110 protein-coding genes (2 of these 110 cut by a window edge) are annotated in these 113785 nt (G+C 64.4%); 76 read left to right on the top strand and 34 right to left on the bottom strand.

The window, feature by feature from the left end; all coding sequences use genetic code 11:
• The 36 genes from DM872_RS17225 to DM872_RS17400 form a co-directional block, all read left to right on the top strand.
• Positions 1-94 carry the final stretch of a flagellar protein FliT gene (locus DM872_RS17225; protein WP_179060617.1) on the top strand. Its footprint begins 203 nt before the window's first position, so the window shows 94 of its 297 coding nt (coding positions 204-297); the start codon falls outside the window, past its left edge; the stop codon is at positions 92-94.
• A 219-nt stretch (positions 95-313) separates the two neighbouring features.
• Complete coding sequence (locus tag DM872_RS17230; protein ID WP_179060618.1) at positions 314-1786, top strand: sigma-54 dependent transcriptional regulator; 1473 nt, start codon at positions 314-316, stop codon at positions 1784-1786.
• Positions 1787-1897: 111 nt separating this feature from the next.
• The gene (locus DM872_RS17235) at positions 1898-3103 is read left to right on the top strand and encodes a sensor histidine kinase (protein ID WP_179060619.1); all 1206 of its coding nucleotides are present in this window, start codon (positions 1898-1900) and stop codon (positions 3101-3103) included.
• A gap of 5 nt (positions 3104-3108) precedes the next feature.
• On the top strand, positions 3109-4518 hold the full coding sequence (locus tag DM872_RS17240; RefSeq protein WP_179060620.1) for a sigma-54-dependent transcriptional regulator: 1410 nt from the start codon (positions 3109-3111) through the stop codon (positions 4516-4518).
• 193 nt (positions 4519-4711) lie between these two features.
• The gene (gene fliE / locus DM872_RS17245; RefSeq protein ID WP_077521893.1) at positions 4712-5044 is read left to right on the top strand and encodes a flagellar hook-basal body complex protein FliE; all 333 of its coding nucleotides are present in this window, start codon (positions 4712-4714) and stop codon (positions 5042-5044) included.
• Between the two features lie 14 nt (positions 5045-5058).
• Positions 5059-6849: a flagellar basal-body MS-ring/collar protein FliF gene (gene fliF, locus DM872_RS17250; RefSeq protein WP_179060621.1), complete on the top strand. Its 1791-nt coding sequence runs from the start codon at positions 5059-5061 to the stop codon at positions 6847-6849.
• Entirely contained in the window at positions 6842-7858 is a 1017-nt protein-coding gene (gene fliG, locus DM872_RS17255) for a flagellar motor switch protein FliG (protein WP_077521897.1), read from the top strand. Before fliF ends, fliG begins: the two co-directional genes overlap by 8 nt.
• A 7-nt stretch (positions 7859-7865) precedes the next feature.
• Positions 7866-8663: a flagellar assembly protein FliH gene (gene fliH / locus DM872_RS17260; protein WP_179060622.1), complete on the top strand. Its 798-nt coding sequence runs from the start codon at positions 7866-7868 to the stop codon at positions 8661-8663.
• Positions 8653-10005 carry a flagellar protein export ATPase FliI gene (gene fliI, locus DM872_RS17265; RefSeq protein WP_179060623.1) on the top strand — a complete coding sequence of 451 codons (1353 nt, stop codon included), beginning with the start codon at positions 8653-8655 and terminating at the stop codon, positions 10003-10005. The genes fliH and fliI overlap by 11 nt, the downstream gene beginning before the upstream one ends.
• A gap of 6 nt (positions 10006-10011) precedes the next feature.
• The gene (gene fliJ, locus DM872_RS17270; protein ID WP_179060624.1) at positions 10012-10458 is read left to right on the top strand and encodes a flagellar export protein FliJ; all 447 of its coding nucleotides are present in this window, start codon (positions 10012-10014) and stop codon (positions 10456-10458) included.
• A gap of 259 nt (positions 10459-10717) precedes the next feature.
• A complete protein-coding gene (locus tag DM872_RS17275) occupies positions 10718-11023 on the top strand; it encodes an STAS domain-containing protein (RefSeq protein ID WP_028626550.1) in 306 nt (101 codons plus the stop codon).
• Positions 11024-11034: 11 nt separating this feature from the next.
• On the top strand, positions 11035-12729 hold the full coding sequence (locus DM872_RS17280; protein ID WP_179060625.1) for an ATP-binding SpoIIE family protein phosphatase: 1695 nt from the start codon (positions 11035-11037) through the stop codon (positions 12727-12729).
• A gap of 32 nt (positions 12730-12761) precedes the next feature.
• Entirely contained in the window at positions 12762-13115 is a 354-nt protein-coding gene (locus DM872_RS17285) for an Hpt domain-containing protein (RefSeq protein WP_179060626.1), read from the top strand.
• Between the two features lie 80 nt (positions 13116-13195).
• On the top strand, positions 13196-14458 hold the full coding sequence (locus DM872_RS17290; protein ID WP_179060627.1) for a flagellar hook-length control protein FliK: 1263 nt from the start codon (positions 13196-13198) through the stop codon (positions 14456-14458).
• Positions 14459-14686: 228 nt separating this feature from the next.
• A complete protein-coding gene (fliL, locus tag DM872_RS17295; RefSeq protein ID WP_179060628.1) occupies positions 14687-15208 on the top strand; it encodes a flagellar basal body-associated protein FliL in 522 nt (173 codons plus the stop codon).
• A 13-nt stretch (positions 15209-15221) separates the two neighbouring features.
• Positions 15222-16193 carry a flagellar motor switch protein FliM gene (gene fliM / locus DM872_RS17300; protein WP_077521914.1) on the top strand — a complete coding sequence of 324 codons (972 nt, stop codon included), beginning with the start codon at positions 15222-15224 and terminating at the stop codon, positions 16191-16193.
• Between the two features lie 42 nt (positions 16194-16235).
• Positions 16236-16697, top strand: a complete 462-nt coding sequence (fliN, locus tag DM872_RS17305) for a flagellar motor switch protein FliN (RefSeq protein ID WP_179060629.1) — start codon at positions 16236-16238, stop codon at positions 16695-16697.
• Positions 16698-16701: 4 nt separating this feature from the next.
• Entirely contained in the window at positions 16702-17142 is a 441-nt protein-coding gene (gene fliO / locus DM872_RS17310) for a flagellar biosynthetic protein FliO (RefSeq protein WP_179060630.1), read from the top strand.
• Positions 17142-17891 (top strand): flagellar type III secretion system pore protein FliP, encoded by a 750-nt coding sequence (gene fliP / locus DM872_RS17315; RefSeq protein WP_179060631.1) that lies wholly within the window; start codon positions 17142-17144, stop codon positions 17889-17891. The genes fliO and fliP overlap by 1 nt, the downstream gene beginning before the upstream one ends.
• Positions 17892-17901: 10 nt before the next feature.
• On the top strand, positions 17902-18171 hold the full coding sequence (fliQ, locus tag DM872_RS17320) for a flagellar biosynthesis protein FliQ (RefSeq protein ID WP_179060632.1): 270 nt from the start codon (positions 17902-17904) through the stop codon (positions 18169-18171).
• 2 nt (positions 18172-18173) lie between these two features.
• Positions 18174-18950, top strand: a complete 777-nt coding sequence (fliR, locus tag DM872_RS17325) for a flagellar biosynthetic protein FliR (RefSeq protein WP_179060633.1) — start codon at positions 18174-18176, stop codon at positions 18948-18950.
• Between the two features lie 151 nt (positions 18951-19101).
• A complete protein-coding gene (gene flhB / locus DM872_RS17330; protein ID WP_179060634.1) occupies positions 19102-20238 on the top strand; it encodes a flagellar biosynthesis protein FlhB in 1137 nt (378 codons plus the stop codon).
• A gap of 422 nt (positions 20239-20660) precedes the next feature.
• On the top strand, positions 20661-22784 hold the full coding sequence (gene flhA, locus DM872_RS17335) for a flagellar biosynthesis protein FlhA (protein ID WP_077521927.1): 2124 nt from the start codon (positions 20661-20663) through the stop codon (positions 22782-22784).
• Positions 22785-22799: 15 nt separating this feature from the next.
• Positions 22800-24149 (top strand): flagellar biosynthesis protein FlhF, encoded by a 1350-nt coding sequence (gene flhF / locus DM872_RS17340; protein ID WP_179060635.1) that lies wholly within the window; start codon positions 22800-22802, stop codon positions 24147-24149.
• Between the two features lie 70 nt (positions 24150-24219).
• Positions 24220-25053 carry a flagellar synthesis regulator FleN gene (fleN, locus tag DM872_RS17345; RefSeq protein WP_179060636.1) on the top strand — a complete coding sequence of 278 codons (834 nt, stop codon included), beginning with the start codon at positions 24220-24222 and terminating at the stop codon, positions 25051-25053.
• Positions 25050-25796 carry an RNA polymerase sigma factor FliA gene (gene fliA, locus DM872_RS17350; RefSeq protein WP_028626565.1) on the top strand — a complete coding sequence of 249 codons (747 nt, stop codon included), beginning with the start codon at positions 25050-25052 and terminating at the stop codon, positions 25794-25796. The genes fleN and fliA overlap by 4 nt, the downstream gene beginning before the upstream one ends.
• Positions 25797-25879: 83 nt before the next feature.
• On the top strand, positions 25880-26254 hold the full coding sequence (locus DM872_RS17355; protein WP_003083073.1) for a chemotaxis response regulator CheY: 375 nt from the start codon (positions 25880-25882) through the stop codon (positions 26252-26254).
• Between the two features lie 20 nt (positions 26255-26274).
• The gene (locus DM872_RS17360; RefSeq protein ID WP_179060637.1) at positions 26275-27063 is read left to right on the top strand and encodes a protein phosphatase CheZ; all 789 of its coding nucleotides are present in this window, start codon (positions 26275-26277) and stop codon (positions 27061-27063) included.
• Between the two features lie 14 nt (positions 27064-27077).
• Positions 27078-29309, top strand: a complete 2232-nt coding sequence (locus DM872_RS17365) for a chemotaxis protein CheA (protein WP_179060638.1) — start codon at positions 27078-27080, stop codon at positions 29307-29309.
• A 44-nt stretch (positions 29310-29353) separates the two neighbouring features.
• Positions 29354-30469, top strand: coding sequence for a protein-glutamate methylesterase/protein-glutamine glutaminase (locus DM872_RS17370; protein WP_179060639.1), 1116 nt, complete (start codon positions 29354-29356; stop codon positions 30467-30469).
• 16 nt (positions 30470-30485) lie between these two features.
• Entirely contained in the window at positions 30486-31226 is a 741-nt protein-coding gene (locus tag DM872_RS17375) for a flagellar motor protein (RefSeq protein ID WP_077521941.1), read from the top strand.
• Between the two features lie 10 nt (positions 31227-31236).
• On the top strand, positions 31237-32124 hold the full coding sequence (gene motD / locus DM872_RS17380) for a flagellar motor protein MotD (protein ID WP_179060640.1): 888 nt from the start codon (positions 31237-31239) through the stop codon (positions 32122-32124).
• A 49-nt stretch (positions 32125-32173) separates the two neighbouring features.
• Positions 32174-32962 carry a ParA family protein gene (locus tag DM872_RS17385; protein WP_077521945.1) on the top strand — a complete coding sequence of 263 codons (789 nt, stop codon included), beginning with the start codon at positions 32174-32176 and terminating at the stop codon, positions 32960-32962.
• 85 nt (positions 32963-33047) lie between these two features.
• Positions 33048-33893, top strand: coding sequence for a CheW domain-containing protein (locus DM872_RS17390; RefSeq protein ID WP_179060641.1), 846 nt, complete (start codon positions 33048-33050; stop codon positions 33891-33893).
• A gap of 92 nt (positions 33894-33985) precedes the next feature.
• A complete protein-coding gene (locus DM872_RS17395) occupies positions 33986-34465 on the top strand; it encodes a chemotaxis protein CheW (protein WP_016493839.1) in 480 nt (159 codons plus the stop codon).
• Position 34466: 1 nt separating this feature from the next.
• Positions 34467-34877, top strand: a complete 411-nt coding sequence (locus DM872_RS17400; RefSeq protein WP_179060642.1) for a DUF2802 domain-containing protein — start codon at positions 34467-34469, stop codon at positions 34875-34877.
• 33 nt (positions 34878-34910) lie between these two features.
• Here the strand turns inward: DM872_RS17400 and DM872_RS17405 are convergent, their stop codons facing one another.
• The 3 genes from DM872_RS17405 to DM872_RS17415 form a co-directional block, all read right to left on the bottom strand.
• The gene (locus DM872_RS17405; RefSeq protein ID WP_179060643.1) at positions 34911-37682 is read right to left on the bottom strand and encodes an HAD family hydrolase; all 2772 of its coding nucleotides are present in this window, start codon (positions 37680-37682) and stop codon (positions 34911-34913) included.
• 33 nt (positions 37683-37715) lie between these two features.
• A complete protein-coding gene (locus DM872_RS17410; protein ID WP_179060644.1) occupies positions 37716-38015 on the bottom strand; it encodes a hypothetical protein in 300 nt (99 codons plus the stop codon).
• 72 nt (positions 38016-38087) lie between these two features.
• On the bottom strand, positions 38088-40205 hold the full coding sequence (locus tag DM872_RS17415) for a hypothetical protein (protein WP_218649371.1): 2118 nt from the start codon (positions 40203-40205) through the stop codon (positions 38088-38090).
• A 355-nt stretch (positions 40206-40560) separates the two neighbouring features.
• Between DM872_RS17415 and DM872_RS17420 the strand changes: the two genes are divergently transcribed.
• Positions 40561-40998 carry a rhodanese-like domain-containing protein gene (locus DM872_RS17420; protein WP_077521955.1) on the top strand — a complete coding sequence of 146 codons (438 nt, stop codon included), beginning with the start codon at positions 40561-40563 and terminating at the stop codon, positions 40996-40998.
• Here the strand turns inward: DM872_RS17420 and DM872_RS17425 are convergent.
• Positions 40979-41308, bottom strand: coding sequence for an EscU/YscU/HrcU family type III secretion system export apparatus switch protein (locus tag DM872_RS17425; protein WP_179060645.1), 330 nt, complete (start codon positions 41306-41308; stop codon positions 40979-40981). The genes DM872_RS17420 and DM872_RS17425 overlap by 20 nt on opposite strands.
• 121 nt (positions 41309-41429) lie before the next feature.
• Positions 41430-42968, bottom strand: coding sequence for a flagellar hook-length control protein FliK (gene fliK, locus DM872_RS17430; protein WP_179060646.1), 1539 nt, complete (start codon positions 42966-42968; stop codon positions 41430-41432).
• A gap of 151 nt (positions 42969-43119) precedes the next feature.
• Between fliK and ccmA the strand changes: the two genes are divergently transcribed.
• The 11 genes from ccmA (at position 43120) to DM872_RS17485 (ending at position 51350) form a co-directional block, all read left to right on the top strand.
• Positions 43120-43755 carry a cytochrome c biogenesis heme-transporting ATPase CcmA gene (ccmA, locus tag DM872_RS17435; RefSeq protein WP_179060647.1) on the top strand — a complete coding sequence of 212 codons (636 nt, stop codon included), beginning with the start codon at positions 43120-43122 and terminating at the stop codon, positions 43753-43755.
• Positions 43752-44423, top strand: a complete 672-nt coding sequence (gene ccmB, locus DM872_RS17440; protein ID WP_028626578.1) for a heme exporter protein CcmB — start codon at positions 43752-43754, stop codon at positions 44421-44423. Before ccmA ends, ccmB begins: the two co-directional genes overlap by 4 nt.
• A 72-nt stretch (positions 44424-44495) precedes the next feature.
• On the top strand, positions 44496-45248 hold the full coding sequence (locus DM872_RS17445; protein WP_179060648.1) for a heme ABC transporter permease: 753 nt from the start codon (positions 44496-44498) through the stop codon (positions 45246-45248).
• On the top strand, positions 45248-45424 hold the full coding sequence (ccmD, locus tag DM872_RS17450; RefSeq protein ID WP_120649971.1) for a heme exporter protein CcmD: 177 nt from the start codon (positions 45248-45250) through the stop codon (positions 45422-45424). The genes DM872_RS17445 and ccmD overlap by 1 nt, the downstream gene beginning before the upstream one ends.
• Positions 45421-45867 carry a cytochrome c maturation protein CcmE gene (gene ccmE, locus DM872_RS17455; protein WP_179060649.1) on the top strand — a complete coding sequence of 149 codons (447 nt, stop codon included), beginning with the start codon at positions 45421-45423 and terminating at the stop codon, positions 45865-45867. The genes ccmD and ccmE overlap by 4 nt, the downstream gene beginning before the upstream one ends.
• Positions 45868-45871: 4 nt before the next feature.
• Positions 45872-47845, top strand: coding sequence for a heme lyase CcmF/NrfE family subunit (locus tag DM872_RS17460; protein ID WP_179060650.1), 1974 nt, complete (start codon positions 45872-45874; stop codon positions 47843-47845).
• Complete coding sequence (locus DM872_RS17465) at positions 47842-48381, top strand: DsbE family thiol:disulfide interchange protein (RefSeq protein WP_179060651.1); 540 nt, start codon at positions 47842-47844, stop codon at positions 48379-48381. The genes DM872_RS17460 and DM872_RS17465 overlap by 4 nt, the downstream gene beginning before the upstream one ends.
• Positions 48382-48506: 125 nt before the next feature.
• Complete coding sequence (locus tag DM872_RS17470; protein WP_373273725.1) at positions 48507-48998, top strand: cytochrome c-type biogenesis protein; 492 nt, start codon at positions 48507-48509, stop codon at positions 48996-48998.
• A complete protein-coding gene (gene ccmI / locus DM872_RS17475; RefSeq protein WP_179060652.1) occupies positions 48995-50206 on the top strand; it encodes a c-type cytochrome biogenesis protein CcmI in 1212 nt (403 codons plus the stop codon). The genes DM872_RS17470 and ccmI overlap by 4 nt, the downstream gene beginning before the upstream one ends.
• Positions 50203-50649 (top strand): hypothetical protein, encoded by a 447-nt coding sequence (locus DM872_RS17480; protein ID WP_179060653.1) that lies wholly within the window; start codon positions 50203-50205, stop codon positions 50647-50649. The genes ccmI and DM872_RS17480 overlap by 4 nt, the downstream gene beginning before the upstream one ends.
• A gap of 152 nt (positions 50650-50801) precedes the next feature.
• On the top strand, positions 50802-51350 hold the full coding sequence (locus DM872_RS17485) for a DUF4124 domain-containing protein (RefSeq protein ID WP_179060654.1): 549 nt from the start codon (positions 50802-50804) through the stop codon (positions 51348-51350).
• Between the two features lie 33 nt (positions 51351-51383).
• On the opposite strand, the gene DM872_RS17490 is transcribed toward DM872_RS17485, so the two are convergent.
• Entirely contained in the window at positions 51384-52034 is a 651-nt protein-coding gene (locus DM872_RS17490) for a hypothetical protein (RefSeq protein WP_256873424.1), read from the bottom strand.
• 246 nt (positions 52035-52280) lie between these two features.
• On the bottom strand, positions 52281-53084 hold the full coding sequence (locus DM872_RS17495; protein ID WP_179060655.1) for a helix-turn-helix transcriptional regulator: 804 nt from the start codon (positions 53082-53084) through the stop codon (positions 52281-52283).
• A 207-nt stretch (positions 53085-53291) separates the two neighbouring features.
• Here DM872_RS17495 and DM872_RS17500 point away from each other — a divergent pair, with 207 nt between their 5' ends.
• Positions 53292-54656, top strand: coding sequence for an APC family permease (locus DM872_RS17500; RefSeq protein ID WP_179060656.1), 1365 nt, complete (start codon positions 53292-53294; stop codon positions 54654-54656).
• A gap of 15 nt (positions 54657-54671) precedes the next feature.
• Complete coding sequence (locus DM872_RS17505) at positions 54672-55778, top strand: DmpA family aminopeptidase (RefSeq protein ID WP_179060657.1); 1107 nt, start codon at positions 54672-54674, stop codon at positions 55776-55778.
• 18 nt (positions 55779-55796) lie between these two features.
• Here DM872_RS17505 and DM872_RS17510 read toward each other — a convergent pair whose 3' ends face one another.
• Positions 55797-56795 (bottom strand): sulfate ABC transporter substrate-binding protein, encoded by a 999-nt coding sequence (locus tag DM872_RS17510; RefSeq protein ID WP_179060658.1) that lies wholly within the window; start codon positions 56793-56795, stop codon positions 55797-55799.
• Between the two features lie 203 nt (positions 56796-56998).
• Complete coding sequence (locus tag DM872_RS17515; RefSeq protein ID WP_179060659.1) at positions 56999-59179, bottom strand: patatin-like phospholipase family protein; 2181 nt, start codon at positions 59177-59179, stop codon at positions 56999-57001.
• 72 nt (positions 59180-59251) lie between these two features.
• On the opposite strand from DM872_RS17515, the gene DM872_RS17520 reads away from it, so the two are divergent.
• Both DM872_RS17520 and rfaD read left to right on the top strand, forming a co-directional pair.
• Positions 59252-59536, top strand: a complete 285-nt coding sequence (locus DM872_RS17520; protein ID WP_077521995.1) for a SelT/SelW/SelH family protein — start codon at positions 59252-59254, stop codon at positions 59534-59536.
• Positions 59537-59623: 87 nt separating this feature from the next.
• The gene (gene rfaD / locus DM872_RS17525) at positions 59624-60652 is read left to right on the top strand and encodes an ADP-glyceromanno-heptose 6-epimerase (RefSeq protein ID WP_179060660.1); all 1029 of its coding nucleotides are present in this window, start codon (positions 59624-59626) and stop codon (positions 60650-60652) included.
• Positions 60653-60825: 173 nt separating this feature from the next.
• On the opposite strand, the gene DM872_RS17530 is transcribed toward rfaD, so the two are convergent.
• The 3 genes from DM872_RS17530 to DM872_RS17540 form a co-directional block, all read right to left on the bottom strand.
• Positions 60826-61710, bottom strand: coding sequence for a DMT family transporter (locus DM872_RS17530; protein ID WP_179060661.1), 885 nt, complete (start codon positions 61708-61710; stop codon positions 60826-60828).
• Positions 61707-62042 carry a tRNA-binding protein gene (locus DM872_RS17535; RefSeq protein ID WP_179060662.1) on the bottom strand — a complete coding sequence of 112 codons (336 nt, stop codon included), beginning with the start codon at positions 62040-62042 and terminating at the stop codon, positions 61707-61709. The genes DM872_RS17530 and DM872_RS17535 overlap by 4 nt, the downstream gene beginning before the upstream one ends.
• An 82-nt stretch (positions 62043-62124) precedes the next feature.
• On the bottom strand, positions 62125-62877 hold the full coding sequence (locus DM872_RS17540) for an AraC family transcriptional regulator (RefSeq protein ID WP_179060663.1): 753 nt from the start codon (positions 62875-62877) through the stop codon (positions 62125-62127).
• 134 nt (positions 62878-63011) lie between these two features.
• On the opposite strand from DM872_RS17540, the gene DM872_RS17545 reads away from it, so the two are divergent.
• Both DM872_RS17545 and DM872_RS17550 read left to right on the top strand, forming a co-directional pair.
• Positions 63012-63845 carry a UDP-2,3-diacylglucosamine diphosphatase gene (locus DM872_RS17545; RefSeq protein ID WP_179060664.1) on the top strand — a complete coding sequence of 278 codons (834 nt, stop codon included), beginning with the start codon at positions 63012-63014 and terminating at the stop codon, positions 63843-63845.
• On the top strand, positions 63842-64897 hold the full coding sequence (locus DM872_RS17550; protein WP_179060665.1) for a glycosyltransferase family 4 protein: 1056 nt from the start codon (positions 63842-63844) through the stop codon (positions 64895-64897). Before DM872_RS17545 ends, DM872_RS17550 begins: the two co-directional genes overlap by 4 nt.
• Positions 64898-64990: 93 nt before the next feature.
• Here the strand turns inward: DM872_RS17550 and DM872_RS17555 are convergent, their stop codons facing one another.
• Positions 64991-66352 (bottom strand): adenylate/guanylate cyclase domain-containing protein, encoded by a 1362-nt coding sequence (locus tag DM872_RS17555; RefSeq protein WP_373273724.1) that lies wholly within the window; start codon positions 66350-66352, stop codon positions 64991-64993.
• Between the two features lie 156 nt (positions 66353-66508).
• Entirely contained in the window at positions 66509-66826 is a 318-nt protein-coding gene (locus DM872_RS17560; protein ID WP_077522009.1) for an Mpo1-like protein, read from the bottom strand.
• Positions 66827-66969: 143 nt separating this feature from the next.
• On the opposite strand from DM872_RS17560, the gene DM872_RS17565 reads away from it, so the two are divergent.
• Complete coding sequence (locus DM872_RS17565; protein ID WP_179060667.1) at positions 66970-67980, top strand: AraC family transcriptional regulator; 1011 nt, start codon at positions 66970-66972, stop codon at positions 67978-67980.
• 357 nt (positions 67981-68337) lie between these two features.
• Here the strand turns inward: DM872_RS17565 and DM872_RS17570 are convergent, their stop codons facing one another.
• On the bottom strand, positions 68338-69792 hold the full coding sequence (locus DM872_RS17570) for a TrkH family potassium uptake protein (RefSeq protein ID WP_179060668.1): 1455 nt from the start codon (positions 69790-69792) through the stop codon (positions 68338-68340).
• A 198-nt stretch (positions 69793-69990) separates the two neighbouring features.
• Between DM872_RS17570 and DM872_RS17575 the strand changes: the two genes are divergently transcribed.
• Positions 69991-70548, top strand: a complete 558-nt coding sequence (locus tag DM872_RS17575; RefSeq protein WP_179060669.1) for a nitroreductase family protein — start codon at positions 69991-69993, stop codon at positions 70546-70548.
• Here DM872_RS17575 and DM872_RS17580 read toward each other — a convergent pair whose 3' ends face one another.
• The 6 genes from DM872_RS17580 to DM872_RS17605 all read right to left on the bottom strand — a co-directional run bounded on the left by DM872_RS17580 (position 70549) and on the right by DM872_RS17605 (position 74556).
• Positions 70549-71874 carry a sensor histidine kinase gene (locus DM872_RS17580; protein ID WP_179060670.1) on the bottom strand — a complete coding sequence of 442 codons (1326 nt, stop codon included), beginning with the start codon at positions 71872-71874 and terminating at the stop codon, positions 70549-70551.
• An 86-nt stretch (positions 71875-71960) separates the two neighbouring features.
• Positions 71961-72371 carry a Spy/CpxP family protein refolding chaperone gene (locus tag DM872_RS17585; protein WP_179060671.1) on the bottom strand — a complete coding sequence of 137 codons (411 nt, stop codon included), beginning with the start codon at positions 72369-72371 and terminating at the stop codon, positions 71961-71963.
• 111 nt (positions 72372-72482) lie between these two features.
• Entirely contained in the window at positions 72483-73160 is a 678-nt protein-coding gene (locus DM872_RS17590; RefSeq protein WP_179060723.1) for a response regulator transcription factor, read from the bottom strand.
• A gap of 8 nt (positions 73161-73168) precedes the next feature.
• Positions 73169-73612, bottom strand: a complete 444-nt coding sequence (locus tag DM872_RS17595; protein WP_179060672.1) for a hypothetical protein — start codon at positions 73610-73612, stop codon at positions 73169-73171.
• A 45-nt stretch (positions 73613-73657) separates the two neighbouring features.
• On the bottom strand, positions 73658-73957 hold the full coding sequence (locus DM872_RS17600; protein WP_179060673.1) for a YciI family protein: 300 nt from the start codon (positions 73955-73957) through the stop codon (positions 73658-73660).
• Between the two features lie 8 nt (positions 73958-73965).
• Entirely contained in the window at positions 73966-74556 is a 591-nt protein-coding gene (locus tag DM872_RS17605) for a septation protein A (RefSeq protein ID WP_280352672.1), read from the bottom strand.
• Between the two features lie 66 nt (positions 74557-74622).
• Between DM872_RS17605 and DM872_RS17610 the strand changes: the two genes are divergently transcribed.
• Together DM872_RS17610 and DM872_RS17615 are read left to right on the top strand one after the other, a co-directional pair.
• Entirely contained in the window at positions 74623-75489 is an 867-nt protein-coding gene (locus DM872_RS17610; RefSeq protein WP_179060675.1) for a PHP domain-containing protein, read from the top strand.
• A gap of 13 nt (positions 75490-75502) precedes the next feature.
• A complete protein-coding gene (locus tag DM872_RS17615; RefSeq protein ID WP_179060676.1) occupies positions 75503-76132 on the top strand; it encodes an L-threonylcarbamoyladenylate synthase in 630 nt (209 codons plus the stop codon).
• 9 nt (positions 76133-76141) lie between these two features.
• On the opposite strand, the gene DM872_RS17620 is transcribed toward DM872_RS17615, so the two are convergent.
• Positions 76142-76498, bottom strand: a complete 357-nt coding sequence (locus DM872_RS17620; RefSeq protein ID WP_179060677.1) for a PA2779 family protein — start codon at positions 76496-76498, stop codon at positions 76142-76144.
• 296 nt (positions 76499-76794) lie between these two features.
• Between DM872_RS17620 and DM872_RS17625 the strand changes: the two genes are divergently transcribed.
• The 3 genes from DM872_RS17625 to rluB all read left to right on the top strand — a co-directional run bounded on the left by DM872_RS17625 (position 76795) and on the right by rluB (position 79787).
• Complete coding sequence (locus tag DM872_RS17625; protein ID WP_179060724.1) at positions 76795-77493, top strand: segregation and condensation protein A; 699 nt, start codon at positions 76795-76797, stop codon at positions 77491-77493.
• Entirely contained in the window at positions 77494-78276 is a 783-nt protein-coding gene (gene scpB / locus DM872_RS17630) for an SMC-Scp complex subunit ScpB (protein WP_179060678.1), read from the top strand.
• Between the two features lie 110 nt (positions 78277-78386).
• Positions 78387-79787, top strand: a complete 1401-nt coding sequence (gene rluB, locus DM872_RS17635; RefSeq protein WP_179060679.1) for a 23S rRNA pseudouridine(2605) synthase RluB — start codon at positions 78387-78389, stop codon at positions 79785-79787.
• A 316-nt stretch (positions 79788-80103) separates the two neighbouring features.
• Here the strand turns inward: rluB and DM872_RS17640 are convergent, their stop codons facing one another.
• The 5 genes from DM872_RS17640 to DM872_RS17660 form a co-directional block, all read right to left on the bottom strand.
• On the bottom strand, positions 80104-81030 hold the full coding sequence (locus DM872_RS17640; RefSeq protein WP_179060680.1) for a GGDEF domain-containing protein: 927 nt from the start codon (positions 81028-81030) through the stop codon (positions 80104-80106).
• Between the two features lie 241 nt (positions 81031-81271).
• Positions 81272-82012, bottom strand: a complete 741-nt coding sequence (locus DM872_RS17645) for a YciK family oxidoreductase (RefSeq protein WP_179060681.1) — start codon at positions 82010-82012, stop codon at positions 81272-81274.
• A 28-nt stretch (positions 82013-82040) separates the two neighbouring features.
• The gene (mupP, locus tag DM872_RS17650) at positions 82041-82712 is read right to left on the bottom strand and encodes an N-acetylmuramic acid 6-phosphate phosphatase MupP (protein WP_179060682.1); all 672 of its coding nucleotides are present in this window, start codon (positions 82710-82712) and stop codon (positions 82041-82043) included.
• 5 nt (positions 82713-82717) lie between these two features.
• Positions 82718-83416: a bifunctional 2-polyprenyl-6-hydroxyphenol methylase/3-demethylubiquinol 3-O-methyltransferase UbiG gene (ubiG, locus tag DM872_RS17655; protein ID WP_179060683.1), complete on the bottom strand. Its 699-nt coding sequence runs from the start codon at positions 83414-83416 to the stop codon at positions 82718-82720.
• A 21-nt stretch (positions 83417-83437) separates the two neighbouring features.
• Positions 83438-84763, bottom strand: coding sequence for a TRZ/ATZ family hydrolase (locus tag DM872_RS17660; protein ID WP_179060684.1), 1326 nt, complete (start codon positions 84761-84763; stop codon positions 83438-83440).
• 112 nt (positions 84764-84875) lie between these two features.
• Here DM872_RS17660 and mtnA point away from each other — a divergent pair, with 112 nt between their 5' ends.
• From mtnA to cmk, 7 genes are all read left to right on the top strand, one after another.
• Positions 84876-85952 (top strand): S-methyl-5-thioribose-1-phosphate isomerase, encoded by a 1077-nt coding sequence (mtnA, locus tag DM872_RS17665; protein WP_179060685.1) that lies wholly within the window; start codon positions 84876-84878, stop codon positions 85950-85952.
• Positions 85953-86195: 243 nt separating this feature from the next.
• Complete coding sequence (gyrA, locus tag DM872_RS17670; RefSeq protein WP_179060686.1) at positions 86196-88964, top strand: DNA gyrase subunit A; 2769 nt, start codon at positions 86196-86198, stop codon at positions 88962-88964.
• 99 nt (positions 88965-89063) lie between these two features.
• Positions 89064-90149, top strand: a complete 1086-nt coding sequence (gene serC, locus DM872_RS17675; RefSeq protein ID WP_179060687.1) for a 3-phosphoserine/phosphohydroxythreonine transaminase — start codon at positions 89064-89066, stop codon at positions 90147-90149.
• A complete protein-coding gene (gene pheA / locus DM872_RS17680; RefSeq protein ID WP_120650016.1) occupies positions 90149-91243 on the top strand; it encodes a prephenate dehydratase in 1095 nt (364 codons plus the stop codon). Before serC ends, pheA begins: the two co-directional genes overlap by 1 nt.
• A gap of 79 nt (positions 91244-91322) precedes the next feature.
• Positions 91323-92435 carry a histidinol-phosphate transaminase gene (gene hisC / locus DM872_RS17685; protein WP_179060688.1) on the top strand — a complete coding sequence of 371 codons (1113 nt, stop codon included), beginning with the start codon at positions 91323-91325 and terminating at the stop codon, positions 92433-92435.
• A 4-nt stretch (positions 92436-92439) separates the two neighbouring features.
• Positions 92440-94671 carry a bifunctional prephenate dehydrogenase/3-phosphoshikimate 1-carboxyvinyltransferase gene (locus tag DM872_RS17690; RefSeq protein WP_218649387.1) on the top strand — a complete coding sequence of 744 codons (2232 nt, stop codon included), beginning with the start codon at positions 92440-92442 and terminating at the stop codon, positions 94669-94671.
• Positions 94668-95354, top strand: a complete 687-nt coding sequence (gene cmk / locus DM872_RS17695; RefSeq protein WP_179060690.1) for a (d)CMP kinase — start codon at positions 94668-94670, stop codon at positions 95352-95354. Before DM872_RS17690 ends, cmk begins: the two co-directional genes overlap by 4 nt.
• 69 nt (positions 95355-95423) lie before the next feature.
• Here the strand turns inward: cmk and DM872_RS17700 are convergent, their stop codons facing one another.
• Entirely contained in the window at positions 95424-97100 is a 1677-nt protein-coding gene (locus tag DM872_RS17700; RefSeq protein ID WP_179060691.1) for an MFS transporter, read from the bottom strand.
• 551 nt (positions 97101-97651) lie between these two features.
• On the opposite strand from DM872_RS17700, the gene DM872_RS17705 reads away from it, so the two are divergent.
• Genes DM872_RS17705 through arsJ form a run of 3 tightly spaced genes read left to right on the top strand, consistent with a single transcriptional unit; the run spans position 97652 to position 100302 of the window.
• Complete coding sequence (locus DM872_RS17705; RefSeq protein WP_179060692.1) at positions 97652-98008, top strand: metalloregulator ArsR/SmtB family transcription factor; 357 nt, start codon at positions 97652-97654, stop codon at positions 98006-98008.
• 56 nt (positions 98009-98064) lie between these two features.
• Positions 98065-99069 carry an ArsJ-associated glyceraldehyde-3-phosphate dehydrogenase gene (locus tag DM872_RS17710; protein WP_179060693.1) on the top strand — a complete coding sequence of 335 codons (1005 nt, stop codon included), beginning with the start codon at positions 98065-98067 and terminating at the stop codon, positions 99067-99069.
• Between the two features lie 9 nt (positions 99070-99078).
• Complete coding sequence (arsJ, locus tag DM872_RS17715) at positions 99079-100302, top strand: organoarsenical effux MFS transporter ArsJ (protein WP_179060694.1); 1224 nt, start codon at positions 99079-99081, stop codon at positions 100300-100302.
• Between the two features lie 64 nt (positions 100303-100366).
• Here arsJ and DM872_RS17720 read toward each other — a convergent pair whose 3' ends face one another.
• From DM872_RS17720 to DM872_RS17730, 3 genes are all read right to left on the bottom strand, one after another.
• On the bottom strand, positions 100367-101698 hold the full coding sequence (locus tag DM872_RS17720; protein ID WP_179060695.1) for an MFS transporter: 1332 nt from the start codon (positions 101696-101698) through the stop codon (positions 100367-100369).
• 70 nt (positions 101699-101768) lie between these two features.
• On the bottom strand, positions 101769-102845 hold the full coding sequence (locus DM872_RS17725) for a C45 family autoproteolytic acyltransferase/hydolase (RefSeq protein ID WP_179060696.1): 1077 nt from the start codon (positions 102843-102845) through the stop codon (positions 101769-101771).
• A gap of 85 nt (positions 102846-102930) precedes the next feature.
• The gene (locus tag DM872_RS17730) at positions 102931-104658 is read right to left on the bottom strand and encodes an amidohydrolase (protein ID WP_179060697.1); all 1728 of its coding nucleotides are present in this window, start codon (positions 104656-104658) and stop codon (positions 102931-102933) included.
• Positions 104659-104765: 107 nt separating this feature from the next.
• On the opposite strand from DM872_RS17730, the gene DM872_RS17735 reads away from it, so the two are divergent.
• On the top strand, positions 104766-105704 hold the full coding sequence (locus DM872_RS17735; RefSeq protein WP_179060698.1) for a LysR family transcriptional regulator: 939 nt from the start codon (positions 104766-104768) through the stop codon (positions 105702-105704).
• A gap of 35 nt (positions 105705-105739) precedes the next feature.
• Here the strand turns inward: DM872_RS17735 and DM872_RS17740 are convergent, their stop codons facing one another.
• From DM872_RS17740 to DM872_RS17750, 3 genes are all read right to left on the bottom strand, one after another.
• A complete protein-coding gene (locus DM872_RS17740; RefSeq protein ID WP_179060699.1) occupies positions 105740-106165 on the bottom strand; it encodes a VOC family protein in 426 nt (141 codons plus the stop codon).
• Positions 106166-106261: 96 nt separating this feature from the next.
• Positions 106262-107176 carry a LysR family transcriptional regulator gene (locus DM872_RS17745; protein WP_179060700.1) on the bottom strand — a complete coding sequence of 305 codons (915 nt, stop codon included), beginning with the start codon at positions 107174-107176 and terminating at the stop codon, positions 106262-106264.
• Positions 107177-107581: 405 nt separating this feature from the next.
• Complete coding sequence (locus DM872_RS17750) at positions 107582-108502, bottom strand: LysR family transcriptional regulator (protein WP_179060701.1); 921 nt, start codon at positions 108500-108502, stop codon at positions 107582-107584.
• A 230-nt stretch (positions 108503-108732) separates the two neighbouring features.
• On the opposite strand from DM872_RS17750, the gene DM872_RS17755 reads away from it, so the two are divergent.
• The 4 genes from DM872_RS17755 to DM872_RS17770 all read left to right on the top strand — a co-directional run.
• On the top strand, positions 108733-110223 hold the full coding sequence (locus DM872_RS17755; RefSeq protein ID WP_179060702.1) for an aldehyde dehydrogenase: 1491 nt from the start codon (positions 108733-108735) through the stop codon (positions 110221-110223).
• 154 nt (positions 110224-110377) lie between these two features.
• Entirely contained in the window at positions 110378-111430 is a 1053-nt protein-coding gene (locus DM872_RS17760; RefSeq protein ID WP_179060703.1) for an ABC transporter substrate-binding protein, read from the top strand.
• A 141-nt stretch (positions 111431-111571) separates the two neighbouring features.
• On the top strand, positions 111572-112993 hold the full coding sequence (locus tag DM872_RS17765; RefSeq protein WP_179060704.1) for an APC family permease: 1422 nt from the start codon (positions 111572-111574) through the stop codon (positions 112991-112993).
• A 200-nt stretch (positions 112994-113193) separates the two neighbouring features.
• Positions 113194-113785, top strand: partial view of an aspartate aminotransferase family protein gene (locus tag DM872_RS17770; protein ID WP_179060705.1) — the start only. The gene runs 791 nt beyond the window's last position; 592 of the gene's 1383 nt are visible here — the first part of the coding sequence; it begins with the start codon at positions 113194-113196; its stop codon lies off the right edge, out of view.

The raw sequence follows: 113785 nt of genomic DNA on the forward strand, positions 1-113785 counted from the left end.
GATCTGCCAGGCCGAGCAGCGACGCATTGCCGGGGAGCTCGTGCAGATCAATCAGGCCCAGCAGGGTGCCAAGGTGTACAAGCTGTTCGGCTGATGGCCCGACAGTTTCGATCTGCCACTAGTTCGATATTGCTCTGACAACCGCTTAGCCATTCCGTCGGCTAGACCAAAAAAAGCACGCCATAAAATTGACTCGGCAAGGGTTTTTCACTTTACTAGTGGCCAATTGCCGGTCAAACCCGCCTTCGGGAAGCACCGTCTGTCCATACGTCGCGGAACGCGGCGTTCAGCCCATAAAAGCAAGAACCAGACAATGTGGCGTGAAACCAAGATTCTGCTGATCGACGACAATAGCGATCGCCGCCGCGACTTCGCGGTGATCCTGAATTTCCTCGGGGAAGAGTACCTGGACTGTGCCAGCCACGACTGGCGCGACGTGACCGGTTCCCTGAACTCCAGCCGCGACGTCCTTTGCGTCATGCTCGGCGAGGTGAGTGCCAAGGGCGGGGCGCTCGAACTGATCAAGCAATTGCTCGCGTGGGACGAGTTCCTGCCGGTCCTGCTGATCGGCGACCAGATCCAGACGGATTGGCCGGAAGACCTCCGCCGCCGCTTGCTGACCAACCTGGAGATGCCGCCTAGCTACAACAAGCTGCTCGACTCCCTGCATCGCGCCCAGGTCTATCGCGAAATGTACGACCACGCCCGCGAGCGTGGCCGCCAGCGCGAACCCAACCTGTTCCGCAGCCTGGTGGGCACCAGCCGTGCCATCCAGCAGGTGCGGCAGATGATGCAGCAGGTGGCCGATACCGACGCCAGCGTGCTCATCCTTGGTGAGTCCGGCACCGGCAAGGAAGTGGTCGCGCGCAATCTTCATTACCATTCCAAGCGCCGCGAAGCGCCATTCGTCCCGGTCAACTGCGGCGCTATTCCGGCGGAGTTGCTGGAAAGCGAACTGTTCGGCCATGAGAAGGGCGCTTTCACCGGCGCCATTACCAGCCGGGCAGGGCGCTTCGAACTGGCCAACGGCGGCACCCTGTTCCTCGACGAGATCGGCGACATGCCGCTGCCGATGCAGGTCAAGCTGCTGCGCGTGCTGCAGGAACGCACCTTCGAGCGCGTGGGCAGCAACAAGACCCAGAACGTCGATGTGCGCATCATTGCCGCCACCCACAAGAATCTCGAGCAGATGATCGAGGCGGGCAGCTTCCGCGAAGACCTCTACTACCGTCTCAACGTCTTCCCCATCGAAATGGCGCCGCTGCGTGAGCGGGTGGAAGACATTCCGCTGCTGATCAACGAGCTCATCTCGCGCATGGAGCACGAGAAGCGCGGTTCGATTCGCTTCAACTCCGCCGCCATCATGTCCCTGTGCAACCACGACTGGCCGGGCAACGTCCGCGAGCTGGCCAACCTGGTCGAACGCATGGCGATCATGCATCCCTACGGCGTCATCGGCGTCAGCGAACTGCCGAAGAAATTCCGCCATGTGGATGACGAGGACGAGCAGCTCAAGGCCAGCCTGCGCGAGGAGATCGAAGAGCGTTCGGCCATCGGTGCCGGCCTGCCCGGCGTCGCCTCGCCGGCGCTGCTGCCGCCGGAAGGCCTGGATCTCAAGGACTACCTCGGCAACCTGGAGCAGGGGCTGATCCAGCAGGCGCTGGACGATGCGTCCGGCGTAGTGGCCCGTGCCGCCGAGCGCCTGCGTATCCGCCGCACCACCCTGGTGGAGAAGATGCGCAAGTACGGCATGAGCCGCCGCGACGAGGAATTGGCGGAAGAATAATTCCGCTTTTCCCAAGCCCTTGTTTTTAAAGGGCTAAATTTTAGGCACGAGTATTGCTATCTCTCCCTCGACCGACCGTCTGCTGACGGTCGATGGAGCGAGAGACGAGCAATGAGCCACGCAGTACCCCCCGCACAGAATCCGGAAAACGCCCCCGCCGAGCAGGCCAGTCGCGCTGGTCTTGAGCAAGCGTTCGCACTGTTCAACCAGATGTCGACCCAGCTCAGCGAGTCCTACAGCATGCTGGAGGCGCGCGTCACCGAGCTGAAGGGCCAACTGGCCCTGGTCAGTGCCCAGCGCATGCAGGAGCTGGCGGAAAAGGAGCGCTTGGCGAACCGCCTGCAGAGCCTGCTCGACCTGCTGCCGGGTGGCGTCATCGTGATCGATGGACAGGGCGTGGTGCGTGAGGCCAACCCCGTGGCTCGCAACCTCCTTGGCCAGCCATTGGTGGGAATGCTCTGGCGCGAAGTGATCGCTCGCAACTTCGCCCCCCGTGAAGACGATGGCCATGAAATCTCCCTCAAGGATGGTCGCCGCGTTTCCATCGCCACTCGCTCCCTGAATGCCGAGCCTGGCCAGTTGGTCCTGCTCACCGACCTGACGGAAACCCGTCGCCTGCAGGACCAACTGTCCCGCCATGAGCGCCTTTCCGCCCTGGGGCGCATGGTCGCCTCCCTGGCCCACCAGATTCGCACGCCCCTTTCCGCGGCCTTGCTCTATGCCAGCCACCTGACCCAGCAGGTCTTGCCGACGGACCAGCAGCAACGCTTCGCCGGGCGCCTCAAGGAACGCCTGCACGAGCTGGAGCACCAGGTTCGCGACATGCTGGTATTCGCACGCGGCGAGTTGCCATTGCCGGATCGACTGACGCCATCCGCCGTGTTTTCCGCCTTGCGCGCCTCGGCTGAATCCCATGTGGAAGGCAAGGAAGTGCGCTGGCAGTGCGACCTCACCGGCGGCGAATTGCTGTGCAATCGCGACACCCTCGTAGGCGCGATGCTCAATCTGATCGAGAACGCCAACCAGGCGGCTGGTCGCGACCTGCGTCTCAAGGTCCACCTCTATCGCCGTGGCAGCGATCTCCGCCTGTCCATCAGTGACAACGGCCCAGGCATCGACGCCACGACCCTGGCGCGCCTTGGAGAACCCTTCTTCACCACCAAGACCACCGGCACCGGCCTCGGCCTAGCTGTGGTCAAGGCGGTGGCGCGTGCCCACCAGGGCGAGCTGCAACTGCGCTCGCGCCCCGGTCGCGGCACCTGCGCCACCCTGGTCCTGCCGCTGATTCCCGCGGCGCAGTCGGTTACACAGGAGTAAGGACGATGACTGCCAAAATTCTGCTGGTCGAAGATGACCGCGCCCTGCGTGAGGCCCTGGCGGACACTCTGCTGATCGGTGGCTACGACTTCCGCGCCGTGGACTGCGCCGAAACCGCGCTGGTCGCGCTGGGTGAAGAGTCCTTCGGCCTGATGGTGAGCGACGTCAACATGCCCGGCATGGACGGTCACCAGTTGCTGGCCATCGTTCGTCAGCGCTTCCCGCAGCTGCCGGTGTTGCTGATGACGGCATTCGGCGCAGTGGAGCGGGCAGTGGACGCGATGCGTCAGGGCGCCGCCGATTACCTGGTGAAGCCGTTCGAACCCAACACCCTGCTGGAGCTTGTGGCCCGCCATGCGCTGGGTCGTGTGAGTCAGGTCGCCAATGATGGTCCGGTCGCCCTGGAGCCGGCCAGCCGTCAATTGCTGGAGCTGGCCGCGCGCGTGGCGCGTAGTGATTCGACCGTCCTCATCTCCGGCGAGTCCGGCACCGGCAAGGAAGTGCTGGCGCAGTACATCCACCAGCAGTCGACCCGCGCCAACGGCCCCTTCATCGCCATCAACTGCGCGGCGATTCCGGACAACATGCTCGAGGCCACCCTGTTCGGTCATGAGAAGGGTGCCTTCACCGGTGCCATCGCCAGTGCGCCTGGCAAGTTCGAGATGGCCGACGGCGGCACCATCCTGCTCGACGAGATTTCCGAAATGCCCCTTGGTCTGCAGGCCAAGCTACTGCGGGTGTTGCAGGAGCGCGAAGTGGAAAGGGTTGGCGCTCGCCGGCCGATCAGCCTGGATATCCGTGTACTGGCCACCACCAACCGTGACCTCGCCGGCGAAGTGGCGGCGGGGCGCTTCCGTGAAGACCTCTATTACCGCCTTTCGGTGTTCCCGCTGGCCTGGCGCCCGTTGCGGGAGCGTCCGGCAGACATCCTGCCGCTGGCCGAGCGCCTGCTCGCCAAGCACGTCAAAAAAATGAATCACGCCGCCGTGCGCTTCTCTGCCGAAGCCCAGGGAGCCCTGCTGGCCCACGGCTGGCCGGGCAACGTGCGCGAGCTGGACAACGCCGTGCAGCGCGCGTTGATCCTGCAGCAGGGCGGGACTATTCAGCCCCACGACCTATGCCTGACCGCGCCCATCGGGATGGCCATCGCCCCGGCCCTGTCGGCACCCGCGCTGGTCTCCGCGCCCGTGGTAGCGCTGCCGGTAGCCGCAATGCCGGCCGAGGCGCCGAGCGCCCTGGGTGACGACCTGCGCCGCCACGAGTTCCAGATGATCATCGACACCCTGCGTTCCGAGCGTGGCCGTCGCAAGGAGGCCGCCGAGCGCCTTGGCATCAGCCCTCGTACATTGCGCTACAAGCTGGCCCAGATGCGCGACGCCGGAATGGATGTCGAGGCGTACCTCTACGCCAGCTGAAGCTGGCCCTCTTCACGTAGGAGCGAGCTCTGCTCGCGAACAGCCCGCGCGCGATTTTTCGCGAGCAGAGCTCGCTCCTACAAGTTCTCTCCCTCCCCGCAATACCCGTCCCTGAGCTTTTGGCACCCTTGTTGCAGATACCCCTTCATCGGACCGCGTAGCGTCAAAAAAACGCGGCAGTTGGAGGAATGAGATGAGCCAGGGTGTTGAATTCAATCGCCTGATGTTGGAAATGCGAGCCATGCAGATGGATGCAATGGCCCGTGCCAAACCTGCCCCTGTGGCAGCCCCCGAGGCCAGTGTGCCGAGCTTCGCCGACATGCTTGGCAAGGCGGTCAACAAGGTTGCGGAAACCCAGAAAGTTTCCACTGACATGGCCACCGCATTCGAGGTCGGGCAGAAGGGCGTCGACCTCACCGACGTCATGATCGCTTCGCAGAAAGCCAGCGTTTCCTTCGAGGCCATGACCCAGGTGCGGAACAAGCTGGTCCAGGCCTACCAAGACATCATGCAGATGCCGGTTTGAGGACGGATTGAGAAATGGCTGAAGCCGCTGTTGCAAAGGTTCCCGCCAAGGCTGATGCGCCGGACGCGCAGGGAGAGAAGAAGCCGCTGTTCGGCCTGTCCTTCCTGGATAACCTCTCGCAGATGAGCATGCTGCGTCAGGTCGGCCTTCTGGTCGGCCTGGCCGCGAGTGTCGCCATCGGCTTCGCCGTGGTGCTCTGGTCGCAGCAGCCGGACTACCGCCCGCTGTACGGCAGCCTGTCCGGGATGGACGCCAACCAGGTGGTGGAAGCCTTGGGCGCGGCCGATATCCCGTACAAGATCGAGCCCAACTCCGGCGCCCTGCTGGTCAAGTCCGACGACCTGGCCCGTGCCCGTATGAAGCTGGCTGCTGCCGGCGTCGCGCCGAGCGACAACACCGTCGGCTTCGAGATCCTCGACAAGGAACAGGGGCTGGGTACCAGCCAGTTCATGGAGGCCACCCGCTACCGCCGGGGCCTGGAAGGCGAACTGGCCCGCACCATTTCCAGCCTGAACAACGTCAAGGGTGCGCGTGTGCACCTGGCCATTCCGAAGAGTTCGGTGTTCGTCCGCGACGAGCGCAAGCCGACCGCTTCGGTTCTGGTCGAACTCTATCCGGGGCGCTCCCTGGAGCCGAGCCAGGTGATGGCGATCGTCAACCTGGTGGCGACCAGCGTGCCGGAGCTGGAGAAATCCCAGGTCACCGTCGTCGACCAGAAAGGCAACCTGCTGTCCGACCAGCAGGAGCTGTCCGAGCTCACCATGGCCGGCAAGCAGTTCGACTACACCCGCCGCATGGAAACCCTCTATACCCAGCGTGTGCACAGCATCCTGCAGCCGGTGCTGGGCAATGGCCGCTACAAGGCGGAAGTGTCTGCGGACGTCGACTTCAGTGCGGTCGAGTCCACCTCCGAAATGTACAACCCGGATCAGCCGGCCCTGCGCAGCGAGCAGAAACTGGCCGAGGAGCGCCAGAACAACGGCGGTCCGCAGGGTGTACCTGGTGCGCTGTCCAACCAGCCGCCGGCACCCGGTGCCGCACCTCAGCAGGCCACCAGTGCCGCACCGGCCGGCGTACAGCCGGGGCAGCCGCTTCTGGATGACAACGGCCAGCAGATCATCGACCCGGCCACCGGCAAGCCGATGCTCGCACCGTACCCGACCGACAAGCGTGACCAGACCACCCGCAACTTCGAGCTGGACCGTTCCATCAGCTACACCAAGCAGCAGCAGGGCCGCCTGCGCCGGCTTTCCGTCGCAGTGGTGCTGGACGATCAGGTGAAGGTCGACGCGACGACCGGTGAAACCACCCGCGTGCCGTGGAGCGCCGACGAGATTGCCCGCTTCACCCGCCTGGTACAGGACTCGGTCGGCTACGACGCCAGCCGTGGCGACAGCGTCAGCGTGATCAACACCGCCTTCATGAACGACAACGGCGAAGAAGTCATCGACATTCCCTTCTACACCCAGCCCTGGTTCTGGGATGTGGTGAAGCAGGTGCTCGGCGTGCTCTTCATCCTGGTGCTGGTATTCGGGGTGTTGCGTCCGGTGCTGAACAACATCAGTGGCACCAGCAAATCCAGGGAACTCGAAGGCGGCCGCGGCGGCGACGCCGAGCTGGGCGAGATGGGGCTGTCCGGCGAGCTGTCGGATGACCGCGTCAGCCTGGGTGGACCGCAAAGCATCCTGCTGCCCAGCCCGAGCGACGGGTATGATGCGCAGCTCAACGCCATCAAGAGCCTGGTGGCCGAAGATCCTGGCCGTGTGGCCCTGGTAGTCAAAGAGTGGATCAACGCCGATGAGTGATACCCGCGCGCCCGCCAAGCTGAACAAGGTCGACAAGGCCGCCATTCTGCTGCTGTCCCTGGGCGAGACCGATGCTGCCCAAGTGCTCCGTCACATGGGGCCGAAGGAAGTGCAGCGAGTCGGCGTCGCCATGGCGCAGATGCGCAACATCCACCGCGAGCAGGTGGAGCAGGTGATGAGCGAGTTCGTCGAGATTGTCGGCGACCAGACCAGCCTGGGCGTCGGCGCCGATGGCTATATCCGCAAGATGCTCACCCAGGCCCTGGGCGAGGACAAGGCCAACAACCTGATCGACCGCATCCTGCTGGGCGGCAGCACCAGCGGCCTGGACAGCCTGAAATGGATGGAGCCGCGTGCCGTGGCTGACGTCATCCGCTACGAGCACCCGCAGATCCAGGCCATCGTGGTCGCCTATCTGGACCCGGACCAGGCGGCCGAAGTGCTCAGCCACTTCGACCACAAGGTTCGCCTGGACATCGTCCTGCGCGTGTCGTCGCTCAACACCGTGCAACCGTCCGCGCTCAAGGAACTCAACCTGATTCTCGAGAAGCAGTTCGCCGGCAATGCCAGCACCACCCGCACCGCCATGGGCGGGGTGAAGCGCGCGGCGGACATCATGAACTTCCTCGACAGCTCGGTCGAAGGCCAACTGATGGACTCCATCCGCGAAGTGGACGAAGACCTCTCGACCCAGATCGAAGACCTCATGTTCGTCTTCGACAACCTGGCCGATGTCGACGACCGCGGCATCCAGGCGCTGCTGCGCGAAGTGTCCTCCGACGTACTGGTGCTGGCCCTCAAGGGCTCGGACGAGGCGATCAAGGAGAAGGTCTTCAAGAACATGTCCAAGCGCGCGGCCGAACTGCTGCGCGACGACCTGGAAGCCAAGGGGCCGGTGCGTGTCAGCGACGTCGAGTCGGCGCAGAAGGAAATCCTCACCATCGCCCGCCGTATGGCCGAAGCCGGGGAAATCGTCCTCGGCGGCAAGGGCGGCGAAGAAATGATCTGAGGCGCCCATGGCCAACAAGGATTCGGCAAGCGAACTGATCCGCGCCAAGGACATCAACGTCTTCGATCGCTGGTCGCTGCCCAGTTTCGACCCGGACGCCCCGCAAGCGGCCGAACCGGAAGAGCCGGTAACCGCAGAGGTGCCTGCGTCCGAGCCTGAACCCCAGATCGAGGAAGTGCCGGTCGAGGAGGTCAAGCCGCTGACGCTGGACGAACTCGAGGCCATCCGCCAGGACGCCTACAACGAAGGCTTCGGCACCGGCGAGCGCGACGGTTTCCACGCCGGCCAGCTCAAGGCCCGCCAGGAAGCCGAGGCTGCCGTGAATGCCCGACTGGCCCAGCTCGACACGCTGATGGCCCAGTTGCTGGACCCGATCGCCGAGCAGGACCGCCAGATCGAGGAGTCCCTGGTGCACCTCACCAGCCTGATCACCCGCCAGGTGATCCAGCGTGAACTGCGCATGGATTCCGGACAGATCCGCCATGTGCTGCGCGAGGCGCTGAAGCTGCTGCCCATGGGCGCCAACAATGTGCGCATCCACATCAACCCGCAGGACTTCGAACAGGTGAAGGCCCTGCGTGAGCGCCATGAAGAGAACTGGCGCATCCTCGAAGACGAATCGCTGGAGCCAGGCGGCTGCCGCGTCGAGACCGAGCATTCGCGCATCGACGCCAGCATCGAGACGCGCCTGAGCCAGGCCATGAAGCAGCTCTTCGAGCAGCAGCGCGAACAGAAGGTCCATCCGCCGTCGGCCGATCTGGTGGTCGACCTGGATTCGCCGGACAGCCTCGACCATGCGTATTGAGCGCGCCAGCTTCGCCAAGCGACTGGCGGGATACAACGACGTCATCGATCTACCCTCGCAACCCACGGTGGAAGGCCGCCTGCTGCGCATGGTGGGCCTCACCCTGGAAGCCGAAGGGCTGCGCGCGCCGGTGGGCAGCCGCTGCCTGGTGATCAACGACGACAGCTACCACCCGGTGCAGGTGGAAGCCGAAGTGATGGGCTTTTCTGGTAGCAAGATCTATCTGATGCCGGTGGGCAGCCTCTCCGGCATTGCCCCGGGCGCTCGCGTGGTGCCGCTGCCGGATACCGGCCGCCTGCCCATGGGCATGTCCATGCTGGGCCGCGTGCTGGATGGCGCCGGCCGCGCCCTGGATGGCAAGGGCGGCATGAAGGCCGAAGACTGGGTGCCGATGGACGGCCCCACCATCAACCCACTCAAGCGCCACCCCATCAGCGAACCGCTGGATGTGGGCATTCGCTCCATCAACTCATTGCTCACCGTCGGCCGTGGCCAGCGGCTCGGCCTGTTCGCCGGCACCGGTGTGGGTAAGTCGGTGCTGCTGGGCATGATGACCCGCTTCACTGAAGCGGAAATCATCGTCGTCGGCCTGATCGGCGAGCGGGGCCGCGAGGTGAAGGAATTCATCGAGCACATCCTCGGCGAGGAAGGCCTCAAGCGTTCCGTGGTGGTGGCATCCCCAGCGGACGATGCGCCGTTGATGCGCCTGCGGGCCGCCATGTATTGCACCCGAATCGCCGAGTACTTCCGCGACAAGGGCAAGAACGTCCTGCTGCTGATGGATTCCCTGACCCGATTCGCCCAGGCCCAGCGCGAAATCGCCCTGGCCATTGGCGAGCCACCGGCCACCAAGGGCTATCCGCCGTCGGTGTTCGCCAAGCTGCCGAAGCTGGTGGAACGTGCCGGCAACGCGGAGCAGGGCGGCGGCTCCATCACGGCCTTCTACACCGTGCTCTCCGAAGGCGACGACCAGCAGGACCCCATTGCGGACTCCGCGCGCGGCGTGCTCGACGGCCACTTCGTGCTGTCCCGTCGCCTGGCCGAAGAGGGCCATTACCCAGCCATCGACATCGAGGCGTCCATCAGCCGGGTCATGCCGCAGGTGGTCAGCCCCGAACACATGAAGATGGCCCAGCGCTTCAAGCAGCTGTGGTCGCGCTACCAGCAGAGCCGCGACCTGATCAGCGTTGGCGCCTACGTTGCCGGCGGTGATCCTGACACCGATCTGGCCATCGCTCGCCAGCCGGCCATGAGCGCCTTCCTGCGCCAGGGCCTGGACGAGAGCGAGCGCCTTCCCCAGAGCGCCCAGCGTCTTGCTGCCGCCCTGGGCATCCAGGGCTGATAGCGCATGTCGCAAAATCGTGCGGCGCGCCTGGCGCCGGTGGTCGAGATGGCCGCGCGCGCCGAGCGCGAAGCGGCGCGCATGCTCGGCCGCTGCCAGGCCCAGGCCACCCAGGCGGAGATGAAACTGGGCGAACTGGAGCGCTATCGCTCCGACTACCAGCAGCAATGGATAGAGGAAGGGCGGCGCGGTGTTTCCGGCCAATGGCTGATGAACTACCAGCGCTTCCTGTCGCAGCTCGAATCCGCCATCGGCCAGCAGCTGCAGAGCGTCAAATGGCACCGCGACAACCTCGACAAGGCCCGCGCCGCCTGGCAGCAGCGCTACGCGCGCCTCGAGGGGCTGCGCAAGCTGGTGCAGCGCTACCTCGACGAAGCCCGTGCGGCCGAAGACAAGCGCGAGCAAAAGCTGCTGGACGAACTGGCCCAGCGTTTGCCCGCCAGAGACCTGTAGGGGCGAATTCATCAGCTGTTGCCAGAATCGATAGTCGGCAAAGGAGTCTTGTAGGAGCTAGCTTGCTAGCGAAAAAGGGACCATTCGCTGGCAAGCCAGCTCCTACGGGCAATGCAGCCCCGTTCCGCTGCAACCTGTTCTTCAACACGTCATCTCAGAACCATAAATTCTCCCGGCTCGCCGCTTTCCAGTTGCCGTGCCTGAAGGTGGGTGCTAAATCTTCACCACGCGCATTCCGAACTTGAACAAGGAGCTTTGCATGGCCATCACCTCGATGCCCTCCGACGATGGGCAGGAGCTGACCATCACTATCCAGGGACGTTTCGATTTCGGCGCCCACCAGGAATTCCGCGACGCCTACGAGCGCGTCAATTTCACCCCCAAGCGCTACGTCGTGGATCTCAAGGGCACCACCTATCTCGACAGCTCTGCCCTCGGCATGCTGCTGCTTCTGCGTGACCACGCCGGTGGCGAGCGTGCCCAGATCCGCCTTGCCAACTGCAACCCCGACGTCCGCAAGATCCTCGCCATTTCCAACTTCGAACAACTGTTCCAGATCGCCTGAGGCCCGTTGCCATGCCGTCGCCGCTGACGATCCTGATTGCCGAGGACAACGCGGCGGACAGGCTGCTGCTGTCCACCATTGTCAGCCGCCAGGGCCACCGCGCCCTGACCGCCGCCAATGGCCGCGAGGCCGTGGCGCTGTTTCAGCAGGAGCAGCCGCAACTGGTATTGATGGATGCCCTGATGCCGGTGATGGACGGCTTCGAAGCTGCCCGCCAGATCAAGCAGTTGGCCGGCGAAGCGCTGGTGCCGATCATCTTCCTCACCTCCCTCACCGAGAACGAGGCATTGGTGCGCTGCCTGGAGGCGGGCGGCGATGACTTCCTCGCCAAGCCGTACAACCGCGTCATCCTCGAAGCCAAGATCAAGGCGCTCGACCGGCTGCGCCGCCTGCAGGACACGGTACTGCAGCAGCGTGACCTGATCGCCCGGCACAACGAACACCTGGTCACCGAACAGCGGGTGGCCAAGGCGGTGTTCGACAAGGTGGCGCACTCGGGCTGCCTGAGCGCGCCGAACATCCGCTACCTGCAATCGCCCTACGCGCTATTCAATGGCGACTTGCTGCTGGCGGCCTACAAGCCCTCCGGCGGCATGCATGTGCTGCTTGGCGACTTCACCGGCCACGGCCTGCCTGCGGCCATTGGCGCCATGCCCCTGGCCGAGGTGTTCTACGGCATGACCGCCAAGGGTTATGCCATGGCGGACATCCTGCGGGAGATGAACGCCAAGCTGAAACGCATCCTGCCAGTAGGCGTGTTTTGCTGCGCCACCTTCCTCAACCTCAGTTTCCAGCGGCGTCTGGTCGAGGTATGGAATGGCGGTCTGCCCGAGGGTTATCTGCGTCGAGCGGATAGCGGCGAACTGGTGCCGCTGGTGTCGCGCCACCTGCCGCTGGGGGTGCTTGACCAGGGCAGCTTCAACGCGCATTTCGAGTCCTACCCCATCGAGACCGGCGACCGCATCTTCCTGGTCTCTGATGGCGTGCTGGAAACCCGCAATGACAGTGACGAAACCTTCGGTGACCAGCGTTTGCGCGAGGTTTTCGATGCCAATGGCGACGGCAACCGCCTGTTCGACGAAATCCAGCTGGCGCTGAGTGCCTTCCGCGGTCATGCCCAGGACGACGTCAGCATGATCGAAGTGCGCATGCTCGATGATTCCAACGAGCGCGCCAAACTGGCCTTCACCGACAGCGGCCAGGCGAGCCCGCTGGACTGGTCGGCATCCTTCGAATTTCGCGCCCAGACACTCAAGCGCTTCAACCCGCTGCCGTTCCTCCTGCAACTGCTGCTGGAAGTGCAGGGGTTGCGCGACCAGGGCGGTGCGCTCTACACCGTGCTGGCCGAGCTCTACTCCAATGCGCTGGAGCATGGTGTGCTAGGGCTGGATTCGTCCCTCAAGCGCAATGCCGAGGGCTTCGCCCTCTACTATCGCGAGCGCAGCGAACGCCTCGCCGGGCTGGAGGACGGCTATGTGCGTTTCAATCTGCAACTGGTCCCGGAAGGCCGGGGAGGGCGGTTGCTGGTCCATGTGCAGGACAGCGGAGAGGGCTTCGAACTGGGCTCTGTCCTGGCGCGCGAACCACTCACTGAGGGTCTCTGTGGTCGGGGCCTGACGCTGATCAGGCAACTCGCTGCGAGCTGTGAGCCCGCCGAGGATGGCAAGGGCATTCGCGTCGAATTCCGCTGGCCCGTTAAGGCATAATTTTCTGACGTTCAGTGAAGGGAGCGACGGAGTTGTCCGATATCCATCTCGACCATTCAGTGCTGTCCGCCCTGCGGGATGTCATGGAGGACGAGTTCCCCGTGTTGCTGGATACCTTCCTGGCGGACTCGACGGAACGGCTGCGCCAGATCCGCGAGGCCAATGCCGCATCCGATAGCCAGGCCCTGCGCCTGGCTGCCCACAGCTTCAAGGGCAGTTGCAGCAACATGGGTGCCCTCGAGCTGGCGAGCCTGTGCAAGCAACTGGAAGACATGGCCCGTCGTGACCAGCTTTCCGACGCACCTGGCGTCATCCTGCTGATCGAACAGGAGTTCCTCACCGTCCGGGGTCTGCTGCAGGAAGCACGTCGCGGCCTGTCGCACTGATCGCGGCTTAAGTCCGCTGCCCATATTGGCCCATCCCTTGCAATCCCACTGGCACGAACCAACCCGAGCGGAGAGTGCCCATGCCCGTTGCCCCCGATCTGCTTCTTCAGGCCCGGCCTGAAGTGAAGCCGAAAGCACCGGCCGCAAAAGCCCCGGAAAAACCGGCGGAAACCAACAAGGGCGAGGCTTCCAGCTTCGCCCAGATGTACGCGAAAGAACGTCAGGCCAAGGCCGCGGAACGCAGCGAGGCGGCTGCGAAACAGGCCAGAGACAAGGCAAACGAGGCGGCAAGCCAGGACACGCCGGTGGCAGATCCTGCCGCCAGCCCGCCTGCCGTTGCCGAAAGCGGCAAGCCGTTGCCGGCCGAGGAAGGCGATGACGCTGAGGCGAAGCCTGATGAGCCAGTGATGGACCCGCTGCTGCTCATGGGAATGACCGGCGAGGTGCCAGCCGATACCGCGCCAGTGGAGGCTGCATTGCCGGTGACGCCGCAGGTGACCAGCAGTGCCCCGGCGACCCTGAGCGAAGCCAGTCTTGATCCGGACCTTGACCAGCTCAACGGCGTGCCAGCGGTGAAGATGGCGCTGGAGCAGAGCGCCCAGGCCGCCCAGCAGGCGCAGAGTGCGGCCACCCAGGCGGCGCAGGCTGCACCCTCCGCTGACCAGGACTTCGCCGATGCCCTGGCTGCCTTCGCCGACAAGCCGCTGGAGGCGGGTGAGGGCAAGCTGGACAAGGCGCTGTCTTCCACTGAGCTGTCGTTGGAGCTGACGGAAGGCCTTGGCGAGAACAAAGGTGAAGTGCGCAACGAACTGCTGGCCAGCCGCCTCAATGCGCTGAGCCAGGCCGTCAGCCAGCAGACTGCCCAGGCCCAGCGTGCGCCGGCACTGGTCCCCGGACAGCCGGTTGCCATGCAGCAGGGTGGCTGGAGTGAGGCGGTCGTGGACCGGGTGATGTGGTTGTCGAGCCAGAACCTCAAGTCTGCGGAGATCCAGCTCGATCCCCAGGAACTGGGAAGACTCGAGGTCCGGGTTCACATGACCCCGGATCAAACCCAGGTGACCTTCGCCAGTGCCAACGCCAACGTACGCGATGCCCTGGAAGGGCAGATGCACCGCCTGCGCGACATGTTCGCCCAGCAGGGCATGAGCCAGCCCGACGTGAACGTGTCCGACCAGTCGCTCAACCGCGGTTGGCAGGGGCAGGGTGGCGACGGTGAGCGGCGCTCCGGCGGCGGTCGTGCCGACTTCGGCGGTGGCAGCGACGAGGAAATCAGCGTGAGCCACAGCGAGATCCGTCCGACCAGCTCCGGCAGTGGGCGCGGGTTGGTGGATTTCTACGCCTGACTTCGCTTTCCCTCTCCCCCCCTCTTCGCTTCTGCGAGAGGGGGGAGAGGGTGTTCCACTCGCGCCAAGATTTCCAGCAAACCCCTCGTGACAGCCGCCCCCCGACACTGGTATATCCGCAGCCCTGATGCGTTTGCCTGAACCGCCGGTTGGCCGGCGAGCTGGCATAACACTTGCTCATTCCCCAGGAGAAAGCGGGTTTTCCCCGCTCGGCGACGGATTATTGGCATGGCGAAGAAACAAGCGAAGGCCCCGGTAGAGGGCGCTGTGGCAGGCGGCAAGAGCAAGCTGAAGCTCATCATTCTGGGCGTCGTGGCGTTGTTGCTGGCGATCGGCCTGTCGGTCGGCGCTACCTGGTTCTTCCTCAGCCGCGGCGACAAGTCCGCCGAGCCGGACAAGGAACAAGCCGCCGCCGAAGCGCCCACCAAACAGCCCGCCATCTACCAAGACCTCGCTCCGGCCTTCGTGGTCAACTTCAGCCAGAACGGCCGCCAGCGCTACATGCAGGTGAGCGTTGCGCTCATGGCCCGTGACCAGGCCCAGGTGGATGCACTCAAGGTGCACATGCCGGTGCTGCGCAACAAGCTGGTCATGCTGTTCTCCAGCCAGAGCTTCGACAACCTGGTTACGCCTGTGGGCAAGGAAATGCTGCGTCAGCAAGCCACTGCTGCCGTGCAGGAGCTGGCCAAGCAGGAAACCGGGGCGATAACCGTCGAGCAAGTGCTCTTCACCAACTTCGTACTGCAGTAGGCAAGGTACAACCATGGCCGTTCAAGACCTGCTGTCCCAGGATGAAATCGACGCGCTGCTGCACGGCGTCGACGATGGCCTGGTTGAAACTGAAACCGATGCGGACCCTACCAGTGTCAAAAGCTATGACCTGACCAGCCAGGACCGCATCGTCCGGGGGCGCATGCCGACCCTGGAAATGATCAACGAACGCTTCGCCCGCTACACCCGCATCAGCATGTTCAACCTGTTGCGTCGCTCCGCCGACGTGGCGGTGGGTGGCGTGCAGGTGATGAAGTTCGGCGAGTACGTGCATTCGCTCTATGTGCCCACCAGCCTCAACCTGGTGAAGATGAAGCCGCTGCGCGGTACCTCGCTCTTCATCCTCGACGCCAAGCTGGTGTTCAAGCTGGTGGACAACTTCTTCGGTGGCGACGGCCGTCACGCCAAGATCGAGGGCCGCGAGTTCACGCCTACCGAGCTGCGCGTCGTGCGCATGGTCCTGGATCAGGCCTTCGTCGACCTGGCCGAGGCCTGGCACGCGGTGATGGACGTGAACTTCGAGTACATCAACTCCGAAGTGAACCCGGCCCTGGCCAACATCGTCAGCCCCAGCGAAGTGGTGGTCGTCTCCACCTTCCACATCGAACTGGATGGCGGTGGTGGCGACCTGCACATCACCATGCCCTATTCGATGATCGAGCCGATCCGCGAGATGCTCGACGCCGGCTTCCAGTCCGATGTCGACGACCAGGACGAACGCTGGATCAAGGCACTGCGCGAGGACATCCTCGACGTCAGCGTGCCGGTGGCTGCCACCGTGGTACGCCGTCAGCTCAAATTGCGGGACATCCTGCACATGCAGCCGGGCGATGTGATCCCGGTGGAGATGCCCGAGCACATGATCATGCGCGCCAATGGCGTGCCGGCCTTCAAGGCCAAGCTGGGATCGCACAAGGGCAACCTGTCCCTGCAGATCCTCGAACCGATCGAACGCCAGCGCTGATTGCGCGTTTCCCACGAATTCAGAGCCAGCCGAGGTCAAGCGATGGCAAACGACATGGACACCACCCCAGAAGAACAGGCCCTGGCCGATGAGTGGGCTGCGGCCCTGGCCGAGGCCGGTGACGCTTCCCAGGACGATATCGACGCACTGATGAACCAGGGCTCCTCCGTTCCGAGTTCGCCACGCGCGCCCATGGAAGAGTTCGGCAGCGTACCCAAGGCCAGCGGTCCGGTGAGCCTCGACGGCCCGAACCTGGATGTGATCCTGGATATCCCCGTGTCCATTTCCATGGAAGTGGGCAACACCGACATCACTATCCGCAACCTGCTGCAGCTCAACCAGGGCTCGGTGATCGAGCTTGACCGACTGGCCGGCGAGCCGCTGGACGTGCTGGTCAACGGCACGCTGATCGCCCATGGCGAAGTGGTGGTGGTCAACGAGAAGTTCGGTATCCGGCTGACCGATGTGATCAGCCCTAGCGAACGCATCAAGAAGCTGCGCTGAGACCATGCGCCGTTTTCTTCTTGCCGGGCTGTTTCTGCTGCCCCTCGGCGGCATCGCCGCTGAAACCGCGGTAACCGCGCCACCTCCCGCTGCAGCGGCCGCCCAGGCTGGCAGCGGCATGGCTGCGCAGCTCGGGCAACTGGCCATTGGCCTGTTGCTGGTGGTGGGGCTGATCTTTGTGCTCGCCTGGCTGCTGCGCCGGGTGCAACAGCTCGGTCCACGAAGCGGCCAGGTGATCAAGCTGGTGGCCAGCCAGGCCCTCGGCCCGCGTGACCGGCTGGTGCTGGTACAAGTGGGCGGTGAGCAGATCCTGCTCGGCATCAGCGCCGGCCGCATCACGCCGCTGCATGTGCTGAAAGAGCCCGTGCAACTGGCTGACGCCCAGACCGCCAGCCCGGAATTCGCCCAACGACTGATGGAATTGCTCGGCAAGGACAAGCACTGATGCCCCGCCTCCTCATTGCGCTGCTGCTGGTGTTGGCCGCGCCCCTGGCCCTTGGCGCCGACAATCCGCTGTCGGTTCCCGCCATCACCCTGTCCACCAACCCCGAAGGACAGCAGGAATACTCGGTAAGCCTGCAGATCCTGCTGATCATGACGGCGCTGAGCTTCATTCCGGCGTTCGTCATGCTGATGACCAGCTTCACCCGGATCATCATCGTCTTCTCCATCCTGCGCCAGGCGCTGGGTTTGCAGCAGACGCCGTCGAACCAGATCCTCATTGGCCTGGCCCTGTTCCTGACGATGTTCATCATGGCGCCGGTGTTCGACCAGGTGAACCGCGAGGCGCTGCAGCCCTATCTCAGCGAGCAGATGACGGCCCAGGATGCGATCGCCAAGGCCGAAGTGCCGATCAAGAACTTCATGCTGGCGCAGACCCGCGCCAGCGACCTCGACCTGTTCATGCGGCTGTCCAAGCGCGCCGACATCCCCAGCCCGGATGCCGCGCCGTTGACCATCCTGGTGCCGGCCTTCGTCACCTCCGAGCTGAAGACCGCCTTCCAGATCGGCTTCATGATCTTCATCCCGTTCCTGATCATCGACCTGGTGGTGGCCAGCGTGCTGATGGCGATGGGCATGATGATGCTCTCGCCCCTGATCATCTCCCTGCCGTTCAAGATCATGCTCTTCGTCCTGGTGGATGGCTGGGCACTGATCATCGGCACCCTTGCCGGCAGTTTCGGCGGCGTCTAGGAGAGTTGCGATGACTCCGGAAGTTGCAGTCGACCTGTTCCGTGAAGCGCTCTGGCTGACCTGCCTGATCGTCGGCATCCTGGTGGTGCCGAGCCTGGTGGTCGGCCTGATCGTCGCCATGTTCCAGGCCGCCACGCAGATCAACGAACAGACGCTGAGCTTCCTGCCGCGCCTGCTGGTGATGCTGCTCACCCTGATCTGGGCCGGCCCCTGGCTCACTCGCCAACTGATGGAGTACATCCAGACGCTCTATCAGAACATCCCGATGCTGATCGGCTGACCATGCTCGAACTCAGCGACGCACAGATCGGCGGCTGGGTCGGCAGCTTCGTGCTGCCACTGTTCCGCATTGCCGCGCTGCTGATGACCATGCCGATCATCGGCACCCAGCTCGTGCCGACGCGGGTTCGCCTGTACCTCGCGTTGGCGATTGCCGTGGTGCTGGTGCCGACCTTGCCGCCCATGCCGCAGGTGGATGCGATCAACCTCGGCAACATCCTGCTGATTGGCGAGCAGATTCTGATCGGCGCCTTGCTCGGTTTCGTGCTTCAACTGTTCTTCCACGCCTTCGTGGTGGCGGGGCAGATCATCTCGATGCAGATGGGCCTGGGTTTCGCCTCCATGGTCGACCCCACCAACGGCGTTTCGGTACCGGTGCTCGGCCAGTTCTACCTGATGCTGGTGACCCTGCTGTTCCTCTCCATGAACGGTCATCTGGTGGTGTTCGAGATTCTTGCCGAAAGCTTCGTCACCCTCCCGGTGGGTGGCGGGTTGCTGACCAGCCATCATTGGGAAGTGGCCGGCAAGCTTGGCTGGGTGATGGGCGCTGGCTTGCTGTTGTCGCTGCCGGCGATCACCGCGCTGCTGGTGGTCAACCTGGCATTTGGCGTGATGACCCGCGCGGCGCCGCAGCTGAATATCTTTTCCATCGGCTTCCCGCTGACGCTGGCGCTGGGCCTGGTGATCGTCTGGATCGGCATGGCCGACATCCTGAGCCAGTACCAAGTGCTGGCCGGCGATGCGCTGCAGCTCATGCGCGAGCTGGCGAGGGCGCGATGAACGCTTCATCTAATGGCGCTTGTCCTGCTGGAAAACGTAGGCGAGGCAGCCAAGACAAGGCGAGAACAGCCGAAAAAGCGGAGTTTACTTCCTGTAAATGAGCATTTTGAGGCTGTTCTCAACGCAGTATTGGCAACGCAGGTAGTTTTCCATGGCGGAAAGTGAGAGCGGGGCGGACAAGAGCGAAGAGCCCACAGGTAAACGGTTGCAGGAGGCCCGCGACAAGGGCCAGATCGCCCGTTCCCGGGAGCTCAATACCCTGGCCGTGACGCTGGCTGGGGCGGGTGGCGTGCTTGCAACCGGTGGTGGCATGGCCGACATGCTGATGAAGCTGATGCAGAGCAACTTCGACCTGCCGCGCGCCGTGCTGATGGATGAGCGCAGCATGGGATTGTTCCTGCTCACCTCGGGCAAGATGGCGCTGGACGCCGTGTTGCCCTTGCTGATCACCCTTCTGGTCGTTTCCATTGTCGGCCCGATTTCCCTGGGTGGCTGGCTGTTCTCGACCGAATCGCTGATGCCCAAGTTCAGCCGCATGAACCCACTTTCCGGGCTCAAACGGATGTTCTCGCTGCATGCATTGGCTGAGCTGCTCAAGGCGCTGGCCAAGTTCGCGCTCATCCTGCTGGTGGCGCTCGCGGTGCTCAATTCCGACCGTGACGATCTTCTCGCCATCGCCCATGAGCCGCTGGACATGGCCATCCTGCACAGCGTCCAGGTGGTGGGTTGGAGCGCGGTCTGGCTCGCCTGTGGCCTGATCCTCATCGCCGCCGTGGACGTGCCTTTCCAGCTCTGGGACAACAAGCAGAAGCTGATGATGACCAAGCAGGAAGTGCGCGACGAGTACAAGGACTCCGAGGGCAAGCCCGAGGTCAAGTCGCGAATCCGCCGACTCCAGCGGGAAATGGCCGAGCGCCGCATGATGGCTGCCGTGCCTCAGGCCGACGTGGTCATCACCAACCCGACCCACTTCGCCGTGGCGCTGAAGTACGACGCCGAAAAGGGCGGCGCTCCGATGCTGCTGGCCAAGGGTAATGACTTCACCGCACTGAAGATCCGCGAGATCGCCCAGGAGAGCCAGATCACCGTGCTGGAATCCCCGGCACTGGCGCGGGCGGTGTACTACTCCACCGAGCTGGACCAGGAAATCCCGGCCGGCCTCTACCTGGCGGTTGCCCAGGTTCTCGCCTACGTCTATCAGCTCAAGCAGTTCCGCGCCGGCCGCGGCAAACGCCCGGCGCCGCTGAACGACCTGCCCATTCCGGCGGATTTGCGGCGGGACGAGTGACATTGCTCCTGGTCTGCTCGTTTTTTGTGGGGGCGAATTCATTCGCTAAGCAGGTCGAAGACCTGCCCTGCAGAATCAGCTGGGGCAGCTTCGCCGCCCTTTGCGAATGAATTCGCCCCCACAGGAACAGCTCCTTACGGCTATGTCTGCGTTAGCTGTTGCCAGAGTTCGCCCATCGGTTCAGGAGCCCTGTAGGAGCTAGCTTGCTAGCGAAAAGGGGGCCATTCGCTGGCAAGCCAGCTCCTACGGGCAATGCCGCTACTTGCAACACTTAATGCAGACACAGCGCTCCTTACTCCCTTTGCATTCAACCCCTTAACGAAGTTGGAAAGCTTCTTGCACAAAGGGGATCGAGACGCCGTCTGGCGTCAAAAGATTGGATGTGCGGAGCGATGCTTCGCGAAAGGGGTAGGGGAGTAGCAGTGGATCGTACGCAACTGATCGGCAATGTCCGCAGTAACCTGATCGGCATGGGCCGTGGCAACCTCGGGGTGCCGCTGCTGGTGCTGGTGATGCTGGGCATGATGACCCTGCCGGTGCCGCCGTTCCTGCTGGACGTCTTCTTCACCTTCAACATCGCCCTGTCCATCGTCGTCCTGCTGGTGTCCGTGTACGCCTTGCGCCCGCTGGACTTCGCCGTCTTCCCCACCATCCTGCTGGTAGCGACCCTGTTGCGCCTGGCGCTGAACGTCGCATCCACCCGCGTGGTGCTGCTCCACGGCCAGGACGGCCACGATGCCGCCGGCAAGGTGATCCAGGCCTTTGGCGATGTGGTGGTGGGCGGCAACTACGTGGTTGGTGCCGTGGTCTTCGCGATCCTGATGATCATCAACTTCGTGGTGGTCACCAAGGGTGCCGGACGTATCTCCGAAGTGAGCGCGCGTTTCACCCTGGACGCCATGCCCGGCAAGCAGATGGCCATCGATGCCGACCTCAACGCTGGCCTCATCGACCAGGCCGAGGCCAAGAAGCGCCGTTCCGAGGTTTCCCAGGAAGCCGACTTCTACGGCTCCATGGACGGTGCGAGCAAGTTCGTACGCGGCGACGCCATCGCCGGCCTGCTGATCCTCTTCATCAACCTCATCGGCGGCATGGCCATCGGCATGCTGCAGCATGGCCTGAGCTTCAGCGACGCCGGCCGCATCTACTCGCTGCTGACCATCGGCGATGGCCTGGTGGCGCAGATTCCGTCGCTGCTGCTGTCCACCGCGGCGGCCATCATGGTGACCCGCGTGTCCTCGTCCGAAGACATGGGGCAGCAGGTCAATCGCCAGATGTTCGCCTCGCCCAAGGCGCTGGCGGTGTCCGCCACCATCCTCATTGCGATGGGCCTGGTGCCGGGCATGCCGCATGTCTCCTTCATCGGCCTGGGCCTCGTGGCCGCCGGTGGTGCCTGGTGGATCTGGCATCGGCAGAAGCAGGTCAAGGAGCAGGCGGTGCAGGAGGAGCAGCGTCAGCAGGAATTGCTGCCGGCTCAACGTGCGCAGGAAACCAAGGAGCTCGGCTGGGACGACGTGACCCCGGTGGACCTCGTCGGCCTGGAAGTGGGCTACCGCCTGATTCCGCTGGTGGACCGTAACCAGGGCGGCCAGTTGCTGGCGCGGATCAAGGGCGTACGCAAGAAGCTGTCCCAGGAGATGGGCTTCCTGATGCCCTCGGTGCATATCCGCGACAACCTCGACCTGCTGCCCAACGCCTATCGCTTGACGCTGATGGGCGTCAGCGTGGCCGAGGCGGAGGTCTATCCGGACCGCGAACTGGCGATCAACCCCGGCCAGGTGTTCGGCACCCTCAATGGCGTCGCCGCCAAGGATCCGGCGTTCGGGCTGGAGGCGGTGTGGATCGACGCCAGCCAACGTGATCAGGCGCAGTCGCTCGGCTACACCGTGGTCGATGCCGGCACCGTGGTTGCCACTCACCTGAATCAAGTGCTGCACAAGCACGCCCACGAGTTGCTCGGCCATGAAGAAGTCCAGCAGCTGATGCAGAACCTGGCCAAGAGTTCGCCACGCCTGGCCGAAGAACTGGTGCCGGGCATGGTGTCGCTGTCGACCCTGCTCAAGGTGCTCCAGGCCCTGCTGCAGGAGCAGGTGCCGGTACGTGACATCCGCACCATCGCCGAAGCCATCGCGAACATTGCACCGAAGAGTCAAGATCCCGCCGCGCTGGTCGCGGCGGTCCGTGTCTCGCTGGCGCGCGCAATCGTGCAAAGCATTGTGGGACTAGAGCCGGAGCTGCCTGTGATCACTCTGGAGCCCAGGTTGGAACAGATATTGCTGAATAGCCTGCAGAAGGCCGGACAAGGTTCGGAAGATGGCGTTCTCCTCGAACCCGGAATGGCCGAGAAGCTGCAACGTTCCCTGGTGGAAGCGGCGCAGCGCCAGGAAATGCTCGGCAAGCAGGCGATCCTGCTGGTGGCCGGACCGATCCGGGCGATGATGTCGCGCTTCGCAAGGCTCGCCGTGCCAACCATGCACGTACTGGCCTACCAGGAAATACCGGACAACAAGCAGGTCACCATAGTTGCGACTGTGGGGCAGAACTAACCGAGGTCAACGGCCATGCAGGTCAAACGTTTCTTCGCCGCCGATATGCGTCAAGCCATGAAGCTGGTGCGTGATGAACTGGGCGCGGATGCCGCCATCATCGGTAACCGCCGTGTCGCCGGCGGTGTCGAGCTGACCGCGGCGCTGGACTACCCGATGCCGGCAGCGGCCCCGAGCAGGCCGAACCCGGCCCTCGAGGCGGAACTGCGCAAGACCCAGGCGCGCATCGCCGAAGCCCAGGCTGAGCTGACCACCCGTGCCCAGGCCGACGCCGGCAAGGACCGTCAATTGTTCGCCGGGGAACCCCTGACCGCCATCGAGTCGGAGTTGCCGGAATCCGCCCTGGCTGCCGCCATGAATCGTCCTCGCGCGGTACCCCGTGCGGTGGAGCCCGTCAGCGCGCCCAAGCCCGCTGCCGTGGATCAGGCTGCCCTGGATGCCATGCGCTTCGAACTGAGCGGCCTGCGTGAACTGATCGAAGTGCAACTCGGCTCCATCGCCTGGGGCCAGATGCAGAGCCGCCGCCCGCAGCAGGCCAGCCTCTGGCGCCGCTTGCAGCGCATGGGCCTGCCGGCTGAACTGGCCCGCGCCCTGCTGGACAAGGTGGCCAAGGTCAGCGAGCCGCGCCAGGCCTGGCGCATGCTGCTGGCGCACCTGGCCCACGCCATTCGCACGCCGCAGATCGAACCGATGGAAGAGGGTGGCGTGATCGCCCTGGTCGGTCCGGCCGGCATGGGCAAGACCACCACCCTGGCCAAGATGGCTGCCCGCTACGTGCTCAAGTACGGCGCGCAAAACGTCGCCCTGGTGAGCATGGACAGCTTCCGCATCGGCGCCCAGGAGCAGATCAAGACCCTGGGCCGAATCCTTAATGTGCCGGTGACCCTGGTCGATCCGGGCCAGTCCCTGACCCAGGCCATTGCGCCCCTGGCCCGCAAGCGCGTGGTGCTGATCGATACCGCCGGTCTGCCGGTCAATGATCCGGCCCTGACCATGCAGCTCGAAGCGCTGGCCAGCCGGGCGATAAACGCGAAGAATTACCTGGTGATGGCGGCCACCAGCCAGAGCCAGGTGCTCAAGGCTGCGTATCACAGTTACAAGCGTTGCGGCCTGGTCGGTTGCATCATTACCAAGGCGGACGAAGCGGCCAGCCTGGGCGAGGTTTTGGGACTGGCTATCGGCCAGCATCTCCCGGTAGCCTATCTGGCCGACGGCCCGCGAATCCCGGATGATCTGCAGGTTCCGCGCAGCCACCAGTTGGTGAGTCGTGCGGTCAGCCTCCAGGCTCCGGAGGACCCGAGTGAAGAAGCCATGGCCGATTTGTTCGCCGGGCTTTACCAGAATCCGGCGCGACGCGCCGGTTGAAGAATTGTGAGCCGCTCCGCGTGGGGCGGTGCTGGACCGCCAAACTGGCCCCTAAGGCAAGGTATTTGAAATGGGTAGTATGCATCCCGTACAGGTGATCGCGGTGACCGGCGGCAAGGGCGGCGTTGGCAAGACCAACGTGTCCGTCAACCTCTCGCTGGCCCTGGCCGATCTCGGCCGCCGCGTCATGTTGTTGGACGCCGACCTCGGCCTGGCCAACGTCGACGTCCTGCTCGGCCTTACCGCCAAGCGCACCCTGGCCGATGTGATCAATGGCGAATGCGACCTGCGCGACGTGCTGTTGCAGGGGCCGGGGGGCATTCGCATCGTCCCGGCCGCCTCCGGCACCCAGAGCATGGTGCAGCTTTCGCCCATGCAGCACGCCGGCCTGATCCAGGCATTCAGCGAGATCAGCGACAACCTCGATGTGCTGGTGATCGACACCGCCGCCGGCATCGGCGATTCGGTGGTCAGCTTCGTCCGTGCCGCCCAGGAAGTGATAGTGGTGGTCTGCGACGAACCGACCTCCATCACCGACGCCTACGCGCTGATCAAACTGCTCAACCGCGACTACGGCATGAGCCGCTTCCGCGTGCTGGCCAACATGGCCCACAGCCCGCAGGAAGGGCGCAACCTGTTCGCCAAGCTGACCAAGGTTACCGATCGCTTCCTCGATGTCGCCCTGCAGTATGTGGGCGCCGTCCCCTATGACGAATCGGTGCGCAAGGCCGTGCAGAAGCAACGCGCGGTCTATGAAGCCTTCCCGCGCTCGAAGTGCTCGCTGGCGTTCAAGGCCATCGCACAGAAGGTCGACAGCTGGCCGCTGCCGGCCAACCCGCGGGGCCACCTGGAGTTCTTCGTCGAGCGGCTGGTCCGGCAGCCGTCCACGGAAACCCCTGTATGACACCCGCCACGGGGCTGCGTATGTACGGCAAGGCACAGGCAAGGGATTCGCAACATCAGTTGATTGAACGCTACGCCCCCCTGGTCAAGCGCATCGCCTATCACCTGCTCGCGCGCCTTCCGGCCAGCGTTCAGGTGGAAGACCTCATGCAGTCCGGGATGATCGGACTGCTCGAAGCCTCGAAGAAATACGATGGCAGCAAGGGTGCCAGTTTCGAAACCTACGCCGGCATCCGCATTCGCGGGGCCATGCTCGACGAGGTCCGCAAGGGCGACTGGGCACCGCGTTCGGTGCACCGCAACACGCGCATGGTGAGTGACGCGATCCGCACCATCGAGGCCCGAACAGGTCGCGACGCTAAAGATCAGGAAGTTGCTGCCGAACTTGGATTGAGTCTCGAAGACTACTACGGCATCCTGAGCGACACCTTGGGCAGCCGCCTGTTCAGCTTCGACGACCTGTTGCAGGACGGCGAGCAGGGCGGTGTGCACGAGGACGCCGGTGTCACCCAATTCTCGCCTTCCCATGATCTGGAAGAAGACCGTTTCCAGGCCGCGCTGGCTGATGCCATCGCGAACCTGCCGGAGCGTGAGCGCCTGGTGCTGGCGCTGTATTACGACGAAGAACTGAACTTGAAGGAAATCGGTGAAGTGCTGGGGGTCAGCGAATCACGCGTCAGCCAGTTGCATAGCCAGTGTGCGGCACGCCTGCGCGCACGGCTGGGCGAGTGGCGCGCGCGCTGAACGGTACACCGCTTTCAGATTTGGATGGCGTCCCCGGCAAGAGGGGCGTTTGAGACTGTACGGAGGTCGACTTGGACAAGAACATGAAAATCCTCATCGTTGATGATTTCTCGACGATGAGACGCATCATCAAGAACCTCTTGCGCGACTTGGGATTCACCAATACCGCCGAAGCGGACGACGGCACCACCGCCCTGCCGATGCTGCACAGCGGCAACTTCGACTTCCTCGTGACCGACTGGAACATGCCCGGCATGACCGGTATCGACCTGCTGCGCGCGGTACGCGCCGATGAGCGCCTGAAACACCTGCCGGTGCTGATGGTGACTGCCGAGGCCAAGCGCGACCAGATCATCGAAGCGGCCCAGGCCGGTGTGAACGGCTATGTGGTCAAGCCTTTCACTGCCCAGGTGCTGAAAGAAAAAATCGAGAAGATCTTCGAGCGGGTCAACGGCTGAATGTCAGCCGCGAGGGCACCATGGACCAGAAAGAACACCTGCTGGGAGACTTCGAGTCGACCCTGAAAGACCGTGCGCGGGAACTGGTGGACAGCCTCGAAAAAGGCAACTTCACCGACGCCGTACAACTCATCCACGAACTCAATCACGTCCGTGATCGCGGCCTCTACCAGGAAGTCGGCAAGCTCACGCGTGAGCTGCACAACGCCATCGTCAACTTCCAGATCGACCCGCACCTGCCCCATGCCAAGGAGATGTCGCAGATCGCCGATGCGACCGACCGACTTTCCTATGTGGTGCAGATGACCGAAAAGGCCGCCAACCGCACCATGGACCTGGTGGAGGAAAGCGCGCCGCTGCTCAACGGCCTGAGCGACGAAGCCCAGCAGCTGGGTGAGGAATGGGGCCGCTTCATGCGTCGGGAAATCGGCGCGGACGGATTCCGTGACCTGGCCCGCCGCATCGAGCAGTTCCTCGGACGCAGCCAGCGTGACACCGATGCGCTGTCCGGGAAGCTCAACGACATCCTGCTGGCACAGGACTACCAGGACCTCACCGGCCAGGTGATCAAGCGCGTCACCCAACTGGTCACCGAAGTGGAGAGCAACCTGGTCAAGCTGGTGATGATGGCCAGCCAGGTCGATCGCTACGCCGGCATCGAGCACGACCACGCGGCGCTACGCGCAGAGCTGGAACAACAAAAAAATCCTTCCAGGGGTGAAGGTCCGCAGATCCATGCCGATATACGTGAGGACGTGGTGTCCGGACAGGACGACGTCGACGATCTGCTATCCAGCCTTGGGTTTTAGGGAGCACTCCGCTTATGAGCTTCGACGCCGATGAAGAAATCCTCCAGGACTTCCTGGTAGAGGCCGGCGAGATTCTGGAGCAATTGTCCGAGCAGCTGGTCGAGCTGGAAAGCCGCCCGGACGACATGGACCTGCTCAACGCGATTTTCCGTGGTTTCCATACCGTGAAAGGTGGCGCTGGCTTCCTCCAGCTCAACGCTCTGGTGGAGTGCTGCCATATCGCCGAAAACGTCTTCGACATCCTGCGCAAGGGCGAACGCCGCGTGGATGCCGAGCTGATGGACGTGGTGCTGCAGGCGCTGGACACGGTGAATGAAATGTTCCGCGAAGTGCGTGAGCGCAGTGAACCGACGCCCGCAACTCCGGCACTGCTGGCTGCCTTGTCGCGCCTGGCCGAACCTGCCGGTGAGCCCGTGGCCGCTGCTCCGGTGATCGCGGAGTCGGCTCCCGTCCAGGCGAACACCGATATCACCGACAGCGAGTTCGAGCAGTTGCTCGACGCACTGGGCGATAACGCCGGTGGCGCCGCCGAGCCCGTCGCTGCCAATGCCGATGAAATCACCGACGACGAATTCGAAGCACTGCTCGACCAACTGCACGGCAAAGGCAAGTTTGTGGCTGTAGCGGAGCCGGAAACCGCCGTGGCAGCCAGCGCTCCGGTGAGCGCCCTGGTCACCGCTGGCGGTGGCGATGAAATCTCCGACGACGAGTTCGAGGACCTGCTCGACCAGTTGCATGGCAAGGGCAAGTTCAATGGCGCCACTGAAGTGGCAGCTATCGTCCCGCCCGCACCCGCCGTGCCGGACGCCCCGGTCGCCGGCGGTGGTGAGAACATCACCGACGACGAATTCGAAGCGCTGCTCGACCAGTTGCACGGCAAGGGCAAGTTCAACGGCGCCAGCGAAGAGCCGGTCGCCGTTGCCGCTGTCAGCCGTCCCGCACCCGTTGTGGCCCCGGCTCCGGCTGCCAGGCCCGCCGCCAAGGCAGAGCCGGCCCCGGCGCCCCGTCAGCCCGCCGCCCCCGCAGCCGCAGCCGCAGCCGCTGGCAATGGTGCTGCCGGCCCGGCTGTGGTCAGCGAAGCGGAAACCACCGTTCGGGTGGATACCGCGCGCCTCGACGAAATCATGAACATGGTTGGCGAGCTGGTGCTGGTGCGTAACCGTCTGGTACGCCTGGGTTCCAACAGCGGCGACGAGTCCATGGCCAAGGCCGTGTCCAACCTGGACGTGGTCACTGCCGACCTGCAGACCGCCGTGATGAAAACGCGGATGCAGCCGATCAAGAAAGTCTTCGGCCGTTTCCCGCGCCTGGTTCGTGACCTGGCGCGAAACCTGAAGAAGGAAATCAACCTCGAGCTGGTGGGCGAGGAAACCGACCTGGACAAGAACCTGGTGGAGGCCCTGGCCGATCCGCTGGTCCACCTGGTTCGCAACGCCGTCGACCACGGTATCGAATCGCCCGACGAGCGCGAGGCCGCTGGCAAGCCGCGCACCGGCCGGGTTGTCCTCTCTGCCGAACAGGAAGGCGACCACATCCTCCTGATGATCACCGACGACGGCAAGGGCATGGATGCAGCCGTGCTGCGTGCCAAGGCGGTGGAGAAAGGGCTGCTGGACAAGGATGCCGCCGAACGCCTGACCGAACTGGAGTGCTACAACCTGATCTTCGCCCCGGGCTTCTCGACCAAGACCGAGATTTCCGATGTGTCCGGCCGCGGCGTCGGCATGGATGTGGTGAAGACCAAGATCTCCCAGCTCAACGGCACGGTGAACGTGTTCTCGCAGAAAGGCGCGGGCTCGAAGATCGTCATCAAGGTCCCGCTGACCCTGGCGATCATGCCGACGCTGATGGTGATGCTGGGCAACCAGGCCTTCGCCTTCCCGCTGGTCAACGTCAACGAGATCTTCCACCTCGACCTGTCCCGCACCAATGTGGTGGACGGGCAGGAAGTGGTGATCGTCCGCGACAAGGCACTGCCGCTCTTCTATCTCAAGCGCTGGCTGGTACGCGATGCAGCGGTCGAGGAGCAAGGGGAGGGCCATGTTGTGATCCTCTCCGTGGGCACCCAGCGCATCGGCTTCGTGGTCGACCAGTTGGTAGGCCAGGAAGAGGTGGTGATCAAGCCGCTTGGCAAGATGCTCCAGGGAACGCCAGGCATGTCCGGTGCCACCATCACCGGTGACGGCCGTATCGCACTGATCCTCGACGTGCCGAGCATGCTCAAGCATTACGCACGCCGTGGTTGATCTGGGGCGGCCAGGACTGGCCGCCCGCTAGGAGCTTTTTTCTTATGGCAGTCAAGGTTCTGGTGGTGGATGACTCCGGGTTCTTCCGCCGCCGTGTCTCGGAAATCCTTTCTTCCGACCCCAATATCCAGGTGGTGGGCACTGCCACCAATGGCCGCGAAGCCATTGACCAGGCGCTGGCGCTCAAGCCCGATGTCATCACCATGGACTACGAGATGCCGATGATGGACGGCATCACCGCAGTGCGGCACATCATGCAGCGCTGCCCGACGCCGGTCCTGATGTTTTCCTCGCTGACCCACGAAGGTGCCCGCGTTACCCTCGACGCCCTGGATGCCGGCGCGGTGGATTTCCTGCCGAAGAATTTCGAGGACATCTCGCGCACCCCCGAAAAGGTCAAGCAACTGCTCTGCGAGAAGGTGCACAGCATCGCGCGGAGCAACCGCCGCTACAGCAGCTTCAGCGCCTCGGCGCATGCGACGACGCATTCGTCGCCGACCCCGACTGCCAGCACGCCGGTGCGTCCAGCCCATGCCCCGGTGCAGCCGAGCCATGCTGCACCTGCGGCTCCGGCTGTTCATGCTGCCCCAAAGCGTAAGGCCTACCGGCTGGTGGCGATCGGCACCTCCACCGGCGGGCCGGTTGCCCTGCAACGCGTGCTCACCCAACTGCCGGCCAATTTCCCGGCGCCGCTGGTGCTGGTCCAGCACATGCCGGCGGCCTTCACCAAGGCCTTCGCCGAGCGCCTGGACAAGCTCTGCCGGATTACCGTCAAGGAAGCCGAGGATGGCGACGTGCTGCGTCCCGGCCTGGCACTGTTGGCCCCTGGCGGCAAGCAGATGATGATCGACACCCGGGGCGTGGTCCGCATCCTGCCCGGTGACGAGCGCCTCAACTACAAGCCCTGCGTGGACATCACCTTCGGCTCGGCGGCCAAGTCCTACAATGACAAGGTCCTGGCGGTGGTGCTGACCGGCATGGGTGCCGATGGCCGTGAAGGCGCGCGCCTGCTGAAGCAGGGCGGCAGCCAGGTCTGGGCCCAGGACGAAGCCAGCTGCGTGATCTACGGCATGCCCATGGCGGTGGTGAAGGCCAATCTGGCCGATGCCGTGTATGGCCTGGACGATATCGGCCGTCACCTGGTCGAGGCGTGCATGTGATGGAGATACCCAGGTAATGGATGTACTGAGCCTCATCGGGGTAATCCTGGCCTTCGTCGCCATCATTGGCGGCAACTACCTCGAAGGCGGTCACGCCGCGGCCCTGCTCAATGGACCCGCGGCGCTCATCGTTCTGGGCGGCACCCTGGGCGCGGCATTCCTGCAGACGCCCATGAGCATCTTCAAGCGTTCGCTGGTCATCTTCCGCTGGATTCTCTTCCCACCCCAGGTGGACCTCGCCGGTGGAATCACCCGCGTGGTGAACTGGAGCATGACCGCGCGCAAGGAGGGTCTGCTGGGCCTGGAGCCGGTCGCCGACAGCGAACCCGATCCCTTCGCTCGCAAGGGCCTGCAACTGCTGGTGGACGGTGCCGAGCCGGAATCCATCCGCAGCATCCTCGAGGTCGATCTCTTCACCCAGGAGGGACGGGACCTGCAAGCGGCCAAGGTGTTCGAGAGCATGGGGGGTTACGCGCCGACCATCGGCATCATCGGTGCCGTCATGGGCCTGATCCACGTGATGGGCAACCTGGCCGATCCCAGCCAGCTGGGGGGCGGCATCGCGGTAGCCTTCGTCGCCACCATCTACGGCGTCGGCTTCGCCAACCTGCTGCTTCTGCCGATCGGCAACAAGCTGAAATCCATCGCCATACGCCAATCGCGTTACCGCGAAATGCTGCTGGAAGGCATTCTCTCCATCGCCGAAGGCGAGAACCCTCGATCGATCGAACTCAAGCTGCAAGGCTTCATGGATTGAGGAACGGAGCATGGCGCGCAGGCGGCATCAGGAAGAGCATGAGAATCACGAACGCTGGCTGGTGTCCTACGCGGACTTCATCACCCTGCTGTTCGCCTTCTTCGTGGTGATGTACTCCATCTCCTCGATCAACGAAGGCAAGTACAAGATCCTGTCGGAAACCCTGGTTGGCGTGTTCAACCAGCCGGACCGTTCGATCAAGCCGATTCCGGTGGGCGAGGAGAAGCCGCGCACCACCGAACCCGACCGCAGCATGGTGGAGGAGAGCGAGCGCAGCCAGACCTCCATCGACGATCCGGGTGCCGATCCGCTGCAGGAGATCGCCCAGAGCGTGCGCGATGCCTTCGGCGACCTGATCAAGTCCGAACAGCTGAACGTGCGCGGCAACGAACTCTGGGTGGAGATCGAGATGAACTCCAGCCTGCTGTTCCCCAGCGGCGATGCCGTCCCTAATGACGTCGCCTTCACCCTGATCGAGAAGGTTGCCAGGATTCTGGCGCCCTACGACAACCCGGTACACGTCGAAGGTTTCACCGACAACCTGCCCATCGCCACCTCGCAGTTCCCGTCCAACTGGGAGCTGTCCACGGCGCGCGCCGCCAGCATCGTGCGCATGCTCGCCATGGACGGACTGGCACCGCGCCGGCTGGCAGCGGTGGGCTATGGCGAGTTCCAGCCAGTCGCGGATAACGCTACGGCTGAAGGGCGGGCGCGCAATCGGCGCGTGGTGCTGGTGATTTCCCGAAACCTCGATGTGCGCCGTAGTGTCAGCGGCGTCGGTAGCGCCAATGCCAAGCCGGATGCCGCACTGCAGAGGGCTGGCACGCAACCTGCACCAGCAGCCCCAGCACAGGCCCCGGCAGCGGGTGCCGTCAATTCCCCGTCACCTGCTCCCTAGGGCAGGTTGAGAGTCTCGGTGCATCAGCGCAGCCGGGAGGATGAAGAAGATGAGAGTCTGGGCAGTAGCCAACCAAAAAGGTGGAGTCGGCAAGACCACCACATCCATCGCCCTGGCGGGCCTGCTGGCTGATGCCGGCAAGCGTGTCGTGGTGGTTGACCTCGACCCCCACGGGTCGATGACCAGCTATTTCGGGCATGACCCGGACACGCTGGAACACAGCTGCTTCGACCTGTTCCTGAACCAGGGGGGCGTACCCGACGGTCTGCCGCGCGAGCTGCTGCTGCAGACCAGCCACGAACGCATTTCCCTGCTGCCATCCAGCACGGCGCTTGCGACCCTCGAGCGCCAGTCGCCCGGGCAGAATGGCCTCGGCCTGGTGATCGCCAAGAGCCTGGCGCAACTCTGGCAGCAGTTCGACCACGCCATCATCGACAGCCCGCCGCTGCTCGGCGTGCTGATGGTCAACGCTCTGGCGGCCAGCCAGCAGTTGGTGATCCCGGTGCAGACCGAGTTCCTTGCGGTGAAGGGGCTGGAGCGCATGGTCAGCACGCTCTCCATGGTCAACCGCTCGCGCAAGCAGGCGCTGCCCTACACCATCGTGCCGACGCTGTTCGACCGCCGCACCCAGGCATCGCTCAATACCCTCAAAGTGCTGCGCAACAACTACCCGGAAACCCTCTGGCAGGCTTACATTCCGGTGGATACCCGTCTGCGGGATGCCAGCCGCGCCGGCGTCACACCGTCGCAGTACGATGGCAACAGCCGGGGCGTGATCGCCTACCGGGCGTTGCTCAAGCACCTGCTCAACCAGCAACTGGCCGCCCAGGTGGCCTGATGCGTTGCAATGTCGACCGCTGGAACTCAAGTGAAGTGCGCCGCCTGCCGATAGGCTCTACAGATCAATCCCGTGGGTTTCCAACATGAGTCGTCCCCTCGCCACCGCCACCCGCCCGCAACTGGCCCTGCAGTCTTACCTGGATGCGCTGCTGCATGAGGCTTCGGTCGAGCTGGCCGAAAGCATCAGCCGGGAAGAGTTCGAAGCCGCGGTGCTGGAAGAGCAGGTACGTGATGCTCGCCTGACTCAGGTGCTGGAAGCTGCGCCCGAGCCCGTGGCGGCTCCGGTCCTGGTTGTATCCGAGCCGGAAGTCGAGCCGCTGCTGGTCCTGGAGCCCGAAGCCTTCATGCCGGCTGCGGTCGAGGCCGAGTCGGAGCCCGTGCTGGCGCGCGTTGAACCGCTGGTGGAGCTCGGTATGCCGGGCACGCTCCAGTCCGATGTTCCCGCGCTCGTCGCCGGAGGGCGTCCTGCATGGGGCGAGGAACCCTTCGAGTGCCTGCTGTTCGATGTTGCCGGCCTGACGCTGGCCGTTCCGTTGGTGTCCCTTGGCTCCATCTACCCGCTGGCCGGGCAGGAGCTGACCCCGTTGTTCGGGCAGCCGGACTGGTTCCTCGGCATACTGCCGTGCCAGGCGGGGAACCTGAAGGTGCTGGATACCGCGCGCTGGGTCATGCCCGAACGCTACCGCGACGATTTCCGCGAGGGGCTGCAGTACGTGATTTCGGTGCAGGGCTATGAGTGGGGGCTGGCGGTTCATCAGGTCAGCCGCTCCATCCGCCTGGACCCGAACGAAATCAAATGGCGCAGCCAGCGTAGCCAGCGGCCCTGGTTGGCCGGTACCGTGATCGAACACATGTGTGCGCTGCTGGACGTCTCGGCCCTCGCCGAGCTGATCGCCAGCGGCGCCATCAAGCACATGACGCTGAATTGAGAAGTGGCTCCGTGCCGTACGGAGCGCCATGAACACAACAGCGGGTCAACCCGCGAATGCCGCCCAGGGTGGCTCAAGAGAGGCTAGGGAATATGAAGAAATCGTCCGCTCAAGGTGCCGAAGATCCCATCCTGCAATGGGTGACTTTCCGCCTGGACAATGAAACCTATGGCATCAACGTCATGCAGGTGCAGGAAGTCCTGCGCTACACCGAAATCGCGCCGGTGCCGGGGGCGCCGAGCTACGTGCTGGGCATCATCAACCTGCGTGGCAATGTGGTGACGGTGATCGACACCCGCCAGCGTTTCGGCCTCGGCCCGGCGCCGGTGACCGACAACACCCGTATCGTCATCATCGAAGCGGACAAGCAGGTGGTGGGCATCCTCGTCGACAGCGTGGCCGAGGTCGTCTACCTGCGGCAGTCGGAGATCGAGACTGCACCCAACGTCGGTAACGACGAATCCGCCAAGTTCATCCAGGGCGTCTGCAACAAGAACGGCGAACTGCTGATCCTCGTCGAGCTGGACAAGATGATGAGCGAGGAAGAGTGGTCCGAGCTGGAGAGCATCTGAGTTGATCTGGATTGCGCTGCTCGCGGTGGTCCTGGCCCTGGCCTGCATCGGCCTGGGCTGGACGTGCTACTGGCTGGCCAAGCGCCTGCGCCAGGAAGTGGAGGCGCAAGCCAAGCGTGACGCAGTGCGCGACCAGAAGCTCAAGGAGCTGGGGCGCCGCCTCGAAGCCTATTTCGAGGGCAGCGTACGCATGGGCGAAGACCTCCAGGAGCTTCGCCGCGTGGTCGCGCCCCTACCGGACAAGCTGAGCCGCATGGAGCAGCGTGATCCCACCAGCCTGTCCTTCTCCCAGGCGGCGCGACTGGTCGGCCTCGGCGCCACCGTCGACGACCTCACCCATTCCTGCGGCCTGACCAAGGCCGAAGCGGAACTGGTGAGCAAGCTTCACCAGGCCCGCAAGGATCACGACTGAGTTCGCCGCTCCGGACTCATTCCCCCCAGCCGGTTACCGGCTCACCCGTACCTCCAGCGCCACGCCACCTACCGGCTTGCCATTCTCCCGCTGCAGCAGATCGATGGTGAAACGCGAACCGCGCTTCGCCGCACTCGGCACCTGGATGCGCAGGCCGACACGCAGCGCCTCCGAGGGTCGCAGCAGGACGGGTATTTGCGCGCGTTCACCCTGTGTCCAGGGCAGCTCCAATGCTCCCGGAAATTGCTCGGCCAGCCGCTCCGCTGCATGGCTGGTGAGCACTGCCGGGTTTGAGTGCGCTCCGTCGCCGCGCTCAGCGCAGGAGCAATCCAGGCGCGTGGAGTCCTGCAATCGAGGAGGCGTGGGCAGTGCCAGGGCGTTGCTCCGTAATCCGGTCGCGAGGGCGCGTTTATCCAGAATCAGGCTTGCCGCCAGGCCTTCCAGGCCCTTTGGCCGCACCAGTTCAAGCTGCACGGTCAGCGCGCGTCGCGGCCGCAGGTTGATGGCCAGCAGCGGCAACACGATCCAGGCGTTCGGCGCCAGGTCGACCACCGTCAGGTTCTTCTGCGCCAGGTTGTTCTGTTCCCAGACGTGACGCCCGGCCTGTGGCCGATCGAAGCGGGTGAAGACGCTGGCCAGCAGGCAGGGATGGCTGCCGACGGGAGGAATCGCCGCGCGGGGCAAGCGTGCCTTGAGGATACGGCTTTCCCCGGGCCCCAGATCGAACGCTGCGGCCGCCGTCACGGCGGGCAGGAAGTCGGCGGGGTAGGTGAACTGGCTGCCGGCGTACTGCTTGATGTTGAAGCTGACGACCAGATGGCGCGCGATCGCTGTGGCACTGCGATTGCGCACACGGGCGTGGATCCAGTTGTCCTGGCCGTACTCCAGGTTCTGGTGCTCCAGTCCATCGTCGTCACGATTGCGTATCCAGAGATCGGGCGAGTCCCAGAAGCGGCCGGGCCAATCGTTTCCGCCGGGGTCGGCAGCGTCGTCTCGCAGCCAGAGGTCCGGCACGGGCGATGGGTCGGCGAAGCCATAGACGAAGCGATGGAATGCATCTACGCAATCGGGCTGCCCCGTGCTCGCCAGCAGGTGGCATTCGAGGTCCTCGCTGCGCACCGGGCGGGCGTGACGAGCCAGGTAGAAAGCGCGCATCTGGTCGCGCAGGGGTGTCGCCCCGGTCAGCGCCGCGATGCCTTTCCAGAGTCGTTCGCCGGCGCCATAGGCATCGAGATGGGTGACCCGCACCCAGGGATTGCGCGGACACAGGGCCAGGGCAGGCGCACTGAAGTCGAAGGGCTGAACACCCCCGGCTCCATTGCCGTGGTAGACGGTCCAGGCCTCGTCGAACCAGGCATCGGGCTGGCTCGCCGGCTTCAGGCCGCGCGCCCACCAGCTGTGGAATGCCTCGTGGCGCAACGCACCGGTGCCGCTGGTGGTGCCGCCGTCGTACTCCATTCCGCCCTGGTGGATGAAGGCGGTGAAGCGTCCTCCATGCAGGTAGCGCCCGGAGCTGTTCTCGTTGTCTGCGAGGAATCCGGCAATGGAACTGGCCTGGGTGGCGACGTTCACCGCGCTGCCGGCGAGCTTCCAGGCCGTCACCGCCACGGCGCTGCCCGAGATTGGCAGCACGGTATTGACCGTGGCGCTCTGCAGGCTGTCGCTCGGGCGCAGTTCCAGCAATGGCGAGAAGGCCGTGCTGCGTGCCGGAAAGGCGATGCTCCAGTGATTGCTGCCGAGGGCGCTGACCGTACCGTTGCTGATGGGCGTGTGGGCGACTGGCGTGTTCAGGAGCTGCAGGTCGAGCAGCAGTTCGAATTGGTCGTAGATCAGGTTCGCCGGGACGAATGCTTCGAGGTAGCGTCCTGCGCCGAGGTCGGTGAAGCCGAAGTTGAACACCAGCCGGGGACCCGCGCTCCAGGTGATCTGCGGCGCGTAGGAACCCGCAGTCGACGCTTGTGGCATGCCGACCGTGTAGGTCAGGCGCAGGCTGTGGGTGCTGCCGGCCTCCAGCACGCGGGCGAGCACGCGCAGGCTGGCGTTGGCGCCGCCGCCGAAATCGTGTGCGGCCACGTCGGCGAGTGGAAGGGGGGCGCCGTCCAGCCAGGCGCTTGTGGGCGTCTGGCGCAGATCGAAGATGGGGCAGCCGGCATTGACGCCCAAGCGGAATTCGAAGGTGGCGTCGCCGCTGGCCTGTTGGGTTGCCGCGTCAAAAGTGAGCGCAGCCTCGATTCGGGCGATGTCCACCGGCACGGCCCAGAACCCATCCACGAGGCGGGGCGGTGGCGCCAGGTCGAGGTTGGTGCCTGAGGTATCAGCCAGGGACGGCAGCAGGTGCAGCAGTCCGGCAAGGCCGGTGGCACATTCGCCGTCGCCGGGAATACAGGCGCTGCCATTGCGCTTGAGTATCGCGCGCCATCCATAGCCACGTGCGGCGAGCACGTCTGGCGCGGATTCACTGATGAAGATCGCGCGCTCACTGGCGGCGTCATGCTTCGCCTTTTGCCGGGCCAGGTCGAAGACGGGTTGTGCCGGTTTGCCGACATTGCCGGGGATCTCGGTGGACAGAGTGATGAGGCCGGGTTCGATGTATCGGCCCAGGTGCAATTGGTCGAGTTGCGTCTGGACGGCCGCGACTGTGGTGCCGGCCGCCTGGTTGCTCAAAAGGCCCAGGCGGTAGCCGCGCGCCTTGAGGATCTGCAGGCAGTCGAGGGTGTCGGCGTAGCGCTGGCGCACGCCGCCCACGGTGGTGACCAGCGTGTCGCCCAGATCGAAGAAGATCGTGGTGGGGTAGGGGCCTGGCATATCGCCCTCCTGGCAATGATTCAGACCGACGAATCAGTCGACGCGGCGATAGGTGACCGCGTTGCCCGTGGCATCGGTGATGGTGAGGGTGTCGCTATCCAGTTCGTAGCTGTAGGTGACGATGGCGTCGTTGGCGGTGGAAAGCGCGAGCTGCCCCGGCGCCCGGGTTGCCCAGGTGCCGCCGTCCCACCAGGTGAAGGCGCCGGGAGGATCAGCCTGGCCGGCATAGAGTCCGTCGGCTGCGAAGCGCAGGTAGCCGGCATAGCCGGTTGCATCGGCGGCCGCCGAACTCCTGTGCCACTGGCCGACCAGTCGCAGGTCCGCTTTCGTCATTGTCGTGGCTCCTTGGCAAATCACTCAGGTGGAGCGCCGGCCGGGGCCGGCGCTCCACCTTTCTGCAGCGCGTTACTTGGCGCGTACCAGCGTGGTCGACTTGGACTTGCCCTTGAGTGCCTTGGCCAGGTCCTTGGTGGCCGCACCGCCAGCGTCGTCGATCAGCGCAGCCAGCTTGCTGCGCTCGGCGTCGCTCATCACGGCATCCTGTTCGAGCAAGGCCACCGCAGCCTTGACGTCAGGCTTGCGCTTGAGGAAGCGACGCGCCAGGCGCTTGGCTGCGACAGCGGCGAAGTGCGGCCGCAGTACCGCCGAGTCGAGCGCCGCATCCAGTGCATCCAGGCCGTCGCCCAGATGGTCGCCGCCCAGGGCCAGCACGAGGTGCAGGTCGGGTGTGACGAGCACCTTGTGCGCCGCTTCGGCATGACGGGCATCCACCGCTGCGGTGACCATCACGGTCGAGCTACCGGCCGCGTGGGCAACCATTCCGTCGATTTCCCAGTGCACTTCGACCCGGACTTCATGGATGCCGGGCACGCCGAAGAGCGCGCCCTCGGCCCCCCGCAGCAGGGTCATGGAGTCTTCGAGGCGCTCGCCGGGCTGGAGTACCCGGAACGGACGATCCTCGATGCAGTGCACCAGCGTCCGGAAGCTGCGCACGCTACCGGCCGGATCGGTGACGGTGCCGCTGACGAAGTCGCTCTTCAGGCTCAGGGTCGCCGGCACCCGGACCGGCTGGTCGCCCTGGTTGACCAGGGCTACGCCGACGCGTACCGGGGCTCCCAGCGGCACTTCGCCGAGTAGCGGTGCGACCTCCACGGCCAGCCCGAAGACTTCGGCTTCGAGGTCGGTCGGGGTGATGCTCGGGGTACTGGTGGACGCACCACCGAAGGCCACCGAGCCCGGGCGCACGAAGGGATCGGGGTAGTGACGCAACTGCTTGAGATTGTCCGGGTTGAAGGACCACTGGATGTTGCTGGGGAACGGCGTCGCAGGTGTACCGGCGGAAGCGATGACATCGCTGGTGCACATGAAACCGTGGTCGGCAAAGTTGTGGTAGAGGCCCATGGCGTGCCCCAGTTCATGGACCGCAGTGCGGAAGTACGGAGCCGCCGCCGTGCCGAAACGCTGGCCGCTGACCGTGCCCCAACCCGCATCGATGGTCCAGTGCGAGGCGATGCCGATACCTTCGCGGGGAACGTTGTTGGAGTCGGTTCCGCTGGCGTCATACATGATCCCGCGCGGCGTGGAGTCGATGTTCTTCACCGCGAGGATGTGGTAGCGCCATTCGCTGTCGAGGTTCACTACCGCACGGCGCGCCAGCATCGCCGCGTGCATCTCGGCATCGGACCACGAATTGCCCGAGGGTTCGGCGACATTGGTATCGCTGAGGTTCACCGCGGTCTGCCAGCCGACGGCGTCCATCACGGTCGCCCAGGTGTGGCCAATACCGCTGTTGGTAGGGCGTTCGGAGCCAGACACCGTGTCGATCTCGACACTGCAGCGGCGGAAGTAGGCCGATAGCCAGCCCATGGTGAGGCGTCCGACCACTGTGTTGGCGGCGTTCTTCACATCGCCTTCGGCGTAGTCGGAGGACGATGGGTAGCCGGCGGGTGCGGTCATCCGCGTCATCTGCGCGGTGAGGGTGGACTCCAGCGCCCAGCTGTTCGGGGCGGTGAACCGGTACAGCTGGAAGCTGAGGCCGAAGCTGTTGCCGAGATAGAAGTACTCGGGCAGCGCAGTGACCCGGACGTAGTAGCGGTAGCGCGAGCGCGCCAGGATCGGGATGCCCGAGGCGGGATTGGGGCCGGCGAGGAGGATCGGCTTGAGTGGCAGGTCCTGGGTGACTATCGGCTGCCCCTGGAGGACCGGGAAGGGCAAGGGGATGGGAATCGGCAGGAAGATCACCGGTCGCTGATAGAGGTCGCCGCTGGCGGTGCGGCCGTCGCTGTGGCTCTCCACGCGCAGAGTCCCGTCGTAGGACACCAGCGGCGCACCGCTCGGCTTGTAGTTCAGTAGCCAGCAGCCGGCACGCACGCTGCGGATGGGCGGCAGGATGATGCGGCCCGGTATGGCCAGGGGCAGGTTGGGGTTGAGCGCGGTGGGGGAGGGCGTGGGACCGTCTTCCTGCGTCGGCGGGATCAGGTCGGGCATGGGAGGGATGTTGTTTTGATCTGGCAGGTTGGACACGTTGAACACTCCTATTCAACAAGGGGCGCACCCTGCCCGTGGAATCCAGCTTGCACGCGAGCGACTGCACTTCCGGTACGGTGCCCTTGATGTTGTCTCCTTCGATGAGGTCGGGTCATGCACGGCGACAATCGCATGACGTCAAAAGTATGGGTCGGAGGCGGCGTCTGTAAAACGCCACTCATCGCCTGAAACCCGCTTGGTACGCGGGTTCCAGCAATTTCGAAGCTGTCCGGCGGCGGGTTAGCGCGGCGGGTTCTTAGCCTGTCGTCGGGCGGTTCCGCGCAGGTCGGTTCCAGAGGGTCGGACTGGCCTAAGCTGAAATTCCGGGGCTTCTCTCCGGGGAGGTCCGGCGATGCGTCTACTTCCAGTTCTGTTGTTATGCCTGGTGTCCTGTCTGCAAGCCCAGGAAGCCCCCATGGAAGTAGAGGGCGCAATGACGGTCAATGTGTTGCAAGCACGTTACCTGTACGAGCGCGGCGCGATCTTCATCGATATACGACCCACGCGCGAGTGGACCTGGGGCCATATCCATGGCGCCCTGCACCTCGACCTGCTCGATCGGTTCAGCGACCTGGCCCAGCCGCAATGGCCACGCCAGATTCCCCTGGTGATCTATTGCGACAGCGAGGTCTGCCCCCACGGCGCCCAGGCGGTGAAGATGGCCGTGAGCTGGGGCTATCGGCAGGTCTTCTACTTCCGCGAAGGCTATTTCGCCTGGCAGTTGCAGGATTTCCCCCAGGGCAAGGGATTGGCGGGTGAGCGCCTGGTGCTCAGTGATCCGGAGCGTTGAGCAGGGGCAGGGCAGGGGTGACGTCACGTTTGGCATCAGGGTCGAAGCCGTCCGGGCATTTGCCCTTCAGGTACCAGGCGAACGCGATGATCTCGGCGATGGTGCGGTAGAGCGGCTCGGGGATCGCGTCGCCCAGTTCCAGCCGGGCCAGCAGACGCACCAGATCGGCGTTCTCGTAGATGGGCACTTCGTATTCGCGGGCAATGGCGAGGATGGCTTCGGCCAGCTCGTCGTCGCCCTTGGCGGTCAGGTTGGGAGCGCTTGTACCGTCATAGGAGAGGGCAATGGCCTGGCGCGGTTTCTTGCTCATTCCGGCTTCCTTGCAAATGTGCAGTGCGAAGGCAAGCGAGCAGCGACGAGGCAGTACGAACAGTACGGAGAGGAGCTGTGAGCGCAGCCGAGAAAGCTGAACGCATGCAAGGGAGTTGGAATCATGCGGTTTCGTCTACCCAGCGCTGTTCGAGTGTGGTGCGGTGGCCACGTGGTGGCTGGCCCTGGATGCAGGCCAGTTCGCCAACGGTGAGGCCTGCCGCCTGCAGGCGCTCACGCAGGTTCGGCAGCTCGCGGCCGATCAATCCGGCGGTGTCGGCGCGCTCCGCCCACAGCTGACTGGACAGGCTGCCCTGCGCCAGTTGCGCCTGCACCTGCAAGGGGCCGAGAGGCTCCAGGTCGAAGGCCAGTTCGATACGCCAGAGGCTTTCCTTGCGCTCGTTCTTTTCCTGCCGGCCTTCCTGCTCCTGCTGCAGTTTGATCTGCAGCGGGACGATCTCCTGCTGGTTACGCATCGGCACTTCGAGCTGCCAGGTGGTCAGCAGGTTGCCTTCGGGCGTTACCTGGGTCTGGGCGAGGCTGGAGAGTTGGTGCGTCTGCAGCCGCGAAACGGCGGCGGCAGCCAGTTTGAGCAGGGTTTCCAGATCGCCTTCTTCCTCGGCGGCCTGCGCGAGACGCGACGGCAGGGGGAAACTCAGCGCCTGTTGGCGGGCATTGGCCTGGCCGAGGGCGCCCAGGGCATTGCGGATGAAAGCCGGCAGGGCCTGGGCCATGGCGTTGCTGGTGCCGGTGGTCGGAAGGCTGGCGGGCGTGGGCAAGGCTGGCAGCAACTGGGCGACCAGGCGCAGCAGGTTGGCCTTGAAGTCCTGGGGCAGGGAGCCGGCCTGGCCGGCCAGGAGTCGTGACTCCAGCAGGGCGCCGCTGTTTTCCAGGGCAGCAGCCAGGACCTTGGGGTCGCCCAACTGGCGGATGTCGGGCAGGGCGCCGAGCAGTTTGTCCATGGCCGCGCGCAGGTTTTCCGGGAGGTTGTCCCGGCCGGTGTTCTGCAGCGCGCCAAGCAAGGCGTCGAGGGACCCCTGGCGGCTTTGTTGCCCCGCCAGTTGCTGGGTGAGTTCGAGCTGGTCCAATTGTGCGGCCAGAGGCAGGAATTGCAGCATCTGGCTGCCCTGGACCTGGGCGCTGAGCAGGCTGCCGATGGCCAGCGGGCGCGGGCTTTCGATGCTCAGCTGGCTACCGGCCAGCGGTGTGTTGAGTACATTGACCAGCACTTTATAGACCGCCGCCTGGGCCTTGCCCTGGGCGGCCAGTTCGCTGGACAGGACCTTGCCCTGAATCAGGGTGCCCACCGGCAGCAGCTCGAGGTCGAGGCTGCCGAGGGCGCGTTCGCCGCCTTTCAGTGCCATGGCCAGGCGGGTATCCGAAAGAGCGGTGATGTTGAGCAGGCTGCCCTGGGCCAGAGGGCGCGTGCTGCTGGCTTCGAGGGTGGTCTGGGTACCGTTGGCCAGGGTCAGCTTGAGCAGCAATTGGAAGCTCTGCGCGGTTTCCTTGAGGGCGATCACTTCGGCGTCGGCGCTTTCGCCAGCGCTCAGCAATCCGTCCAGGGGTTGGAGCAGTTTGAGCGCCATGTCCGCCGCGTTCTGCACAGGGCGGGTAACGGCCTGGCTGGGCGGGAGAGGGCGCGCGCCGCTGATCTCGGTCATGAAGGGGTTACAACCTGTCGAAAAAGCTGGCTTCGGGGGTGAGAGATGGCATGTATAATGCCGCCCCGTCCGGGCCGGCCGCGAGCGTTGGAGTTCTCCAGTATAGCGGCCGGCACCTTCCTGACTTGAATACATCCCGGGTACCCATGCCGTGACCAGTCCCTATCTCGAGACCGTGGCCCTCGCCTGCGAGCGGGATTGGCGCCTGCTTTTCGAGCGGCTGGACCTGCAGTTGTCCCGTGGCGAGATGCTCCAGGTCGCCGGTCCCAATGGCAGCGGCAAGACCAGCCTGCTGCGTCTGCTCTGCGGTCTGATGCAGCCCACCGCGGGGGAAGTCCGCCTGAATGGCAAGGCGTTGGCCAGCCAGCGCAGCGAACTGGCGCGCAACCTGCTGTGGATCGGTCATGCCGCCGGCATCAAGGGCTTGCTGACTCCGGAAGAAAACCTGCGCTGGCTCTGCGCCCTGCACCAACCTGCCGAGCGCGATGCCATCTGGCGGGCGCTGGAGGCCGTGGGCCTGCGCGGTTTCGAAGATGTGCCCTGCCACACCCTGTCCGCCGGCCAGCAACGCCGTGTCGCCCTGGCACGCCTGTACCTGGATGCGCCGCCCCTGTGGATTCTCGACGAACCCTTCACCGCCCTCGACAAGCAGGGCGTCGCCCAACTCGAGGCGCACCTGGCGGCTCATTGCGATCAGGGCGGCCTGGTGGTCTTCACCACCCACCACACCATGGGTCAGGTGCCCGCCGGTTATCGCGAACTCGACCTGGGGCAGCGCCGCGCATGAGTAACGTCTTCACCCTGCTGGTCGCCCGCGAAGCCCGCCTGCTGGTACGCCGTCCGGCGGAATTGGCCAACCCGCTGGTGTTCTTCGCCATAGTGGTCGCATTGTTCCCGCTGGCCGTTGGCCCTGAGACCCAATTGTTGCAAAGCCTTTCTCCCGGCCTGGTCTGGGTAGCGGCCCTGTTGGCCGTGCTGCTCTCGCTGGACGGGCTTTTCCGCAGTGATTTCGAAGACGGCTCCCTCGAACAGTGGGTCGTTTCGCCGCACCCCCTGCCGCTTCTTGTCCTGGCCAAGGTGCTGGCACACTGGCTTTTTTCCGGATTGGCCCTCGTCCTGCTGGCGCCGCTGCTGGCGCTGATGCTCGGTTTGCCTGCGCGTTGTCTGCCGGTGCTGTTGCTCTCGCTGCTGCTCGGTACCCCGGTCTTGAGCCTGTTGGGCGCCGTTGGCGCTGCACTGACCGTAGGGCTCAAGCGCGGCGGCCTGCTGCTGGCGCTGCTGATCCTGCCGCTCTACATCCCGGTGCTGATTCTCGGCAGCGGGGCATTGCAGGCGGCGCTGCAAGGATTGCCGACCGTTGGCCACCTGTTGTGGCTGGCGAGCCTCACCGCCCTGGCGGTGACCCTGACACCCTTTGCCATTGCCGCCGGCCTGACCATCAGCGTCGGTGAATAAGAAACAGAGTTGCCTGACCATGAGAAAGCTGTCGATGTCCGAACAGGCTCAAGCGCCGAGCGGGTGGTCCCGATGAACTGGACCTGGTTCCATAAGCTTGGCTCGCCGAAATGGTTCTACGAGATCAGCGGGCGCTGGCTGCCCTGGCTCGCCTGGGGCGCGGTGATCCTGATCGCTGTCGGCCTGGTCTGGGGGCTGGCCTTCGCGCCGCCGGACTACCAGCAGGGCAACAGCTTCCGCATCATCTATATCCACGTGCCGGCGGCTTTCCTGGCCCAGTCCTGCTACATCATGCTCGCCGTCTGCGGGGTGGTCGGCCTGGTGTGGAAGATGAAAATCGCCGACGTCGCCCTGCAGGCCGCCGCGCCGATTGGCGCCTGGATGACCTTCGTGGCCCTGGTGACCGGCGCCATCTGGGGCAAGCCGACCTGGGGCGCGTGGTGGGTGTGGGATGCTCGACTGACGTCGATGCTCATCCTCCTTTTCCTGTACTTCGGTGTGATTGCCCTCGGCCAGGCGATCAGCAATCGTGACAGCGCCGCCAAGGCCTGCGCGGTGCTGGCCATCGTCGGGGTGATCAACATCCCGATCATCAAGTACTCGGTGGAGTGGTGGAACACCCTGCACCAGCCGGCCACCTTCAAGATCACCGAGAAACCAGCCATGCCCGCAGAAATGTGGGTGCCGCTGCTGATCATGGTGCTCGGCTTCTACTGCTTCTTCGGCGCCGTGATGCTGATGCGCATGCGCCTGGAAGTGCTCCGGCGCGAATCCCGCGCCAGTTGGGCCAAGGCCGAGATTCAGGCACAAGTGGGTAAGGTCTGATGAGTTTTTCTTCCTTCACCGAGTTTCTCGCCATGGGTAACCATGGCCTTTATGTCTGGACCGCTTACGGCATCAGCCTGGTGGTACTGGCCATCAACGTCGCCATGCCGCTGATTGCGCGGCGCCGTTACCTGCAAGACGAGGCGCGCCGTTTGCGCCGGGAGGAGTCGAAGTGAATCCGGTTCGCAAGAAGCGCCTGTTCATCATCCTTGCCATCCTGGCGGGCGTGGGCATTGCCGTGGCGCTGGCGCTTTCCGCGCTGCAACAGAACATCAACCTGTTCTACACCCCCACCCAGATCGCCAACGGCGAGGCTCCGCAAGACACCCGCATCCGCGCTGGCGGCATGGTGGAGAAGGGCTCGGTGCAACGCAGTGGCGACTCCCTCGACGTGCAGTTCGTCGTCACCGACTTCGCCAAGAGCGTGACCATTCGCTACCACGGCATCCTTCCCGACCTGTTCCGCGAAGGGCAGGGCATCGTCGCCCTCGGCAAGCTGAATGGCGATGGCGTGCTGGTGGCTGACGAAGTGCTGGCCAAGCACGACGAAAACTACATGCCGCCGGAAGTGACCAAGGCCCTCAAGGAAAGTGGCCAACTTCCGAAGAAGGAGGGCTGATCTGATGATACCCGAACTCGGCCATCTGGCCCTGATTCTTGCCCTGTGCATGGCGCTCGTGCAGGCAACGCTGCCGCTGATAGGCGCCTGGCGCGGTGACCGCCAGTGGATGAGCCTGGCGCAGCCGGCCGCCTGGGGACAGTTCGCGTTCCTGGCCTTCGCCTTCGGCTGCCTGACCTACGCGTTCATGGTGGACGACTTCTCCGTCGCCTATGTCGCCAGCAACTCCAACAGTGCACTGCCCTGGTACTTCAAGTTCAGCGCCGTCTGGGGTGCCCACGAAGGTTCGCTGCTGCTGTGGGCGCTGATCCTCGGCGGCTGGACCTTCGCCGTGTCGATCTTCTCCCGGCAACTGCCGGAAATAATGCTGGCCCGTGTGCTGGCCGTGATGGGGATGATCAGCATCGGCTTCCTGCTGTTCCTGATTGTCACCTCCAACCCGTTCAATCGCCTGCTGCCGAACATGCCGGCCGACGGCAATGACCTCAACCCGCTGCTGCAGGACTTCGGCCTGATCGTTCACCCGCCGATGCTCTACATGGGCTACGTCGGTTTCTCGGTGGCTTTCGCCTTCGCCATCGCCGCACTGCTCGGCGGTCGCCTGGACGCTGCCTGGGCGCGCTGGTCGCGGCCGTGGACCATCATTGCCTGGGCCTTCCTCGGCGTGGGTATCGTGCTCGGCTCCTGGTGGGCCTACTACGAGTTGGGCTGGGGCGGCTGGTGGTTCTGGGACCCGGTGGAAAACGCATCCTTCATGCCCTGGCTGGTGGGGACCGCGCTGATTCACTCCCTGGCGGTGACCGAGAAACGCGGCGTGTTCAAGAGCTGGACCGTGCTGCTGGCCATCGCGGCGTTCTCCCTCAGCCTGCTGGGCACCTTCCTGGTCCGTTCCGGTGTGCTCACCTCGGTACACGCCTTTGCCTCCGACCCGGAGCGCGGCGTGTTCATCCTGGCATTCCTGCTGTTGGTCGTGGGCGGTTCACTGGCGTTGTTCGCGGTGCGTGCTCCCGTGGTGAAGAGCCAGGTGGGCTTCGCCCTCTGGTCTCGCGAGACCCTGCTGCTGGTGAACAACCTGGTGCTGGTGGTGGCGGCCTCGATGATCCTGCTCGGCACCCTCTACCCGCTGGTACTGGACGCCCTGTCCGGCGCCAAGCTGTCGGTGGGCCCGCCGTACTTCAATGCCCTGTTCGTGCCGTTGATGGGCCTCGTCATGCTGGCCCTGGCCGTCGGCGTGCTGGTGCGCTGGAAGGACACCCCGGTGAAATGGCTGCTGGGCATGCTCGGCCCGGTGCTGATCGGCAGCTTGCTGCTGGGTGTGCTGGCAGCCTTCTTCTATGGTGACTTCCACTGGGCGGTGCTGGCCGTGGGCGCGTTGTCTGCCTGGGTCGTGCTGGCCGGCGTCCGGGATTTGATCGACAAGACCCGCCACAAGGGCCTGCTCAAAGGTGCCGCTGGCCTGACCCGTAGCTACTGGGGCATGCAACTGGCCCACGCCGGTATCGCAGTCTGTGCCCTGGGCGTCGTGCTCTCCAGCCAGTACAGCGCCGAGCGTGACCTGCGCCTGGCGCCTGGCGAATCGGTGGAGCTGGGCGGCTATCGCTTCCTCTTCGAGGGCGCGGCGCACCATGAAGGTCCGAACTTCACCTCCGACAAGGGCACCGTGATCGTCTACGAGGGCGAGAAACAGGTTTCGGTGCTGCATCCGGAGAAGCGTCTGTACACCGTGCAGCAGTCCGTGATGACCGAAGCCGGCATTGACGCCGGGTTTACCCGCGACCTCTACGTCGCGCTCGGCGAACCCCTGGACAATGGCGCCTGGGCCGTACGCGTACACGTCAAACCCTTCGTCCGCTGGATCTGGCTGGGCGGCTTGCTGATGGGCCTGGGCGGCCTGCTGGCAGCCTTCGATCGTCGCTACCGCGTGAAAGTGAAGACCCGCGTCCGTGAGGCGTTGGGCATGGCTGGAGCCCAAGCATGAAGCGTTTGATCCTCGTCCTGCCCCTGCTGGGCTTCCTCGCCATCGCGCTGTTCCTGTACCGCGGACTGTTCCTCGATCCGGCCGAGCTGCCCTCGGCCCTGATCGGCAAGCCGTTCCCGGCCTTCTCGCTACCCAACGTCACCGGCGAGCGCACCCTCACCGAGGCTGACCTCAAGGGCAAGCCGGCGCTGGTCAACGTCTGGGGCACCTGGTGTGTCTCCTGCCGCGTGGAGCACCCGGTGCTGAACAAGCTGGCGCAGATGGGCGTGACCATCTACGGCGTCAACTACAAGGATGACAATGCCGCCGCGCTGAAATGGCTGAAGGAGTTCCACAACCCCTATCAGCTGGACATCCGCGACGAGCAGGGCAGCCTCGGCCTGGACCTGGGCGTCTACGGCGCGCCGGAAACCTTCCTGATCGACAAGGACGGCATCATTCGCCACAAGTTCGTCGGCGTGATCGACGAAGTGGTCTGGCGCGAACAACTGGCCCCGCTGTACCAGTCCCTGGTGGACGAGGAGCAGGCACCATGAACACTACTGCGCTCGATCATGCTGCGTTGAAAACCGGCTCAGAATGCTCATTTACAGCACGTAAACTGCGCTTCTTCGCCGGTTTTCGCCTTGCCTGCTCTTCGCTCGTTACGTGTTCATGGCACCTGTCGAAAGGCCTGATCGCCGCTGCCCTGTTGGGGCTGGCCCTGACCGGAGTCGCCAAGGCCGCCATCGATACCTACCAGTTCAAGGATGAGGCCGAGCGCGAGCGCTTCCGCGTCCTGACCGAAGAACTGCGTTGCCCGAAGTGCCAGAACCAGAACATCGCCGACTCCAACGCTCCGATTGCCACCGACCTGCGTCGGGAAATCTTCCGCATGCTGGAAGAGGGCAGGAGCAACGACGAGATCGTCGACTACCTCGTTGCACGCTACGGCGACTTCGTGCGCTACAAGCCGCCGATCAACACCCGCACGCTGCTGCTCTGGTACGGCCCTGCCGGTCTGCTGGTCGGTGGGCTGGTGGTGCTGGGCATCATCGTCGTGCGCCGTCGCCGGGTGGAGAACAGCCCCGCGCAGGTGCTGCTTTCTGCCGATGAGCAGGCCCGTCTCGACGCCCTGCTGAACTCCGAGAACCAGGACAAGAAAGACTCATGATCGATTTCTGGCTCGCCGCCGGCCTGCTCCTGCTGGTCGCCTTGGCTTTCCTGCTGATCCCCGTGCTGCGCGGCCGCAAGGCCCAGACCGAGGAAGACCGCACCTCCCTCAACGTCGCCCTCTACCAGGAGCGCCTGGACGAACTGGACTCCCAGCATGCCTCCGGCACCCTGACCGCCGAGCAATTCGAAGCCGGCCGTGCGGAAGCTGCCCGTGAACTGCTGGCCGATACCGAAGGTGCCGACAACGGCCGCGTTTCCCGCTTGGGCAAAGCCCTGCCGCTGGTGGCCGCGATACTGGTGCCGGCACTGGGTTTCGGCCTTTACCTGCACTGGGGCGCCAGCAGCAAGGTGGAGCTGGCCCGTGAACTGCGCGAGCAACCGCGCAGCATCGAGGAAATGACTTCGCGCCTGGAACGCGTGGTCGAGGCGCAACCGGAGTCCGCCGAAGGCTGGTACTTCCTCGGCCGCACCTACATGGCGCAGGATCGCCCGGCGGATGCCGCACGTGCCTACGAGCAGGCCGTCAAGCGTGGCGGCCGCGAGCCCGAACTGCTCGGCCAGTGGGCCCAGGCCTTGTACTTCGCCAGCCAGAAGAAGCTGACCCCCGAGGTCAAGGCGCTGACCGAAGAGGCCCTGAAGGCCGATCCCAACGAAATCACCAGCCTTGGACTGCTCGGCATCGCCGGCTTCGAGGAAGGCCGCTTCCAGGACGCGATCACCTACTGGGGACGCCTGATCACCCAGCTGCCAGCCGACGATCCGTCCCGTGGCGCCCTGCAGGGCGGGATCGACAAGGCGCGCGAAAAACTCAAGGAGAGCGGCGTAGCCGTCGAAGAACCGGCCGCGGCGCCGGCGCCGACCGGTGCCGAGCTCAAGGTCCATGTCGATCTGGCGGCCGACCTCAAGGACAAGGTGCAGCCTGGCGACAGCGTGTTCATCTTCGCCCGCGCTACCTCGGGCCCGCCCATGCCGCTGGCGGTCAAGCGCATGACCGTGGCGGACCTGCCGGTGGAAGTCAGCCTGAGCGACGCCGACGCGATGATGCCGCAGCTCAAGCTGTCCAACTTCCCGCAGGTACAACTGGTCGCCCGGATTTCCCGTAGTGGCAATGCGACCGCAGGGGAATGGATAGGAAGCAGTTCGCCGCTGTCTACTGGTACGTCGGATACCCAACGACTGACCATCGACAGCCCGGACAAGAAATGACCATCCACACCGCGTTTCCGGCAGCGCCGAGCACCCGCTTCGGCCTGCCCCTGATCTGCCTCCTCCTGACCCTGGCCGGTTGTGCTGGCCAGGGCCCCTATCAAGAACCCGAAGAGCCGGTGTGGGAACCTTCCCGCAAACCGCCAGCGGTACAGACGCCGCCGCCGCAGAATCGACCCCTGCCGCCGGTTCAGCCGCAGCCTCCCAAGCAGGCTCCGCGCATGAAGGCCCATCCGCGCTTTGCGCCGCCGCCCGGTGGTAACTGCTACTGGGACACCGGCCTGGGCGTCTATGTGCTCGAAGGTGAGCGCAACGTGTTCTATCGCGAGCGCGTCTACTATCGCTGGGACAATGGCTGGAGCTACTCCAATGGCCCGCAGGGGCCCTGGCAACCTACCGATGCCAGTGGCGTCCCGGCAGGCCTGGGTCGGCATTTCCGCTGATTTTGGCGTCAAGGAGCGGGCCTGCAACCCGCTCCATATCCCTTCCCCGTGCCGGACCGTACGGGACGCCCTGCACATCACCGCCCCCGATAGTTGCCGCCGACGAGCACCTTATGTAGTGTGCTGGCACTGCGCTATCTAGGAGCTCGTGGATGCTGCCCCGTCTTGCTTTTGCCGCCATCGCCGTGCTGCTGGCGCAACCCCTTGCCGCCCAGGTCTACCAGTGGCGCGATGCCGATGGGAAGCTGCATTTCACCGACACCCCGCCGCCTCAGAGCCGCGCGGTGGAGAGCGAGAACCTCCAGGTGAACAGCATGAATTCGCTTCCCCCAAAACCGCCGGAACCGGCCGTCGACCCTGAGGCACAGAAGCCATCGCCCACCCCAGCCCAGCTCCAGCAGAAGGGACTGCAGCAGTGCTCCACGGCCATCGCGCGCATGCCTACCCTGATCAACGAAACGCAGAAGCTCGGCCGCGATGCGGTGCGCAAGCAGAAGATCACCCAGAACCAGCTCGACAAGGCGATGTTCAAGATGGACGACTTCTACAAGGGCCTGAAGCGCAACGAGCGTGAGTGCGTTAGCGAGTACGTCGCCAGCGAGAAGAGCCGGGTTTCCATCGATTGCCTGGCGGACACGCAGGACGTGCTGACATTCGGCCAATGCATGCAGTTCGCCGAGTGGACGGAAACCTTCAAGTAGACCGTTCGAGTGCGATGGCTCCCGGTGCGGCCATCAATGGCGATCCGGGAGGCTAGTGGCCGAGGCTTCGACCCGGCTGCGCTTTTTCGCCGTTGCTACCAGAAGGTGCATGGCGCCATAGCCGACGACGATCAGCAACGGGTACGCCATCATCAGTTCGGCCAGGCTGTACTTCCACGCCAAGGGCCGACCAACGCCCAGCAGTGCCGCGTAGAACCAGGACACCGCAGAGACCGTGCCGGTAAACAGCGCAAGGCTGCGCATGGCCGGAGCCAGGCCAAGCACGGAGCCGGCGCGCGCCAGTGCCGGCAGGATTGCCTGGTGCAGCAGCATGCCGTTCACCGTCAGCAGCACGACGATGAGTACCTTGGCTTGCAGCTTGGGATTGAGCAGGTAGGTCCAGCCCTTGACCGACATGTCCAGCAGGACGATGGCCGCGCCAGTCAGCCAGAGCACCATCAGTGCAGCGGAAATGGTACGGCGCAAAGATTCCAGGTGGGACTCGCCGCAGTGGGCGGAGTCGTCGCCACGCAGCAATTGCCTGGCCAATGCAAGGTCACTGGTGAGCACCAGGCCGACTGCTACGCAGCAAGCGAGCAGGTGCATGTAGAGGACTGCCAGGCGCAGCAGTTCGAGGTTGGTCTCCTGCTTAAGCAGCGCGACCACCAGGTGAAAGAATTCCATGTTCTGTCTCTTGTTCTATGAAATCGCCATCCCCGTTCCGAGCCTCCAGAGGCTCAGCCTGCGGCGGCTTGTTCGGCATTGGGCGGTTTGCAGGAACAAGAATTATTGCTACAGGGCGCGCGATGCTATTTGTAAGTAATTATTAATGTCAAAGGGGAATCGGGTGACGCTCGTACCAGTTTGTGCGCTGGGGCGAGCGGATACCAATGGACGGTTCAGCAACGGTGGAACGCTGAACCGGGAAGTTCAGGGGTTTTCCGGGTCGTGCCCGAGGGCCTGGATGAACAGCGAGAACAGCTCCGGCTGGGAAGAGATGTCCAGCTTGGCGTAGAGATGCCGACGGTGCACCTTCACCGTCTCCGGTGAGATCGCCAGCCGCTCGGCCATGGCCTTGGACGAGTAACCCCGAAGGATCAGCCGGGCAATCTCCAACTCCCGGTCCGACAGCACGCCGGCGCCGAACTGGCTCAAGGCGTCGCGGACCTGCGAGGCCACTTCATCCTGTCGGGTCAGCAAGGGAACGTGGGTGCGCTGCAACCAGTGCTGTTCCATCAGCGCCAGGACCCATCCCGACAGCATCCCCAGCATTCCGCACTCCTCAGCGCTGAAGCGGCGGCGCATGCCCAGCGATAACGACAGGCTGCCCCGGTTCTCCAACTGGACGATGAATTGCACCTCGTCCTCCAGCACGTTGTCGTGGAAGTAGTTCAGGTAGTACTCGCTCTGGCGAAAATGGTCCGGGGCGATCTCCTCCAGCCGGTAGAAACCATTGGGCAGGCCTTCGCGGCATGCCTGGTAGAAGGGGTCGAGCAGGTACAGGCCGTCCAGGTAGACCGGCATGGAAGCGGGGCCGCCTTGCGGCTCCGCGTCGTATTCCTCAAGGGGCTGGGGCGCGCCGTCGCTGGGGTAGAAGGTGGCCAGGGCATTGTCGAACGGCAGCCACTGGTGCAGCAGCAGGATGAGCTGCTTCCAGAAGCGGTCACCGCCGAGCTGTCCGATTGCGCGACCCAGGCCGGCGTGCAGGGCGGCTTCCCTGAACAGACTGTCCATCCGGTTCTCCGATCGAGTGATGGGGTAGGGGAAGCCAAGCTTGGCTGATCCGGGGCGGGCATCGTCAAGGGGCGTACTCCAATAGGGTGATTGGCGTGTCCTGAAGGTCTGCCGAGAATCTGCCCACAACGACAGCGTCCCGATCAGGCGACGCACCTCACAGATTCCTACTGCCTCAACCACGAATAACAACCAGAGGATCAGGATATGCCCGCGCCTACCCCCGAGAACGGCGTGCTCAAGCCCAGATTGAGCACCGCTGACGTAGTTGCCATCACCGTTTCGAGTGTCACCCCCGCCAGTTCGGTTTTTGTCATCGCGCCATTCGCCATCCAGCAGGCTGGCAGCGGTGCCTTCCTGTCATTCGTGCTGGCCGGCGTGCTGGCGCTGATGTTCGCCTGGTGCTACGCGGAACTGGGACGCGCCCACACGTCCGCCGGCGGTGAGTACGTCTACGCCAAGCGCGTGTTCGGCGGCTTGGCTGGCTACGCGACCTTCCTCATGGTGCTGGCGATGCTGCTGTTCATCCCGCCGGTGCTGGCCACTGGCACTGCGACCTACCTCAACGTCGCGCTCGGTACGCAGTTCGATTCGCAACTGGTCGCCCTGGTGGTCGTGGGGGCCAGTTACCTGCTGGGCATCCTCAACATCAAGCTCAATGCCTGGGTCACGGGCGCCTGCCTGCTGTTGGAAGTGGCGGCCCTGCTGGTGATTGTCGCGCTGGGTTTCGGCAATGCCACGCAGCCCGCCAGCGTGCTGTTGCATCCCCAGGTCGTCGACAACGGCGTACTGGGCGTGGCGCCCATGGCGCTGGTGCTCAGCACAGTCGGCATGGCGCTGTTTTCCTATAACGGCTTCGGTGGCGCAGTGCTCATGGCTGAAGACATGAAGTGCGGCGGGCGAGGGGTTCCGCGTGCGGTGCTCTGGTCGTTGTTGCTGGTGGTCGCCATCGAGCTGGTCCCGCTCACCGCGATCCTTATCGGGGCCCCGTCGCTGACGGACATGATCGCCAGTCCCGACCCCATCGGCTACCTGCTCTCGAGTCATGGCAACGAGACGCTGTCGCGGCTGGTCAGTGCCGGTATTTTCCTCTCCGTGTTCAACGCCATCATCGCCATCGTCATCCAGATCGGGCGGGTGATCTTCAGTAGTGGCCGCGACGAGCTGTGGATGCCATCCCTCAATCGCGCCTTCACCCGCATCCATCCACGCTGGGAGTCGCCGTGGCTCGCCACGCTGTTCCTGGCCGTACCGTCGGCGTTGCTCAGCTTCAGTTCCAACCTGGCGGAGATGACCTCGTTCACCGTGCTTTTGATCGTCCTCGTCTACCTGATCGTCGGGCTCTGCGCGCTGTTCAGTCGCGTGCTGCGGCGTGACCTGGAACACAGCTACCGCATGCCGCTCTGGCCACTGCCGGCCCTGCTGGCGGTCACCGGCGCGGGGTATCTGCTGCTCAACCTGGCACAGGAAGCGTCCAGCCAGGATCTGTTGATCATCTTCGGGCTGCTGGCGGTATCGGCCATCCTCTATGGCACCTACGGCAAATTCAGCCCGGCTTTTCAGAAACTCTGAGTCACAGGAGTCGTTATGCGCGCGCGTCAACTTGGTATCACCCTCGGACTCGGTACGCCGGGTGAATTCAACGCCATCACGGATGTGCCGGGCGTGCGGGTCGGGCACAGCACGATCTGCGAGGAGCGCGGCGGCAAGCCGGTGCGCACCGGTGTGACGGTGATACAGCCCCGGGACGGTTCGGCGCGCGAGCAGCCCTGTTTCGCCGGCTGCCACGTACTCAATGGAAATGGCGACGCCACCGGCCTGGAATGGATTCGCGAGGCGGGTCTGCTGAGCACCCCGATCGCCATCACCAATACCCATAGCGTCGGTGTGGTACGCGATGCTCTGGTGGCTGCCGAGCGGGATGCGGCCGGCGATGCCGTGTACTGGTGCATGCCGGTGGTGATGGAAACCTACGACGGGCTGCTCAACGACATCTGGGGCCAGCATGTCGGGCCGGCACAGGTGCAGGCGGCGTTGGCTGATTCGCGCTCCGGCGAAGTGGCCGAAGGGCCGGTCGGTGGCGGCACCGGCATGATCTGCCATGAGTTCAAAGGTGGAATCGGCACCTCGTCGCGACGTCTCACCGCAGAGCAGGGCGGCTGGACCGTGGGCGCCCTGGTCCAGGCGAATCACGGCGTGCGCCAGGAATTACGGGTGGATGGCTATCCGGTTGGCCGGGTATTGCGGGAGATCGAGTCGCCCTTCGCCGAGCGCGACACACCCGGCATGGGCTCCATCGTGGTCATCCTGGCCACCGATGCTCCGCTGTTGCCGCACCAGTGCCAGCGACTGGCCCAGCGCGCCTCCATCGGCATCGCCCGCACCGGCGGCGGTACCGAGGATTCCAGTGGGGATATCTTCCTCGCCTTCGCCACCGGTAACCGGGATATGCCTGCTGCGGACTACGCACGCAAGGACCTGCCGCTCAGCACGCCACTCGCCATGCTCAACAACGATCACATTTCGCCGTTGTTCGCGGCGGCTGCGGAAGCGGTGGAGGAGGCCATCGTCAATGCGCTGCTGGCCGGGCGCGAGATGGTCTGCGCGGATGGACGGCGAGTGCCGGCGCTGGATGGGGAGACATTGCTGGAGGCCCTGAAGGCACAGGGCTGGAAGGGGAAACCTGCCCGCTGATGCGGGCAGGTTTGAGGCTTACTGGCCGGTGTAGACCTGGTCGAAGATGCCACCGTCGTTGAAGTGGGTCTTCTGCACGTCACGCCAGTTGCCGAAGGTCTTTTCCACGGAGAGGAATTCCACCTTGGGGAAGCGGTCGGCGTATTTGGCGAGAATCTCCGGGTTGCGCGGACGCAGGTAGTTGTTGGCGGCGATGGTCTGGCCTTCGTCGCTCCACAGGTACTTGAGGTAGGCCTCGGCGGCAACGCGGGTGCCTTTCTTGTCCACGACCTTGTCGACCACGGCCACCGGCGGCTCGGCCTCGGCGGAAACGCTGGGGTAGACCACTTCGAAACCGCCACGGCCGAACTCGCGGGCGATCATTTCGGCTTCGTTCTCGAAGGTCACCAGCACGTCGCCGATCTGGTTCTGGATGAAGGTGGTGGTAGCGGCGCGGCCGCCGGTGTCCAGTACAGGCGCCTGTTTGAACAGCTTGCCGACGAACTCCTTGGCCTTGTTCTCGTCACCGCCGTTCTTCAGCACGTAACCCCAGGCGGACAGATAGGTGTAGCGACCGTTGCCGGAGGTTTTGGGGTTGGGTACCACGACCTGGACGCCGTCCTTGAGCAGGTCCGGCCAGTCCTTCAGGGCCTTGGGGTTGCCCTTGCGCACGATGAATACGGTGGCCGAGGTGAAGGGGGCGCTGTTGTTCGGCAGGCGAGCGGCCCAGTCCTGCGGCACCAGGCCGCCGTTGTCGGCCAGGGCGTTGATATCGGTTGCCTGGTTCATGGTGATGACATCGGCGGGCAGGCCGTCGATCACTGCGCGGGCCTGTTTGCTGGAACCGCCGTGGGACATCTGCAGGGTGATGTTCTCGCCTTTTTCCTCTTTCCAGTGCTTCTGGAAGGCGGCGTTGTAGTCCTTGTAGAAGTCGCGCATCACGTCGTAGGAAACGTTGAGCAGGGTGGGCGCGGCCTGGGCGGCGCTGGCCAGGGCGAGGCCGGCGGCAAGGAGGGAGGCGGAGAACAGTCGTTTCACAAGTCGTTCCTTCTGGGGCAGTGTTAGCGGGCGACTATAGCTGATGGCCATATGGGCTTTTAATACTAAAAAGTCATTTGGTTATGCTTTTGTAGGTTGTGGCTGAGCTGCGCGAAGCCCAACGTCTCATTGGTTGGCTCCGTTGTTGGGCTTCGCTGCGCTCGCGGAACGCCGCCCGGCCCAACCTACAAAAGCAGACAGGCTCAGAACACGCGGCCGAGATTGAGGTAGAGCGCGCGTTCGGCCTCGTCGTTCAGGCCGTAGCTGAAGTCCAGGGGGCCCAGCGGCGTGTCGAAACTGACGAATATGCTGGCCGCGTTGATGTAGCCGCTGTCGAAGCTGTTGTCGTTGTTCCAGGCCCTGCCGCGCTCCAGGCTGCCGCCGACGTAGAGCGGAACGTCCAGCGGCAGGAAGGAGCGCTGGGTGAGACGGCGGTAGTAGATGGCCCGTGCCAGGCTGATGTTCTGTCCGGCCACGGAGTCCTGGCGGAAGCCCGAAAGTTGCCGCGCACCGCCCAGCAGGAAGCTCGATGTGATCACTTCGGCGTCATCCAGTGTGCGGCCGTAGCGTCCCCCCAGGACGAAGGTGTCCGGACCGGAACCCAGCGCCTTGTCCAGGCTCAGTTGCCATTGCCGATAGCGCTCGTCGGAGCCCAGGCTCGGGTCGTACTGGCGCAGGCTCAGGCTGATGTCTTCGCCCTCGTGGGGGTAGTCCACGTTGTCCAGGGTGTCGAAGGAATACTTCAGTTCGTAGTAGCCCTCGGTGAACTCGAAGCTCGGCAGGTCGCGCTCGCCCACGCGCACATCCGCCTGGCCCCAGGCCTGGCCGACGCCGAAGCGGATCTCACCGTTGTTGGCGATCTGCCGTCCAAGGTTGAGGCCATAGCCGTAGCGCTCCAGGCGGTATTCGGCGATGGGGTCGTTGTCGAGGATGGCTTCGACGTTCTGCGCCTCGCCGAACAGATAGGGCGCCACGAAATAGCGCGAGCCGGCGTCCAGCGGTTGGTAGAACTCGCTATAGAGCTCCTGGTGGTCGCCCAGCTGCAGGCGCGTCAACCATTCGGCGCCCAGTTCGTTGATGCCGTTCTTGCGGTAGCTGGCGCCCAGGTTGAAGGCACTGTCTCCGCGCATGTCGTCGGAAAGGTTCAGGCCCAGGCGCAGGTAGTCGGTGCCGGCACGCTTGCCGCGCGCGTTGATCACCAGGGCGTTGCCATCCTTGCGTTTGACCACCCGGTAATGCACCTGCTCGAAGTAGTCCAGGCCATACAGGGTGCTCATGTCGCTTTGCAGGCGATCGAGGTTCAGCGGTTGGCCCAGGGGCTGGCGAATGTAGCGACGAATCACCGCGTCACCGATTTTCGAGTCGTTCTCGATGAGGATGCTGCGGATCACCGGCGTGCGTTCGCTGGGCAGGCGCGCGCTGTCCAGTTCCTGGTCGCGGCTGGCTGACAACGGGCGCAGTTCGGCCAGGCGGGGGGCAAGTATCTGCGCGGCCCGGTAGCCGGCGTCGATCATTTCGCGGGAGCGACCGAAGTCAGTGGCGCCGTAGCCGGCCAGGGGCGGCTGGATGAGTACGTCGGTGGATTCGAGCGTGGCCAGCTGGGCTTCGGAGTTGGTGCGGGTCATCAGGGTGACCGACTGGTTGAGCACGTCCACCACCGTTGCCAGCTCCTTGCGTGAGCGCAGCGGCGTGCCGATGTCGACCACGATCACACGGTCCACCCCCATCTCGCGGGCCACGTCCACGGGGATGTTATCCACCATGCCGCCGTCCACCAGCAGTCGTCCGTTCACTTCCACCGGGGCGAAAACGGCGGGTATGGACATGCTGGCGCGGATCGCCTGGGGCAGGTGGCCCTTGTGGAAAACCACCTTCTCGCCGGTGGCGATATCGGTGGCGACGGCGCGGAAGGGGATGGCCAACTGGTCGAAGTCGCGGGTATCGCTGGTGTGCACCAGCAGGCTTTCCAGCAGCAGGGCGAGGTTCTGGCCCTGGATCACCCCCAACGGCAGGCCGAGGCTGCCGTCGTCGCGGAAGCTCAGTCGTTGCTTGACCAGGAAATCACGGTCGTCTTGCTTGCGGCGGAACGGGACTTCCTGGCGTGGCGGGGCGTCGGACAATGCTCGCTGCCAGTCCAGGTGGACAGCGATCTGCTCCAGCTCATCCACCGGGTAGCCGGCGGCGTAGAGCCCGCCGATGACTGCCCCCATGCTGGTGCCGGCGATGGCGTCGACCTTGATGCCCTGTTCCTCCAGTGCCTTGAGCACGCCGATATGGGCGAGGCCACGGGCGGCGCCGCCGGACAGCACCAGGCCGATGCGCGGTTCGGGCTGGGCGAGGCAGAGGAGGGGGGCGAACAACAGGCAAAGCAGAAGGCGGCGCATAACGCATCCCTGGTCAGGCGAAAGTCCGAAGCCGGCTATTATAGGGCGCCCAATCCGTCGCCGAGCCCAGCCATGTCCGCAAGCAAGCCCGAAATCGTCATCAACTACTGCACCCAGTGCCAATGGCTGCTGCGCGCCGCCTGGCTGGCCCAGGAGCTGCTCAGCACCTTCAGCGACGACCTCGGCAAGGTGAGCCTGGAACCCGGCACCGGCGGGGTATTCCGCATTACCTGCGACGGCGTGCAGATATGGGAACGCAAGGCCGACGGCGGCTTCCCGGAGGCGAAGGTGCTCAAGCAGCGTGTGCGTGACCAGATCGACCCGGCGCGGGACCTCGGTCACAACGATCGCCCCTGATTATCCCGCGCTTGCTGCAGATCAACGGAGCGGCCTCTTTCGAGGCATAGCCTGACGGCATTTCCATCTTCGTGGAGGAAGTCCGTCATGAGCATCATCGTCACCGGTGCAGCCGGCTTCATCGGTAGCAACCTGGTCCAGGCACTCAATGGCCGGGGTGAGACCGACATCGTCGCCGTCGACGATCTGACCGAGGGCGACAAATTCCGCAACCTCGCCGATGGCGAGATCGCCGACTACCTGGACAAGCGGGACCTGCTCCCGCTCCTGCGCGAAGGGCGCTTGGGGCGGCCGAGCGCGGTGTTCCACCAGGGCGCCTGCTCCAGCACCATGGAAGGCGATGGGCGCTTCATGATGGACAACAACTATCGCTACAGCTGCGAGCTGCTGGAGGCCTGCCTGGCCCAGGGCGTGCCCTTCATCTATGCGTCTTCGGCGGCCGTCTACGGTGGCAACCGGGTCTTTCGCGAGGAGCGCGAAGCGGAACGGCCGCTTAACGTCTACGGCTATTCCAAGTTCCTCTTCGACCAGCGGGTACGTCGCCTGCTCCCCCAGGCCCGCAGCCAGGTGGTGGGGCTGCGCTACTTCAACGTCTACGGCCCGCGCGAAAGCCACAAGGGGCGCATGGCTTCGGTGGCCTTTCACTGCTTCCGGCAGTATCGCGCCAGCGGCAAGGTCAGCCTGTTCGGCGCCTATGACGGCTACGCGGGCGGCGAGCACCTGCGGGACTTCGTTTCCGTGGAGGACGTGGCGCGGGTGAACCTGCACTTCCTCGACCAGCCACAGCGTTCCGGCATCTTCAATCTCGGCAGCGGGCGTGCCCAACCGTTCAACGATGTGGCCTGGAGCATGGTCAATGCCCTGCGCGCCCACGAAGGCCTGCCGCCGCTCAGCCTGCAGGCGATGCGCGAGCAAGGGCTGCTGTCCTACAGCGAGTTCCCCGAGGCCCTGCGTGGCAAGTACCAATGCTTCACCCAGGCTGATATCAGCTGTTTGCGCCAAGCCGGCTTCCGTCAGCCGATGCTGGATGTACAGCAGGGCGTGGAACGTTATTGCCACTGGCTGCTGGAACAGGAGTCGGGCGGCTGGCTGCCGGAAATGGGTCAGGCGGCCTGAGCGTGTTTCGCGAAACGGGGCAGGGAGTGCGATTCCGATGAAGGCAGGCAGAGGGCGCCGCTCGCTTGCCCCGTTTCGCGATCTCGAGGCAGACCTTGTAGGAGCGAGCTTGCTCGCGAACCTCCTGAGCCAGCCCTTACTGCCGTTTCGCGAATGAATTCGCTCCCACAGGGTTAAGGCGTCGCAGGGGCTGCCTTGGCCTCGACCGGCGCACCTTTACGCGCCGACAAGGCGATAGCGAAGATGATCAGTGCACCGCCGGCCAGCATGCGCAGGCCAGGCTCTTCGTTGAACAGCCACCAGGCGAAGGCAATGCCGTAGACCGGCTCCAGGGCAAAGATGACCGCCGTGGTCCGCGCCTTCAGTACTTTGAGACTCGCCACGAACAGACTGTGGGCGAGCCCGGTGCAGAACACCCCGAGCAGGGCGATCCAGAACCAGTCCATCGGCTTCACGTCGTGCAACAGTGGCCAACTGAAGGGGGCCAGGCACAGCACAATGGTGAGGTTCTGGCAGAGCGCCGCCTTCACCGGGTCCAGTCCCTTCACGCTGACGCGGTTGAGCAGCGACAGCAGCGAGAACAGCAGACCCGAAAGAATCGCCGAAAGTAGGCCCTGAGTGGCCGCGCTGCCCCAGTCGAAGCTGGGTGTTACCAGCACCAGGCCAAGGCTGACCAGGCCCACGATCAGAATTTCCTGGACGCGGATGCGCTCGCGGAACAACAAGCCTTCCAGCAAGAGGGTGAAGGCCGGGAAGCTGGCGAAGCCAAGGGTGGCGATGGCGACGCCCGCGACCTGCACCGCATGGAAGAAGGTGATCCAGTGCGCGCCCAGCAGCAGGCCGCCGAGCGCCAGCAGGGTCAGTTGGCGCAGGCCGGGATTCTGGCTCTTGCCGCGGGTGATGAGCTGGGCGAAGAGTGCCAGCGCAATCACGGCGAACAGCCCGCGACCGAAGGTGATGATCATCGGCGCGGTATTGGCGAGCTTGCCGAAAATGCCCGAAAGCCCGAACAGCAGGGCGCCCAGGTGGATGGCCAGCAGCGCGTTGCGTTCCGTCATGCCAGGCGCGCCCCGTTGGGCAGCGGCTTGTCGAAGCCAGCCAGGACAACCTTGTTTTCGTCGTCATGCACACCCGTGACGAGGATTTCCGAACGGATGCCGGCAATGCGTTTGGGCGCGAAGTTGCAGACGCAGAGTACCTGGCGCCCGACCAGTTCTTCCGCCTGGTAATGCGCGGTGAGCTGGGCACTGGAGGTCTTCACCCCGAGTTCGCCCAGGTCCACTTCCAGTACGAAGGCCGGTTTGATCGCCTTGGAATTGGGGGCAGCGGACAGCACAGTGCCGACGCGCAATTCGACGCGCTCGAAGTCGGCCCATTCGATGGTGGACATAGGGTTCTCCCTGATGACAGTCGCACCAGTCTAGTGACGACGAACGGCCTTGTCTGTCGTCAGGCTCGCGGGCTTTGTCGCGTTACTCGCGCCCACTGCGCAGGGCGCGAGGGGTGAGGCCGAACTCGCGGGATAGGGCGGCAGTGAAGGCGCTCTGGGAGCTGTAGCCGACTCGTGCGGCGATTTCCCCCACGGCCAGACGGCTTTCCAGCAGCAGCTGGCGGCCGAGGTGCAGCCGCCGGGCGCGCACGTAGTCCATGGGCGTCTGCCCGGTCTCGCTGAGAAAGCGGCTGTGGAAGCGCGCCACCGACAGGCCGCAGAGACGTGCCAGATCGGCGACCTGCAAGGGGTGGGCTGCATGCTGGTCGATATGGGCGTCCAGCGCGACCAGGGGCAGGGCGCTGCTGTCCTCCGGCTGTGCACCCGGTGCGGCGAGGCTGGCCAGCAGCAAACCGGCGGATTGGCCGGAAATCACTTCATCGGCCAGGGGACTGGCGGCGATCCAGCTGACCAGCTGGCTCTGCGCCGGGTTCAGGTTCAGCGCGCCGGGACGCTCCAGTAGGCGCCGGCCAGCGTCGAAATGCCGGCCCAGGGTGTGTCGCAGCCAGTCGTCGTCGGGTACATCCACCACCAGGCAGAGGCTCCCGCCGGGGCTGCCACAGGCGTGCTGCGCTTCAGGCGGCACCACCGCCAGGGTCTGACGCTGTACCAGCGCGCCACGGCCATCCACTTCGAAGTCCAGGCTGCCGGTCAGGCCGAAGACCAGTTGGGCATGGTCATGGCTGTGGACCAACAGGTCGTGGTTGTACTGGCGCAGGGACAGGATCGAATGCATGGCGCTTACCTCGGGGCAGGCGGCCATTCTACTCCCTGTTACGCGATGCGCGCTGTCACAGGCCTGCAACCTCGCGTTCATTCTCGGTTCACTGCAAAAGCTCACCATCGGCGAAACCCCGCCGGAGGTCGCCCATGAGCAGCGTCGAACGCCTGGAACCCGTCATCAAGACCAAGCCCCGCAAGCAGCGCGTGCGTACCCTGTGGATTTCCGATGTCCACCTGGGCACCCGCGACTGCCAGGCCGAGCACCTGGCGCGCTTCCTCAAGCAGTACCACGCCGACCGCATCTACCTGGTGGGTGACATCATCGACGGTTGGAAACTCAGGGGCGGTATCTACTGGCCCCAGGCGCACACCAACGTGATTCGCCGCCTGCTGACCATGAGCAAGCGCGGCACGGAGGTGATCTACGTCACCGGCAACCACGACGAATTCCTGCGTCGCTACTCGGCGCTGATGCTCGGCAACATCCAGTTGGTGGACGAAGCCGTTCACGAGACTGCCGATGGCCGCCGCATGCTGGTGATCCATGGCGATCAGTTCGATGTGATCACCCGCTACCACAAGTGGCTGGCCTTCCTCGGCGATTCCGCCTACGAGTTCACCCTCACACTGAACCGCTGGCTCAACCACTGGCGCGGGCGCTGGGGCTACGGCTACTGGTCGCTGTCGGCATACCTCAAGCACAAGGTGAAGAGCGCGGTGAACTTCATCAGCGACTTCGAGGAAGCCATCGCCCACGAGTGCGTCAAACGTGGCCTCGATGGCGTGGTCTGCGGCCACATCCACCACGCGGAGATTCGCAAGGTGGGCGGCGTGGAATACCTCAACTGCGGCGATTGGGTGGAGTCTTGCACCGCGCTGATCGAGCACTGGGACGGCAGCATAGAACTCTATCGCCTGGCCGACGCCCAGGCGCGGGAACTGGAGGCTCGCGCCGTGGAGCTGGTCGAGCCGGCGGCATGAGGATACTGATCGTCAGCGATGCCTGGCTGCCCCAGGTGAATGGCGTGGTCACCAGCCTGCAGGCGCTGGTGAGAGAGCTAGAAGGCCTCGGGCATCAGGTGATGCTGCTGTCGCCCCAGGGCTTTCGCTGTCGGCCCTGTCCGAGCTATCCGGAAATACCCCTGGCCTGGGACCTCTGGCGTGTCGGGCCGATGATCGAAGCCTTCGAGCCCGATTGCGTGCACCTGGCCACCGAAGGGCCCCTCGGCTGGGCCGCGAGGCATTGGCTGATCAAGCGCGGATTGGCCTTTTCCAGCGCCATCCACACGCGCTTTCCTGAATACATTCATGGCCGCTGGCCCTGGCTGCCCCTGTCCTGGGGCTATGCCTTTCTGCGTCTGTTCCACCGTCCCAGCCAGGCAGTGCTGGTGACCACCCAGCGCATGCGCGTGACATTCGCCGAGCATGGATTGGTCTGGCTCAACCTGTGGCGCAAGGGCGTGGACACAGCGCTGTTCCGCCCCATGGCGCTCCCCAGGCCGGAGGTGCCGGTGTTCCTCTATGTCGGCCGACTGGCCACGGAAAAGAATGTCGAAGCTTTCCTGGGCCTGGACTTGCCTGGCGAGAAATGGGTGGTGGGTGACGGACCGCTGCGGGGAGAGCTGGAGGTTCGTTATCCCGCTGCGCGCTTCTTCGGCTACCGCAAGGGCGAGGAACTGGCGCGCTTCTATGCGCAGGCCAGTGTGCTGGTGTTCCCCTCGCTGACCGATACCTATGGCCTGGTGATGCTCGAGGCGCTGGCCTGCGGTACGCCGGTGGCTGCGTTTCCGGTGGCCGGTCCGCTGGATGTGCTGGAGTCCGGCACGACCGGTTGCATGGACGACGACCTGCAGAAGGCCTGCCTGGCAGCGTTGGAGCTGGATCGCGGACTTTGTGCCGAAAAGGCGGGGGGGTTGTCCTGGCGGGCGTCGGCCCTGGAGTTCCTGGCGCGGCAGCCGATGCTGGATGGAGAGCCGTGCGTAGCACTTGCTCCGGGGTGGGAACAATCTTGTGGGGGCGAATTCATTCGCTGAGGACTGCGCAGCGGTCCCAACCCCTTTGGGGCGGGTCGTCGACCCGTTTAGCGAATGAATTCGCCCCCACAGAAATCTGGTGCTTTGCCAGGATCAGGGAATGATCTTGTCGCGCAGCTTCTCGGCGGCCAGTTGCAGGGCCTGGATGACCTTGGCCTTGTCGTAGTTCTGGATGCTGTTGGTATCCAGGTACATAGAGAAGCCGGGCAGTTCGTGCTCGACGTAGCTGGAGGCGGCGCCCAGGTCGCGGCGGAAGTCCACCACCTGGTAGATCTGCACCGGACGCGTGAAACCCTTGACGTTTATCTGGCCCTTGTCGCGGCACATGATCACGTCCTTCACCAGCGAGTAGGTCTCGTGGGAGATGAGGATTTCGCCGGCTTCGGATGCGGTTTCCAGGCGGCTGGCCAGGTTCACTTCGCGGCCGATGATGGTGTAGTCCATGCGCGTGTCGGCGCCGAAGTTGCCCACGGTGCAGTAGCCGGTGTTGATGCCCATGCGAATTTCCAGCGGCTTGGTGATGCCCTGGGCACGCCATTGCTGGCGCAGCACCTTCATGTGCTTGCGCATGGCCACCGCCATGGAAACGGCTGCCACGGCGTCCTTCTTGGCGCCCTGGGTGGAAGGGTCGCCGAAGAACACCATCACACTGTCGCCAACGAACTTGTCGATGGTGCCGCCGTACTTGAGGGCGATCTTCGACATGTCGTTGAGGTAGTTGTTGAGCAGGTCGGTCAGGGCTTCGGCTTCGAGTTCTTCGGAGAGTTCGGTGAAGCCCTTGATGTCGGAGAAGAACACGCTGAGCTTCTTGCGCTGGGTTTCCAGGCGCACGCTTTTCTTGCCGCTGAAGATCATTTCCCAAACCTGGGGCGACAGATATTTGGCGAGGTTGCGGGCCAGGCGCGCCGCTTTTTCCTGCTCGCGCTTGATCTCGCTGCGGGCCTGGGCCAGGCGCAGGCCCTGCTGGTGGACGAAATAGGCCGTGATGCAGATGTAGAGCGTGGTGAAGAACACGCTGACGACGGCCACCAGGGCCGGGGTGCCGCCCTTGATGGCAGGCTGCAGCGCCAGGCCGACGACTGCCATGCTGATCAGCGAACCGCCCAGCACGAAAGCCATCTGGCGCAGCCCGCCGAGGATCATGGCGCTGAAGCAGAGGGTCAGGACGACCATCAGTGTCGGCACGACGGAAAAGCCGAGCAGGGCAACGGCTGCGCCGGCGTGGAAGGTGTCGACGCCGAGGAGGATGCGGTCGGTGGGTTTGCCCGGGAAGCGCAGGCTCAGATGGTGGGCCAGATGCGGATAGAGCAGGGCGTAGGGGACCATCCAGAGGATGTCGAAGCCGAAATGCTGGACAGAAGTGCCGGCGGCGATGCTGGCGGCAATGGCCATATAGGCCAGCACACGCGAGTAGTACTCACGCAACACGGGCGTCGCGGTGGAGGGGTCGAGCATGGCAGGCTTCATGGCTTGGGTCTGTCCCTGGTGCTTTCTTGACGCGGGTTCGCAGCGTTCGCGAAATGCTGCAAGTCCTGGGCCATGGCTTAGGCTGGTGCGGGATCATAACCAAGCGAGGGACTGGCGGCCAAGCTGGCGCCAGTCCCTTCGTTCTCAGAAGCGGATGCGACCTGTGAATGCATCCTTCAGCATCACCCAGTCGCCCATGAAGCTGTACAGCGGGTACTTGAAAGTGGCGGGCTTGTTCTTCTCGAAGACGAAGTGCCCCACCCAGGCAAAGCCGTAGCCGGCGAACGGAATGGCCAGCAACCAGATCCATTGTTGGGTGGCCAGGGCGTAGCCGAGAATGCTCAGCACCAGCAGGCTTCCGACGTAATGGAGACGGCGGCAGGTGTCGTTGCTGTGTTCCTGCAGGTAGTAGGGGTAGAACTCGGCGAAGCTTTGGAAGCGATTGACGGACTCGGCGGGCATGGTGGCTGCTCCAGGTTCTTGTTGTCTGGAGCAGTGTAGGACGGGTGTCTCCGGGGGCCAGTGACAATGGGCGCCACTTTAGTATCCTTGCCGGCACTCCGCCCTGCAGGCGGCTGCCTTGAACTTCAGAACAAGAAGGCGCCATGAGCGAACGCACGACTTCTTCGAGCTGGGCCCTGGGGATAGTCCAGGCCCTGGAAATGGGCGGTGTGGACTGCCGCAACCTGTTTCCCGAACTCGGTCTCGACTACCAGGCCTTGAACGATCCCGACGCCCGCTTCCCCCAGGACGGCATGACACGCCTGTGGTTGCGCGCGGTCGAGCTGTCCGGCAATCCGGCCATCGGCCTGAACATGGCCAAGGTGGTGCGACCGGCGTCCTTCCATGTGGTGGGTTATGCGCTGATGTCCAGTCGCACGCTCAAGGAAGGATTCGCCCGGCTGGTGCGCTACCAGCGAATCATCGCCGAGGGTGCCGACCTCAGTTTCAGCGGTACGCCTGAAGGCTACGAGCTGCGGCTCTCGATTCACGGCGATCGGTTGCCACCGGCGCGACAGAGCGCCGAAGCGTCCATGGCTTATTGCCTGGCATTCTGCCGCTGGATGACCGGGCGACCGATCAACCCGCTGGAGATTCGTTTCCAGGGGCCGGCACCGGTGGATCTCGAGCCTTATCGCCAGGTGTTCCAGGCGCCGCTGCGCTTCAACGCCGAGCACTGCGCCTTGCTCTTCAGCCGTGCCGACATGGATACGCCGTTACCCACCGCGAACGAATCCCTGGCGCAGTTGCACGATCGCTTCGCCGGCGACTATCTGGCGCGCTTCTCCGGTACTCGCGTCACCCATCAGGTGCGTCAGGTGCTGTGCCGCCTGCTGCCCCAGGGCGAGCCCAAGCGCGAGGTGGTTGCGAGCCTCATGCACCTCTCACAGCGCACCTTGCAACGGCGTTTGCAGGAGGAAGGTGTGAGCTTCCAGCAATTGCTGGACGACACGCGCCGCGAACTGGCCGAGCAGTACCTGGCGCAGGCGAACCTGACCTTGCTGGAGATTGCCTACCTGTTGGGCTTCGCCGATCCGAGCAACTTTTTCCGTGCCTTCCGGCGTTGGTTTGACAGCACACCCGGCGAGTACCGCGCGCGGTTGGAAGAGGTCTGATCCGCGACCGCTGTGGGAGATCAGCGGCCCCGTAGGTTGGTCCGAGCCCACGAGGCCCAACGTGACTCGTTACAGGTGCCGAAGCGTTGGGGTTCGCTGCGCTCTAGCGGAACGCCGCCCGCACCAACCTGCAAAGGGCTGCGGGAGCACAGTCGTTCGCGATTGAAATGGCTATGTCTGCATTAAGTGTTGCAAGTAGCTGCATTGCCCGTAGGAGCTGGCTTGCCAGCGAATGGCCCCGTTTCGCTAGCAAGCTAGCTCCTACAAGGCTCCTGGACCGATGGCCGATTTCTGGCAACAGCTAACGCCGACATAGCCATTGAAATCGCTCCCACAGTTGAACCGCGCGCTGCGAACTCAGTGCCGCCAGAAGTAAGGCGTCATCAGCACCAGTACGGTCAGGATCTCCAGGCGACCCAGCAGCATGCCGAGGGTCAGCAGCCATTTTGCGCTGTCTGGCAGGCTGGAGAAGTTGCCGGCCGGGCCGATGATCTCACCCAGGCCGGGACCGACGCCGGAGACGGTGGCGGCGGCGCCGGTGAGGGCGGTGATCCAGTCCAGCCCCAGCAGCGACAGGCCCAGGGCGATGCCGCAGATGATGATGGTGAAGAAGAACGAGAAGGTCAGGATCGAGCGGACGATTTCGTCGTCCAGGCGATGGCCGTTGTAGTTCTGCTTGATCACGGCGCGTGGGTGCACCAGCTGCTTGAGGTTGGCCTTGAGCAGGATGTAGGCCACCTGGAAACGGAAGATCTTGATGCCGCCGGCGGTGGAGCCGGAGCAGCCGCCGACAAAGCCCAGGTAGAAGAACAGCATCAGCGAGAAATTGCCCCACAGGCTGTAGTCGCCCAGGGCGAAACCGGTCGTGGTGAGCACGGACGTCGTATTCACCGCCACATGGCGCAGGGCGTCCAGCCAGTGGAGGTTGGTCGTCAGCCAGTACCAGGTGCCGAGCACCAGCCAGATGATCAGCAGCAGGCCGAGGAAACCGCGTACCTGCTCATCCTTGAACAGCGCCAGGCGATGACCGCGAAACACCGTCACATAAAGCATGAAGGGCAGGCTGCCGAGGATCATCACCACCACCGCCACCCAGTGCACCGCAGGCTGGTGCCACTTGGCCAGGGATTGGTCCGAGGTGGAGAAGCCGCCTGTGGAAATCGCTGACATGGCGTGGTTGATCGCATCGAACATGCCCATGCCGGCAGCCCAGAAGGCCAGGGAGCCGAGCAAGGTGAAACCGACATAGATCGCGACGATGTACTTGGCCACCATGTGCGAGCGAGGCAGGACCTTTTCCGAGCGGTCGGAAGACTCCGTCTGGAACAGGCGCATGCCACCGATGCGCAGCAGCGGCAGGATCGCCACCGCCATGCCGATGAAGCCGATACCGCCGAGCCAGTGCAATAGCGAGCGCCAGATCAGGATGCCGGGCGACATGTTGTCCAGCCCGCTCAGCACTGTGGCGCCGGTGGCGGTGATCCCGGACATGCTCTCGAACCAGGCATCGGTGAAGCTGATGTGCTGGGTGAGCAGGAAGGGCAGGGCGGCGAATGCGCAGACGACGATCCAGCTCGAAACGGTCAGCAGATACATGTCGCGGGGGCGCAGATGGACATGCTCCGGCCGTCCGGGAATGACCAGTGCCAGGCCGGCGATGAAGGTGATCAGGCTCGACCAGACGAAGGAGTTGATATCGCCGGTGCGCTCATAGATCACCAGCGTCAACACCGGAATGGCCATGCTGACGGCGAGGGTGATCAGGAAAATGCCGATGAGGAAGCCGATGATGCGGAGAGTCGGCAGGGCCATGGATTCTGTTTCTGGCTGATGGGCGAAAGGCGCAATTCTAACCGCGCCCAGCGCCCTGTAAACCCGGCGTGTGAAAGGGAGTCGAGACCGATTGCGGCCCGGCCGTGTCGTGCACCCGAATGAGTAAAGCACGGCGCTTGCGAGACTGAGTTGCGTTATCCGTTAGAATGCCGGCTTCCTGATTGCTGGAGGTGGCCCATGGAGGCTCTCGACGCTCTGCTCAACCGCGTATCCCTGGCTCGCCTGCAAGCACCGGCACCCGACGCCGCCCAGCGCGAGGTGTTGTTCCGCGCGGCCCTGCGTGCACCGGACCATGGCTATCTGCGCCCTTGGCGCTTCCTGACCATCGAGGGCGAGGGGCGCGAGAAGCTCGGTGAGTTGTTCGTATCCGCTGTGCTCGCCAAGGACGCCCAGGCGCCGGAAGCGGCCACCACCAAGGCGCGCAACATGCCATTGCGGGCGCCGCTGATGGTCGTGGTGATCGCGACCCTGCAGGCCGGCCACAAGGTGCCGGAAGTCGAGCAGTTGCTGTCCGCGGGCTGCGCTGCCCACGGCATCGTGCTGGCCGCCCATGCGCTTGGCCTGGGGGCCATCTGGCGTACCGGTGAGATGGCGTATGACCGCACCGTCGCCGCTGGCCTCGGGCTGGCCGAGAACGAGCGGGTGGTGGGTTTCCTCTATCTGGGCAGCGTCGAGGGAGATCGCCGCGCTGCGCCGGAGCTGGCTCCGGCAGATTTCGTCCAGAGCTGGGGCTGATCAGGCCTTCAATGCAGTAGGCAGTTCCAGGGTGGCGATGAAGCCGCCCTCGGGGTGATTGCCCAGATGCAGGCTGCCGCCGTGGCGCTCCACTGCCCGGCGGGCGATGGCCAGCCCCAGGCCATGGCCTGCACCGGTCTGATTGGGCGCGCGGAAGAAGGGTTCGCCCAGCTGCGCCAGGTGTTCGGCGGCGACCCCGGGGCCGTGGTCGCGGACCTGGATCACTAGCCTGGCTTCCTGTTCCTTGACTGTCACTTCCACCGGCCGGTCCTGCGGATTGAAGCGCAGGGCATTGCGCAGCAGGTTATCCAGCGCGCGTTCCAGCATGTCGGGCCAGCCTTCGAGTTGTGGCTCGCCGCTGCAATCGATGCGGACTTGCTGCTCTGGTGCCAACAGGCGGGCGTCTTCCTTCAGTTTTTCCAGTAGGGGTCGCAGCGTGATCGGATAGCGTGCGCCCGGCTCCGCATCGAGACGAGCCAGGGCGAGGATTTCGCTGATCAGTGCCTCGAGGCGGTCGCATTCCTGGCCAAGGCGCGGCCACAGGGCTTGCCGTTGCTGGGGCTCGGCGCGCTCGGCCAGCGCCAGGGCGATACGCAGGCGTGCAAGCGGCGAACGCAGCTCGTGGGATACATCGCGCAGCAACTGGCGCTGGCTGCCGATCAGGCCTTGCAGGCGCTGCCCCATGCGGTTGAAGTCGCCGGCCAATACCCCCAGCTCATCCCGCCGACGTGCCAGACGCGCGAGGCTGTCCTGCTGGTAAGCGGTCTGGCCGAGGTCGTGTACGGCGCGGCGCAGGCGGTCCAGCGGCCGGGTGATCGACAGGGTGAGGGCCAGGCTGAACAGGGTCAGCACCACCAGCGCGATACCCAGCGCACTGAAAGGCCACAGCAGGCTGCCACGGTGCCAGGCATCCAGTTCGGGGTAGGGGATGCGGTAGATGATCAGGTAGGACTCTCCGCTGGCCGGACTGGTGAATTCCTCGGTCAGCCGACGCCAGGGCAGCCGGCGCGAATTCTGCTGGCGCGCCTCGAAGGCTGCGGCGCGTCGGGGGAACGTGCCTTTTACGACGGGTTGGCCGGTGTCGTTGAGAATCTGTATGTCGATCCGTGCGCGATGGCGGAAGTGTTCCAGGAACCGCTGGGTGTCCTGCGGGCCCTGCTCCTCGAAGCGTTGCACCAGACGTTCGGCCAGCCCCTGCAGCGAGGGGTGATGGTTGAGGATCCAGGTATCCTGGTTGAGGGCGCGACCCAGCAGGATGGCCAGGCCGGCTACCAGGGCCAGCGCCAGCCAAAGGGTGGCCAGGATTCTCCAGAAGAGTGAACGCACGGGGTTGCTCCTGAACGGCAAAACCCATCAGGCCGGAGGGCCTGATGGGTATGTGGTCGGTGCCTGCGGCCGATGCCGCGAGGCAATTACTGGGCCTTCTTGTCCTTCTCGGCCTTCCAGGCTTCGAACTCGGCGCGTTCGGCGCGGCGTTCTTCCATTTTCTTCTGGATGTCATCGAAGGTCTTCTGCTGCTCGGGCTTGAGCTGGGCGCGGATGGCTTCGCGGTTCTTGATCTCGGCGGCCTTGAGTTCGTCCTGCATGGCCTTCTTCTCGGCGGCCGGTAGCTTGTCCAGGTAGCGCTGGGTAATCTCGTGACGGGATTTCATCTGGTCGCGCATCAGCTTGCCGATTTCATGGCGCTGTTCCTGGGTGAGGTCCAGTTCCTTGAACATGTGGCCACCGAAACCGCGCTCGTGGCGCGGGCCGCCTTCCGGCATGGCCATGGCCAGGGTCGGCAGGGTAGCGGCGAGCAGCAGGGCGGTAAGGGTCTTGCGCATGGTGGTTCTCCTAGTCTCGATTCCGGCCAGTTGCCGGATGTGCCCAGTCTAGGGATGGCAAGGTCAAGCGCGGTCAGTGCTGCGTAAAGCCTCGGTAAAGACAGAGCCAGCCTATGCGCTGTAGTAGTAACCACGGCTCCGCAGCGCGAGGATTCTCGGGCGGCCGTCAGCGTGGGGGCCGAGCTTCTTGCGCAGGTTGCTGACATGCATGTCCAGGCTGCGGTCATAGAGCGTCAGCTTGCGACCGAGCGCCAGTTGCGCCAACTGCTGTTTGTCCAGCGGTTCGCCAGGCTGGCGCAGCAGGGCTTCGAGCAGGCGGCCTTCGGAGAGTGTCAGGGTCACTTCGTGATTGGCGACGGTGACGACACCGCGCACGGGGCTGTAGCAGAGATCGCCCAGCTCCAGCTGGCTGGACGGCTGCGGCGGCTGGCTGCGGCGCAGCACGGCGCGCAGGCGGGCGGTGAGCTCGCGGGGGTCGCAGGGTTTGGCCAGGTAATCGTCAGCGCCGAGTTCCAGGCCGAGGATGCGGTCCAGCGGCTCGCCGCGGGCAGACAGCATGAGGACCGGAAGGTCCGGATGGTCGCTGCGCAACTGCTTGAGCAGTTCCAGGCCGCTGCCATCCGGCAACATCACGTCCAGCACTACTGCGGAGGGCGCGTGCTCGGCCAGGGCAGCGCGGGCGGAGTGGCCGTCATGGCAGGCGCGCACGACGAAGCCCTCCTGGCTGAGCCAACTGATCAGTAGCTCGCAGAGTTCCTGATCGTCATCGATAAGCAGCAATTCACTCATGGTGCGGGTCAGTTGATCCATTGACGGCGCTGGCGGCGCCCACCGCGGGCGATCAGGCCGGTACACAGGGAGAGCAAGGCCACGCCACCGCCCACCGCAAACCAGGTCTGCTGTTCGCTCAGCAGGCGCGGTGCCTGCGAGGCCTGTGCTTCCTTGAGCTGCAGCTTGAGCCGCTGGTTTTCCTGACGCAGGCGGGCGAGCTGGGCGTTCTCGCGCTCGTTGCTGTCAGCTTCGGCCTGGGTGGCCAGCTCGCTGCGCAGACGTTCGCTCTCAGCCAGTTGCCGCTGCAGTTGATCGACCTGGGCAAGAAGGGCGTCATTGGCGGCAACGGGGGCTCCCGTCACCACCGGAGCACTTGCCGCCTCTGATGATGCAGGTTGGAGTTCTTCAGCCTGGGCCAGGCTGCAGAGCAGCGCGGCGGTTAACAGCAGGGGCAATTGACCGACGTGCATGGGAACTCCTTTTTCCTGGCGTGGACTGATTTAGAGAACGCTGGCTTACGGGAATACCTGTTTGAAGGGTTTGACCACGACATCGGCGTAGACGCCGGCTGCGCGGTACGGGTCGGCATCGGCCCAGGCCTTGGCGGTCTCGAGGGATTCGAACTCGGCGACGATCAGGCTGCCGGTGAAGCCGGCACTGCCCGGATCGTTGCTATCGACCGCGGGGTGCGGGCCGGCCAGCACGATGCGGCCCTCGGCCTTCAGCTGCTCCAGGCGTGCGAGGTGCGCAGGGCGGGCGGCGAGACGGTTTTCCAGGGAATTGGCGACGTCGGTGGCGATGATGGCGTAGAGCATGGCAATCCTTACTGTTGAGGCTTTTCGGTTTCGCCGTCGTGGATGTGACGGGCCAGGTAGACACCTTGGCCAACCAGGAAGAGCACGGTCATGCCGAGGCTGCCGAAGACTTTGAAGTCCACCCAGAACTCGTGGAAGGTGAAGGCCACGAAGAGGTTGGCGAATCCGCAGATGAGGAAGAACGCGATCCACGCCAGATTCAGGCGTACCCAGATGGCCTGGGGCAGGTTCAGGGCATGGCCCATCACGCGCTGGATCAGGGGCTTGTCACCGATGAAATGGCTGCCGGCGAACGCCAGGGCGAACAGCCAGTTCACGACTGGCGCTTTCCATTTGAGGAATGTCTCGCTGTGGAAGGCGAGGGTCATGCCGCCGAACACCAGGCAGGCCGCCAAGGTCAGCCACTGACCTTTTTCCAGGCGGCGCTGGTGCAGGAAGATGGCGCCGTAAACGATCACCGAGGTGATGATCAGAACGGCTGTGGCGCTGAAAATACCGCCTAGCATATAGGTATGCCCGGCCAGCTCGACGGCGCGCGGTTCCAGTTTGTAGACGATGAAGAAGAGGACAAGCGGGATGAAGTCGATGAATTGTTTCACGGCAGCAGCCAGAAGCGGGATGTGGCGGCATAATAACAAACCATTCCCCTAGCGAAAGCAGACCCCATGCAGATCGACCTGCATTGTCACAGTACGGCCTCCGACGGTGCCCTGGCTCCTGCGGTCCTCGTCGCTCGCGCCCATGAACGGGGCGTGCGCCTGCTGGCGCTGACCGACCACGACACCCTGGAGGGGTTGGACGAGGCCCGCGAAGCGGCCGCGGCGCTGGACATGCAGCTGATCAATGGTATCGAGCTGTCCTGTACCTGGGGCGGAGCGACGATCCATGTCCTGGGGTATGCCTTTGCCGCCGATGCCCCCTCCTTGCTGAAGGCCATTGCCGACCTGCATCAAGGGCGTTGGGCTCGGGCCGAAGAAATCTCCCGCCGCCTCGCCGCCAAGGGCATGCCGGGAGCGCTGGAAGGCGCGCGGGCGGTGCAGCAGGAACTGGGTGACAGCGGCAATGCGCCCGCGCGCCCGCATTTCGCCGAGTTCCTCGTTCGCGCGGGCCATGTGCGCGACCGCGCCGAGGCATTCCGCAAATGGCTGGGCGCAGGCAAGCTGGGCGACGTGAAGCAGCACTGGCCGACCCTGGCCGAAGCGGTGGGCACCTTGATCGCCGCTGGCGCCTGGATCAGCCTGGCGCATCCTTGGCAGTACAACTTCACCGGCGCAAAACGACGCAAGCTGGTGGCGGACTTCATTCAGGCCGGCGGTCACGCACTGGAAGTTGTGAATGGCCTGCAGCCGGCGGACCAGGTGGGAAGCCTGGCCGTGCTCGCGCGTGAATTCGGCATGCTGGTCAGTGCCGGTAGTGACTTCCATGCACCCTGCGATTGGTCGGAGCTGGGCATGTACCGACCCTTGCCGGATGACCTGCCGCCGATTTGGGGGCGCTTCCGCCATGCCCACAGCCCTACTGCTGCCCTCTGAACAGGGAGATGTTGTGAGTCAATTTTTCCAGGTACACCCGGAGAATCCACAGCCGCGCCTGATTCGGCAGGCGGTGGAAATCGTCAAGGCGGGCGGGGTAATCGTCTATCCCACCGACTCTTCCTATGCCCTGGGATGCCTGATCGGTGACAAGGGCGCCGTGGAGCGCATTCGCCGCCTGCGCCGGCTGGACGAGAAACACAACTTCACCTTGCTCTGCCGCGATCTTTCGGAGATCGGCATTTTCGCCAAGGTGGATACCACGGCTTTCCGCCTGATCAAGGCGCACACACCCGGTCCCTACACCTTCATCCTCAACGCCACCCGGGAAGTGCCGCGCATGCTGATGCACCCGAAGCGGCGCACCATCGGTCTGCGGGTGCCGGATCACCCCATCACGCTGGCTTTGCTCGAGCAACTGGGGGCGCCCCTGATAAGCACTACCCTGATTCTGCCGGGGGAAGACCTGCCGATGAGTGATCCCTACGAGATGCGGAAAATCCTCGAGCACCAGGTGGACCTGATCATCGACGGCGGCCACGGCGGTATGGCCGCTTCCACCGTCATCAGCCTGTCAGAAGGCAAGCCTGAGGTGGTGCGCGTGGGCTGCGGTGATCCGCAGCCCTTCCTCGACGAGGAGTGACGGCGCTACTCAAAGCAGGATCGCCACCAGGATGATCACCAGCAGGATGATGATGAAGTCGGTGGTGCTGATCGCGCCACCGGCCGGCACCGCATCCATCTTCTGCGCCAGCTGCGCGGCTTCCGCAGGTGTCATGGCCTGGACCCTGGCACGGGCCGTAGCAGCATCCACGCCCATGGTGCGCATCTGCGCCTGTACCTCGGCCTTGCTCAGGAACGCATCGATTTTCGCGCGATCATTCGGCTGTTGCTGGGCCGAGACGGCTTCATCGGTGGCGATCATGCCGGCGTATGACGACGTCACCGGCACCAGCGTGAGGCAAAGAAGCATGAGTACGGCAGTGAACATCAGGTTAAAGCGTTTCATCTGAACCTCCGTGAGCGTTAGCTCCAGACCCGACCAGGAGTGCTGCGTCGTACTTTTTTAGTCTGGCACATGGTGCTAACGTGCCCGTTTTCCGCCGACCGGTGCATTTTCGGTGGATATTTCCACCAGGCAGCAGTACCAACCCGGCCGCGCGGCAAGAGGACACCATGCAGAACACGCCGCCATCCGAGGGGCACGACAGCCAGGCCGGCGCCCAGCAGGAACTACCCTTCGCCCTCGTCTATGGCCAGGCGGTCACCGAGCTGCCGCAGGACCTCTATATCCCGCCGGATGCGCTGGAAGTGTTCCTCGAAGCCTTCGAGGGCCCGCTCGACTTGCTGCTGTACCTGATCCGCAAGCAGAACATCGACATCCTCGATATCCCGGTGGCAGCCATCACCCACCAGTACATGTCTTATGTCGAGCTGATGAAGTCAGTGCGTCTGGAACTGGCCGCCGAGTACCTGGTAATGGCCGCGATGCTGGCGGAGATCAAGTCGCGCATGCTGCTGCCACGCTCGAATGAAGCGGAGGAAGAGGAAGACGATCCGCGTGCCGAGCTGATTCGCCGTCTGCAGGAATACGAACGCTTCAAGGCCGCAGCCGAAGGTATCGACCAACTCCCCCGGGTGGGGCGTGATGTCACCGTCCCGCGCCTCGATGCGCCGGAAGCGCGGGCGCGCAAGCTGTTGCCGGACGTCGCCCTGGAAGAACTGCTGTTGTCCATGGCCGAAGTGCTGCGCCGTGCCGACATGTTCGAAAGCCACCAGGTCACCCGCGAAGCATTGTCTACCCGGGAGCGCATGAGCGAAGTGCTGGAGCGGCTCAAGGGTGGCGCCTTCGTGCCCTTCGTCGCCCTGTTCACAATGGAGGAGGGCCGCCTCGGAGTCGTGGTCACCTTCATGGCTGTGCTGGAACTGATCAAGGAACAGCTGGTGGAACTCGTGCAGAATGAACCCTTCGCCCCCATCCATGTGCGCGCCAGGGCCGAGTAGATGAACCTCAACGACCCCAAGGATCTCGCTTCGCTGCTGGAAGCCTTTCTCCTGGCCTCCGGCAAGCCCCTGTCGTTGGAGCGCCTGGCTGAACTCTTCGAAGAGGCCGAGCGTCCCGAGTTGTCGGTGATCCGTTCCGCCCTGGCAATTCTCGCCAAGAGCTGTGAAGGGCGCGCGTTCGAGCTGCGCGAGGTCGCTTCCGGCTACCGCCTGCAGGTGCGCGAGCGATTTTCACCCTGGGTCGGCCGGCTCTGGGAGGAGCGCCCCCAGCGCTACTCGCGCGCCATGTTGGAAACCCTCGCCCTGGTGGCCTATCGGCAACCCATCACCCGGGGCGAGATCGAGGACATCCGTGGCGTTGCGGTCAACAGCCAGATCGTCAAAACGCTGCTGGAGCGTGAGTGGATTCGCGTCGTGGGTTATCGCGACGTACCCGGCAAGCCGGCGATGTTCGCCACAACCCGCGCTTTCCTCGACCACTTCAACCTGAAGAGCCTCGAAGAACTTCCGCCGCTGGCCGCCTTGCGCGAGTTGGAGCCCGAGCCGGTCTTGGCGCTGGAGGACGGCGACGCGCCGGTACCCGATGGCCTGCAGGCCCGCGCTGACGCCGAGCAGCCGACCGAGCCGCGCGAAGAAACCAGTTTCCGCTCCCTGTTGGCGGAGCTGGACATCATGGAAGAGGGCTTGAAGACCGACTTCGATGATCTGTTGCTCGCCGAAGCCGACGACGATTCCGCCACCGAAGCGGACGACGAGTCGCTGCCGGACGAAACCCTGCACTGACGCCACCGGTCAGCGGACGGGCTGACGTCAGGTCTTTGCTCAACTAGCCTGAGTGCCACCGGCCGCGTATGATGCGCGGCCTTTTTACTGATACACCGGGAGGTGCCCAGATGAGTGAAGTCGAATTCAGCCCCGCAGGGGAAAAACTGCAGAAAGTCCTGGCCCGCATGGGTCTGGCCTCGCGCCGCGATATCGAGGCGTGGATCACTGAAGGTCGGGTCAAGGTCAATGGCGAGATCGCTACCCTTGGCCAGCGCGTCGACACCCATGACGCCATCAGCGTCGATGGTCGCCTGCTCAAGCGCGAAGAAGAAGTCGAAAGCGTCCGCCGTGTCCTGATCTACAACAAGCCCGAAGGCGAAGTCTGCACCCGCGACGACCCGGAAGGCCGCGCCACCGTATTCGAGCGCCTGCCGCGCCTCAAGGCCGGCCGCTGGATCAACATCGGTCGCCTGGACATCAACACCACCGGCCTGCTGCTGTTCACCACCGACGGTGAACTGGCCAACCGCCTGATGCATCCCTCCTACGAGATGGACCGCGAATATGCGGTGCGCGTGCGTGGTGAAGTCACCGAGGAAATGCTGGAGAACCTGAAGAAGGGCGTGATGCTCGACGACGGCCCGGCCAAGTTCACCGACATCAAGGAAGCCCCCGGCGGCGAAGGTCTCAACCACTGGTATCACTGCGTGGTGATGGAAGGCCGTAACCGCGAAGTGCGCCGTCTCTGGGAGTCCCAGGGCCTTGTGGTCAGCCGCCTCAAGCGTGTGCGTTTCGGTCCGGTGTTCATCACTTCCGACCTGACCATGGGGCGCTGGCGCGAAATGAGCCAGAACGAGGTGGATATCCTCAGCACCGAAGTCGGCCTCACGCCGGTGGCCCTGCCGGCCATGAAAGGCAAGTTCCGCGAAAAGCTGGATCGCCTGCAGCGCAAGTCGGCCAAGCCGGTTGGCGCTCGTGCGCCGCGTCGTGACGACGACGAGCGCCCGGCCCGTGGTCCGCGCCGTGAAGGTGATGAGCGTCCGGCGCGTGGTCCGCGCAGCGAGGGTGGTGAGCGTCCGGCCCGTGGTCCGCGTCGCGAAGGTGATGAGCGTCCCGCCCGTGGTCCGCGTCGCGAGGGCGATGAGCGTCCGGCTCGTGGCCCGCGCAGCGAGGGTGGTGAGCGTCCGGCTCGTGGTCCACGTCGCGACGGCGATGAGCGTCCGGCTCGTGGTCCGCGCAGTGAAGGTGGCGAGCGTCCGACCCGTGGCCCGCGTAGCGAAGGCGGTGAGCGTCCGGCCCGTGGTCCGCGTCGCGACGGTGATGAGCGTCCGGCGCGTGCTCCTCGTGGCACGCCCGTGGCCGATCGTCCGCGTGATGTGAACAAGAAGCGTCCGGCCAAGCCCCAGGGCGAGCGTCCGGCCGTTGAGCTGGCCGACCGTCCGGCTCGCAAGCCCCAGCGCCCGCAGCACAAGCGCAGTGGGCCTGCAGGTGGCGATGGTCAGCGTCCGGGATTCGGTCGCAAGCGCTGATCGAAGGTAAAAAGAAGAAGGGGCTCAGATGAGCCCCTTCTTTTTTCTCAGTGGAAGATTCCATGTCAATCAGCCGTGGCTGTTGGCATCTCATCAAGGCAAGGGCGGTTCATTCGCCAATGGAACTGGCCGCGAGCCAGCCTGTCACCGCCCTCACCCCAACCCTCTCCCAAAGGGAGAGGGGGCAGACTGTGCCATTCGGACAGTTGTTTGCTTTTCCTGTGGGGGCGATTTCAATCGCGAAGCAGGACGCAGTCCTGCCCCGAAAGCGAATCCATTCGCGATTGACGCCCCCCACAATTGGCCAGGGCGGTGCTTACCCCGCCATGGACAGCCGGTTGCGACCTTCGCGCTTGGCCACATACAGGGCATTGTCCGCACGGCGCAGCAGGCTTTCCACCGATTCCGCCGGCAGCAAGGTGGCGCAACCCAGGCTGATGGACAGGTCCAGCGGGTGACCCTGAACCACGCATTGCAGCTCGAGGATGCCCATGCGCAGGCGTTCGCCCACCATGGCCGCTGCGTCGCGGCAGGTGCCGGAGAGCAATACGAGGAATTCCTCGCCACCGAAGCGGAACACCATGTCGACGTTGCGCAGGCGCGATTTGAGCGTGTTGGCCACCGCTTTCAACACTTCGTCGCCGGTGCCATGACCGTGCTCGTCGTTGATGCGCTTGAAGTGGTCGATGTCCAGCATCAGCACCGACAACGGCTGTAGGTTTCGACGAGCCAGGTCCACTTCGCGCTGCAGGGTTTGCTCCATGGCGACTCGATTTCCGGTATCGGTCAGCGGATCGCGCAGGGCGCTCTGGAGTGCGGCCCGATAGAGCAGCGCATTGCGCAGCGGGAAGAGCAGGGTGGATAGCAGGGATTCGAGCTGATTGAGTTCGTGTTCGTCGAAGCGCAGGTTGCGGCGGAAGATCAACTCGCCCAGGTACTCGCCCTCGTGGGTCAGGCGATAGCCCGCTGAGTGGCTGGAGCGACTGCCAAACTCCAGGCGCAGATCGCTGCTCTGATGCTGGTAGGCCAGGGCGTCGAGAGGGACGAGGCGCTGCAGTTCGCTGAAGAACAGGCTGACGATGCGTTCCACCTCCAGACTGGTCTGCAATTGCAGGCTCAGCTGGCGACGCAGTTCGGCCAGGCTGAGTGGCCGCAGCTTGGGCTGGCGCTTTCCGGAGAAGCCGAGGCGCTGCAGTTTCGCGGCATCGAAATCGATGGTGTTGGATTGGGAGGGAGGAACCATTGAGTTGAACCTCTGACGCACTATGCGACGACACCAGGGGGTAGAGCTATTTTCGTGCCAGGAGCTTTTTGGCAGTAAAAATTGCTTTAGTTTCAGGTGTTTAGCTGTTTACTGCCATGTCGTGCGGCAAGCCGTTGCCGGCTTACTGGCGAAATCATGGCAATGTGATGCCGGTCACAGGGAAGAGCCGCCGGGAATCTGGCGGAGGCTGCGGCGGTCGAATGACCGCCGCGGAGGGAAGTCATTGCGCGTCGAAAGCCTGGCCGTTAACACCAGCGCTATCTGGCCCCATGAGATAGAGGTAGACAGGCATGATTTCGGTGGGTTCCGGATTGTTGTCAGGATTTTCGCCGGGATAGGCCTGGGCGCGCATGTCGGTCCGGGTCGCGCCGGGGTTGACGCTGTTGGAGCGTACGCTGGCAATGCCGTCCACTTCATCAGCCAGGACCTGCATCAGGCCCTCGGTGGCGAACTTGGAGACCGCATAGGCGCCCCAGTAAGCGCGTCCCTTGCGGCCAACGCTGCTGGAGGTGAAGACCACCGAGGCGTCCTTGGACAGCTTCAGCAGCGGCAGCAGGGTGCTGGTCAGCATGAACATGGCGTTGACGTTGACCTGCATGACGCGCATGAAGTTGTCGCCCGAGAGCTGCTCGATGGGCGTGCGCGGGCCGAGGATCGAGGCGTTGTGGAGAATGCCATCGATGCGGCCGAATTCCGTTTCCAGGGTCGCCGCCAGCTCGTCGTACTGGTGCGGCTGGGCGGTTTCCAGGTTGAAAGGAATCACAGCAGGTTGCGGGTGGCCGGCGGCTTCGATTTCGTCGTACACCGCGTTCAGGTTGGCTTCGGTCTTGCCCAGCAGGAGCACGGTGGCGCCGTGGGCGGCAAAGGTCTTGGCGGCGGCGGCGCCGATGCCACGACCGGCACCGGTGATCAGGATGACCCGGTCCTTGAGCAGATCGGGGCGGGCGGAATACTGGAACATGTGAATCTCCTTCGGGGCGCTGCCGGTTTCAGCAGCTGCACAGCGCGCGGTCGAGCACAGCGCGCAGTTCGAGCGGATGGTGGACCACGACGTCGGCACCCCAGTGCGCGGGGTTGTCGTTCGGGTGGATGTAGCCATAGCTGACCGCGGCGGTGCGGGTGCCGGCGGCACGGCCGGATTCGATGTCGCGCAGGTCGTCACCAACGAAGAGCACGCTGGCCGGGTCCAGGTTCAGCTTGCTGCAGGCGAGCAGCAGCATTTCCGGGTCCGGCTTGCTGTTCTTCACGTGGTCGGGGCAGATCAGCACGGCGGAGCGTCCGGCCAGGCCGAGTTGCTCCATGATGGGTTCGGCGAATCGCACCGGCTTGTTGGTCACCACGCCCCAGATCAGCTTGGCCTGTTCGATGTCCGACAGAAGTTCGTCGATGCCATCGAACGGGCGGGTGAGCACGGCGCAATGCTGCTGGTAGCGCTCCAGGAATTCCAGGCGCAGGGGCTCGAACTCCGGCGCTTCCGGGTCCATCTGGAAGGCGCAGGCCACCATGGCGCGGGCGCCACCGGAGATCACGTCGCGAATCGCCTTCTCGTCCCTGGGCGGCAGGCCGCGTTCGGTGAGCATGGCCTGGCAGATGGCAATGAAGTCCGGCGCCGAGTCGAGCAGGGTGCCGTCCATATCGAAAAGTACCGCTTGAAGGCGCATGCCGGTCATTCCTCGCGCAGGGTCTGGATCATGTAGTTGACGTCGACGTCTGCTTCCAGCTTGTAGTGCTTGGTCAGCGGGTTGTAGGTCAGGCCGATGATGTCCTTCACCGAAAGACCGGCGACGCGGCTCCAGGCACCGAGCTCGGACGGGCGGATGAATTTCTTGAAATCGTGGGTGCCGCGCGGCAGGAGGCGCATGACGTACTCGGCGCCGACGATGGCGAAGAGGTAGGCCTTGGGATTGCGGTTGATGGTGGAGAAGAACACCTGTCCGCCCGGCTTGACCAGGGTGTAGCAGGCGCGGATCACCGAGGCCGGGTCCGGCACGTGCTCGAGCATTTCCATGCAGGTGACCACGTCGAACTGGCCGGGCATCTCGGCGGCCAGGGCTTCGGCGGTGATGCGGCGGTATTCCACCGGTACGCCGGATTCCAGCTGGTGCAGCTGAGCGACCGCCAGCGGCGCTTCACCCATGTCGATGCCGGTCACAGTGGCGCCGCGCTGGGCCATGGATTCACTGAGGATGCCGCCGCCGCAGCCGACGTCCAGCACTTTCTTGCCGGCCAGCTTGACGCGTTCGTCAATCCAGTTGACCCGCAGGGGGTTGATGTCGTGCAGGGGTTTGAACTCGCTCTCGCGGTCCCACCAGCGGTGGGCGAGGGCCTCGAACTTGGCGATTTCGACGTGATCGACGTTGGTCATGGGATGTCCTCGAAACAGAATTCAGCGGCCGGCGATGCGTTCGCCCCAGGCGCGGGCAGTGGCGCCCAGGCGCTCTTCGTCCAGGCGCGTCAGGCGGCCGTCGTCCAGCAGTTGCCTGCCGTCGACCCAGAGGTGCCGCACCGAATCGCGCCCGGTGGCATAGATAAGTTGGGAAACCGGGTCGTAGACCGGTTGCTGGGCCAGGCCGGAAAGGTCGAAGGCCACCAGATCGGCGGCCTTGCCCACTTCCAGGGAGCCGGTGTCTTGGTCGATCCCGAGGGCCCGGGCGCCGTTCAGGGTGGCCATGCGCAGTGCGCGATGGGCATCCAGGGCGCTGGCCGAACCGGCTACCGCCTTGGCCAGCAGCGCGGCCGTACGGGTTTCGCCGAGCAGGTCCAGGTCATTGTTGCTGGCCGCGCCATCGGTGCCGACGGCGACGTTCACGCCGGCCTGCCACAGGCGTTCGACCGGGCAGAAGCCGCTGGCCAGCTTGAGGTTGGATTCAGGGCAGTGGATCACGTTGCTGTTGCTCTCCACCAGTTGGGCCAGGTCGGCATCGTCCACCTGGGTCATATGCACCGCCTGGAAGCGCGGTCCCAGCAAGCCGAGGCGCGAGAGGCGGGCCATGGGGCGCTCGCCGCGCTGTTCCAGGCTCTGCTGGACCTCGAAGGCGGTTTCCTGGACGTGCATATGAATGCCAGCGTCCAGTTCCTCTGCCAGCACGCGGATGCTCTCCAGCTTGTCATCGCTGACGCTGTAGGGTGCGTGGGGGCCGAATGCGACCTTGATGCGCGGGTGGTGCTTGAGGTCGCTGAACAGCTCGATGCCGCGGCGAATGGCCTCGGCGGAGTCGGCGGCGCCGGGAATCGGGAAATCCAGCACCGGAATCGCCAGTTGCGCCTTGATGCCAGCGGTGTGGATAACGGCGCTGGACTGGGCCGGGAAGAAATACATGTCGGAGAAGCAGCTGATGCCGCCCTTGATCTGCTCGGCTACCGCCAATTCGGTGCCGTCGCGGACGAAAGTCTCATCGACCCACTTGGCCTCGGCAGGCCAGATGTGTTCCTGTAGCCAGATCATCAGCGGCAGATCGTCGGCCAGTCCGCGGAACAGGGTCATTGCTGCGTGGCCGTGAGCGTTGATCAGGCCGGGGGCCAACAACATGCCCGGCAGTTCACGACGCTCGCGAGCCTCGGCGCGCAGTGCCACGTCCCGAGGGGCGAGCAGGGCGATGCGGCCGTCGCGGATGCCTAGCGCGTGATCCCGCAGCACCACGCCGGCGGGTTCTACCGGGACGATCCAGGACGGGAGCAGGAGCAGGTCGAGCGGGGCATTGGCACTGGGCATGGAGGCGCATCCTGGGCGCAAATCGAAGTGGCGGCAGTATACCCGAGCCAGAAGACCTCCGGCTCGCTATAATCTGCGGTTTTTCCGCGAGTTACGGGTGGCGAGGTGGTCGATGCGTGAACAACTGTTAGCAGCCGAGAAGGTCAAGGCGATCGACTGGCGTGACGGCGTACTTCATTTGCTCGACCAGCGCGCGCTGCCTGCCGAGGAAGTCTGGCTGTCCTACGATTCCGCCGAAGGCGTGGCTCAGGCCATTCGCCAGATGGTGGTGCGCGGTGCGCCAGCTATCGGCATCAGTGCCGCCTACGGTGTGGTATTGGGCGCCCGGGCACGTATTGCCGCCGGCGGCGACTGGCGCGCCGCTCTGGAAGCGGACTTCAAGGTGCTGTCCGAATCGCGACCGACGGCGGTCAACCTGTTCTGGGCGCTGAATCGCATGCGCGAGCGTCTGGCTCGCGTGCGGGATGGCGAAACCCCGCTGCAGGCGCTGGAGGCCGAGGCCGTTTCCATCCACCTGAGTGATCGCGAAGCCAACCTGACCATGGCCCAGTTGGGCATGGAGCTGATTCGCAAGCATCAGGGCAGCCCGCAGGCGCTGCTGACCCACTGCAACACCGGCGCCCTGGCGACCGGCGGTTTCGGCACCGCCCTCGGGGTGATCCGCGCCGCCCACCTGGATGGCCTGGTGGAGCGCGTCTATGCCGACGAAACCCGTCCCTGGCTGCAGGGGGCACGCCTGACCGCCTGGGAATTGGCCAACGAAGGTGTGCCGGTGAGCCTCAATGCCGACGCCGCTGCGGCCCACCTGATGAAAACCGCAGGAATCACCTGGGTGATTGTCGGGGCTGACCGCATCACTGCCAATGGCGATGTGGCCAACAAGATCGGCACCTATCAGCTGGCGGTCAACGCCATGCACCACGGCGTGCGCTTCATGGTGGTAGCGCCCAGTTCCACCATCGACATGTCCCTGGAAAGCGGTGACGACATTCCGATCGAAGAGCGAGATGGTTCCGAATTGCTGGACCTGGGTGGTCGTCGTGTTGCAGCCGAGGTCCATGCGGTCAATCCGGTGTTCGATGTGACTCCAGCGGATCTGATCGACGCCATCGTGACCGAGAAGGGTGTAGTCGAGCGCCCTGACGCCGCCAAGATGGCCCAGTTGATGTGTCGCAAGCGCCTTCATTAAAGCGCTGGTGCGGCGTTTTCACCCTGCCGGTCGGCCGCCCGGCGGGGTAGGTGCAAGGCAGTGACTGTGATAAGCTCCGGCAGTTATTGCCGCCCCTCTGTTGAGGCGGCCCAATTGCACAGATCCTTGGCTTAACTCGTTGATTTGTCGTGAGTCGCTGCAGCATCTGGCCGCAGTGACGAGCTTCGCGCCGCTCAGGACGAGAGGGGCGGAGTTTCATCAGAAAAAGGAACCAGGCTTCTCATGGGCGAACTGGCCAAAGAAATCCTCCCGGTCAATATCGAAGACGAGCTGAAACAGTCCTACCTCGACTACGCGATGAGCGTGATCGTCGGGCGCGCCTTGCCGGATGCGCGCGACGGCCTGAAGCCAGTGCACCGTCGCGTTCTCTACGCGATGAGCGAGCTTGGCAACGACTGGAACAAGCCCTACAAGAAGTCCGCCCGTGTGGTGGGTGACGTGATCGGTAAGTACCACCCGCACGGTGATACCGCGGTCTACGACACCATCGTGCGTATGGCCCAGCCCTTCTCGCTGCGCTACATGCTGGTAGACGGCCAAGGTAACTTCGGTTCGGTGGACGGCGACAACGCCGCGGCCATGCGATACACCGAAGTGCGCATGTCCAAGCTGGCCCACGAGCTGCTGGCTGACCTGGACAAGGAAACCGTGGACTGGGTGCCCAACTACGACGGCACCGAACAGATTCCCGCGGTCATGCCGACCAAGATCCCCAACCTGCTGGTCAACGGTTCCAGCGGTATCGCCGTGGGCATGGCGACCAACATCCCGCCGCACAACCTCAGTGAAGTCATTGACGGCTGCCTGGCGCTGATGGACAACGGCGACCTCACGGTCGACGAGCTGATGCAGTACATCCCGGGTCCGGACTTCCCGACTGCGGGCATCATCAACGGTCGCGCCGGCATCATCGAGGCGTACCGTACCGGTCGTGGTCGCATCTATATACGCGCCCGTGCCGAAATCGAAGACATGGAAAAGGGCGGTGGTCGCCAGCAGATCATCGTCACCGAGCTTCCCTACCAGCTGAACAAGGCGCGTCTGATCGAGAAGATCGCCGAGCTGGTGAAAGAGAAGAAGATCGAAGGCATCACCGAACTGCGTGACGAGTCCGACAAGGACGGCATGCGCGTCGTGATCGAGCTGCGTCGTGGCGAAGTGGGCGAGGTGGTGCTGAACAACCTCTATTCCCAGACCCAGATGCAGAGCGTCTTCGGTATCAACGTCGTGGCCCTGGTCGATGGCCAGCCGCGCACGCTGAACCTGAAGGACATGCTCGAAGTGTTCATCCGTCACCGCCGCGAAGTGGTGACCCGCCGTACCGTCTACGAGCTGCGCAAGGCCCGTGAGCGTGGCCACATCCTCGAAGGCCAGGCCGTAGCCCTGTCGAACATCGACCCGGTGATCGAGCTGATCAAAGCCTCGCCGACTCCGGCCGAGGCCAAGGAACGCCTGATCGCCACCGCCTGGGAATCCAGCGCCGTGGAAGCCATGGTCGAACGCGCCGGTGCCGACTCCTGCCGTCCGGAAGACCTGGACCCGCAGTACGGCCTGCGCGAAGGCAAGTACTACCTGTCCCCGGAACAGGCCCAGGCCATCCTGGAACTGCGCCTGCACCGCCTGACCGGCCTGGAGCACGAAAAGCTGCTGGCCGAGTACCAGGAAATCCTCACCCTGATCGGTGAGCTGATCCGCATCCTCACCAGCCCCGAGCGCCTGATGGAAGTCATCCGCGAGGAGCTGGAAAAGGTGAAAGCCGAGTTCGGCGACGCCCGCCGCACCGAGATCGTCGCGTCCCAGGTGGACCTGACCATCGCCGACCTGATCACTGAAGAAGAGCGCGTCGTCACCATCTCCCACGGCGGCTACGCCAAGTCCCAGCCGCTGGCCGCCTACCAGGCACAGCGTCGTGGCGGCAAGGGCAAGTCGGCCACCGGCGTGAAGGACGAGGACTACGTCGAACACCTGTTGGTCGCCAACAGCCACGCCACGCTCCTGCTGTTCTCCAGCAAGGGCAAGGTCTACTGGCTGCGCACCTTCGAAATCCCGGAAGCCTCGCGCACCGCGCGTGGCCGTCCGCTGGTCAACCTGCTGCCGCTGGATGAGGGCGAGCGCATCACCGCGATGCTCCAGATCGACCTGGAAGCCCTGCAGCGCGAAGCGGGTGACGAGGAAGACCTCGACGAGGCCGAGGGCGTTGTGCTCGAAGGCGAGGTAGTGGAGCCTGAGGTCGAAGAGATCGAAGGCGATACCCCTGAGCTGGTCGCCGAACCCACCGGTGCCTACATCTTCATGGCGACCGCTTTCGGTACCGTGAAGAAGACCCCGCTGATTCAGTTCAGCAAGCCTCGCTCCAGTGGCCTGATCGCCCTGCGTCTGGACGAAGGTGACACCCTGATCGCTGCCGCGATTACCGACGGCGCCAAGGAAGTCATGCTGTTCTCCAGCGCCGGCAAGGTGATTCGCTTCGCCGAGAGCATGGTGCGCACCATGGGCCGTACTGCACGTGGCGTGCGTGGCATGCGCCTGGGCAAGGAGCAGCAGCTGATTTCCATGCTGATCCCCGAATCCGGCGCGCAGATCCTCACCGCATCGGAGCGTGGCTTCGGCAAGCGCACTGGTCTCGGCAAGTTCCCGCGTCGTGGGCGCGGTGGCCAGGGTGTGATCGCCATGGTCATCAACGAGCGTAACGGCAAGCTGGTCGGTGCCATCCAGGTGCAGGACGGCGAGGAAATCATGCTGATTTCCGACCAGGGCACCCTGGTACGTACCCGCGTCGACGAAGTCTCCAGCTCCGGCCGTAACACCCAGGGCGTGACCTTGATCAAACTGGCCAAGGACGAAACCCTGGTCGGTCTGGAACGCGTCCAGGAGCCGTCCGGCGGCGACGAGGATGAAGAGCCGGAAGGCGAAGTGCAGATCGACGCCGTAGCCGATGCCGAAGCGAGCGACGTTCAGCAGGACGACGCGCAACCGGCTGGCGACGAGTAATAGTTGTTAGAACCGGGCAGGCCATCGCCGGCCTGTCCATTCGGTAGGTAACAATTTGTGGGGGCACTGGTGCCCCCGCGCTACCCAGTGAGAATGGATGTGAGCAAGCGAGCCTTTAACTTCTGCGCCGGCCCGGCCGCGCTTCCGGAAGCTGTTCTGCAACGCGCCCAGGCGGAACTCCTCGACTGGCAGGGCAAAGGCCTGTCCGTCATGGAAATGAGCCACCGCAGCGACGAGTACGTTGCCATTGCCGAGAAGGCCGAGCAGGACCTGCGCGACCTTCTGTCCATTCCCTCCAACTACAAGGTGCTGTTCCTCCAGGGCGGCGCCAGCCAGCAGTTCGCGGAAATCCCGCTGAACCTGCTGCCCGAGAACGGCGTCGCCGACTACGTCGACACCGGCATCTGGTCGAAGAAGAGCATCGAGGAAGCCAGCCGCTTTGGTCGCGTCAACGTCGCCGCCAGCGCCAAGGGCTACGACTACTTCGCCATCCCCGGCCAGAACGAATGGCAGCTGTCGAAAGACGCCGCCTACCTGCACTACGCCTCCAACGAAACCATTGGCGGCCTGCAGTTCGACTGGATTCCGGAAGTCGGTGACGTACCCCTCGTGGTGGACATGTCTTCGGACATCCTCTCCCGCCCGATCGATATCTCCCGCTTCGGCATGATCTACGCCGGCGCGCAGAAGAACATCGGCCCGAGCGGCCTGGTGGTGGTCATCGTCCGCGAGGACCTGCTCGGTCGCGCTCGCGCCAACTGCCCGACCATGCTCAACTACAAGGTCGCCGCCGATAACGGCTCCATGTACAACACCCCGGCCACCTTCTCCTGGTACCTCTCGGGCCTCGTCTTCGAGTGGCTGAAAGAGCAGGGCGGTGTCGAGGCCATGGAGCAACGCAACAAGGCGAAGAAGGAACTCCTCTACGGCTACATCGACAAGAGCGCCTTCTACACCAACCCGATCGCCGTGAACGCCCGCTCCTGGATGAACGTTCCGTTCCGCCTGGCTGACGAGCGCCTGGACAAGGACTTCCTCGCTGGCGCCGACGCCCGTGGCCTGCTCAACCTCATGGGCCACCGTTCGGTAGGCGGTATGCGCGCGTCCATCTACAACGCCGTTGGCCTCGATGCCGTCGAAGCCCTGGTGGCCTACATGGCGGAGTTCGAGAAGGAGCGCGGCTGATGTCCGAGCAAGAACTCAAAGCGCTACGCCTGCGCATCGACAGCCTCGACGAGAAGATCCTCGATCTGATCAGCGAGCGCGCTCGCTGCGCCCAGGACGTGGCGCGCGTGAAGATGGCTGCCCTGCCGGAAGGCGAGAAGCCGGTCTTCTACCGTCCCGAGCGCGAGGCCTGGGTCCTCAAGCACATCATGGACCGCAATCAGGGCCCGCTGGACAACGAAGAGATGGCGCGGTTGTTCCGCGAAATCATGTCCTCCTGCCTGGCCCTCGAGCAGCCGCTCAAGGTTGCCTACCTCGGTCCGGAAGGCACCTTCACCCAGGCTGCGGCGCTCAAGCACTTCGGCCACGCGGTGATCAGCTCGCCGATGGCTGCCATCGACGAAGTCTTCCGCGAAGTCGCCGCCGGTGCGGTCAACTTCGGCGTGGTGCCGGTGGAGAACTCCACCGAAGGCGCGGTGAACCACACCCTGGACAGCTTCCTCGAGCACGACATGGTGATCTGCGGTGAGGTCGAGCTGCGCATCCACCACCACCTGCTGGTGGGCGAGAACACCAAGACCGACAACATCACCCGCATCTATTCCCATGCCCAGTCCCTGGCCCAGTGCCGCAAGTGGCTGGACGCCCACTACCCGAATGTCGAGCGCGTGGCGGTGTCCAGCAACGCCGACGCCGCCAAGCGGGTGAAGAGCGAGTGGAACTCCGCGGCCATCGCCGGTGACATGGCGGCCAGCCTCTACGGCCTGACCAAGCTCTGCGAGAAGATCGAGGACCGTCCGGACAACTCCACGCGCTTCCTCATCATCGGCAGCCAGGAAGTGCCGCCCACCGGCGACGACAAGACTTCGATCATCGTCTCCATGCGCAACAAGCCGGGCGCCCTGCATGAACTCCTGGTTCCGTTCCACAACAACGGTATCGACCTGACCCGCATCGAGACCCGCCCGTCCCGCAGCGGCAAGTGGACCTACGTGTTCTTCATCGACTTCGTAGGCCACCACCGCGACCCGCTGATCAAGGACGTGCTGGAGAAGATCAACCAGGAAGCCGTTGCCCTGAAGGTGCTGGGTTCCTACCCCAAAGCGGTGCTTTGAATTCGCGACGGGCCGTCGCGCTCCAGCCTGGGTTGGGGCGCGCCACGGCGGCCCCTAGCCCGTAGTTGAGGCTGAATCCATGAGCTGTGACTTCCTCGCCCTTGCCCAACCGGGCGTGCAGAAACTTTCGCCCTACGTTCCCGGCAAGCCGGTGGATGAACTGGCCCGCGAGCTGGACCTCGACCCGGCCGGCATCGTCAAGCTGGCCAGTAACGAGAACCCCCTCGGCCCGAGCCCCAAGGCCCTCGAAGCGATCCGCAACGAGCTGGCCGAACTGACCCGCTACCCGGATGGCAACGGCTTCGAGCTCAAGCGCCGCCTGGCCGAGCGCTGCGGCGTGACCCCGACGCAGGTCACCCTGGGCAACGGTTCCAACGACATTCTCGACCTGGTCGCCCGTGCCTATCTGGCGCCGGGCCTGAATGCCGTGTTCAGCGAGCACGCCTTCGCCGTGTACCCCATCGCGACCCAGGCCGTGGGCGCTGCCGGCAAGGTGGTTCCGGCCAAGGACTTCGGCCATGACCTGCCGGCCATGCTGGCGGCCATCGACGCCAACACCCGCGTCGTGTTCATCGCCAACCCGAACAACCCTACCGGCACCTGGTTCGGTCCGGCCGCGCTGGAAGACTTCCTCGCCAAGGTCCCGGAAAGTGTCCTGGTGGTGCTGGACGAGGCCTACATCGAGTACGCCGAAGGCGAAGAACTGCCCGACGGCCTTAACTATCTGGCCCGTTATCCGAACCTGCTCGTGTCGCGCACCTTCTCCAAGGCCTACGGCCTGGCTTCGCTGCGTGTGGGCTACGGCCTGTCCAGCGCCCAGGTTGCCGACGTGCTGAACCGCGTGCGCCAGCCGTTCAACGTCAACAGCCTGGCCTTGGCCGCCGCCTGCGCCGCCCTTGACGACGCCGAGTACCTGGCCGAAAGCCGCCGCGTCAACGATGCCGGCATGATCCAGCTGGAAGAGGGCTTCCGCGCCCTGGGCCTGAGCTGGATTCCCTCCAAGGGCAACTTCATCGCCGTCGACTTCGGCCGTGACGCCGCCCCGATCAACCAGGGCCTGTTGCGTGAAGGCGTGATCCTGCGCCCAGTGGCCGGCTACGGCATGCCCACGTTCCTGCGTGTCTCCATCGGCCTGCCGGCCGAGAACACCCGCTGCCTGGAAGCACTGGCCAAGGTGCTTGGCCGTGGCTGATGTCATGACCCTGCAACAGGGCGCCCCTATCTTCGGGCGCCTGGTGGTGATCGGCCTCGGCCTGATTGGCGGCTCCTTCTCCAAGGGGCTGCGCGAGAAAGGCCTGTTCGCTGAAGTGGTAGGGGTGGACAAGGATCACGAGTCCTGCCGCATCGCCGTCGAAACCGGCGTGGTCGACCGCTGCGAGAGTGACCTCGCTGCGGCCTGCCGCGGTGCCGATGTGATCCAGCTGGCCGTACCCATCCTCGCCATGGAAAAGCTCCTCGCCGAACTGGCCCGACTGGACCTGGGCAATGCCATCCTCACCGATGTCGGCAGCGCCAAGGGCAATGTGGTGCGCGCGGCGCGCAAGGTCTTCGACGGCATGCCGGCGCGCTTCGTGCCGGGTCATCCCATCGCCGGCTCGGAGAAGAGCGGGGTGGAAGCTGCCAACGCCAGCCTGTTCCGCCGCCACAAGGTCATCCTCACCCCGGTGGAAAACACCGATCCGTCGGCCCTGCAGCGCATCGATCAGCTCTGGCGCGCCCTGGGAGCGGACGTTGAACACATGGAGGTCGAGCATCACGATGAGGTGCTCGCCGCGACCAGCCACCTGCCGCACCTGCTGGCATTCGGACTGGTCGACTCGCTCGCCAAGCGCAGCGAGAATCTGGAAATCTTCCGTTATGCCGCTGGTGGATTCCGCGACTTCACGCGGATCGCCGGTAGCGACCCGGTGATGTGGCACGACATCTTCCTCGCCAACCGCGAGGCCGTGCTGCGCATCCTGGACGCATTTCGCGATGACCTCGACGCCTTGCGCGGCGCGGTCGACGCAGGGGACGGGCATGAACTGCTGGGCGTGTTCACGCGCGCCCGCTTCGCCCGCGAGCATTTCAGCAAAATCCTGGCCCGCAGGGCCTATGTGGACGCCATGCACAATAACGATCTGATTTACCTGGCGCAGCCGGGTGGCAAACTCGCCGGCCGTGTTCGCGTACCGGGCGACAAGTCCATTTCCCACCGTTCCATCATGCTCGGCTCCCTGGCCGAAGGCACCACCGAGGTCGAAGGCTTCCTCGAGGGCGAAGACGCCCTGGCGACCCTGCAGGCCTTCCGCGACATGGGCGTGGTCATCGAAGGGCCGCACCACGGCCGCGTGACCATCCACGGCGTTGGCCTGCACGGCCTGAAGCCGCCGCCCGGCCCGCTGTACCTCGGCAACTCCGGTACCTCCATGCGCCTGCTCAGCGGCCTGCTGGCGGCCCAGCCGTTCGACACCACGCTGACCGGCGACGCCTCGCTGTCCAAGCGCCCGATGAACCGCGTGGCCAAGCCGCTGCGTGAAATGGGCGCGGTGATCGAGACCGGTGAAGAAGGTCGTCCGCCGCTGACCATCCGTGGCGGCCAGCGCCTGTCCGGCATGAACTACGAGATGCCCATGGCCAGCGCCCAGGTGAAATCCTGCCTGCTGCTCGCCGGCCTCTACGCCGCCGGTGAAACCGCCGTGACCGAGCCAGCGCCGACCCGCGACCATACCGAGCGCATGCTGCAAGGCTTCGGCTACCCGGTGAAGGTGGACGGCAACACCGCCACCGTCGAAAGCGGCCACAAACTCAGTGCTTCCCGCATCGAAGTGCCTGCCGATATCTCCTCCGCCGCCTTCTTCCTGGTGGCTGCGAGCATCGCCGAAGGCTCCGAACTGGTGCTGGAACACGTCGGCATCAACCCGACCCGTACCGGCGTGATCGACATCCTCAAGCTGATGGGCGGCGACATCACCCTGGAAAACCAGCGTGAAGTGGGTGGCGAGCCGGTTGCCGACCTCCGCGTGCGTGCGGCCAAGCTGAAGGGCATCGACATCCCCGAAGACCTGGTGCCGCTGGCCATCGACGAGTTCCCGGTCCTCTTCGTCGCTGCCGCTTGCGCCGAAGGTCGCACCGTGCTGCGTGGCGCGGAAGAGCTGCGCGTGAAGGAATCCGATCGCATCCAGGTCATGGCCGATGGCCTGCTGGCCCTGGGCGTGAAGGCCGAGCCGACTCCGGACGGCATCATCATTGAAGGCGGTCCCATCGGCGGCGGCGAAGTCTGGAGCCACGGCGACCACCGTATCGCCATGTCCTTCAGCGTGGCCTCGCTGCGTGCCAACGCGCCGATCCGCATCCATGACTGCGCCAACGTCGCCACGTCGTTCCCGAACTTCCTCGGCCTCGCGGCCCAGTCCGGCATTCGTGTAGCGGAAGAGGGCAAGGCATGAACGCCAACGTGCCCGTGATCGCCATCGACGGACCCAGCGGTTCCGGCAAGGGCACCGTCGCCGGCCTGCTGGCCAAGCGTTTGGGCTGGCGTCTGCTCGACTCCGGCGCGCTGTATCGCCTGCTGGCCTTCGCCGCGCGCAACCACGGCGTCGACCTGACCAACGAGGAATCCCTCAAGGTCCTGGCCGCTCACCTGGACGTGCAGTTCAACGCCAAGGCCGGTGGTGGCCAGAGCATCGTGCTGGAAGGTGAAGACGTCACCGACGTGATCCGCTCCGAGCAGGTTGGTGCCGGCGCCTCCCAGGTCGCCGCGCTGCCCGCTGTGCGCGAAGCCCTGCTGCAACGCCAACGTGCCTTCCTGGAAGCCCCAGGCCTGGTGGCCGATGGCCGCGACATGGGCACCGTGGTGTTCCCGCAAGCGCAGCTGAAGATATTCCTTACCGCCAGCGCCGAAGAGCGTGCCCGCCGCCGCTACCTGCAGCTCAAGGGCAAGGGAATGGAAGCCGACCAGGCTGCACTGCTGACCGAGATCCAGGAACGCGACGAGCGTGACAGCCAGCGCTCGGTAGCTCCGCTGAAGCCGGCCGAAGATGCGATCATCCTCGACTCCACCAGCCTCAGCATCGACGAAGTCCAGAGCAAGATCCTCGAAGCCTTCGCCGCCCTCGGCCTGGACGACTGAGTCCCGGCCGCAACAGAAAAGCCGCAGTCACTGACTGCGGCTTTTTTGTTTGCGCGACCAGGCGCCACCTCACGTGTGGCGTATGTCCCGGTCCTTGGTCTCGGGCAGGAACAGCGTGCCGAGAATGGCCGTCATCACGGCGATGACGATGGGGTACCAGAGCCCGAAGTAGATATCACCCGTGGCCGCCACCATGGCGAACGACACCGTGGGCAGGAAGCCGCCGAACCAGCCGTTGCCGATGTGGTAGGGCAGGGACATCGAGGTGTAGCGGATGCGCGCCGGGAACAGCTCGACCAGCCAGGCTGCAATCGGGCCGTACACCATGGTCACGTAGATCACCAGGATGGTCAGGAGCAGCAGCACCATCAGGTAGTTGGTTTTCGCCGGGTCGGCCTTTTCCGGATAGCCCGCGTCCTTCAGCGCAGCGCCCAGGGTGGCGGTGAAGGCGTCGTTCTGGGTCTTGAAGTCAGCAGCCGGCATGCCGGTGCCTTCGAAGCTCGGCAGCACCTTGTCACCAATGCGGACCTGGGCAAGCGCGCCCGGCTCGGCTTTCTCGTTCTTGTAGGGAATGGCCTTCTTCGCCAGCAGGCTCTTGGCGATATCGCAGGAGCTGGTGAATTTGGCCTTGCCCACAGGGTCGAACTGGAACGAGCACTGGTCGGGATCGGCGACCACGGTGACCGGGTTCTTCTCCTGCGCAGCGAACACGTCAGGGTTACCGTACTGGGTCAGCGCGTGGAAGATCGGGAAATAGGTCAGCGCCGCGATGATGCAGCCCGCCATGATGATCTTCTTGCGGCCGATGCGATCCGACAGGCTGCCGAACAGGATGAAGAACGGCGTACCGATCAACAGCGAGCCGGCGATCAGCAGGTTCGCCGTCTGCGGGTCGATCTTGAGCATCTGCAGCAGGAAGAACAGCGCATAGAACTGCCCCGTGTACCAGACCACGGCCTGGCCGGCGGTGCCGCCGAGCAGCGACATGATCACCACCTTCAGGTTGTCCCAGCGGGCGAAGGACTCCGTCAGCGGCGCTTTGCACGCCTTGCCTTCGGCCTTCATCTTCACGAACACCGGGGACTCGCTGAGCTGCATGCGGATGTACACCGAGATGATCAGCAGCAGGATCGACAGCAGGAACGGAATCCGCCAGCCCCAGGCCTCGAAGTCTTCGGTGCCGAGGATGGTGCGGCAGGCGAGGATCACCAGCAGCGACAGGAACAGGCCCAGTGTCGCGGTGGTCTGGATCCAGGACGTGAAGAAACCACGTTTGCCCGGCGGGGCGTGTTCCGCCACATAGGTCGCCGCACCACCGTATTCGCCGCCCAGCGCCAGGCCTTGCAGCAGGCGCAGGGTGATCAGGATGATCGGCGCCGCCACACCGATGGTGGCGTAGCCGGGCAGGATGCCCACCACGGCGGTGGAGATACCCATGATCACGATGGTGATGAGGAAGGTGTACTTGCGCCCGATCATGTCGCCCAGCCGGCCGAACACGATGGCGCCGAACGGACGCACCGCGAAGCCTGCGGCGAAGGCGAGCAGGGCGAAGATGAAGGCCGTGGTTTCGTTGACGCCCGCGAAGAAGTGCTTTGCGATGATCGCGGCGAGCGAACCGTAGAGGTAGAAGTCGTACCACTCGAACACAGTACCCAGGGACGAAGCGAAGATGACCTTGCGCTCCTCCTTGGTTATCCCGCGGTGGGGCGTATTGCCCGTGGATGTTTCGTCTATTGTCGCCATGAGTCTTCTCCGTCTTGTTCTTTTTGTTGGCCGGAGTATCCAGAACCGCTGCCGCACTCAGGCCGTAGGGCTGATGCCATCGGATTACGGATTACGCAAAGCGTGAAAACAGACAGACAACCTCACAGAACATGCAAGGTTCTTGAGAAGAATAATCACCCTCTCGCAGATATCCACTCGCCGCCCCTATTGAGTTCGAGCACGAGAACCGGCGCATTGCCACCAGCCCTGCACACTTCCAGCCGACATCCAGAACGGTGCTGGCGCAGGGCTCAATGCAGATGACCGCAAAGCGCCGCGTGGTGTTCCCGGTTTTTTCGCGGATCACGATGCACCCCGCTGGTCAAACCCTGTGGGGGCGAATTCATTCGCTAGCGGCAACGCAGTTGCCCCACGGAAAGGTCGAGCCTGGGATTTCCGAACCACATGGGTTTCGTGCCTCAACCCATCCTACGAAAGGCACCTCGAGTCGGGTTCGGCTCATATTTGAAAATTCATATATTCGAAATTCCATATATGCGATCCTTCGGGCACGCAATCTGGTGAGCGCCATGACCGACCCTCTGACCCCGACCACCGTTTTCAAATGCCTGGCCGACGAGACCCGTGTTCGCCTGATGCTGCTCATCACCCGTGAGCAGGAGTTGTGCGTCTGCGAACTCACCTGCGCCCTGGATGAAAGCCAGCCGAAGATTTCCCGGCACCTGGCGCAACTGCGCACCTGTGGCTTGTTGGCGGATCGCCGTCAGGGGCAATGGGTGTACTACAGCCTGCATCCCAACCTTCCCGACTGGGTACATACGGTGCTGAGGACCGCGCTGGAGGCCAACACACATTGGCTGAGTCCCGATTCGAAGCGGCTGGATGGCATGGGCGGCCGTCCAGAGCGCGCCGCCGCCTGCTGCTGAGCGAACGCCAGAGCCCCCGTTCCATTTCATCCTGACAGTCTTACGAGAACACCAGCATGAGCATCAAAGTCGGTATCAATGGTTTCGGTCGTATCGGTCGCCTGGCGCTACGCGCCGCCTGGGACTGGCCCGAGATGGAATTCGTCCATATCAACGACACGGCCGGCGACGCCACCACCCACGCCCACCTGCTGAACTTCGATTCGGTGCACGGGCGCTGGCAGCACGAAGCGGGCAGTGATGGCGATTGCGTGGTGATCGGCGGCAAGCGCATCCGAGTGACCGCCAACAAGGCCATCGCCGACACCGACTGGAGCGGCTGCGACCTGGTGATCGAGGCCAGCGGCAAGATGAAGACGGTTGCCGTCCTTCAGGCCTACCTGGACCAGGGCGTGAAGCGCGTGGTCGTCTGCGCGCCGGTCAAGGAGAAGGGCGCGCTGAACGTCGTCATGGGCGTCAATCAGCACCTGCTCGACCCGGCGCAGCACCGCATCGTCACCGCCGCCTCCTGCACCACCAACTGCCTGGCCCCGGTGGTCAAGGTGATCCACGAGAACCTCGGCATTCGCCACGGCTCGATCACCACCATCCACGACCTGACCAATACGCAGAGCATCCTCGATACACCTCATAAGGACCTGCGCCGAGCCCGCGCCTCGGGCATGAGCCTGATTCCCACCACCACAGGTTCGGCCACCGCCATCGCCGAGATATTCCCCGAGCTGCGCGGCAAGCTGAATGGCCATGCCGTGCGCGTGCCGCTGGCCAATGCTTCGCTGACCGACTGCGTGTTCGAGGTGGAGCGCGCGACCACGGTAGAGGAGGTCAATGCACTGCTCAAGGCGGCAGCCGACGGCCCGCTGAAGAACATCCTGGGCTATGAAGAGCGGCCGCTGGTGTCCATCGACTACCGCACCGACCCGCGCTCCTCGATCATCGATGCGTTGTCGACCCTGGTGGTCAACAGCACTCAGGTGAAGCTCTACGCCTGGTACGACAACGAGTGGGGCTATGCCAATCGAGCGGCGGAGCTGGCCCGTCTGGTCGGCGCTGCGGAGTAACCAGAGATCATGCAGGCGTTGTCAGCCCTCTCCACGGAAGTGCGCCAGTACCTGTTGGTCACCGGCAATTACTGGGCCTTCACCCTCACTGACGGCGCGCTGCGCATGTTGGTGGTGCTGCACTTCCACACCCTGGGCTATACGCCGCTGCAGATCGCCGCGCTGTTCCTGTTCTACGAGATCTTCGGCGTGATCACCAACCTGGTGGGCGGCTACCTCGGCGCTCGCCTCGGGCTGAACCGCACCATGAACATCGGCTTGGGTATGCAGGTGCTGGCCTTGCTGATGCTGACGGTACCGGCCGCCTGGCTGACCGTGCCCTGGGTGATGGGCGCCCAGGCGTTGTCGGGCATCGCCAAGGACCTCAACAAGATGAGCGCCAAGAGCTCGATCAAGCTGCTGGTACCGGACAGCCAGCAGGGCACGCTGTACCGCTGGGTGGCCATCCTCACTGGCTCGAAGAATGCCCTGAAGGGCGTCGGCTTCTTCCTCGGCGGCGCGCTGCTCGCCTTGCTAGGTTTCACCGGGGCCGTGCTGGCGATGGCGGCGGTGCTGGCACTGATCTGGCTGGGCAGCCTGGTACTGCTGAAGAAGGATCTGGGCAAGGCCAAGGCGAAACCGAAGTTCCGCGACATGCTCTCCAAGAGCCGGGCGATCAACATCCTCTCGGCGGCGCGGCTGTTTCTCTTTGGCGCTCGCGACGTCTGGTTCGTGGTGGCGCTGCCGGTGTACCTGAGCACGGTACTCGGCTGGGATTTCTGGCTGGTCGGCGGCTTTCTTGCCGCCTGGATCATCGGTTACGGCATCGTGCAGTCCTTCGCCCCGCACATCACCGGCAAAAATACCGGGCATGTGCCGGATGGCCGCGTCGCCTTCACCTGGGCCCTGGCCTTGGCCGGGCTTCCCGCGCTGGTCGCCCTGGGGCTCACCGCCGGCTGGTCGGCGCAGGCGGTATTGCTCGGCGGGTTGATGCTGTTCGGCGTGCTGTTCGCGGTGAATTCGTCGCTGCACAGCTACCTGATCGTCAGCTATGCCAAGGAGGACGGGGTGTCCCTGGACGTGGGCTTCTACTACATGTCCAACGCGCTGGGCCGTCTGGTTGGCACGCTGCTCTCGGGCTGGGTGTTCCAGCAATACGGACTCGAGGCCTGCCTCTGGGTATCCAGTGGATTCGTGCTGCTGGCGGCGCTGATCTCCATCGCGCTGCCACGGCACCAGACGCCAGCCTCGTGAGGCTGGTGTCTACCACGCTCAAAATCAGAACGGGCCCGTATGGACCCGTTCGTGTGTGTCGCGATTAAACCGACGCAGCCACCTTCGCATTCAGCGTCATTCCCGGTTCCGCATCGATCGCCTCCATGTCGAGGTGCGCCGTCTCCTTCAGCAGGAATGAACACACCGCCACCAGCGTCAGTGCAGCCGCACCATAGGCGGCCACGCCGAACGGGCTGCCCGTCGCGATCAGGATCGCCGTCGCCAGGCTGGACGCCGTGCCGCCGCCGAAGGCCGCGCCGATCTGGTAGGCGGCGGACATGCCGGAGTAGCGCATGGAGCGGGGGAACTGTTCGGCGAGGAAGGCCGGGATCGGACCCTGGGTGGCGCCCATCAGCGCGCCCACGACCACATAGGCGGCGCAGGCCACCGCCAGGCTGTGACGGCCGACCAGGGCGAAGAAGACGAAGAAGCCGGCGGCCATCAGCACCGAACCCAGGATCATCACCTTGCGCCGGCCCAGGCGGTCGGAGAGGGCAGCGAACAGCGGGGCGCTGATGACGATGGCGATGGACAGGGATACGTCGAAGAGCAGGGCTTCAGTGCTGCCGTAGCCCACCTCGGTGGCGTAGGCGAGGAAGAAGGTGCTGCCGATGTAGGCGATGGTCACGTAACCGAAGGCGATGCCGATGCACAGCAGCATCTCGCGGGGACGCGAACGCAGGGCGGCGACCAGGGGCAGGCGGGTGTTCTCGCTGCGTTGCAGGGGCTTGCTGGCAGGGTTCGACAGGCGTGCATAGAGGCCGATCAGTACCAGCACCCCGCCGAGCCAGAAGGGGATGCGCCAGGCGAAATCGGCGAGGTTGTCGTCGAAGGCCGCGCTGACGATGGCGAATACCGCCGAGCCGAGGATGCCGCCGATGCCGATGCCCATGCTGGTGAAGCTGCCCCAGAGGCCACGTTTGCCTGGCGGCGCGGATTCGATGCCGAACAGCGCTGCGCCACCCCATTCACCGCCCGCCGCGAAGCCCTGCACCAGGCGCAGCAGCACCAACAGGATGGGCGCGGCGACGCCGATGCTGTCGTGGCTGGGCAGGCAGCCGATGGCCAGGGTGGAGAAGCCCATCAGCAGCAGGGTGATCACCAGGGCTTTCTGCCGCCCGGCCTTGTCGCCCAGGTGGCCGAAGACCATGCCGCCCAGGGGGCGGGCGAAGAAGCCGGCACCGAAAGCGCCGAATGCCACCAGGGTAGCGGTGAGGCGGTCGAGATCAGGGAAGAACACCTGGGGGAAGACCAGGGCGGCGGCGACGCCGTAGATGACGAAGTCGTAGAACTCCAGGGCGGTGCCCATGCCGGATACGAAGAAGGTCCGAAGCGCCGATTGCGATCCCGTTGCCGGGGAGGGTTGTTTGGCCATGTGCCTTTGCTCGTCTTGTCGTTGTTGGAGGGAGCTGGCGACGGCCGGTGGCGCCGGCCGCCGATCAGGGTCAGAAGCGCACGCTGCCCGAACGGGCGAGCACGACCGGGTTGCCGGCGGCGTACTCCAGTTCGCACCGTTCGGTGTCGATGCCGATGGTGAGCAGGGTTTCCCAGCGTTCTTTCGGCGGCAGGCTCAGGTCCGGGTGGAAGCAGATTGGCGCCTGCTCGCCGGGTTCTCCGCACATGGCACTGGCGCGGGAAGCCAGGGTCGCGCCGGTCATCTGGGGCCTTTGGGCATTCACGTGGTCCAGGCGGGCGTAAGTGGTGGAGACGTCGAGGGTCCGCTCGCCGGGGACCAGTTCGGGCGCGAGGAAGTGGTTGGTGTGGGTGACCCAGCCATCCTCGTTGGGGAGCACCACGGCGGTCGCTTCGCGGGACATTTCGATGCTGGCGGCGCGGGGTGCGGTGTCCGTGTGGGAGAACACCGTCAGCACGGTGGACGCACTGACCCGTGCGGAACGGGCGAGGGCGATCGCCTCCTCGACGCTGCGGGCTTCTTCCAGCACGCGACGGGCGATGGCGTGCACCGGCACGCCGGCGCTGTCGTTGTCGCTGCCGTGGTGGAGGATGTTGAAGTGCATGCCCAGGCCGGCGCTGTTGACGCCGATCTTGCCGAGCATGCCGAACTCGGTGAACAGCTTGACCGAGAGGCCGGCGTTGCTGGTCAGCTGCAGCATCAGGCCATCAGGGACCAGCGAGTCGTGCCAGTCCCAGGTCTGGATGGTACGCGGGGCCTCTGCGCCGCGCGGGGCGTATACGGCGGTGGAGCACTCGCCTTCAGGCGGCGTCGGCATCACCGCGAGGATTTCCGTGCGCGCGTTCAGCGCTGCCAGTTGCCAGAGCGGCATCCCGGCGCCTTCGGCGGTGGCGACAATTTCCTGCGCCAGGTTCGGGCTCCAGGCTTCCAGGGCGGCGAGGCTGGCTTCACCGAGGCTGCGTACCCGTGCCGGGTCGATATCCACCTGGGAGAAGAAATCGAGGTAGAGCGATACCGTGTGCCGGATCTGCTCCGCCCACCGTTCACCGATCTGCCGGCCACGGATCTGCGGGTTCTGGGTGTCGGTGACGAAGGTATGGACTTTCACTGCGTATTACCTGTTCAGCGTTGAATGGCGGGCGTGATGCGGCCCGGAACCTCTGGTCGAAGCCCCGGGACTGGAGAAACGGAAATCAGCGGTTGCGGGTGTAAACGTCGCGGCCGGCGAACCAGGTCTTCAGCACCTGGGTGTCCCGCAGGGCTTCGGGTTCGACCTGGAATACGTCACGGTCCAGCAGGATCAGGTCGGCCTGCTTGCCGGGCGCGAGTGAGCCGATGCGGTCGTCGAGGCGAATGGCTCGCGCGGCGTTCAACGTGTAGGCCTGGAACATCGTCTCGCGGTCGATTTCCTCGGCGGCGTTGAGCACACCCTTCGGTCCCTGGCGGCTGACGGCCTGATAGATGGCTTTCCACGGCTCGGGCGTGGTGATCGGCCAGTCGCTGGCGCCGGCGATGGTGGCGCCGTTCTTCAGCAGCGAGCGCGCCGGGTACTGGTACTGGAAGGCCATCGCGCTGACGTAGGGCTGCACCAGGTCGACGCTGAGCTCGTCGGCGGTTGCCCAGTAGAGCTGCATGGAGGCGATCACATCCAGCGGCTTGAAGCGGGCGAATTCCTTCGGATTGACCATCTGCAGGTGGGTGATGGAGTGGGGAATGCCGCTGCTCCGTGCCTTGCGCGCCTGCTCGATGCCATTGAGGGACTCGCGCACCGCGCGGTCGCCGATGGCGTGCACGTGCACCAGCCAGCCCCGCGCGTCTGCCGCGTCCACCAGTTCACCGAAGTGCGCCGGGTCGATCAGCAGTTCTCCGCTCTTGCTGGAGTTCTTGTAGGGCTCCAGCATCGCTGCGCTCTGTGCCGGGTGCTCCGCCACGCCGTCGGCGAACACCTTGATGCCCGGCAGGCTGAGGTTCGGGACCCCGGCGAACTGCTGGCGCACCTTGTCCAGTTCATCCAGGTCCTTGGCGGTGGCCTTGGAGTCCGCCATCAACAGGGCGGCGACATGGGCGCTGAGCTCGCCAGATTCCGCCATGGCCTTGTAGATGGGCAGCACGCCCACCGAGCTGTTGTCGATGGGGCCACCGGGAATCTCGTTGGCCAGCGGGTCCATCCAGGCGGTGATCCCCAGGCTGTTGTAGTAGTGCAGCGCGTCGCGGGCGCCGCCCAGCAGGTCGTCCCGGGAAGGCAGCGGGATCAGCTCCTGGGCGGCGTAGAGGCCTGCGTCGACGAGGAACCCGTTGGGCTGGCCGTCTGCACGGTGGCCGATGGTGGCGAGTTCTTCACCCTTGAGGCCTTTCACCTTGGCGGCATCGATGCCGGCGCGCTTGAGCATGGCCTGGTTGGCCCAGCCGGTGTGGTAGTCCCAACCGGCGAAGAGGATCGGCGTGTTCGCCCACTCGCCGTTGTCGAAGTGCTGCGCGAAGGCGTCGAGCTGATCCCAGTAGCTGGTGGGCACACCGCCAACCACCAGGAATTCGCCGCGCTTCGCCTTGCCGTCTTCCCGCCACTGGCGCAGGCGCTGTTCCAGTTCAGCCAGGGGAATTTCCTCGCCATTGAGGTTGGCCTGACGCATTTGCAGCCCGCCCTTGATCACGTGGGCGTGGGAGTCGATGAAGCCCGGCATCAGCACCTTGCCGCCGAGGTCCAGCACCTGTGTATCCGCCTGCCTGAGCGGCAGCACCTCGGCATCGGAGCCCACGGCCACGATCTTGCCGTTCTCGATGGCGACGGCCTGCTGCAACGCCTGGCCAGACTCGGCGGTGTAGACCTTGCCGTTGTGCAGGATGAGATCGGCGGCTGCCATAGTTTCCATGGAAGAAAAGGCGAGGGCGATGGAGATCGCCAAGGGTGCAATCGGCTTCATTGTGGGATGGCCTTGATTCTTGTTGGTCTGTGGGCGAAGACTAACCAGTCGGCCAGCCCGGAATAACGCCAGGCTCGGCATAACTTCTTTTCTGAAGTGGAAATAAAATGGATCGATTGACCGCGCTGGGGATGTTCGTGGCCGCTGCCGAGCATGGCAATTTCAGCCGTGCGGCGGAGCATCTGGGCACCACGCCATCCTCGCTGACCAAGGCCATCGCGCAGCTGGAAGAAGGGCTGGGCGCCAAGCTGTTCGAGCGCACCACTCGTCGGATGTCGCTGACCGAAGCCGGGCACATCTACCTGGAAGGTGCCCGCCAGGCGCTGATGCAACTGCAGCTGGCCGGCGAAGGTGTCGAGCAGTTGCAGCACGAGCTGCGCGGCAGCCTGCGCATCACTGCGCCGCCGTCATTCGCTCCGGCCTTCCTCAACGCCGTCTGCTGCCGATTCCTTCGCGAGCATCCCCACGTTCACCTGGACGTGGACCTGTCCGACGAGTACGTCGACCTGGTGGACGGCGGCTACGACCTGGCCCTGCGCGACGGACCCACCGACCTGCCCGGCGTGATCGCCCAGCCGCTGGTGGAAAACCGCATCACCCTTTGCGCCAGCCCCGCCTACCTGTCCCGCAGGGGAGGGGACGTGAACCTCGACAACTACTTCCAGCACGACTGGCTGATCCTTCGCCATCCGCTGCTCAACCGGCATTTCTGGTGGGTGACCAGGGGCGAGCAACGCATCCGCCTCAACCAGCCGACGCCGAGGGTGTCGAGCGACAACTACGACTTCCTGCTGGCCTGCCTGCTGGACGGACAGGGCCTGCAGTTCATTCCGCAATGGAGCGCTGAACCCTATCTCGCCCGGGGCGAACTGGTGGAGGTGATGCCCGAGTATTGGCGCGAGCCCAGCGGCTTTGGTCCGCAGGTCTACGTGCTCTACCTGACCCACAGGCGCAACACGCGCAAGGTGAAGGTGTTCATCGAGTACTTGAAGGCGCATTGGCGAGGCGGCGGTGGTGAAGGACGTCTGACCGGCTCGCCCGGTTGAACAGACAGGTCGAGTTATAGCGCCGATGACACGACCTACTTGGCAAACAGCTGCCCGATATCCTTGAACGCCTTGAACTCCAGCGCGTTGCCGCACGGGTCGAAGAGGAACATCGTCGCCTGTTCGCCCACCTGGCCCTTGAAGCGGATATAGGGCTCGATCACGAACTGGGTACCCAAGGACTCCAGGCGCTTGGCCAGGGCTTCCCACTGCGACCATTCCAGCACCACGCCAAAGTGCGGCACGGGCACATCGTGGCCATCCACCGCGTTGGTGTGGGCGTGATTCTGCGAGTCGGTCTTCGGGTGTTCGTGGATCACCAACTGGTGCCCGAAGAAATTGAAGTCCACCCAGTGGCTGCTGGAGCGGCCTTCCTCCAGGCCGAACACGTCACCGTAGAAGGCGCGGGCGGCGGCAAGGTCGTACACGGGAATCGCCAGGTGGAAGGGGGAAAGGTTCATCGAAGGCTCCGGCGGCTGGTCTTTGGAGGCTTCAATCTTCGATTCGAATCCGTTGGGGTGAAAGCGAATAAGGCCTTCGCTCAGCCCAAAGGATTCTTATGCTTGCAGCTTGTCCCTGAGGTTGCTTGCCATCGCATCCACGTAGCTGCAGGCTGACGGCTGAATGACCTTGCGGAACAGCTCGACCTGCGGCACTGCCTTGTTGGCGTAGCGGCACACCAGCACGATCTCCCGCGTGAAGGCCCTGTCGCCAAGCGCGTGCACCCGCGCCGTGGAGCTGCCGCGCGACCAGATTCCGGCAAAGGGAATGATGGCCACTCCCAGCCCGGTTTCCACCATGCGCACGATGGCATCCAGGTCATCCAGCTCCATCACCTGGTTCACCGGCAGCTTGTGGTCCTTGAGGAACCGGCCCACCAGTCGCCCGCCGAACGACTTGCTGTCGTAGCGGATGAAGGGGTGGCGTTCGAGCATCTCGGCGATGCCGTCGAAGTGAGTGCCCGGTGGATGGATCAGCACGAAGGGCTCTTCCAGCACCGTCTCCATGTGCATGTCCTTGGCGAGCGGGAAAGGCGGCTTGATGATTAGCGCCAGGTCCAGGTCGCCGGCCTCCACCTGGCCGAGCAGGTCGCGTGATACGCCAGGGATCAGCCGAGCCTCCAGCAGCGGTGCGGCCTCCTTGAGGCGCTTGAGGGTTTCCGGCAGGACGCCGGTCTGCACTGTGCCAATGGCGCCGATATTCAACGCCCCCCGGTACCCCTCCAGGGTTTCCGGCAGGCACATGCGGGCATACAGCTCCAGCATTTCCTCCGCCAGCGGTAGCACCCGCTGCCCATTGGCGTTGAGGCTGACCGACTTGGCGGTGCGGTCGAAGAGCTGCATGCCGAGTGCATCTTCCAGGCTCTTCATCTGTGCGCTGACTGCTGCCTGGGTCAGGCTCACCTGCCGCGCGGCCGCAGAAAAGCTGCCAAGCCTGGCCACCGCCACGAATGTCCTGAGTTCTCTGATCACCGCAGGTTACCTACCCTGGAACTGGTGCGGTCATGCTACCGAAGATGCAGGCGTATGTAGGCTGGGAAGCGCATTTCTTTCCACCTATTCGGTGTGCGAGTGGGAGCGATTTCAATCGCGAATGAATTCGCTCCCACGAAAAAAGCCTCCAGGACACACACCCTGTGGGGGCGATTTCAATCGCCAAGTGCGGCGCAGCTGCCCCAACGGATCAACAGGCCGAGCCAGCGGTCCGGTCAGCGAATGAATTCGCCCCCACAAGGTCGGTGGCTATCGTTGGGCTTCGCTGCGCTCTGACCAACCGACAAGGCGATATGCGTTTCGTAGGATGGGTTGAGGCACGAAACCCATCAGGCGGAGTGGCGGGGGAATCGGACCGTTGGGCTTCGCTGCGCTCTGACCAACCTACGGGGCGTCGTGGGGTTTCTGTGCCAGGCGTTCGCGGCAGAAGTCGACGAACAACTGCGCGGGCTTGGTGAGCTGGCTGCGTTTGAGGCGGGCGGCAACCAGTCCGGAGGTGGCGACGGGTTCGGTGATGTCGACGGTGACGACTTTCTTGCCGTCGTAGGTGCATTCCGAATGGGGGCGGGTCACCAGCAGGGAGAAACCGAAACCCTGGCCGACCATGCCGCGCACCATCTCGATGGACGGCGAGCTGAAGACGATATTGGGCGTCAGGCCCAGCTCGTGGAACAGGCTGACGAAGTAGGTCCGGCTCGGCTGCACATCCAGCAGGATCATCGGCTCCAGGCAGAGATCGCGCAGGGAAACCTGGGCCTGCTTGGCGAAGCGGTGGTTCTCCGGCAGCAGGGCGTAGGGCTTCTGCGGCGGCATCAGCGGTTCGGTGGCGATGGTGCTGTCCAGGTCGTGCTCGTAGAGGAAGGCGAGGTCGAAGGTACCGGCGGTCAGGCCTTGTACCAGTTCCTGCTGCTCGCCGTCGCGGATGCGGATGTCCACGCCCGGATACTGCTCACGAAAACCGGCGATCAGTTGCGGCAGGTAGAGCGGGGCAACCGTTTCGAAGCAGCCGATGTCGATCTGCCCGGCGACGATGTCGTTGTCGGCGAGGGCGTTCTGCTCGAACTCGCGGGCCACCCGCAGCAGCTCCTGGGCCTTTTCGTAGAAACGCGTGCCGCTGGGTGTCAGGGATACACCCTGGGCGTGATGGCGGATGAATAGCTGCACGCCGAAGCTCTCTTCCAGGCCCTTGATGGCGGTGGAGATGGACGGCTGGGCGATGTACAGCTTGCGCGAGGCTTCGGCCACGCTGCCGGCCTCCACCGTCGTCACGAAATACTTGAGTTGTCGCAAGGTATAGGTAGCCACGGGCACCTCTGTTGTTGGCCGCCTGCGCACGCGCGGGGTGGCTCTCTGTGCTTGTCGTTATGGGGTGAACCTTACCCCAGACGGCACCTGCGAGGCCGCTTGGGCTGCCGAGTTTTTTCATATGACTCGAGCATATTTTTAATAATTTTCCTCTGCCGGAAGCTGGCGCACCATCTGCCTCGACCCGAATAACAAACCGACCGCACAGACGGTCGATCTGGGAGTGCAGCGTGTTCGATCTCGGCTATTGGCAGCAGAAAGCTGCCCGGCAAGCATTCAACGACAAGGCGCTGATCGGTGGCCGTCAGGTGGCGGCCGCTTCCGGCGCAACCTTCGACTCGATCAACCCGGCCACCAACCAGTTGCTGGCCCGCGTCGCCGCCTGCGGCGAGGCCGAGGTGGACCTGGCGGTCGCCACGGCGCGCCGCGCCTTCAATGAAGGCCCCTGGGCACGCATGGCTCCGGTGGAGCGCAAGAAGGTGCTGCTGCGCCTCGCCGAGTTGATGATGGCTCACCGCGAGGAATTGGCCCTGCTGGATTCCCTGAACATGGGCAAGCCAGTGATGGACGCCTACAACATCGACGTACCGGGCGCCGCCCATGTGTTCGCCTGGTACGGCGAAGCCCTGGACAAGCTCTACGATCAGGTAGCGCCCACCGCCCCCAATGCGCTGGCTACCATCACCCGCGAAGCGCTGGGCGTGATCGCCGCCGTGGTGCCCTGGAACTTCCCTCTCGACATGGCCGCCTGGAAGCTCGCCCCGGCCCTGGCCGCCGGCAACAGCGTGGTACTGAAACCTGCCGAGCAGTCGCCGTTCTCGGCTCTGCGCCTGGCCGAGCTGGCCTTGGAAGCCGGGCTGCCGGAAGGCGTGCTGAACGTGGTGCCGGGCCTGGGCGAGAGCGCCGGCAAGGCCCTTGGCCTGCACCCGGATGCGGATTGCCTGGTGTTCACCGGTTCCACCCAGGTGGGTAAATACTTCATGCAGTACTCGGCCCAGTCCAACCTCAAGCAGGTCTGGCTGGAATGCGGTGGCAAGAGTCCGAACCTGATCTTCGAGGATTGCCGCGACCTGGACCTGGCCGCCGAGAAAGCCGCGTTCGGCATCTTCTTCAATCAGGGCGAGGTCTGCTCGGCCAACTCGCGCCTCTACGTGCAACGTTCCATTCGCGACGAGTTCATCGAACGCCTGTTGGCCAAGGCCCGCGACTGGATGCCGGGTGATCCGCTGGACCCGGCCAGCCGCGCCGGCGCCATAGTCGACGCCGGGCAGACCGCGCGCGTCATGGCCTTCATCGAAGGCGCACAGGGCGAGGGCGCACAACTGCTCGCCGGTGGCCGTCGCCTGACCTTCAACGGCTCCAGCAACTTCGTCGAACCCACCGTCTTCGCCGACGTGCACAGCGACATGCAGCTGGCGCGGGAAGAGGTGTTCGGGCCGGTGCTGGCCGTCAGTACCTTCGATACCGAAGAAGAGGCATTGCGCCTGGCCAACGACAGCGTCTACGGCCTGGCCGCTTCGGTATGGAGCGATGACCTGCATCGCGCCCACAGGGTCGCCCGCGCGCTCAAGGCGGGAACGGTGTCGGTGAACACGGTGGACGCTCTGGACGTCACCGTGCCCTTCGGCGGCGGCAAGCAGTCCGGCTTCGGCCGCGACCTCTCGCTGCATTCCTTCGACAAGTACAGCCAGCTGAAGACCACTTGGTTCCAGCTGCGCTGAGGTCGCACTGACGACCCGGCTGCGTGCTCCTACGGCGCGCGGCCGCCCACAACAAGAAATCCAATCCCGTGCGTGGTGCACGCATGGGCTCTGGCCTTCTGGCCACGACTGCCTCAGCAACTGATCACAACTTACAAGTAGTGAGGGAGTTTCCATGCTCAAGTCCTTCCCGTGCATCCGTGCCACCCTCGGTTTCGCTCTGTTGGCCACTGCCAGCGTGCCGGCCCTGGCCCAGTCCTCCAGCCTCACCGTGATTTCCTTCGGCGGCGCCACCAAGGCCGCTCAGGATGCGGCCTATTTCAAACCCTTCGAACAAAGCGGCGCCGGCAAGGTGGTGGCCGGCGAGTACAACGGCGAGCTGTCCAAGGTGAAAGCCATGGTGGACATCGGCCAGGTCACCTGGGACGTGGTGGAAGTGGAAAGCCCCGAACTGTTGCGCGGTTGCGAAGAGGGCCTGTTCGAACGCATGGACCCGGCCGTGCTCGGCGAATCGGCGAGCTACATGCCCGGCACCGTCAGCGAGTGCGGCGTGGCCAGCTACGTCTGGTCCATGGTGCTGGCCTACAACTCGGACAAGCTGGCCAGTGCGCCCAGTTCCTGGGCGGACTTCTGGGATACCCAGCGCTTCCCTGGCAAGCGCGGCCTGCGCAAGGGCGCCAAGTACACCCTGGAAGCGGCGCTGCTGGCCGACGGGGTGAAGCGTGAAGACCTCTATAAAGTCCTGGAAACCCCGGATGGCGTGACGCGTGCCTTCCGCAAGCTGGATGAGATCAAGCCGCACATCCAGTGGTGGGAGGCCGGCGCGCAGCCGCCGCAGTGGCTGGTGGCCGGCGATGTGGTGATGTCCGCCGCCTACAACGGTCGCATCGCCGCCGCCCAGAAGGAGGGTTCGAAGCTCGCCATCGTCTGGAACGGCAACCTCTACGACCCGGACCACTGGGCCATCGTCCGCGGTAGCCCGAACAAGGCGCTTGCCGAACGCTTCATCGCCTTCGCCAGCCAGGCGCAGACGCAACAGGCGTTCTCCAGCCAGATCCCTTACGGCCCGGTCCACAAGGACGCTCTGGCCGCCTTGCCCGCCGCCACCCAGGCGCAGTTGCCCACCGCGCCGGCCAACCTGGCCGATGCGCAACTGGTCAGCGCCGAGTTCTGGGTCAACCACGGCGAAGAGCTGGAAGAGCGCTTCAACGCCTGGGCGGCACGCTGAAATTCGCGTCCCTTGGCCGCCGCGCACGGCGGCCGAGAGCGGCGTGACTGACGGGGACGGCGCAGCCGTATCCCGTACTACCAGGCCCGCCGGCTTCCACGGCCAGGCGGGCGAATAACAAATACAAGATTGGAGAGTGTCATGAGTGCAAGTGTGTCCGTTCCTGCCCATGCGCAGGCGGAAGCTGGCGGTTTCCGCCGTGTGCTGGGTCTGGGAGCGCTGCTGTCCGTTGCCATCGGCCTGGTGGTGAGCCAGGGTGTGATGGTGCTGATGCTGCAGGGCGCCGGTTTCTCCGGGTTGGGCTTCATCGTGCCGCTGGGCCTGGCCTATCTGTTGGCCCTCAGCTATGCGTTTTCCTTCTCCGAACTGTCGTTGATGATTCCTCGCGCTGGCGGCCTGTCCAGCTACACCGAAGTTGCGCTGGGCCACTTCCCGGCCATCCTGGCCACATTCTCCGGCTACGTAGTGGTCGCCATGTTTGCGCTGTCGGCCGAACTCCTGCTGCTTGACCTGATCGTCGGCAAGGTCTACCCGGGCGTGTTCCCTCCCTTCAGCGTCGCCTTCGGTGTCCTCGGTCTGTTCACTGTCCTCAACCTCATGGGCATCGACATCTTCGCCAAGCTGCAGACCGCGCTGGCGGTGGTGATGGTCTTCGTGCTGCTGTTGCTGGGCATTGCCGCCATCGTCGAGGGTGCGCCGAGCGAAACCGCCAGCACCGTGATCCAGGGTGACTGGAACCCCATGGGCGCCGGTGTGCTGACCCTCACCGCACTGGCTGTGTGGGGCTTCGTCGGCGCCGAGTTCGTCTGCCCGCTGGTGGAAGAGACCAAACGGCCAGAGCGCAATATCCCGCGCTCGATGATCATCGGCCTCACGGTGATCTTCCTCACCATCGGCCTCTACTGCCTGGGCGCGCTGTTCATGGTGCCGCAGGAGGCACTGACCACCGACGCGCTGCCACACTACCTGTTCGCCACCACCGTGTTCGGCAAGGCCGGCGAGCTGTTCCTGGTGATCGCTTCGGTGACCGCCACCTTCAGTACCCTGAACTCTTCGCTCGCGTCGATTCCGCGCATGCTCTACGGCATGGCGCAGAACGGTCAGGCCTTCCCGATCCTCAAGCGCCTGAGCCCGCGTGCCCGTACCCCCTGGGTGTCGGTGCTGTTCGTGTCGGCCATCACCGGCCTGCCGATCCTGGTGTTGGGGCAGGACGCCGCTTCGGTCAATCTGTTGCTGTTGGCCGCCGCGCTGGCCTGGCTGCTGGCCTACATCATCGTCCACCTGGATGTGATCGCCCTGCGTCGCCGCTACCCGGCAATTACCCGTCCGTTCAAGACCCCGTTCTATCCGCTGCCGCAGCTCTTCGGCATCGCCGGAATGCTCTACGCCATCTGGTACGCCTCGCCAAGCCCGGACATGACCGGGAAGATCTTCGGCATCGCCGGCGTGGTGCTGGGGCTGGTGTCGCTGATCGCCGTGGTCTGGATCAAGGTCGTGATGCGCAAGGACCTGTTCCGTCCCGAACCCCTGGAGCAGGTCGCCGGCGACGCGGCTGACCGCTGATTGTTCAATCCGGGGTGTGCCACGCCCCGACCTCACCCGGCGTCTTGCCGGGCCTTGCCCGCCGTGCGCTCCGCGCCGGTACGCGCGGCGGGCAGGGCAGTTTTTTCGTATAGCGCGAAGACATATTTAGTATTTTCCCTGGCCAGCGCCTTCAGCCAGCATCGGTACCACTGAATACCGGGACGAGGAGACCCCTAACAATGAACGCTCAATTCCAAGCCCAACGCGAAACCCGTGACTACCAGGCAGCAGATGCGGCCCACCACATCCATGCCTTCCTCGACCAGAAGGCGCTGAACGCCGAAGGGCCGCGGGTGATCGTTGGCGGCGAGCGCCTCCACCTCTGGGACAACGACGGCAAGCGTTACCTCGATGGCATGTCCGGCCTCTGGTGCACCAACCTCGGCTACGGCCGCAAGGACCTCACCGCCGCCGCTACCCGCCAGCTGGAGCAGCTGCCGTACTACAACATGTTCTTCCACACCACCCACCCGGCGGTCGTGGAACTGTCGGAACTGCTGTTCAGCCTGCTGCCGGGCCACTACAGCCACGCCATCTACACCAACTCCGGCTCCGAGGCGAACGAGGTGCTGATCCGCACCGTGCGCCGCTACTGGCAGATCCTCGGCAAGCCCGAGAAGAAGATCATGATCGGCCGCTGGAACGGCTACCACGGCTCCACCCTGGGCGCCACGGCGCTTGGCGGGATGAAGTTCATGCACGAAATGGGCGGCATGCTGCCGGACATCGCGCACATCGACGAGCCTTACTATTTCGCCAACGGCGGCGACC

The organism is Pseudomonas taiwanensis (assembly GCF_013393345.1).
GTDB lineage: Bacteria > Pseudomonadota > Gammaproteobacteria > Pseudomonadales > Pseudomonadaceae > Metapseudomonas > Metapseudomonas resinovorans_C.

Bases quoted from the DNA above. Each gene is read 5' to 3' on its own strand.
- DM872_RS17355 (WP_003083073.1), top strand. From the start codon at position 25,880: ATGAAAATCCTCATCGTTGATGATTTCTCGACGATGAGACGCATCATC.
- arsJ (WP_179060694.1), top strand. From the start codon at position 99,079: ATGCAGGCGTTGTCAGCCCTCTCCACGGAAGTGCGCCAGTACCTGTTG.
- DM872_RS17540 (WP_179060663.1), bottom strand. From the start codon at position 62,877: ATGCATTCGATCCTGTCCCTGCGCCAGTACAACCACGACCTGTTGGTC.
- DM872_RS17370 (WP_179060639.1), top strand. From the start codon at position 29,354: ATGGCAGTCAAGGTTCTGGTGGTGGATGACTCCGGGTTCTTCCGCCGC.
- gyrA (WP_179060686.1), top strand. From the start codon at position 86,196: ATGGGCGAACTGGCCAAAGAAATCCTCCCGGTCAATATCGAAGACGAG.
- DM872_RS17545 (WP_179060664.1), top strand. From the start codon at position 63,012: ATGAGCAGCGTCGAACGCCTGGAACCCGTCATCAAGACCAAGCCCCGC.
- flhB (WP_179060634.1), top strand. From the start codon at position 19,102: ATGGCGGAAAGTGAGAGCGGGGCGGACAAGAGCGAAGAGCCCACAGGT.
- DM872_RS17610 (WP_179060675.1), top strand. From the start codon at position 74,623: ATGCAGATCGACCTGCATTGTCACAGTACGGCCTCCGACGGTGCCCTG.
- DM872_RS17555 (WP_373273724.1), bottom strand. From the start codon at position 66,352: ATGCTCGACCCCTCCACCGCGACGCCCGTGTTGCGTGAGTACTACTCG.
- fliH (WP_179060622.1), top strand. From the start codon at position 7,866: ATGGCCAACAAGGATTCGGCAAGCGAACTGATCCGCGCCAAGGACATC.
- DM872_RS17640 (WP_179060680.1), bottom strand. From the start codon at position 81,030: ATGGTTCCTCCCTCCCAATCCAACACCATCGATTTCGATGCCGCGAAA.
- DM872_RS17595 (WP_179060672.1), bottom strand. From the start codon at position 73,612: ATGCACGTCGGTCAATTGCCCCTGCTGTTAACCGCCGCGCTGCTCTGC.
- DM872_RS17235 (WP_179060619.1), top strand. From the start codon at position 1,898: ATGAGCCACGCAGTACCCCCCGCACAGAATCCGGAAAACGCCCCCGCC.
- DM872_RS17365 (WP_179060638.1), top strand. From the start codon at position 27,078: ATGAGCTTCGACGCCGATGAAGAAATCCTCCAGGACTTCCTGGTAGAG.
- ccmB (WP_028626578.1), top strand. From the start codon at position 43,752: ATGAGTAACGTCTTCACCCTGCTGGTCGCCCGCGAAGCCCGCCTGCTG.
- fliP (WP_179060631.1), top strand. From the start codon at position 17,142: ATGCCCCGCCTCCTCATTGCGCTGCTGCTGGTGTTGGCCGCGCCCCTG.
- fliK (WP_179060646.1), bottom strand. From the start codon at position 42,968: ATGACCGAGATCAGCGGCGCGCGCCCTCTCCCGCCCAGCCAGGCCGTT.
- DM872_RS17590 (WP_179060723.1), bottom strand. From the start codon at position 73,160: ATGAGTGAATTGCTGCTTATCGATGACGATCAGGAACTCTGCGAGCTA.
- DM872_RS17600 (WP_179060673.1), bottom strand. From the start codon at position 73,957: ATGCTCTACGCCATCATCGCCACCGACGTCGCCAATTCCCTGGAAAAC.
- DM872_RS17710 (WP_179060693.1), top strand. From the start codon at position 98,065: ATGAGCATCAAAGTCGGTATCAATGGTTTCGGTCGTATCGGTCGCCTG.
- DM872_RS17460 (WP_179060650.1), top strand. From the start codon at position 45,872: ATGATACCCGAACTCGGCCATCTGGCCCTGATTCTTGCCCTGTGCATG.
- DM872_RS17465 (WP_179060651.1), top strand. From the start codon at position 47,842: ATGAAGCGTTTGATCCTCGTCCTGCCCCTGCTGGGCTTCCTCGCCATC.
- DM872_RS17290 (WP_179060627.1), top strand. From the start codon at position 13,196: ATGCCCGTTGCCCCCGATCTGCTTCTTCAGGCCCGGCCTGAAGTGAAG.
- fleN (WP_179060636.1), top strand. From the start codon at position 24,220: ATGGGTAGTATGCATCCCGTACAGGTGATCGCGGTGACCGGCGGCAAG.
- DM872_RS17490 (WP_256873424.1), bottom strand. From the start codon at position 52,034: ATGGAATTCTTTCACCTGGTGGTCGCGCTGCTTAAGCAGGAGACCAAC.
- cmk (WP_179060690.1), top strand. From the start codon at position 94,668: ATGAACGCCAACGTGCCCGTGATCGCCATCGACGGACCCAGCGGTTCC.
- DM872_RS17645 (WP_179060681.1), bottom strand. From the start codon at position 82,012: ATGTTCCAGTATTCCGCCCGCCCCGATCTGCTCAAGGACCGGGTCATC.
- DM872_RS17420 (WP_077521955.1), top strand. From the start codon at position 40,561: ATGCGTCTACTTCCAGTTCTGTTGTTATGCCTGGTGTCCTGTCTGCAA.
- DM872_RS17505 (WP_179060657.1), top strand. From the start codon at position 54,672: ATGCGCGCGCGTCAACTTGGTATCACCCTCGGACTCGGTACGCCGGGT.
- DM872_RS17405 (WP_179060643.1), bottom strand. From the start codon at position 37,682: ATGCCAGGCCCCTACCCCACCACGATCTTCTTCGATCTGGGCGACACG.
- mtnA (WP_179060685.1), top strand. From the start codon at position 84,876: ATGCGTGAACAACTGTTAGCAGCCGAGAAGGTCAAGGCGATCGACTGG.
- DM872_RS17735 (WP_179060698.1), top strand. From the start codon at position 104,766: ATGGATCGATTGACCGCGCTGGGGATGTTCGTGGCCGCTGCCGAGCAT.
- hisC (WP_179060688.1), top strand. From the start codon at position 91,323: ATGAGCTGTGACTTCCTCGCCCTTGCCCAACCGGGCGTGCAGAAACTT.
- ccmI (WP_179060652.1), top strand. From the start codon at position 48,995: ATGATCGATTTCTGGCTCGCCGCCGGCCTGCTCCTGCTGGTCGCCTTG.
- DM872_RS17760 (WP_179060703.1), top strand. From the start codon at position 110,378: ATGCTCAAGTCCTTCCCGTGCATCCGTGCCACCCTCGGTTTCGCTCTG.
- DM872_RS17410 (WP_179060644.1), bottom strand. From the start codon at position 38,015: ATGACGAAAGCGGACCTGCGACTGGTCGGCCAGTGGCACAGGAGTTCG.
- rluB (WP_179060679.1), top strand. From the start codon at position 78,387: ATGAGTGAAGTCGAATTCAGCCCCGCAGGGGAAAAACTGCAGAAAGTC.
- DM872_RS17520 (WP_077521995.1), top strand. From the start codon at position 59,252: ATGTCCGCAAGCAAGCCCGAAATCGTCATCAACTACTGCACCCAGTGC.
- DM872_RS17740 (WP_179060699.1), bottom strand. From the start codon at position 106,165: ATGAACCTTTCCCCCTTCCACCTGGCGATTCCCGTGTACGACCTTGCC.
- ccmD (WP_120649971.1), top strand. From the start codon at position 45,248: ATGAGTTTTTCTTCCTTCACCGAGTTTCTCGCCATGGGTAACCATGGC.
- fliO (WP_179060630.1), top strand. From the start codon at position 16,702: ATGCGCCGTTTTCTTCTTGCCGGGCTGTTTCTGCTGCCCCTCGGCGGC.
- fliE (WP_077521893.1), top strand. From the start codon at position 4,712: ATGAGCCAGGGTGTTGAATTCAATCGCCTGATGTTGGAAATGCGAGCC.
- fliI (WP_179060623.1), top strand. From the start codon at position 8,653: ATGCGTATTGAGCGCGCCAGCTTCGCCAAGCGACTGGCGGGATACAAC.
- DM872_RS17575 (WP_179060669.1), top strand. From the start codon at position 69,991: ATGGAGGCTCTCGACGCTCTGCTCAACCGCGTATCCCTGGCTCGCCTG.
- DM872_RS17530 (WP_179060661.1), bottom strand. From the start codon at position 61,710: ATGACGGAACGCAACGCGCTGCTGGCCATCCACCTGGGCGCCCTGCTG.
- DM872_RS17660 (WP_179060684.1), bottom strand. From the start codon at position 84,763: ATGCCCAGTGCCAATGCCCCGCTCGACCTGCTCCTGCTCCCGTCCTGG.
- DM872_RS17565 (WP_179060667.1), top strand. From the start codon at position 66,970: ATGAGCGAACGCACGACTTCTTCGAGCTGGGCCCTGGGGATAGTCCAG.
- scpB (WP_179060678.1), top strand. From the start codon at position 77,494: ATGAACCTCAACGACCCCAAGGATCTCGCTTCGCTGCTGGAAGCCTTT.
- fliG (WP_077521897.1), top strand. From the start codon at position 6,842: ATGAGTGATACCCGCGCGCCCGCCAAGCTGAACAAGGTCGACAAGGCC.
- DM872_RS17280 (WP_179060625.1), top strand. From the start codon at position 11,035: ATGCCGTCGCCGCTGACGATCCTGATTGCCGAGGACAACGCGGCGGAC.
- DM872_RS17765 (WP_179060704.1), top strand. From the start codon at position 111,572: ATGAGTGCAAGTGTGTCCGTTCCTGCCCATGCGCAGGCGGAAGCTGGC.
- fliN (WP_179060629.1), top strand. From the start codon at position 16,236: ATGGCAAACGACATGGACACCACCCCAGAAGAACAGGCCCTGGCCGAT.
- DM872_RS17705 (WP_179060692.1), top strand. From the start codon at position 97,652: ATGACCGACCCTCTGACCCCGACCACCGTTTTCAAATGCCTGGCCGAC.
- flhF (WP_179060635.1), top strand. From the start codon at position 22,800: ATGCAGGTCAAACGTTTCTTCGCCGCCGATATGCGTCAAGCCATGAAG.
- motD (WP_179060640.1), top strand. From the start codon at position 31,237: ATGGCGCGCAGGCGGCATCAGGAAGAGCATGAGAATCACGAACGCTGG.
- DM872_RS17720 (WP_179060695.1), bottom strand. From the start codon at position 101,698: ATGGCCAAACAACCCTCCCCGGCAACGGGATCGCAATCGGCGCTTCGG.
- mupP (WP_179060682.1), bottom strand. From the start codon at position 82,712: ATGCGCCTTCAAGCGGTACTTTTCGATATGGACGGCACCCTGCTCGAC.
- DM872_RS17570 (WP_179060668.1), bottom strand. From the start codon at position 69,792: ATGGCCCTGCCGACTCTCCGCATCATCGGCTTCCTCATCGGCATTTTC.
- DM872_RS17515 (WP_179060659.1), bottom strand. From the start codon at position 59,179: ATGCGCCGCCTTCTGCTTTGCCTGTTGTTCGCCCCCCTCCTCTGCCTC.
- DM872_RS17275 (WP_028626550.1), top strand. From the start codon at position 10,718: ATGGCCATCACCTCGATGCCCTCCGACGATGGGCAGGAGCTGACCATC.
- fliQ (WP_179060632.1), top strand. From the start codon at position 17,902: ATGACTCCGGAAGTTGCAGTCGACCTGTTCCGTGAAGCGCTCTGGCTG.
- DM872_RS17700 (WP_179060691.1), bottom strand. From the start codon at position 97,100: ATGGCGACAATAGACGAAACATCCACGGGCAATACGCCCCACCGCGGG.
- DM872_RS17360 (WP_179060637.1), top strand. From the start codon at position 26,275: ATGGACCAGAAAGAACACCTGCTGGGAGACTTCGAGTCGACCCTGAAA.
- DM872_RS17390 (WP_179060641.1), top strand. From the start codon at position 33,048: ATGAGTCGTCCCCTCGCCACCGCCACCCGCCCGCAACTGGCCCTGCAG.
- DM872_RS17730 (WP_179060697.1), bottom strand. From the start codon at position 104,658: ATGAAGCCGATTGCACCCTTGGCGATCTCCATCGCCCTCGCCTTTTCT.
- DM872_RS17395 (WP_016493839.1), top strand. From the start codon at position 33,986: ATGAAGAAATCGTCCGCTCAAGGTGCCGAAGATCCCATCCTGCAATGG.
- DM872_RS17560 (WP_077522009.1), bottom strand. From the start codon at position 66,826: ATGCCCGCCGAGTCCGTCAATCGCTTCCAAAGCTTCGCCGAGTTCTAC.
- pheA (WP_120650016.1), top strand. From the start codon at position 90,149: ATGTCCGAGCAAGAACTCAAAGCGCTACGCCTGCGCATCGACAGCCTC.
- DM872_RS17425 (WP_179060645.1), bottom strand. From the start codon at position 41,308: ATGAGCAAGAAACCGCGCCAGGCCATTGCCCTCTCCTATGACGGTACA.
- DM872_RS17620 (WP_179060677.1), bottom strand. From the start codon at position 76,498: ATGAAACGCTTTAACCTGATGTTCACTGCCGTACTCATGCTTCTTTGC.
- DM872_RS17445 (WP_179060648.1), top strand. From the start codon at position 44,496: ATGAACTGGACCTGGTTCCATAAGCTTGGCTCGCCGAAATGGTTCTAC.
- ubiG (WP_179060683.1), bottom strand. From the start codon at position 83,416: ATGACCAACGTCGATCACGTCGAAATCGCCAAGTTCGAGGCCCTCGCC.
- DM872_RS17385 (WP_077521945.1), top strand. From the start codon at position 32,174: ATGAGAGTCTGGGCAGTAGCCAACCAAAAAGGTGGAGTCGGCAAGACC.
- DM872_RS17535 (WP_179060662.1), bottom strand. From the start codon at position 62,042: ATGTCCACCATCGAATGGGCCGACTTCGAGCGCGTCGAATTGCGCGTC.
- fliR (WP_179060633.1), top strand. From the start codon at position 18,174: ATGCTCGAACTCAGCGACGCACAGATCGGCGGCTGGGTCGGCAGCTTC.
- DM872_RS17230 (WP_179060618.1), top strand. From the start codon at position 314: ATGTGGCGTGAAACCAAGATTCTGCTGATCGACGACAATAGCGATCGC.
- DM872_RS17550 (WP_179060665.1), top strand. From the start codon at position 63,842: ATGAGGATACTGATCGTCAGCGATGCCTGGCTGCCCCAGGTGAATGGC.
- DM872_RS17375 (WP_077521941.1), top strand. From the start codon at position 30,486: ATGGATGTACTGAGCCTCATCGGGGTAATCCTGGCCTTCGTCGCCATC.
- DM872_RS17495 (WP_179060655.1), bottom strand. From the start codon at position 53,084: ATGGACAGTCTGTTCAGGGAAGCCGCCCTGCACGCCGGCCTGGGTCGC.
- fliL (WP_179060628.1), top strand. From the start codon at position 14,687: ATGGCGAAGAAACAAGCGAAGGCCCCGGTAGAGGGCGCTGTGGCAGGC.
- rfaD (WP_179060660.1), top strand. From the start codon at position 59,624: ATGAGCATCATCGTCACCGGTGCAGCCGGCTTCATCGGTAGCAACCTG.
- DM872_RS17585 (WP_179060671.1), bottom strand. From the start codon at position 72,371: ATGCGCAAGACCCTTACCGCCCTGCTGCTCGCCGCTACCCTGCCGACC.
- DM872_RS17485 (WP_179060654.1), top strand. From the start codon at position 50,802: ATGCTGCCCCGTCTTGCTTTTGCCGCCATCGCCGTGCTGCTGGCGCAA.
- DM872_RS17240 (WP_179060620.1), top strand. From the start codon at position 3,109: ATGACTGCCAAAATTCTGCTGGTCGAAGATGACCGCGCCCTGCGTGAG.
- DM872_RS17480 (WP_179060653.1), top strand. From the start codon at position 50,203: ATGACCATCCACACCGCGTTTCCGGCAGCGCCGAGCACCCGCTTCGGC.
- fliF (WP_179060621.1), top strand. From the start codon at position 5,059: ATGGCTGAAGCCGCTGTTGCAAAGGTTCCCGCCAAGGCTGATGCGCCG.
- fliA (WP_028626565.1), top strand. From the start codon at position 25,050: ATGACACCCGCCACGGGGCTGCGTATGTACGGCAAGGCACAGGCAAGG.
- fliM (WP_077521914.1), top strand. From the start codon at position 15,222: ATGGCCGTTCAAGACCTGCTGTCCCAGGATGAAATCGACGCGCTGCTG.
- DM872_RS17690 (WP_218649387.1), top strand. From the start codon at position 92,440: ATGACCCTGCAACAGGGCGCCCCTATCTTCGGGCGCCTGGTGGTGATC.
- DM872_RS17500 (WP_179060656.1), top strand. From the start codon at position 53,292: ATGCCCGCGCCTACCCCCGAGAACGGCGTGCTCAAGCCCAGATTGAGC.
- fliJ (WP_179060624.1), top strand. From the start codon at position 10,012: ATGTCGCAAAATCGTGCGGCGCGCCTGGCGCCGGTGGTCGAGATGGCC.